This is a genomic window from Streptomyces sp. NPDC054866, from assembly GCF_053610745.1.
This window is the reverse complement of the sequence record NZ_JBSGZA010000009.1, coordinates 156,391-268,457: the sequence shown is the minus strand read 5'-3', so window position 1 is coordinate 268,457 and position 112,067 is coordinate 156,391. Positions and strand designations below refer to the sequence as shown.

The window sequence follows — 112,067 nt, the reverse complement described above, 5'->3', positions numbered from 1 at the left end:
GGTCCTCCGCGTCCAGCTTGAGCGCGGTGATCAGGAGGAGCTCGCCGCCCTCCATGTAGGGCACGGGGTCGGTGAGCTCACTGGCGTGCGCCCAGCGCACGGGCGCGTCCAGATGTTCCTCACCCGCGCGCACGGTGAGCTTGAGTGCGGAGTGGTGGACGAGGGAGGCGAGCGTGGGCGGCATGGGACCTTCAGGTCTGGTCAGCAGGTCAGGACGGCAGGTCTGGCAGCGGCGGTGAGGCACGCGTCCCGGTCGGCCATTGAATCCCGGACGAGATGTGGATCTTTTGGCCGGTACGTATGAACGACCTGTGTCGATTCTGCCTCACCGTACGGTACGGAGGGGACCGATTACCCCGTACGCACACCGCCGCCTCCGCCCCGGCGGCTACCCCCGAAGGTCCACCAGCAACGGCGGCGCGTGCTCGCCCCGTACGTCGGTCAGGGAGAGCACGGCGTGCCCGGCCGGCACCCCGTGCGCGAGCTCGGACGCGGACCACCGCTCGCGCTCTACCTGGCGGACGGTGACCGCGCGCGCGGTCGGGGCGTTGCCGGTGATCACGCGGCGGAGCATGTGCACCGTCTTGCCGAGCGGCGTCTCGGCGATGATCTGCCGGTCGGTGACATCCCGCGCCTCGATCCACTCCTTGCCCCAGACCTCGGCGAAGTCCTGCCCGTCCCACGGGGTGAGCCCGGACAGCGCCATGCGGCAGCCGATCGAGCCGAGCAGCGGGGTGCGCAGCGGGCGGGGTGCGTCGTCGAGCGTACGCAGGGTCAGCACGACCCCGGCGTTCGCGGACCGGAGCCTTTGCAGACGGCGTACGGACTCCGGGGTGACCGTCCCCGTCGCGTCGTCGAGGACGAGGCAGGCGAACAGTGAACGGTCCTCGCGGGCGGCGGCGCTCGCCATGAACTGGGCGAGCATCAGCCGGGCGAGGATCCGCGACGCGTCGGCGTGACCGCGCTCGGGGAGGTCGATGCGGACGCGTACGGGGTGGTCGAGGGCCCGCAGCGAGAAGGGCGTGCTCTGGCCCGACGTGTCGAAGAAGGAGGCGAAGGCCGGCCGGTCGAGCAGCGCGATGCGGTCGGCGATGACGGCTCCGGGGTCGCCGGGGTGCCCCAACTGCCGCTCGCGGGCGTCGAGTTCCCGCAGCATCGCCTCCTGTCCCGACTCCTGGAGCGCCTTGCGCAGCGCGCCGAGCGGGCCGGGGGCGCCGTCGAGCAGGGCGCGCAGCTCGGGCACGGAAGGGAAACGCCGGTGCACGGCGTGATACGGGCCCAGCAGCTGGGCGAGCACGGTCGTCGAGCGGCGGCTGTCGGCTCCGGGGTGCGGGTCGACGAGGTCGCCGACGAGGGCTTCGGCGAGGACGGCGGCCGCTTCGTCCGGGTCGTTCGTACCGCCGTAGAGGTCGAGGTCGTACACAGAGTCGGGGTGCCCGATCCGCACCACGACGTCGTAGTCGTCGGCGGGCCCGAGCCCGGCGCCCGCGGCTCCGACCACGACCACGGCGGCTCGCCCCGCCAGCGCCCCCAGGCACAACGACTCGGCGACCGGCCACACCACACCGCTCGTCTTGCCGGACCCGGCGGGCCCCACGGCGAGCAGCGAGGTCCCGAGCAGTTCGGGCCCGATCCCGAGCCCCGTCCCCCGGTAGGCATAGGGATTACGCGGATCATCGACCGTCGTCCCGAGCCGCACCTGCGCCGTGGCGAGGTCATGGCGGGCGGCGCGGGCGGGAAGATCCCGGTCGCCGGAGGGGTGGGCGCAAGCGGCGGCCCCCTCCCTCACGACGGACTCGCTGAACGCGGAGAGGCTGTTGCGCCCGGCCCGCACGGAACGCCAGGCCCGCGTGATCCGGGCATGGTCGACGTCCCGCATGAGCCCGGCCCGCGCGTCGGCGGCCAGCCGCTCAGCGGCGTCCTGCGCCCCGGCCTCCCTCAACTGGGGCCACTGGGCGGGGTCCTCGCCGGGGGCCGGGGGAGCCTGGGGCGGGGCGGGGCGGCGGAAGCGGGGGGCGATGTAGCGGCGCCAGATCTCGTCCCAGCGGCCGATACGGCCGACGCCGATCATGATGACGAGCACGATGAGGGTGTAGTAGCCGTACCAGACGACCGCGTTGCCGACCTGGTCGTCCGTGTAGATCCAGGCGTCGGGCAGGAAGAGCTCGAGCGGCAGGACCCACCAGCCGCCGAGATAGCCGTTCCAGAGCAGCGACCAGAGCAGCCACCCCACCAGGAACGCGATCAGCGCCCCCGTGAACAGCTGCCGGGCCGGAGTGATCTCGGGCTCCTGCTCGGGCCGAGGCCGGTGCCCGAACCGCCACACGCCGGGCTGCGCCCCGGGCCGCGGCGTCCGCAGCCAGGTCAGAAAGGCGGAGCCGTCGGGCAGTGGCGGCGCCCCCGAGCCCACCGTTCCCGGCGCCCGCACGGGCCGCGGCGGAGTGACGTGCGCGCTCTGCTGACCGGCGGAGCCGGACGGCACACCCCGCTGTCCGGCAGAGCCAGGAGGCCCCGCCGGACGCGGCACCGGTGTGGCGTGCGTACCGCGAGCGTCGTGTGTGCCTTCGGAGTCCATGGCCCTTGCCCCCTGACCTGCCGGTCTGTCGGTTCAGCCGTCAATCTAGTGCCCCCACAGGGGTAGTTCACCGGATACGCGCCCGGACCTGCGGCAACACTGCGGTGCGAGCCCAGCGAGACGGGCGGAACGCAGCTTCCCGGCCTTCCCGGCTACGGTCTTCCGATGCCCGATCCCAAGGACACCGACACAGCCATCGGCCGCGGGGAACGCGACCCCCTCGCCAAACCGCCGCCGTCACCGCTCCCGTCGCCGCCCCCGTCGCCCGGGGGACGCACCGCCTGGGACGACCCCGCGACCCGCCGGGCCTGGCGAGGGCACGCGGCCAGGACAGTGCTCGCCCTCGCCGCGTGGGTCGCGGTCTGGTTCGTGCTGTACGGCATCATGCGGCACGTCTTCACCCTGACCTCCGTGGTGCTCCTCGCGTACACCGTCTACGCCGCCTACCGCCTCCTATGGCTGCTGATCGCGGCGCTGCCCGACACGATCCGGATGCGCGGCACCCTTCGCCGCCACCCCTGGCAGCTGATCGAGGGCGCCGAGCACGGCTTCTCGGCCCATCCGGCGGCTGCGAAAAGCGAACCGTGGATCGCGGTCCCGGACCCCGAGGCCCCGGACGACCCGGACGCACGGCTCCCTCTCCTGCTCGTCATCCGCCCCGGAACCCACTGGTGGATCCGGCGCATGCGCCCCCGGGCCACCGCCGAACAGCGGGCGCAGATCGACGTGTTGTGGTGCTGCGGCGACCCGCGCGACGCCGTGGTCATCGCCGCGTCCGCGTCCCCCCGCCCGGCAGGTGCGAAGGCGCCCCGCCGTCTTGCCCATATCCACCAGCGCAACGCCCTCGTCGCCGACCGGCGCCACCGTGGCCCTCTGGCCGCGGATTCGGAGACCCCCGACCGCTCGCGTCCGGCTCTCTCCCATCCCGCCACGGCCCGCACGATGCGAGGCAGGATGCGCCGCCGCGTTCTCCTCTTCGTCCTGCTCTGGCCCGCGCTGCTCGCCGTACAGATCATGATCGTGGTCAACGACGACCACGGCAGGATCGGTGTCCTCATGACCCTCCTGCTGGCCGAGCTGGCAGGGCTGCCGCTGCACATCGCCGTGCTCCTCAGCACCCGCCGCATGACCCGACTGCTGGCCGCCCACCCCTGGCGCCCCGTCGACTGCACGGTCCGCAGCCGCGGCAGGCAGCAGCTGGTCACCGTCGGCGCCCGGGTCCTGACCCCGAGCCCCTGGCACGTGTACGTCCCCGCACACGCCACGCGCCTGTGGATCGCGGGCGACCCCGGCACCCGCTGCATGGTCTCCGTGCCCGGCGGCGCCCGCCCCCTGAGCCTCGCGCTCAACCGCTGACGCCACATCCCGGCCCCTATGTCCACCACGGACAAACCGCCACGCCCAACAACTCCCCCGTGGAGCATGCCCGCCCCCGCCCTCCGCCCCTAACCTGCGAAAGAAAGCAGGAACGAAAGCAAGCATCGAGCGTCCGCCTCGCCCCACCCCCAGGAGCACCCCATGACCGCACTTCCGCAGGAGCGCCGCGTCGTCACCGCCATTCCCGGGCCGAAGTCCCAGGAACTGCAGGCCCGCCGTACCGCCACGGTCGCCGGCGGCGTGGGTTCCGTGCTGCCTGTCTTCGCGGCGCGCGCGGGTGGCGGCATCATCGAGGACGTCGACGGCAACCGCTTCATCGACTTCGGCTCCGGCATCGCCGTGACGTCGGTCGGCGCCAGCGCCGAGGCCGTCGTACGCCGCGCGACCGCGCAGCTCGCCGACTTCACCCACACCTGTTTCATGGTCACGCCGTACGAGGGTTACGTCGCCGTCGCCGAGCAGCTCGCCGAGCTGACGCCGGGCGACCACGCGAAGAAGTCCGCGCTCTTCAACTCCGGCGCCGAGGCCGTCGAGAACGCTGTGAAGATCGCCCGTGCGCACACCAAGCGCCAGGCCGTCGTCGTCTTCGACCACGGCTACCACGGTCGTACCAACCTGACCATGGCGCTGACCTCGAAGAACATGCCGTACAAGAACGGCTTCGGGCCGTTCGCGCCCGAGGTCTACCGCGTCCCGGTCGCGTACGGCTACCGCTGGCCGACGGGCGAGGAGAACGCCGGGCCCGAGGCCGCCAAGCAGGCCATCGACCAGATCAGCAAGCAGGTCGGCGCGGAGAACGTCGCCGCGATCATCATCGAGCCGGTGCTCGGCGAGGGCGGCTTCATCGAGCCCGCGAAGGGCTTCCTGCCCGCGATCGTGAAGTTCGCCAACGACAACGGCATCGTCTTCGTCGCGGACGAGATCCAGTCCGGCTTCTGCCGTACGGGCCAGTGGTTCGCGTGTGAGGACGAGGGCATCGTCCCGGACCTCATCACGACCGCCAAGGGCATCGCAGGCGGTCTGCCGCTCGCCGCCGTCACCGGCCGCGCCGAGATCATGGACGCCGCGCACGCCGGCGGCCTCGGCGGCACCTACGGCGGCAACCCGGTGGCCTGCGCCGGTGCGCTCGGCTCCATCGAGACGATGAAGGAGCTCGACCTCAACGGCAAGGCCAAGGCCATCGAGGCGACGATGAAGGCCCGTCTGAACGCCATCGCGGAGAAGTACGACATCGTCGGCGACGTCCGCGGCCGTGGCGCGATGATCGCCATCGAGCTGGTCAAGGACCGCGCCACGAAGGAGCCGAACCCGGAGGCGACGGCCGCGCTCGCCAAGGCCTGCCACGCGGAGGGCCTGCTCGTCCTCACCTGTGGCACGTACGGCAACGTCCTGCGCTTCCTGCCGCCGCTGGTCATCGGCGACGACCTCCTGAACGAGGGCCTGGACATCATCGAGGCCGCCTTCTCGGGCGTCTGATCGTCCACGGCGTACAGCGTCTGACGGAGCCGGGATCACCCCAAAGGGGGAAGATCCCGGCTCCGTATGTATCGGCACATGCCCTGACGTGTGCCTACAGCGCGCGGTGGCAGACCCGTGACCTGGGGTGACCGTCAGGGCGTGTGAAGAACGTGTGCGGGGCCCATGTCGGGTTGCCGTTCCGCCTGTCGGCCCGACACCACCTGACGTACGGTTTCTGCAGATGAGAGAAACACCCCGCCCACAGGGGACTGTGGGCGACACCGGGACGGAGCCTCCCCAGCCCCGTCTTGGTCGTGCCCTCGCGCACACACCCGGAGTCACTGGCTCTGGAACTCCTCACCGATCGGATGGCCGCCCGCCCCAAACCCCCCGGGGCGTGCGGCACACCGGTCAGGACGGCCGCCTCGGAACTACCCCCCCTGTTCCGGGGCGGCCGACCATTTTTCTCTTCTCCCTCTGCGCGCTGTTCTTCGCGCTCATCACCTGGCAGGTGCTCGCCGAAGGCCCCCTCCGCGACGCGGACGAGCGGCTCGGACCCTGGATCACCGGAAGCCGCATCCCGGATGGCGCTGCCGAACTCCTCGCCGATCTGGGCGGGGTCGCGGTGGCCGTGCCGTTCCTGGCGGCTGTCATCGTCTACGCGGGGTGGCGCGGCCACCGGGCCGGTACGTTCCGCTGGTGGCTGGCCCCGGTCGCCGCCGCCGTGGCCATGGCCGCGGTGCCAGTGCTCGTGATCCCGCTCAAGGAACTCATCGGCCGCACCGGCCCGCCCGGCATGGACGGCACCGGCTACTACCCGTCGGGGCACACCGCGACCGCCATGGTCGCCTACGGCGGGGCGGCGCTGCTCCTGCTGCCGTACCTGCGCGGCACGTACGCGCGGCGTGAACTGGTCATCGCCTGCGCCCTGTTGAACTTCGGGGTCGGGCTCGGGCTCGTGCGGCGCGGGTATCACTGGCCGCTGGACGTCGTGGCCAGCTGGTGCTTGTTCGGGATGGTGCTGCTGGGGGTGGCGGTGGTCGTGGCGCGCGCTTCGGGTTCCCATGAGGTTGTCAAGGCCCCGTCAAGGATTGGATGAGTCTCCGTCCCGTGGCGCCAGCCGCGCCGCCGCCTCGTGCATCGCGAGTTCGAGCAGTGCCGGATCCGTCAGCGTTCCCGACCCATCAGGCGGGACCAGCCAGCGGACACCACCCGTGGAACGCCCCGGATAAGGGACCACGATCCACGTGCCGCGGCCCGCGCCCCGCACCCCCGTACCGATCCAGCGGGAGACCGTGCCCGGCGGGACGAAGAACCCCATGCGGGAGTCGCCGAAGTCCGCGAGCACCGGGCCCGGACGGTCGACGCAGCGGGTCAGGACGTCAAGTGTGGGATAGCCGAGTTCGCCGGTAAGGATGAGTACGTCCCAGAGCCTGCCCGCGGGAAGGAGCGCGACCCCCAGGGGATTGCGCTCCCACTCCCAGCGGCAGGCCTCCGGATCCGGCGCCACCGACACCAGCCATTCGACCGCAGACTTCGCTCCCGAGCCCGAGCCAGCCATGGCGGGACCTCCCTCTCTCCTGTGTTGCGGCTGTGCCTGTCACAGGAGAGAGGGGGTTGGAGCCGCAGCGTTACGCGGGTTCCGGGAACTTGTTGACGAATCGTCGACAGGCGGGTGTTTGAGCCCAGGAGCTGGTCAGCTTGTCAGCTGTCGAAGCCCAGGCCCAGCTTGTCCATGGTCTTCAGCCACAGATTGCGCCGGCCGCCGTTCTCGTCCGCACGGGCCAGGGACCACTTGGTCAGGGCCACGCCCGTCCACGCGAACGGCTCGGGCGGGAACGGCAGCGGCTTCGTGCGCACCATCTCCAGGGACGTGCGCTCGGTGCGCTCGCCGGAGAGCAGGTCCAGCATGACGTCGGCGCCGAAGCGGGTGGCACCGACGCCGAGGCCGGTGTAGCCCGCCGCGTACGCGACGCGTCCCGCATGGGCCGTGCCGAAGAACGCCGAGAAGCGCGAGCAGGTGTCGATCGCGCCGCCCCACGCGTGCGAGAACCGGACCCCCTCCAACTGCGGGAAGCAGGTGAAGAAGTGGCCCGCGAGCTTCGCGTAGGTCTCGGGGCGGTCGTCGTGCTCGGCGCGCAGCTTGCCGCCGAACGGGTAGATCGCGTCGTAACCGCCCCACAGGATGCGGTTGTCGGCGGAGAGCCGGAAGTAGTGGAACTGGTTGGCGCTGTCGCCGAGGCCCTGGCGGTTCTTCCAGCCGATGGACTCCAGCTGCTCCTCGGTCAGCGGCTCCGTCATCAGCGCGTAGTCGTAGACCGGGACCGTGTACGCGCGCACGCGCTTGACCAGCGACGGGAAGATGTTCGTGGCCAGCGCTACCTGCCGGGCGCGGATGCGGCCGTACGGGGTGCGTACGGCCATACCGACGCCGGACGAGGCGAGTTGGAGCGCGGGCGTGTGCTCGTAGACGCGTACGCCCTTCTCCAGGCAGGCGCGCTTGAGACCCCAGGCGAGCTTCGCCGGGTGGAGCATGGCGACGCCCTCGCGGTCCCAGAGGCCGCCGAGGAAGGTCGGCGAGTCGACGTGGGCCCGCACGGCGTCCGCGTCGAGCAGCTCGGAGCCGCCCGCAAGGCCGTGCTCGGCCATCTCCTCGTACATCTCGTGCAGTTCGGTGAGCTGGTGCGGCTGCGTCGCCACGTCGATCTCGCCCGTGCGCTCGAAGTCGCAGTCGATGGAGTAGCGCTTGACGGCCGCCTCGATCTCGTCGAGGTTGCGGGCGCCGAGCTCCTCCAGCTTGCCGATCTCGCCCGGCCAGCGGGACAGGCCGTTCGAGATGCCGTGCGTGAGGGACGCGGCGCAGAAGCCGCCGTTGCGGCCGGAGGCGGCCCAGCCCGCCTCTCGGCCCTCGACCAGGACCACATCGCGGTCCGGGTCGCGCTCCTTGGCGATCAGTGCGGTCCACAGGCCGCTGTAGCCGCCGCCGACGACGAGCAGATCGCACTGCTCGTCGGCGGTGAGGGCGGGCTCGGGGCGTGGCTTGCCCGGGTCGTCCAGCCAGTACGAGACCGGCTGGGCGTCGGAAAGAGACTTGGTCCAACGGGTCATGGCGCTTGGGGCCATGATTTCCACTCCTTCAGAACTCTTGAGTATTGCCGGGACTCTTGATGGTCACCGGGACTGCTTGCTGCGGCGCTTGGAGACGATCATTCCGCCGAGCACCAGGAGAACGGCGACGAGGAACATCGCCGTACCGATCACATTGATCTGAACGGGCGTACCGCGCTGTGCCGATCCCCAGACGAACATGGGGAAGGTCACGGTGGAGCCCGCGTTGAAGTTCGTGATGATGAAGTCGTCGAAGGAGAGCGCGAAGGCGAGCAGGGCGCCCGCCGCGATTCCGGGTGCGGCGATCGGCAGCGTGACCCGGAGGAAGGTCTGCACGGGGCCCGCGTAGAGGTCCTGAGCGGCCTGTTCCAGGCGCGGATCCATGGACATCACGCGCGCCTTGACGGCGGTCACCACGAAGCTGAGGCAGAACATGATGTGGGCGATGAGAATCGTCCAGAAGCCGAGCTGCGCGCCCATGTTGAGGAAGAGCGTGAGCAGCGAGGCAGCCATGACGACCTCGGGCATCGCCATCGGCAGGAAGATCAGCGAGCTGACCGCGCCGCGCGCCCGGAAGCGGTAGCGCACCAGCGCGAAGGCGATCATCGTGCCGAGCAGGGTCGCGCCGATCGTCGCCCAGGCCGCGATCTGCAGGCTCAGGCTGAGCGAGCCGCACATGTCGGCGACGCCGCAGGGGTCCTTCCAGGCGTCGAGCGAGAAGTCCTGCCAGGCGTAATTGAAGCGCCCTTTGGGCTTGTTGAAGGAGAACACCGTCACGACGATGTTCGGGAGCAGCAGATACGCGAGCGTCAGCAGACCCGCGATCACGACGAATTTGCCGCGGAGCCAGCGGAAGAAGGCAGCCATCAGACGAGATCCTCCGTCCCGGACTTACGGATGTAGACGGTGACCATGACGAGGATCGCCGCCATGAGGATGAAGGAAAGAGCCGCGGCCGTCGGGTAGTCCAGAATGCGCAGGAATTGCGTCTGGATGACGTTTCCGACCATGCGTGTGTCGGTGGAGCCGAGCAGATCCGCGTTCACGTAGTCGCCCGCCGCCGGAATGAACGTGAGCAGCGTGCCGGAGACGACTCCCGGCATGGAGAGCGGGAAGGTCACCTTGCGGAAGGTCGTGGACGGCTTCGCGTAGAGGTCGCCCGCGGCCTCGTGCAGCCGGCCGTCGATGCGTTCGAGGGAGGTGTAGAGCGGCAGGATCATGAACGGCAGGAAGTTGTACGTGAGTCCGCAGATCACCGCGAGGGGTGTGGCGAGGACCCGGTCGCCCTCCGTCCAGCCGAGCCAGCTGGTGACGTCCAGGACGTGCAGCGAGTTGAGGGCGCCCACCAGGGGCCCGCCGTCCGCGAGGATCGTCTTCCACGCCAGCGTACGGATGAGGAAGCTGGTGAAGAACGGCGCGATGACCAGGACCAGGATGAGGTTGCGCCAGCGGCCCGCGCGGAACGCGATCAGGTACGCGAGCGGATAGCCGAGCAGCAGACACAGGATCGTGGCGGCACCGGCGTACATCACCGAGCGCAGGAACTGCGGGTAGTAGTCGCTCAGGGCGTCCCAGTAGGTGGCGAAGTGCCAGGTGACCTTGAAGCCGTCTTCCAGGGAGCCCGTCTGGACGGACGTCGATGCCTGGTAGACCAGCGGCAGCGCGAAGAAGACGACGAGCCAGAGGATGCCGGGGAGCAGCAGCCAGTAGGGGACGAGTCGGCCGCGCTTGCGGACCTTGCGGGTCTTGCGCGGCGCCTCGTCCGGCTCCCCAGCCGGGGGCGCTTTGGTGAGGGTCGTCGTCATGCGGAGGCGTCCTCCTCGACCTTCTCGACGCCCGCCTCGATGTCCTGGGCGGGGTCCAGGCCGAAGGTGTGCGCGGGGTTCCAGTGCAGGACGACCTCGACGCCGGGGACCAGGCGGGTGTCGCGCTCGATGTTCTGGGCGTAGACCTCGAACTCGTGGCAGAGCGGGCTGTTGACGACGTACTGCGTCGATACGCCGATGAAGCTGCTGTCGGCGATGCGGCCCGTGATGCGGTTGCGGCCCTCCGGGATCTGCCCCGCGTCGTCGGCGTGCGTGAGGGAGATCTTCTCGGGGCGTACGCCGAGGATGACCTTGCCCCCGGTGGTGGTGGGGGCCGTACATCGCGCGGCGGGCAGCGTGAGTTTGCCGTCGCCCGCCTTGAGGGTGAGGTCGTCGCCGCTGCGGCCCGCGATCTCGGCCTCGATGAAGTTCGAGGTGCCGAGGAAGTTGGCGACGAAGGTGGTGCGGGGGTTCTCGTAGAGGTCGGCGGGGGCGCCGAGCTGTTCGACCTGGCCCGCGTTCATCACGGCGACCTGGTCGGCCATCGTCATGGCCTCCTCCTGGTCGTGCGTGACGTGGATGAAGGTGATGCCCACCTCGGTCTGGATGCGCTTGAGTTCGAGCTGCATCTGTCGGCGCAGCTTGAGGTCGAGGGCGCCGAGCGGCTCGTCGAGGAGCAGCACCTTGGGGTGGTTGATCAGGGCGCGGGCGACGGCGACGCGCTGCTGCTGACCGCCGGAGAGCTGGTGCGGCTTCTTGCGGGCCTGCTCGCCGAGCTGTACGAGGTCGAGCATGTCGCCGACCTTGCCCTTCACGGACTTGATGCCGCGGCGGCGCAGGCCGAAGGCGACGTTCTCGAAGATGTCGAGGTGCGGGAAGAGCGCGTACGACTGGAAGACCGTGTTGACGGGCCGCTTGTACGGCGGCAGCGCCGTGACGTCCTGCTCGCCCAGGTGGACGGTGCCCGTGGTGGGCTCCTCGAGGCCCGCGATCATGCGGAGCGTGGTGGTCTTGCCACAGCCGGACGCGCCGAGCAGCGCGAAGAAGGAGCCCTGCGGCACGGTGAGGTCGAGCGGCCGTACGGCCTTGAAGGAGCCGTACGTCTTGCTGATCCCGGTGAGGCGGACGTCGCCGCCGTGTTCTGTAGCAGTCGTCATGGTGCGTCCAGGGGGTCGAGGGGAGACATGGGGACTACGCAGGGGCGTGGGGGCGCCGCCTAGGAACCTGTCAGCTTCGCGAACTTCTCCTCGTACGCCGTCTCTTCCTTCGGCGTCAGCGAGCGGAACCCGCGGGACTTCGCGGCCATCTCCTTGTCCGGGAGGATCAGCGGGTTGTTCGCGGCGTCCTTGTCGAGCTTCGCGAGCTCGGGGCGCACACCGTCCACGGGGCAGACGTAGTTGATGTACGCGGCGAGGCGCGCGGCGGGCTCGGGCTCGTAGTAGTAGTCGATGAGCCGTTCGGCGTTGCGCTTGTGGCGCGCCTTGTTCGGGACGAGCAGGTTGTCCGTGGACGTGATGTAGCCCTGGTCCGGGATGTGGAAGGCGATGTCGGGGTTGTCGGCCTGGAGCTGCACGATGTCGCCCGCCCAGCCGAGGCAGGCGGCGAGGTCGCCCTTGTCGAGGTCCGAGGTGTAGTCGTTGCCCGTGAAGCGGCGGATCTGCTTCTTGTCGACGGCCTTCTGGAGGCGGGCGATGGCCGCGTCGAAGTCGTCGTCGGTGAACTTCGAGGGGTCCTTGCCCATGTCGATGAGCGTCATGCCGACGCTGTCGCGCATCTCGGAGAGGAAGCCGACGCGCCCCTTGAGCTTGGGGCTGTCCAGGAGCTGCGACACCGAGGTGATGTCCTCGCCGTCGGTCGCCTTCTTGTTGTACGCGATGACGGTGGAGATGCCGGTCCAGGGGTACGAGTAGGCCCGCCCCGGGTCCCAGTCCGGGTCGCGGAACTGGGAGGCCAGATTGGCGTACGCGTGCGGCAGGTTCGCCGGGTCCAGTTTCTGGACCCACCCGAACCGGATGAGCCGGGCAGCGAGCCAGTCGGTGACGCAGATGAGGTCGCGTCCGGTGTCCTGGCCCGCCGCGAGCTGCGGCTTGATCTTCCCGAAGAACTCGACGTTGTCGTTGATGTCCTCGGTGTACTTGACCGTGATCCCGGTGCGCTTCGTGAAGGCGTCCAGGGTGGGGCGACGCTCGTCGTCGTCGACGTCCATGTACTCGGTCCAGTTGGAGAAGGCGATCCGCTTCTCCTTGTCCGAGTGGTCGTCGGACGAGACATCGCCCTGGCCCTTGCTCGCTGCCGGAATGCCGCAGGCGCTGAGCGCGCCGAGACCGCCGATGGCGAACGCTCCACTCGTGCCGGCTCGCAGCAGGGAACGGCGGGTGAGGGCGCCCCTGCCGTTCCTGAGGCTGCGGTGCATGGCGGCCAGTTGGGCCGGGGACAGGGGTTCGGGCTCGTACTGCTCCATGCGCTTGGTTGCCCTTTCGGGAGGATGGGGCCGCTGGTCGGGCGGCCTATCGGCTATCGGTCCCCGAAGATCGTGCGGTGCCAGTCCTTGCGGACGACCGCGGTGTTGTCGAACATGACGTGCTTGATCTGCGTGTACTCCTCGAAGGAGTAGGCGGACATGTCCTTTCCGTAGCCGGATGCCTTGTATCCGCCGTGCGGCATCTCGCTGAGGATCGGGATGTGGTCGTTGACCCACACGCAGCCCGCCTTGATCTCGCGGGTTGCGCGGTTGGCGCGGAACACGTCGCGGCTCCAGGCGGAGGCGGCGAGCCCGTACGGGGTGTCGTTGGCGAGCCTGATGCCTTCCTCGTCGGAGTCGAAGGGCAGCACTACGAGGACGGGCCCGAAGATCTCGGACTGCACGATCTCGCTGTCCTGCGCGGCGTCGGCGATGAGGGTGGGCTTGTAGAACGCCCCGGGGTGGTCCAGTGCCTCGCCGCCGGTGACCACGCGCGCGTAGGAGCGTGCCCGGTCGACGAAACCGGCGACGCGGTCGCGGTGTACGTGCGAGATGAGCGGCCCGAGGTCGGTGTCGTCGGCGAAGGGATCACCGAGCCGCACACTCTCCATGAGCTCGGCGACGCCCTCCACGAAGGCGTCGTACAGCGGACGCTGCACGTACGCGCGCGTGGCGGCCGTGCAGTCCTGCCCTGTGTTGATGAGCGCGCCGGCGACCGCGCCGTGCACGGCGGCATCGAGGTCGGCGTCGTCGAAGACGACGAACGGCGCCTTGCCGCCGAGCTCCAGGTGCAGCCGCTTCACGGTGGAGGTGGCGATCTCGGCGACGCGCTTGCCGACGCCGGTGGACCCGGTGAAGGAGGTCATGGCGACGTCGGGATGCCCGACGAGCCGCTCTCCGGCATCGCGCCCGGCCCCGCTGATGATGTTGACGACGCCGTCCGGGATGCCCGCCTCGGTGGCCGCCTGCGCGAAGAGGAGCGAGGTGAAGGGGGTCAGCTCGGCGGGCTTGAGGACGATCGTGTTGCCCGCGGCGATGGCGGGGAGCACCTTCCAGGCGGCCATCTGGAGGGGGTAGTTCCAGGGGGCGATGGAGCCGACGACACCGATGGGCTCACGCCGTACGTACGAGGTGTGGTCGCCGGAGTACTCACCGGCCGACTGTCCCTGAAGGTGCCGGGCGGCGCCCGCGAAGAACGCGGCGTTGTCGACGGTCCCCGGTACGTCGAACTCCCGGCTGAGCTTGATGGGCTTGCCGCACTGGAGCGACTCGGCCTGCGCGAACTCCTCGGCGCGCTCGGCCAGTACGCCGGCGAAGCGGTGCATGGCGTCGGAGCGCTCGCCGGGGGTGGCGCCGGCCCACTCGGGGAAGGCCTGCGCGGCGGCGGCGACAGCGGCGTCGACGTCCTTCTCGCCCGCGAGTTGGTATCGGTGGACCTCGGCGCCGGTGGCCGGGTCGACGACGGCGTGGGAGCGCCCTGAGGTGCCCTCGGTCAGCCGTCCCGCGATGTACTGCGCGCCCTCCGCGAAGTGGTCCTGCGCCTGGAAGTTGTGCATGACGCTCTCCTCCGCCGTCGTCCCCGTCCCAGGGGGTCGGCGTAGCTCCAGATCGATTTGAGTGCCGATCCTGACAGAGCAGTGGTACTCCAACAAGTGATTCCGTTGTTGCCTTTTGGTTACGCGACGGAATCTGTCGACCAGGTGTCGAGTTGTCCTGGAAAACCCAGGACGGAATGTCAGTGGTGCGTGCCAAAATCGCATGCATGACGAAGATCGACTCGGTGGACGCGCTGGTCGCGGCCGTGCGGGCGGGCGAGCCTGTGAAGTATTTGCACTTCTGGGGCCACAGGCCGCGGCGGGACGGGACGCTCGGTTCGAGCTGCCTGAGCCAGTGGTGGCCGTCGCCGTTCACCGTGGACGGCGTGGAGTACGGGACGGCCGAGCACTGGATGATGGCCGCCAAGGCCCGCCTCTTCTCCGACGCGGAGGCGGAGCGAGCGGTCCTCGCCTCGCGTACGCCCGCCGAGGCGAAGAAGGCGGGGCGCCTGGTGCGGGGCTTCGACGAGGCGATATGGGAGCGCGAGCGGTTCGGCATCGTGGTCGAGGGCAGCGTGCGGAAGTTCGCGTCCACGCCCGCGCTCTCGTCCTTCTTGGCCGGCACGGGGTCGCGGGTACTGGTCGAGGCGAGCCCTATGGACCGTGTCTGGGGGATCGGCCTGGCGGCCGATGACGAGCGGGCCCATGACCCGGAGAGGTGGCGGGGGCCGAATCTGCTGGGCTTCGCGCTGATGGAGGCGCGGGACCGCTTGCGCTAGGGGTTCCTTGGCCGCGGGGTCTGGCCGGGGGCCTTGCGTCGGCCCCGTCCTGAGCCGCCGCTTCGCGGCGGGTGTCTCCCGCCCACCCACCCGATTGCCCTGCGGTGCGATGCGGGGTAATCGGGTGGGTGGGCGGGAAAGATCCGCCGCGAAGCGGCGGCTCAGGCCAGGCAGACAAGGCGCCCCGCCCGAGAAAAGCGGGGTCAGGAGCCGACAGCCACGGAGGCCGAATAGTTGCCGCCCACCGAAGCCGCGCCGTCCTCCTCGAACGCGTCGTCCGGGACCACGATCAGCACCACCAGCAGCGCCACCCCCAGCACGATGCCCGCGATCCCGCAGATGATCCCGGCCAGCGCCTGGCCAGGGTTCGTGGCCTCGCCCCGGCTCGCCCTGCCGCGTCCGATCGACCCGAAGATGATCGCGAGGATGCCGAGGACGATCGCCAGGGGCCACAGGCAGAAGCCGACGGCCGCGATGATCCCGAGGACGAGCGCGGTCACGCCCATGCCGTTGGCGGGCGCCATCGGCATCGCGGGCCACCCGTATCCGGGCGGGCCCTGCCCCTGGTAGCCCGGGTAACCGGGGTACCCCGGGTAGCCGGGGTGTCCCTGCGGTCCGGGGTATCCGTAAGGCACCTGCCCAGGCCCTTCGGGCCCGATCGGTGGCGGCGGCACCGGCTCTCCCGAAGCAGCCGCACCCGACGGGGGCGGCGACAGAGGCGCCGCCCACGGATCCCGCTTCTCCAACGGGACGGGCGCCCCCTGCGGGGCGTGCGGTCCCTGCGGGGCGTGCGGTCCCTGCGGTGCCTGCGACCCGTACGGTCCCTGCGCCCCCTGCGACCCCCGCGGAGCCGCGTCCTCAGGTGGCGCCCACGGGTCCCTTTCGGGCTCGGCGTCCGGTGCGGGCCCCTCGGACTGGGACATGGCGGGTCACCTCTTTCCTGCGGTTCCGTCATGCTACGACCCCCGCCCTCGACGGGCTGGACGCCGCCTACGATGATCCCCGACCCACCGATCAGCCGATCAAGCCCGTTCCTGGGGAGGAAACCGTGACCGACCGCCACACCGCAGGCCAGCAACGCGACCCGCACGCCTTCATCGCAGGACTGCCCAAGGCAGAACTGCACGTGCACCACGTCGGCTCGGCATCTCCCCGCATCGTCTCGGCCCTCTCCGCCCGCCACCCCGACTCCAAGGTGCCCACGGACGTAGAGGCCCTCGCCGACTTCTTCACGTTCACGGACTTCGCCCACTTCGTCCAGGTGTACCTCTCGGTCGTGGACCTGGTCCGCACCGCCGACGACGTACGCCTGCTCACGTACGAAGTCGCCCGCGACATGGCCCGGCAGAACATCCGCTACGCCGAGCTGACCGTCACCCCCTACAGCTCCGTGCGCCGCGGCATCGACGACCGCGCCTTCATGGACGCCATAGAGGACGCCCGCAAGGCGGCCGAGGACGAGCTCGGTGTCGTACTGCGCTGGTGCTTCGACATCCCGGGCGAGGCCGGGCTCGAATCCGCCGAGGAGACGGTCCGGCTCGCGACCACCGACAAGCTGCGCCCCGAGGGCCTGGTCTCCTTCGGGCTCGGCGGCCCCGAGATCGGCGTGCCGCGGCCGCAGTTCAAGCCGTACTTCGACCGCGCGATCGCGGCGGGCCTGCACTCCGTCCCGCACGCGGGCGAGACCACCGGGCCCGGCACCATCTGGGACGCCCTCACCGACCTGCGCGCCGAGCGCATCGGCCACGGCACCAGCGCCGCCCAGGACCCGAAGCTCCTCGCCCACCTCGCCGAGCACCGCATCCCGCTCGAGGTCTGCCCGACGTCGAACATCGCGACGCGCGCGGTCGCCACCCTCGACGAGCACCCGCTCAAGCAGTTCGTCGCCGCCGGGGTCCCGGTCACCATCAACTCCGACGACCCGCCGATGTTCAGTACGGACCTCAACAACGAGTACGCGATCGCCGCCCGCCTCCTCGACCTCGACGAGCGAGGCATCGCGGACCTGGCGAAGAACGCCGTCGAGGCGTCGTTCCTCGACCCCGCGGGCAAGGCGAAGCTCGTCGCGGAGATCGACACGTACACGCGGACCTGGCTCGCCCCCTAGCGCGGCACCACAATGGGCCCATGCGCACCGTGACAGCCGTGGCCCACCGAGGCGATCCCTACCGCGTCCGCGAGAACACCCTCCCGTCCCTGCGCTCCGCGCTCGACCGGGGCGCGGACGCGGTGGAGATCGATGTCCGTCTCAGCCGTGACGGTGTCCCCGTCCTGCTGCACGACGCGACCCTCAAGCGTCTGTGGGAGCTCGACCGCCCCTTGTCCGTGCTCTCCGCGGACGAGGTGCGCGGCCTCACCGAGGACGGCGTACCCACGCTCGAAGAGGCCGTCGCGGCGACCGAAGGACACCGGCTCATGGTGGATCTGCCGGGCGCCACACCGGAGTCCGTACGCGCGGTCGTCGGCGCCGTCGCCGACTGCGGGGCGTCGGAGCGGGTGTACTACTGCGCGGGCGCCCGGACGATGCTCGCGGTGCGCGCGGCGGATCCCGCCGCCGAGATCGCCCTGACCTGGACGACCCTGGCCCCGCCGCGCCACGCCGTGCTCGAAGCGATCAAACCCCGCTGGCTCAACTACCGCTTCTCGCTGCTCGGGCGTGAACTGGTCGGGCAGGTGCAGCGTCAGGGGCTGCTCGTCTCGGCCTGGACACCGGACACGAAGCGCGCGATGCGCCGCCTCATCGACCTCGGCGTCGACGCGATCACGACCAACCGCATCGTCACGCTGGACGCCCTGCGCGTTCAGGACGCGCGGCCCGGCGGCGCGCTCTCGTAGCCGGGCGATCCCTCAACTAGCTTGTGGGACATGGGGAACAGCGACGACGACAAGCGGGAAGAGCCGCTCTTCGTGTACGAGCGCGACGAACAGGGGTACCGCGGCCACCGCCTCAATCCGCGGCATCCCGTCGGCCGCATGCTGCTCATCGCGCTCCTGGTCGGCATCGTCCTCGTCATCCTGCTCATGGCGAGGTGACGGCCCCGGCCTGAGGGGGCAGGGGGCAAGAAGGCAGGCGGTCACGGCTGAGGGGCCCCTGCGGCGTACGCCAGCGGCGGCGCGATGGCCTGCGCGTCCACCTCCTCCCCCACCCAGAGCCCGATGAGCAGCGCCGCCGTCGCCTCCACCAGACCGGCCCGCTCCAGGCCGCCCGCGGCGAACGGCGCGCAACCGATGTCCTTCACCAGTTCCCGTACGACATCCAGCGCGCCCTCGTCGTCCCCGCACACCGGGACCGCGAGCGGTCGGCCGTCGAAGACCGGTGGCTTCATCCGCCACACGTCCTCGTGGCAGAGGTTGAACGCCTTGACGACACGCGCTCCGGGAGCCGCGTCGGCGAGCCGTCGTGCTGCCGACGGGCCGCCCTCGGTGAGCAGGGCGAAGCCGGGCCCCACCGGGTTCGAGCAGTCGATCAACGCCCTTCCGTCCAGGGCGACTTGGAGCCCGCCGGCCAAACCCGCCCCCGCCTCGTACGGCACGGCGAACAGCACCGCGTCCCCGAACTCGGCCGCCTCGCGCGGCGTCCCGTGCCCCGCGGCGCCCATCCTCGCGGCGAGTGCCGCCGCACGGCCCTCGTCCCGGCCTCCGATAAACACCTCGTGTCCCGCGCGCACCCACTGCGTGCCGAGCGCGTCCGCCATGCCGCCCGTGCCGATGATGCCTATGCGCATGCCTGTCTTCCTCTCGTCCCACGTCCCCGGCCACCGGGGTACGGAACGACAGTAGGAAAGTGCTCAGGCACCATTCGGTACGTGACGAACGACGATCTGCTCGCCGACTGCCGCGCCCGGCTCGCCTTCGATCTGCTCGCGAACACCTGGAACGCGGTGGCGCTCTGGGCCCTGCGCCACGGCCCGCGCCGGCCGGGTGAACTGCGCGGTCTGATCGGCGGCATCAGCCCCAAGATCCTCACCGAGACGCTGCGCCGCCTCGAATACAACGGCCTGGTCTCACGGCAGTCGTACGCCGAGTCGCCGCCCCGCGTCGAGTACGAACTCACCGCCCTCGGCCGTACGTTGCTCGACCCGATCGAGGCCTTCGGAGCGTGGGCCTTCGACCACGGGGACGAGGTCATGGCGGCGCAGGAGCGCGCCGATGGCCTGTCGGCCGGCGCCCCCTAGGGGAATCCCGCCCGACACCCCTGAGGCATATGGGTGTTGACCCCTCAGGGATCAGCGGGCCGCCACCCTCCCCCGTGAGGATCCGCCCTGCCCGGGAGATCACCAGGATGGACAGCACAGGTCCCACACCACAGCCCACCTGGAGTCGCATCGTGCAGTTCCCCGCCCGCACCGCTCTCGCCGCCGCCCTCGTCATCGGCCTCACCGGCGCCGCGACCGCCCCCGCCCTCGCGGACGCCCCGTCCGCCGCGGTTTCCCCTCAGGGTTCCGCGCCGGACGGCAAGGCCCTGCGCGCCGCGATCAAGGGGCTCCCGAACGCCGACGCGACCGCCGCCCTGGTCCGTGTCGGGGGCACCGACGGGACCTGGCGCGGCAGTTCCGGCGTACACGACGTGGTCACGGGCCGGAAGGCCGACCCGCACGGGCGCTTCCGCGCCGGATCGACGACCAAGATCGTGACCGCGGCCGTGGCGCTCCAACTGGCCGCCGAGGGCGACCTGGACCTCGACAAGCCGGTGCAGCACTACATGCCGGAGCTGTTCCCGGAGCGGAGCGAGGATCCGAAGAAGAAGTTCAAGCCCATCCCCGTCCGCAGCCTCCTCAACTACACCAGCGGGCTGCGGTCGGGCGACGGTTTCGACGACGAATACGCCCACCGCTACGACACGTTGGACTACCGGGAGGTCGTCGCGTCGGCCATCTCCAAGGGGCCCGAGCACGACCCCGGCGACCAGCAGCACTACCGCAACATCGGCTACACCGTGCTCGGCCTGCTGATCGAGCGGGTCACCGGGGATTCGTACGCCCATCAGGCGAGCGAGCGGATCTTCCGGCCGCTGCGCATGCGCGACACGTACTTCCCCGGCGCCGACCTCCGCATTCGCGGCCCGCACAACCGCGGCTACCAGAGCGTGAAGCAGCCGGACGGCACCACCCGGCTCGTCGACGTCACCGAGTGGAACCAGTTCGACCGCTTCGCGGCGGGCGACATGATCTCGTCCACCGCCGACCTGGAGGTCTTCACGCAGGCGCTGTTCGGCGGGGAGGTCGTGCCCCAGCCTCAGTTGAAGGAGATGTTCACCCTGCCGAAGCTGGCGCCCGGCGCCCCCGAACCCACCTTCGCCGCCGGGCTCCAGCGGCACGAGGTGAGCGATCAGGTGGTCTGGCTCAAGACCGGCTCCCGCTACGGCTACCTGAGCATGATCGCCTCCACCGAGAACGGCTCCCGGACCCTCGTCTACTCGGTCAACGCGACCGACGCCAAGGGGAAGGACATGAACCCGCTCGCCCAGCGGATCGCCCTGACCGCCTACGCGACGCCCGTCATGCTCGCGAAGACCGTGACGTTGTTGGGGTAGTAGTTCCGGTCCGCGTCGAACTCCCCGCCACATGTGATTAGGCGCAGCCCCGCGTGGTCGATGTTCTTGTAGACGTCCAGGGTGGGGAACTTCTTCTTCGGGTACTCCTCGACACGGTCCACCGCGAAGGTGGCGGTCTTCCCGTCCGCGCGCGTCACCTCGATCGTGTCCCCCGCCTTCATCGTCTTCAGCTTCTTGAAGACCGCGTCCGCGCCGTTCCAGGTCACATGTCCGGCGATCACCGCGGGGCCCCGGGAGCCGGGGGTGGGGCCGGGCTCGTACCAGCCCGCCAGATCGGGGTCCTTCGGCGTCGTCATCGCCCCGTCCCCGCTCTGCCCCAGCGTCTCCAACCCGCTCGAAACACCCAGGGAGGGGATGGCGACCCGCTGCGGAACCGACCGTTCCAGGGGCGCGGCGGCCTCGCCCGGCCCCTTCGACGGCGTGGGGCCGCCGCCCTCCGTGGCGTCCCCCGCCGCGCTCTGGCGGGGAGGCGCGGGTGAAGCAGCCGTACTGTCCTGCCCCGCACACGCGGTGAGCACCAGAGCCGCGGCGACGGCGGCGACCAGGGCGGCTGAGGCACGCCGGACCCCGGTCCACATCCGCCAGGCCGAGCGGCTCACGCGGCGTCCCCGGTCTTCGCGGCGACCACGGCGGCGGGCACCATGCGCCGCCGCGCGAGAACCAGCACCCCGGCGGCCGCCACCGCCGCCGCTCCGGCCGCGCCGGTAACGGCACCGGTGGACGTGCGACTCTCCGTGCCGCCGCCGGTCTCGACCCCGCCGATGGGGACGGACCCGACGGCCGCGCCCTTGACGACACCGCAGTTGGTCGGGGCGGTGGCCTCCTGGGGAAGCTTCGGGTCGAGTTCGCTCTTGCCCGCGCCCTCGAAGTCGTACTTGCCGTTGTCGTTGCGGTCGACGCCGTGCTGCACGATGTGCAGGTCCTTGATGTGCTCGACCACGTCCTGCCCCACGGTGATGGTCCGCTTGTAGGAGACCTTGCCCTGCGCGTCGGCCACCGGCATCCGGTCCACGGCGAGACCGCTGCCCGCGTCGGTGCCCCCGGACTCGGTCAGCGAGATGTTGATGTCGCCGTAGTGGACGGTGGCCTCGGTGTTGTCGAGGATGCCGTCGCCGTTGGTGTCGTCGCCGTCGTCCGGGCACTGGAAATCGTGCCCGTCGGTGGAGCCGTGCAGGTGCTGCGCCGACGGCTGTCCCGGCACGAGCCCCTCGGACTTGATCCACACGGTCAGCGCGTTGCCACGCAGGCTCAGGAGCGCCGTTCCCGTGGATCCGGAGTCGTTCAGCGCCGCCAGGTCGATCTGGTAGGCCGGGGGATCCGCCGCGAACACCGGGGTCGACACAGCCACGGTGAGGAGGGCGGCAGGCAGAGCGGCGAGCGCCGCGAGAAGGCCGATTCGCTTGGGCATCACGTTCGTTCCTTTCGGTTACCCATGAAACGCAACGAGACTCGCGGGTGTTCAAATTGAGCACGGGGAACAGGAAGGAAGCGTGATCGTGGGGGCCGAGTGGGACTGGAGCCGCGGCGAGACACTGCTGCGCGTCGACGACCCGGCCGACTGGGACGCGGCGTACGACCGCGGCGAGCGAAGCCTCGGTACGGCGGTGATCGGCCTGGCCTTCAACTGCACCCTGGAGGAGGCATCGCCGCGCATAGTCAGGGCGATGCGACTGGCGGACCGCGGGCAGCGCGGGTTCGCCTACACCGCGGCCGGCGTCGCCGCCCGCCTCAACGGTGAACTGACACCCGAGCTGTACGCCGCGCTCCGCGCCGAAGGCCATCGCGGCTTCGCCGAGACCGCCGTCGACGACACCCTGACCTTCGTGCCGTTCCGGAAGCTGCCGCTGTGGTTCAAGTGGCGGACGGTCGCGTCAAAGGTGCAGGACAAGCTGGCGACCTGGCGGCTGAACGTCACGTACGCGGCCGAGGACGCCCGTAAGGCCCTGCGCCGACGCCGGTCCTGAGCAACGCCCCCGCTACAACCCCGCGATCGCGTTCCACCGCTTCGCGAACTCCGTTCGCTCCTCCGACGTGATGTCCCGCGCGATCGCGAGCCGCTTCCGCATCGCGTCGTCCGGGAAGATCAGCGGGTCCTCGGCCAGCGAAGCCAGTTCCTTGTCCTTGGACGAGGCGAGGATGTCGCGCGCGGCCGGCACGGGGCAGACGTAGTTGACCCAGGCGGCCAGCTCCGCGGCCACCTCCGGCTCGTAGTAGTAGTCGATGAGCCGTTCCGCGTTCCGCTTGTGGCGGGCCAGGTTGGGGATCATCAGGGATTCCGCCCACAGCTCGGCGCCCTCATCGGGGACGACGAACTCGATGTCAGGGTCGTCCGCCTGGAGCTGGATCACGTCACCGCTGTAGGCCTGGCAGGCCAGGACGTCGCCGCTGGAGAGGTCCTTGATGTAGTCGTTGCCCGTGAAGCGGCGGATGTGCTTCGAGGCCACCAGCTTCTCCACCCGGTCGCACATCCGGTGGAAGTCGTCGGCCTTCCACTTGGTGATGTCGACCCCGTCGCCCTGCATCAGCAGCGCGAACGACTCGTCGAGGCCGGAGAGCAGCGTGACCCGGCCCTTGAGGTCGTCGTCCCACAGGTCGGAGACCTGCTTGATCTCCCGGCCGAGCCTGCGCTTGTTGTACGCGATGCCGGTGATGCCGGACTGCCAGGGAACGGTGTGCTTGCGCCCCGGGTCGAAGTGCGGCGAACGCAGCAGCGGGTCCAAGTACTTGGTCACGTTGGGCTGGCGCGCGCGGTCCATCTCCTGGACCCAGCCGAGCCGTACGAAGCGGGCGCACATCCAGTCGCTGATGACGATGAGGTCGCGGCCGGTCTCCTGGTGGTTCATCAGGGACGGGCTGATCTTGCCGAAGAACTCGTCGTTGTCGTTGATCTCCTCCGTGTAGCGGACGTCGATGCCGGTCCGCTTCTCGAAGGCGTCGAGCGAGGGCCGCTTCGTCGTGTCATCGTCGTCGGTGTCGATGTAGAGCGGCCAGTTCGCGAAGGACAGTGTCTTGTCCTGCCGGGAACGGTCCCCGGCGGCGCGCTCGCCGGGGCCTATGTACGCGGCGGGCACGCCGCAGCCCGCGAGCGCGCTGACGGCCGCCCCGCCGCCGAGGGCACGCAGCAGGGACCGGCGGGAGACTGAGGAGGCACTGGGGTTCGCTCGCACTCCGGCAGCATGCGCCTGCGTGTCACGTACAGGCAATGGACGCTGCGTCGAGCCGAGCGGTCGGGAAGCGACACCCTGTCCACCGACGTGATCACACCGGCGCCAGCCACCCCGCCAGATCCCCCGCGGTGATCCGCTCAAGCGGCGAGGCGTCGACCGGACCCGGGTAGAGCCTGTACACCGTGCCGGACGCGATGCCCTCCACGCCCCCCAACTCGCCGTGCAGCAGCGCCAGAAGAGCGCGGCGGCCCGCAAGCTCGGGCTCCGGCTCCGCGCGCAGCTCGTCCGGCTCCCAGCCGTCGCGGACGCGCAGCGCGAAGTCGGCGCGCGGCTCGTCGTCGGCACGGCGGTAGCCCCACAGGACGTGGCCACGGCCGCGCACGTACACGGGTCCTTCGGTGCGGGCCGCCGCCGCCCAGCAGGCGAGGTCCCACAGGGTGGCCCGGCCGCGCGGCTCGAACGTGCCGAGAAGGTCGTTGCCCATGCGGCCGAGCTGCTTGCGGTAACGCCACACGTCGTGGTTGCCGTCGCCCGTGGAGACGGTGACGTCGGCCCACCAGGCGCGCCGCGCCCGCAGGTCGACGATCATCGGCACGCGCAGCGCCGCGTCACCGGCGAGGTCGAAGCGCTGCCGGACCGTGCGCGGGTCGTACACGGCCCTCTTCGTACCCTCCACCGCCATGAACCCCGCGAAGGCGTCCGGCAGTTCGTCGAAGGGGACGTTGTTGTACGAGAGGACCGCGGGCACCACGAAGCGCACCCCCACGTGGGCGAGGCGCGGCAGGTCCAGGTCCAGGTACTCGGTGGCGCCGTGCGGGGCGGGCGCCGCCGTCAGGTCCCCGGAGTGCCGGGCGGCGCCGCCCGCGTACGCCAGGTGTGTGTAGTCGCACAGGCCGACGAAGCGCCACAGGTCGTCGTAGAGCGCGACGGACAGATCGAGGTCGACGCGCACGCCCTTGGGCTGGAGCCAGTGCAGGAAGAGCCTCACGTTCTCGCTGTCCGCGGGCATGGGCAGCGAGCTGCCGCGCGGCACCGCGACCAGCGATGCCGCGGACGCGCGCTCGGCGAACGGCACCGGAAGGTCGGCCAGCGAGGCGTCGAGGACAGCGACGTCGTACCGCTCGCCCTCCCCCGCGGCGAGCCGCCGCACGGCCTCCGCCTCGATCAGCTCACCGGCGCGCCCCGCGACGCGGGACGGCAGCGGCGGTCGGCCGTCGTCGATCGCGTAGGCCTGGGTGACGCGCCCGCGCGGGAAGAAGACTCGGCGGCGCCCGGGCGCGGAACGGACCTTCATGCGGCCGTACGCGCCGAGCAGCGGCCCGGGAGCGGTGTGCGGCAGGGCGTCGGCGAGCGCCGCGCCCACGGCCTCCGGCAGGGTCGTCGAACCCGACCGCGCCAGCAACAGGTCGAGGCGGCGCAGGAGTTCACCCGGGCGTTCGCGCAGGAGGCCGGCCGCGGCCTCGGTGTCCCAGCGGCCGAGCGCCTCCTCGACGCGCCCCTGCCAGGTGGAAATCCGCAGCCGGTCGCCTTCGATGCGGACGTCATCGTGGCGTGCGGCTTCGGCGAGCAGCGTCTCGCCGAGCGCGCCGTCCCCGATGCGGGTCCCGCGCAGGACCGCGAAGGCGAGCGCCACGCGCGCGTGCCGGTGGGCCTGCTCGAAGGGGTGCAGGATTTCGCCGACCCGCTTCCAGGCGCGCGGGTGGCGTGCCATGCCCTCGGCGAGATGCCGGAAGTCGAACCGGTCGAGCAGGGCGAGGAGTTCACGGCGTACAGGACGCGGAAGGCCGCGCAGGCGCGGCAGTTCGAGCAGGTCGGGGTCGCCCCCGGACCGTACGACGAGGATGCGCAGCACGTCCGTGGCGGTGTCCGCGTACCGGCCCACGAGCCCGCCCGCGTCCGGCAGTCCGAGCAGCGGCGCGAGGGCGAGCGCCTTGCTCTCGCGCAGGGGAATCGCGTCCGGGAGCCAGTCGGCGGCGTCGGCCGGGTCCAGGTGCCCCAGCAGCAGCACCAGGTCGTCGTGGTCCTGGGGACTCAGGGGCGTACGGCGGGCAAGCAGGGCGGCGAGTTCGGCGGCGGCGTCACCGGGCGCCGCCAGGCGCAGCGCGCGCAGGATCTCGCCGCCGTCACCGCCGAGGCCTGCCCCGGTGTCGAACCAGGGGTCGGTGGGCCCGTCCGTCTCGTAGCGGTTCTCGCAGACCGGGCAGGCGTACCAGACGCAGCACAGGTCGCAGCAGCCCGTGTCCAGCTCCTTGCGGTGGCAGTCGTCGCACAGCAGGTGCGCGCAGGGCGCGAGCGCACGGACGCGTGCCTTGGTGCCCGCGCAGTTCATGCAGGGCTGGTGCGGCTGGGCGGCGAGGTACTCGACGACGACGGAGGTGTAGCGGTCGTACGCGGGCTGGTACGCGGTCTCGGCGGGGAACCGCGCGAACAGCGGGGCATGGCGCCGGTCGGACCCCATCAGCGCGTCGACGTCGGCGATCAGTTTCATGCCGGTCGCGGCGAGGTCGGCGACGGAGAGCGCGGTGAGCGCGCGGCGCAGCGGGGCGGTCAACAGGTGCCCGCGGTCGGCGAGTTCGGCTTCGAGGACGACCACGGCGGCGTCGGTCTCGGCGGACCGCCCGGCGCCGGAGGGAACACGCACGCTCTGGCGGCGGCGCAGCAGCAGCCCCGCGAGATCATCGGCCGTCGTCATCAGGTCCCACCCCCGTAGGTACAGAAAAGGCGGGGGCGGAGAGTGCGTGCGCTACGGATCTTTTGCAGAGAAGAGAAAGAAGGAAGCACACAACGGAGCCGCCCCCGCGTTCCTGACGGTACGCGGGGGCGGCGGGGCCGGGCATCTGAATTAGCCCAGTGACGAGGAGGCTTAGCCCTCGATCGACGTCATGACGTGCTTGATGCGCGTGTAGTCGTCGAAGCCGTACGCCGAGAGGTCCTTGCCGTAGCCGGACTTCTTGAAGCCGCCGTGCGGCATCTCCGCGACCAGCGGGATGTGCGTGTTGATCCAGACGCAGCCGAAGTCGAGGACCTTGGACATGCGCATCGCACGCGCGTGGTTCTGCGTCCAGACCGAGGACGCAAGGGCGTAGTCCACGCCGTTCGCGTACGACACGGCCTGCGCCTCGTCCGTGAAGGACTGGACGGTGATGACCGGGCCGAAGACCTCGTTCTGGATGATCTCGTCATCCTGCTTGAGACCCGAGACGACGGTCGGGGCGTAGAAGAAGCCCTTCTCGCCGACCCGCTGGCCGCCCGCCTCGACCTTGGCGTGCGCCGGAAGGCGGTCGATGAAGCCGGAGACCTGCTTCAGCTGGTTGGCGTTGTTGAGCGGGCCGAAGAGCACGTCCTCGTCGTCCGGCTGGCCGGTCTTCGTGTCGGCCGCGGCCTTGGCGAGCGCGGTCACGAACTCGTCGTGGATGGACTCGTGGACGAGCACGCGCGTGGCGGCCGTACAGTCCTGGCCCGCGTTGAAGAAGCCCGCCACCGAGATGTCCTCGACGGCCTTGGCGATGTCGGCGTCCTCGAAGACGACGACCGGGGCCTTGCCGCCCAGCTCCAGGTGGACCCGCTTGAGGTCCTTGGACGCGGACTCGGCGACCTGCATGCCGGCGCGCACGGAGCCGGTGATGGAGGCCATCGCCGGGGTGTTGTGCTCGACCATGGCGCGGCCGGTGTCACGGTCGCCGCAGACGACGTTGAAGACGCCCTTGGGGACGATGGAGCCGATGATCTCGGCCATCAGGACGGTCGACGCGGGGGTCGTGTCCGAGGGCTTGAGGACGACGGTGTTGCCCGCGGCGAGCGCCGGGGCGAACTTCCATACACCCATCATCATCGGGTAGTTCCAGGGCGCGACCTGCGCGCAGACGCCGATCGGCTCGCGGCGGATGATGGAGGTCAGACCCTCCATGTACTCGCCGGCCGCGCGGCCTTCGAGCATCCGGGCCGCGCCCGCGAAGAAGCGGATCTGGTCGACCATGGGCGGGATTTCCTCGGACCGGGTGAGCCCGGTCGGCTTGCCCGTGTTCTCGACCTCGGCCGCGATGAGCTCCTCGGCGCGCTCCTCGAAGGCGTCGGCGATCTTCAGCAGGGCCTTCTGGCGCTCGGCGGGCGTCAGGTCACGCCAGGCGGGGAACGCGGCGGCGGCCGCCTCCATGGCGGCGTCGACGTCGGCCTGCCCCGACAGGGGCGCGGTGGCGTAGGCCTCGCCGGTGGCGGGATTGACCACCTCGGTGGTCCGCCCGTCGGCGGCGTCCCGGAATTCTCCGTCGATGTAGTTACGCAGACGGCGCAGCTCGGTGGTCACTTCCGGCCCTCCAGTCAGATGTCCAGTGGATGAGACACCCACCCTAGTCGGTGTACCGACGCTTTCAACATACCCGGAGGCCCAGAACTGCGAAATCCGTGACTATCGAAGCTCCAGACAACGAATTTCATCGATCTGGCCTTGCGGAACTGTCGAGTCCTGTGCACCATGGGGTCGTGGCCAGTCGCAGCGCAGATTCCAGCAGTTCCCGACACGGGAACGGTTCTTCGTCCATCGACGCCGTCTCCCTGGCGATCATCGAACAGCTTCAGGAGGACGGACGCCGTCCGTACGCCGCCATCGGCAAGGCCGTGGGCCTGTCCGAGGCGGCCGTGCGGCAGCGCGTCCAGAAGCTGCTCGACCAGGGCGTCATGCAGATCGTCGCCGTCACGGACCCGCTCACCGTGGGTTTCCGGCGCCAGGCAATGGTCGGCATCAATGTCGAGGGCGATCTGGATCCGGTCGCGGAGGCGCTGACGGCCATGGCCGAGTGTGAGTACGTGGTGATGACCGCGGGCTCCTTCGACCTGATGGTGGAGGTCGTCTGTGAGGACGACGACCACCTTCTCGACGTGATCAACAAGCGCATCCGCGCCCTCCCCGGCGTGCGCTCCACCGAGAGCTTCGTCTATCTGAAGCTCAAGAAGCAGACCTATATGTGGGGAACCCGATAGCCGTGAGCAAGGACCTCAGCCAGACCGCGTACGACCACTTGTGGATGCACTTCACCCGCATGTCGGACTACGAGAACGCACCCGTGCCCACCATCGTGCGTGGCGAAGGCACCTACATCTACGACGACAAGGGCAAGAAGTACCTGGACGGTCTGTCCGGTCTCTTCGTCGTCAACGCCGGCCACGGCCGTCACGAGCTCGCCGAGACCGCCTACAAGCAGGCGCAGGAGCTGGCCTTCTTCCCGGTGTGGAGCTACGCCCACCCGAAGGCCGTCGAGCTGGCGGAACGTCTCGCCAACTACGCGCCCGGCGACCTCAACAAGGTCTTCTTCACCACCGGTGGCGGCGAGGCCGTCGAGACCGCGTGGAAGCTGGCGAAGCAGTACCACAAGCTCACCGGCAACCACACGAAGTACAAGGTCATCTCGCGCGCGGTCGCCTACCACGGCACCCCGCAGGGCGCCCTGTCCATCACCGGTCTGCCCGCCCTCAAGGCCCCCTTCGAGCCGCTCGTACCGGGCGCGCACAAGGTGCCGAACACGAACATCTACCGCGCCCCGATCCACGGTGACGACCCGGTGGCCTTCGGCCGCTGGGCCGCCGACCAGATCGAGCAGGAGATCCTCTTCGAGGGTCCCGAGACGGTCGCCGCCGTGTTCCTGGAGCCGGTCCAGAACGCCGGTGGCTGCTTCCCGCCCCCGCCCGGATACTTCCAGCGGGTACGCGAGATCTGCGACAAGTACGACGTGCTGCTCGTCTCGGACGAGGTCATCTGCTCCTTCGGCCGCCTCGGCACGATGTTCGCCTGTGACAAGTTCGACTACGTCCCGGACATGATCACCTGCGCCAAGGGCATGACCTCGGGCTACTCCCCGATCGGCGCCTGCATCATCTCGGACAGGCTCGCCGAGCCGTTCTACAAGGGTGACAACACCTTCCTGCACGGCTACACCTTCGGCGGCCACCCGGTCTCGGCCGCGGTCGGCATCGCCAACCTCGACATCTTCGAGAAGGAGGGTCTCAACCAGCACGTCCTCGACAACGAGGACGCGTTCTACCAGACCCTGCGCAAGCTGCACGACCTGCCGATAGTCGGCGACGTCCGCGGCAACGGCTTCTTCTACGGCATCGAGCTCGTGAAGGACAAGGCCACCAAGGAGACGTTCAACGACGAGGAGACCGAGCGCGTCCTGTACGGCTTCCTCTCCAAGGCGCTGTACGAGAACGGCCTGTACTGCCGCGCCGACGACCGTGGCGACCCGGTCGTCCAGCTCGCCCCGCCGCTGATCTCCACGCAGGAGACCTTCGACGAGATCGAGGGCATCCTGCGCCAGGTCCTCACGGAGGCGTGGACGAAGCTCTGATCCCCCGGGTCCCGCCCCCAGGGACCCATAGTGTGATCGAGTGATCAACACCGGCCCCGGGGGCGCCCGTTCGAGTGAGAACGGGCGCCCCCGGGCCGCGTCGTTTCCAGGCAGCGCGGCCTGGATCCCTAGCGTGCCCAGTGACCGATCGGCCCCGCCTTCGTTCCCCCGTACGGGGGAGGCAAACTGATCTGAACCGAGGTGTACGTGATGGTGGCCCCGCCGGACAACGACGTGCTGTGGGCACGCGCCCTCCACGTCACACACAACGGCTCTCCCGCGCTCACCGGCGTATCGCTCGGTGTCCGCGAGGGCGAGATCCTCGCCGTCACCGGCCCGCGCGGCAGTGGCAAAACGACTCTCCTGCGCTGTCTCTCCGGCCAGCTCCTGCCCCAGGAGGGCGAGGTCTGGTTCAACAGCGCGCCGGTGCACACGATGGGCCCGGTGGTCCGCGAACGCCTGCGCCGCGACCGCTTCGGCTGGATCGACCCGCAGCCGCACCTCGTGCCCGAGCTCACGGCCTGGGAGAACGTCGCGATGCCGCTGATGCTGCGCGGCGCCTCGCACCGCGTCTCCAAGACCACGGCCCAGGAGTGGCTCGATCGCCTCGACATCGGTGACTGCGCCCGCAAGCGGCCGCACGCGCTGCTCCAGGCCCAGCGCCAGCGCATCGCCATCGCCCGCGCCCTGGTCACGATGCCGTCGGTGATCTTCGCCGACGAGCCGACCGCGCCGCTGCACCGCGCCGACCGCGCCCACGTCCTGCGCACGCTGACGACCGCGGCCCGCTCGCACGGCATTACGGTCGTCCTCGCCACGCACGACGCGGAGGTCGCCGCCCTCGCCGACCGGACGGTCACGCTGCTCGACGGGCGGCGCGTGAACACGGTGCACCTGCCGGGGTCGGGCGAGCTCGCGGCGGAGGTCGGCGCCGGGGACACCCCCGAGGCCGAGGGCACTGCCTCCGCCGAAGGCTCCGGGACCGCGGCCGCCGAGGGCGATTCCGACGACGCGGAAGGCCGGGCCGCGTGCTCGCTCTCCGTCTAGCCCGCGGGGCGCATCCCCTGGTCCAGCTGCGCAGGCTGCTCGTCGCCGCGGCCTCCGCCGGCACCGGCTTCCTGCTCCTGTGCACGCTGGGGTACGCGGTGGGCCACCCGGAGGCGTCCGGCGGGGCCCTGCTGCGGCTCGCCTGGTGCGTCGCGCCGATCGCCGCCACCGTGTACTTCGCCGTCACCGTCGCGCGCACCGACCCGGCGACCCGGCCGCGCTCCGGGCTCTCCGCGGTGGGGCTCGGTCCGGCCAGGCTCACGGTGCTCGCCACGATCTCCACGGCCGTGGCGTGCACGCTCGGCTCGATGGTCGCGCTCCTGTTCTTCCTACACCTGCGCGGCGATCTGACGGGCCTGCCGTTCGACGGCGCCGCGGCCGAACTGCTCGCCGCCGGGCAGCCGTTGCCCGTCGGCGCGGTGCTCACCCTGCTCGCCCTGGTCCCGCTGACCGCCTCCGCTGCCAGCGCGGCCGTACTGCGGCCCCGGACCGCGAAGCCCGGCGGCAAGCAGGAAGAACCGGCGGACCCGAACGCCCCGGCCGCCCCGCCGAGCGGCCTTCCCTGGGGGGTCGCGCTCCTCGCGGCGGGCCTCGCCGTCGAGACGTACGCGAGCCGATCCCCCGGCACCTCGGATCTGAGGATGCCGGGCGGCCTGACCGGAAGCCCCGCGGGTGTGCTCGCCGGGTGGGCGCTCACCGCGCTCGGTCTCGCTCTCGCGGGGCCCGGCCTCACGCATCTGTGCGGACGCATCCTCCAGGCTGCCAGGCCCGGCGCGATGCGGCTCCTGGCCGGGCGTGGGTTGCAGGAAGAGGCGCGGCGGATCGGGCGGCCGCTCGGGGTGCTCTGTGTGGTGGCCTCCGGGGCGTACGCGGCGCTCACGCTCTACTCCGGTGCCCGGCCCGACGTCGGCCCGCTGACCACGCTCGGCTCGCTGCTGGTCGCGGGCTGCGCGGTCCTCACGCTGGCCACGGCCGCGATCGAGGCCAAGCACGCGCGCTCGGAGACGACGTCGGCGCTGCTTCAGCTCGGGGCCCCGGCGTCGACGCTGCGCGGCACCGCCGCGCTGCGGGCAGGCGTGCTCGCGGCCGTGTTCGGGCCGCTGACCTGGGTGGTCGCGGAGCTGGCGGCACTGCCGCTCGCGGGCTGAGGAGTCCTCATCGAAGGCGCGGGAAAAAAATCCGCGCCGGGCGATGAGTTCTGCGTCGAACGTACGTCTAACCCTCCGTAAGACACGGAACGCACGCGCCGCGCAGCACTCACCGCAGAACTCACCGCAACGGGAGACACCTCATGTACCAGCAGATGATCTTCGTGAACCTCGCCGTGAACGACGTCGACAGCTCGAAGAAGTTCTTCACGGAGCTCGGCTACACGATCAACCCCCAGTTCACGACGGACGACTGCGCCTGCGTCGTGATCAGCGACACGATCGTCGCGATGCTCCTGAGCAAGTCGCGCTACCAGGACTTCACGACGAAGCGGATCGCGGACTCGACGACGACCAGCGAGACGCTGCTCTGTCTGAGCGCCGAGAGCCGCGAGAAGGTCGACGAGCTGGTGGACAAGGCCGTGGCGGCGGGTGGCACGGCGGGCAAGACGCAGGACTTCGGCATGATGTACGGCCGCGCGTTCGACGACCTGGACGGCCACACCTGGGAAATCATGTGGATGGACGAGTCGGAGGTCCAGGGCTGACTCCGAGGCGACGAGGCTACAAGTGGCCGGGGCTCATTCGACACTCGGCACTCAGCACTCGGCGCGGCCTGCTTAGCATGGGCGGATGCAGCCGACTCCCGAACCCGCATCCGCCCCCAGGCCCTCGTCCCGACTCCCGGGCGGCGACCGCGAGATCGAGTCGCTCGCCGAGTTCGACGAGATCGCCGCGGGCGGCTCCCTCGCCGGGTGCCGCGTCCAGGCCATAGACCTGACGGCGCGTACGACCGCGTTGACGGCGTGCGACGCCACGGGCGCGGTGTTCCTCGGCTGCCCGATGGAGCCGAGCGCGGCGGACGCGATGCGGGCCGCCGGGGCGCTGGTGTTCCCGCCGGTCCCCGGCCTGCCGTTCGACCCGTACCGCGGTCTTCTCCACACGCCGGAAGAACTCTTCGCGGGACTCTCCGAGGGTGGGTACGAGGCGACTCCTGACGCCCGTGCGTACGAGTGGTTCCAGGAGACCAAGGCCGACGGCGACGTCTTCTCCTCGATGCTCCGCGCGATCCACGACGACTCGATCTCGGACGCCCTCGACGAACTGCTCGTCAGCGCGCGGGTGGTGGGCGTGATGGGCGGCCACGCGATGGCCCGCGGCACGACGGCGTACGAGGGCGCCGCGCGGCTCGGCCGCTCGCTCGCCCGCGCCGGGTTCACGGTCGCCACCGGCGGCGGCCCCGGCGCGATGGAGGCCGCGAACCTGGGCGCGTACGCGTCCGTCTTCCGCGACGAGATGCTGGACGAGGCGCTCGAACTCCTCGCCAAGGCGCCGTCGTTCACGCCTTCGGTCACCGAGTGGGCGCGGGCGGCGTTCGACGTGCGCGAGCGCTGGCCGTCCGGCGGGGTGTCGGTGGGCATCCCCACGTGGTTCTACGGCCACGAGCCGCCGAACGCCTTCGCCACGCACCTGGCCAAGTACTTCGCCAACGCCACCCGCGAGGACGGCCTGCTCGCCCGCTCGAACGCGGGCGTGATCTTCCTCCCCGGCGCCGCGGGCACGCTCCAGGAGATCTTCGACGCGGCAACCCCGAACTACTACGAATCCCGCGGCGAACCGGCCCCCATGATCCTGGTGAACCACGACCACTGGACAAAACACCTCCCGGCCTGGCCACTGCTGCAGGCGCTGGCCCGGGGACGCTCGATGGAGTCACGGATCGCGCTGGTGGACGGGGTGGAGGAGGCTCCGGCGGCGCTCGCATCCATCCCGCCCGGCGGAACTTTCAGCCCGTCCGGCGCTTGAGGACGAACTCGGCGAAGCCAGTGACGACGGCAACCAAGGCCCCCGCACACCGGCACCCCACCCACCCCGGCGAAGGCTTCAGCCCGTCCGGCGTTTGAGGACGAACTCGGCGAAGCCGGTGACGACGGCAACCAAGGCCCCCGCGCCAGAGCGGGTTTTCGGGAAGGGGCGGGGTTGGGGAGAACGCATTACTCGAACGAGGCCCGCGCCAGCCAGAAGTCCAGCAACTCCCGCTCCCCCAACACCTCCACGACCCTGCCATCCAACGGCCGCCGTCGATAGAACGCGAGCAGCACCTCGGTGAGCGGCCCTCGCAGCGCGACGCTCGCCTTCTCGTGTCCCCGTCGCCAGCTGAAGCCTTCCTCACCGAACTCGATGACCCACTCGGCGTTCAGCCCGGGCGGCGCGTCCGTCGCGTGCAGATGGATACTGCGCCCCGCCCCACGCAACTCGGCAGCACTGTCCCCCGGCTCAGACCGCTGCACGAACTGCACAATCTCCAGCCACTCGTCGATCGCGTCGGCGGCGACCTCAGGCGCGACCTCGAACGTGACCCCCGTGGCGATGGCCGCATCCGCACGGTGAATGACGGTCTCGTGCGTCATGCGCCGGGCCCAGAACCCGGCGTTCTGCGGTTCGGCCCAGGTCCACACGGGGCTGTCGGCGCGCGCGGTGGGGAACGTCTTGCCTGCCAGCTCGGCGGTCTCGGCGAGCCAGGCGTCGAGGGAGGCGAGGTCGTCGCCCTCGGGCCCGCGGATCCCCGGGACCTCCTCCTCCGGTATGTCCCCCGTGGCCCGCGTGCCCACCAGCCGCTCGGCCCACCGCACGGCGCCCCCGGTGTGGCGGGCGAGGAAGCCCAGGGTCCACTCCGGACAGGTGGGCACAGTGGCCGAGAGGTCGGCTCCGGCCAGCGTGGATCGCAACTGGCCCAGCTGCTCCGCGATTTCAGCGCAGTAGCGGTCGTACTCCAAGGAGGTCATGAGACGCACCCTAGATCGGCCACGGCCTCGCAGGCACCCGAGTTTCCCCCGCTCCGATCTCTCGCCTCAGCCCAGAATCACAACATCCCCCGCATCAAACGCAACCCCCACCGTCTCCCCCACCCCAGGCGCATCCCGCAACGCACAGGCCGCCTCAAGGCGCGGCCCCACCCGAGGCTCCAGATGAACGGCGACATGCGTACCCCGGAAGGTCCGCGCCGTCACCGCGCACGGCAGCCCCTCGTCGGCGGGCACGAGCCGCACCCCGGCCGGCCGCACAAGCAGCCGGCACCGCCCGTCCGCCGTACCCCCAGCACCCCCAGCACCCTCCGGCAACGGAACCTTGCCCCAGACGGTATCGGCCACGTCACCCGCCACCGTCGCGTCGACGACGTTGTCGAAGCCGAGGAACCGCGCCACGAACTCGTCCGCCGGATGCCTCCAGACCTCAAGTGGCGTACCGGACTGGGCAATCCGCCCGTCCCGCATCACCACGACCCGGTCCGCGAGCGCGAACGCCTCGCCCTGGTCGTGCGTGACCGCAAGGACCGTCGTGCCCAACTCGTCGAAGAGTTCACGGAGTTCGACGACAAGGCGCTCCCGCAGCGAACGGTCGAGCTGCCCGAGCGGCTCGTCCAGCATGAGCAGGCGCGGCCTCGGCGCGAGCGCACGCGCGAGGGCGACCCGCTGCTGCTCCCCGCCCGAGAGCGAGGCGACGGCCCGCCGCTGCGCACCCGGCAGCCCCACCAGTTCGAGCAACTCGGCCACCCGGTTGGCCTGTTCACCCCGCGAAGCGCCATGCATCCGCAACCCGAAGGCGACGTTGCCGGCCACATCGCGCTGCGGGAACAGCTGATGGTCCTGGAACATCAAGCCGACCCCACGCTTGTGCGCGGGCACCCCACGTTGGTCCTTCCCGCCGAGCAGGACCTGCCCGCCGTCGAGCTCCTGGAGCCCGGCGACCGCGCGCAGCAGCGTCGACTTGCCGCTGCCGCTGGGCCCGAGTACGCAGACGATCTCGTGCTCGTCGACCGCGAGCCCGACCCGGTCGAGCACGGCACGCGCCCCGAACCGCACGGTCGCGTCCACCAGCGTCAGCAAACCCACCCCTGCACTCCCACCCACACCCATCAGAACTCCCCAGTCGTGCGGTCGGTACGGAGCCGTTCGAGCAGCAGCAGCGACACCGCGCACACCACCATCAAGATCGTCGAAAGTGCCATCGCCTGGCCGTAGTTGAGCTCCCCGGCCCGCCCAAGGAGCCTCGCCACGGCGACCGGAAGCGTCGGATTGTCCGGCCGCGCGATGAACACGGTCGCGCCGAACTCCCCCAGGGACACCGCGAAGGCGAACCCCGCGGCGATCAGCAGCGCCCGCCGCACCATCGGCAGGTCCACCTCACGCCACGCCCGCAGCGGCGACGCCCCGAGCACGGCGGCCGCCTCGCGCAGGCGTCCGTCCACCGCGCGCAGGACGGGAAGCATGGTGCGTACGACGAAGGGCACGCCCACCAGCGCCTGCGCGAGCGGCACCAGAATCCACGTCGAGCGCAGGTCGAGCGGCGGCTTGTCCAGCGTGATCAGGAACCCGAAGCCGACCGTCACCGCGGAAACGCCGAGCGGCAGCATCAACAGCGCGTCGAAGCCGCGCACCAGGCGACCGGCCTTCCGGGTGAGCGCGGCGGCGGCGAGTCCGCCGATCACCAGGGCGATGGCGGTGGCGGCGAGCGCGTACTGGAGCGAATTCCAGACCGCCTCGATGGGCGGGACGAGGAAGGCCCCGCCCTCCGCAGATGTCAGCTCCCTGTAGTAGGTGAAGCCGTAGCCGTCGGGGCCGCTCAGCGACCGCTCGATCAGCACACCGAGCGGCAGCAGTATCAACACGGCGATCGTGGCCATGACCCCGCCGAGCAGCGCCCACTGTCCCGCGCCGCGCGGGCGTCGCGCGACCGCGGCGGCGTCGACGAGCTTCAGCGCGGTCTCCCTGCGGCGCACGGTCCACGCGTGCACGGCGAGGATCACGCCGACCGCCGCGAACTGCACGATCGTCAGGACCGCGGCCGTCGGCAGGTCGAGGAGCTGGGCGGTCTGCCGGTAGATCTCGACTTCGAGCGTCGAGTACGCGGGTCCGCCGAGGATCTGCACGACACCGAAGGAGGTGAAGGTGAAGAGAAAGACCATCAGCGCAGCCGCCGCGACCGCCGGACCGAGCGCGGGCAGCGTCACCGTCCGCCAGGCGGTCCACCGCGAGGCGCCGAGCATCCGCGCGGCCTCTTCCTGACGCGGGTCGAGCTGCGACCAGAGCCCGCCGACGGTCCGTACGACGACGGCGTAGTTGAAGAAGACGTGGGCGAGCAGGATCGCCCACACGGTCGTGTCGAGCCGCACGCCCCACATCTCGTCGAGCAGCCCTCCGCGGCCGAGCAGCGCGAGGAACGCCGTCCCGACGACGACTGTCGGCAGCACGAACGGCACGGTCACGACCGCCCGCAAGACCTGCTTGCCCCTGAACTCGAAGCGCGCGAAGACGTACGCGCCGGGGAGCGCGATGAGCAGCGTGAGCGCGGTCGACGCGAGCGCCTGCCAGGTGGTGAACCACAGCACGTGCCGGACGTCGGACTGCCCGACGACGTCCGCGATCCGCCCGAACTGCCACTGCCCGCCCACCTTCAGGCCGCGCGCGACGATCGCGGCGACCGGGTAGGCGAAGAAGACCGCGAAGAACGCGACGGGCACGGCCATCAGACCGAGCCGCGCCGCACTCCCGCGCGAAAGCCCCGTACGAAACTTGCGTCCCGTAGGGGACTTTCGGGGCCCCTCTACTTCAGTACGAGCGAGGTCCACGACTTGACCCACTGCTCGCGGTTGTCGGCGATCTTCTTCGGAGCCATGGTCTCCGGATCGTCGACCTTCACACCGTGCTCGACGAACAGCTCGGGCAGCTCGACCTTCTCCCGCACAGGGTTCACGAACATCTTCAGCGGCATGTCGTTCTGGAACTTGTCACTGATCAGGAAGTCGAGGAGCGCCTTGCCGCCCTTCTCGTTCTTGGCGTTGCTGAGCAGCCCCGCGTACTCGACCTGCCGGAAGCAGGTGCCGGTCGCGACGCCGGTCGGCGCCTCCTTGGGCTGCGGCTTGGCGTAGAGCACCTCGACGGGCGGCGAGGAGGCGTACGAGACGACGAGCGGTCGGTCGCCCTTGGCCTTCTTGCCGCCCGCGGAGCCGGAGAACTCCTGGTAGTAGGCCTGCTCCCAGCCGTCGACGACCTTGACGCCGTTGGCCTTGAGCTTCTTCCAGTAGCCCTGCCAGCCGTCGTCCCCGTACTGGGCGGCGGTGCCGAGCAGGAACCCGAGGCCGGGAGACGAGGTCGAGGCGTTCTCGGTGACCAACAGATCCTTGTACGCGGGCTTGGTCAGATCCGCGAAGGACTTCGGCGGCGCCAGCTTCTTGTCGGCGAAGTACTTCTTGTCGTAGTTGACGCAGATGTCGCCGCTGTCGACAGGGGTGACGCGGTGCTTGCCTTGATCAACGCGGAACTGCGACGCGATCTGGTCCGAGCCCTTGGCTTCGTACGACTGGAAGAGGCCGTTGTCGAGCGCACGCGAAAGAAGCGTGTTGTCGACGCCGAAGAAGACGTCGCCCTGCGGGTTGTCCTTCGACAGGATCGCCTTGTTCACGGCGGCGCCGGCGTCCCCGTCCTTGAGGACATTGACCTTATAACCGGAGCTCTTCTCGAACGCCTTCAGTACGTCCTTGGAGACGTTGAAGGAGTCATGGCTGACGAGCGTGACGCTCTTGGAATCGGCCTTGTCGCCGCTGTCGGACGAGCTGCCGCACGCGGAGAGCGCGACGAGCCCGAGGGCGACCGCGGCCGAGGTGACGGTGATCTTCTTGGTGGTGCTCACTGAGTTCAACTGAGTTCATTCCTCCTGGAGTGACCAGGAAGAGACGCGGCCCTGCCCACGGACCGGGCGGTCCGCGGGCAGGGCGCAACAGCTTGAGTGATGACCGAACTTCCTACCCGGAATGACCCGGGCAAGGTTCAGAGGGTCTGCGGCCAACCTGTCCTTGGCTGCCGCACTCTCAGCGCTGTGGCGCTCCCCTGTCGGAATATGCAGATATGTTCCGTCTATGCAGTTGTGCACTGCCTATGAAGTTGTGTTTCGGCCAGCCTAACGCTCGGACGCGGCGAGCTGACCGCACGCCCCGTCGATCTCCTGGCCGCGGGTGTCACGAACCGTGACAGGCACCCCATGAGCGGCGATGGCGTCCACGAAGGCCTTCTCGTCCTCCGGCCGCGATGCCGTCCACTTCGAGCCCGGCGTCGGGTTCAGCGGGATCAGGTTCACGTGCACTGGCTTGTTCTTGAGCAGCCGCCCGAGGCGGTCACCGCGCCACGCGTGGTCGTTGATGTCCCGGATCAGCGCGTACTCGATGGAAAGCCGGCGCCCCGACTTGGCGGCGTACTCCCATCCCGCATCCAGCACCTCCCGCACGTTCCACCGCGTATTGACGGGTACGAGGGTGTCGCGGAGCTCGTCGTCGGGCGCGTGCAGGGAGATCGCGAGGCGGCACTTGAAGCCCTCGTCGGCGAACCGGTGGATGGCGGGCACCAGGCCCACGGTCGACACGGTGATGCCACGCTGCGAGAGCCCCACACCGTCCGGCTCGGGATCGGTCAGTCTGCGGATCGCCCCGGTGACCCGGTTGTAGTTGGCCAGCGGCTCGCCCATCCCCATGAAGACGATGTTGGAGAGCCGGGCAGGCCCACCCGGAATCTCCCCGTCCCGCAGGGCCCGCATCCCGTCCACGATCTGGTGCACGATCTCGGCGGTCGACAGATTCCGGTCGAGTCCGGCCTGCCCGGTGGCACAGAACGGGCAGTTCATCCCGCACCCGGCCTGCGACGAGATGCACATCGTCACGCGGTCCGGATAGCGCATGAGCACGGACTCGACGAGCGTCCCGTCGAAGAGCCGCCACAGCGTCTTGCGCGTGGTGTCGTCGTCACAGCTGATGTGCCGCACCACGGACATCAGCTCGGGAAGCAGCGCCTCCTGAAGCTTCCCGCGGGACCCGGCAGGAATGTCGGTCCACTGCTCCGGGTCGTGCGCGTACCGCGCGAAGTAGTGCTGCGAGAGCTGCTTGGCGCGAAACGGTTTCTCGCCAACGGCGGCGACGGCTTCCTTGCGCTCGGCGGGCGTGAGGTCGGCGAGATGCCGCGGCGGCTTCTTGGCTCCGCGGGGCGCGACGAAGGTGAGTTCTCCGGGTACAGGCATGGTTCTTCCAGTGTCGCAGACGACGGGAGCCGTCGGCTCAGCCGCCGACTGAAGCACCCAGGAACTCCCGGACCAGAGGGACCACCTCGGTCAGGTGCGTTTCGAGTAGCCAGTGGCCGCCGTTGAGCAGGTGCAATTCGGCCTTGGGGAGGTCGCGGTGGTAGGCGCGGGCGGCGGCTTCCGGCATGTAGCCGTCGTGCGGGCCCCAGACGATCAGGGTCGGCGGCTGGTGTTCGCGCAGGTATGCCTGTTGTCGGGAGAACCAGGCCAGCGTGGTGGGCTGGTCCTCCAGGAGCCGGACGAGGTTGGCCACCCGCGCGGGGTCGGACATCAGGGACCAGTGCAGGGTCCACAGGTCCGGAGGCACGCGGTCGGCCACCTCTGCCGGGAGCTCGCCGGCGAACTCGTCGCGGAATCCGTCGAGGCTCACGTGCTGGGCGATGCCTCGCCGCGACTCCGGTCCGGGATTGGCCCAGAACTTCCGCAGACCGTCGTACTTCGGCCCGAACTCGTCCTCGTAGATGTCGCCGTTCTGGATGATCAGGCCCGCCACCCGTGCCGGCTCGCGCATCGCGAGCCGGAGCCCGAACTGCGACCCGTAATCGTGCAGCCAGATGACGTACCGGTCCAGTCCCATCGCCTGGGTGAAATCGAACAGGAAGTCCGCGTAGGCGTCGAAGGTGTAGTCGAAATCGTCCGGTGAAGGCGTCCCGCTGAAGCCGAAGCCGGGTAGGTCGGGGGCGATCAGGCGCCACCGGTCCGCGAGGGCGGTCAGCAGGTGCCGGTAGACGAAGGACGACCCGGGATAGCCGTGGGGAAGCAGCAGCACCGGGGCGTCGGGGTCTCCCGCCTCGCGGTAGAAGATCTCGATGCCATTGACGTCCACAGTGCGATGCGAGACGGGTCCGAGTCCAAACGGCACGGGATTCTTCCTTTCGGAATCGTCCGGATGATGTGCTCGGGGAGCCTCACCCGCGTCGGCGGATCTCAAACCGGCAGGAAGGACGAAGAGGGGCCCGCCGTCCAGTGGACAGCGAGCCCCTCTTCGTACAAAGACGCAGGTCAGCCGGACCCCACGAAGATGACGAGCAGCAGCCACACCACCGGCGCGGTCGGCAGCAGCGAGTCGAGGCGGTCCATGATGCCGCCGTGACCCGGCAGCAGCGTGCCCATGTCCTTGATACCGAGGTCACGCTTGATCATCGACTCGCCCAGGTCCCCGAGCGTCGCGCTCGCGGCGACCGCGAGGCCGATCAGCAGCCCCTGCCACCACGTACCGCCGTCGATCAGGAACTCCATGCACAGCGCGCCCGCCGCCATCGCGAAGGTCACCGCGCCGACCAGGCCCTCGCGGGTCTTGCCGGGGCTGATGCGCGGGGCGAGCTTGTGCTTGCCGAAGCGCCATCCGATCGCATACGCCCCGGTGTCGCTGACCACGGTCAGGAGCAGGAACGTGAGCACCCGCATCGAGCCGTCGTCCGCGGTGAGCATCAGCGCGACGAACGTGGCGAGGAAAGGGACGTAGAACGCTGCGAAGACGCCCGCCGTGACGTCCTTCAGATAGCCCTCGGGCGGCTCGGTCATCCGCCAGACGAGCACCGCGAGCGCGGTGAGCGCCATGGCGACCCAGGCGCCCTCGGCCCCGCGGACGTACCCGGCGACGACCATCGCGGCGCCGCCCACCGCCAGCGGGACCAGCGGCGCCTTGATGCCCTTGCGCTCCTGGAGCCGCGAGGTGAGCTCCCAGAGGCCGACGACGACGGCGACCGCTATGACGCCGATGAAGACGGCCTTCACGATGAAGAGCGACGCGACGATCACCGCGCCGAGCCCCACGCCGACTCCTATGGCCGCCCCGAGATCACGGCCCGCGCTCTTCTTCTGCGGCGCTTGAGGCGCTTGCGGCGCTTGAGGCACTCGCGGCGCCTCGGGGGCGGGCTGTGATGCGCTGGGCATGGGCTCCTGGGGTACTTCAGGCATGTCAGGCACGATGGGCATGGGCTGCGTCTCTGCTGGATACAGGGCGTCATGCGCATCGTACGCGGGACCTGCCGGGGCAGCCCCTTGAGCAGGGCCCTGGTCGGGCGGCCCCCAGTACCCGGTTCTGGGAGGCGCCCCCCAGGAAGAGTCGTTCACGGATCGGATTCCTCAGTCCTCAGACTTCGAGCCCTCAGACCTCGAGCAGCTCGGCTTCCTTGTGCTTGAGCAGCTCGTCCACCTGCGTGACGTACTTCGCGGTGGTGTCGTCGAGCTCCTTCTCCGCGCGACGGCCCTCGTCCTCGCCGATGTCGCCGTCCTTGATCGCCTTGTCGATCGCTTCCTTGGCCTTGCGGCGGATGGAGCGGATCGAGATCTTGGAGTCCTCGGCCTTGGTCTTGGCGACCTTGATGTACTCCTTGCGGCGGTCCTGCGTCAGCTCGGGGAACGTCACCCGGATGATGTTTCCGTCATTGCTGGGGTTGACGCCGAGGTCGGAGTCGCGGATCGCCTGCTCGATGTTGCGCAGCGCGCTCTTGTCGAACGGGGTCACCACGGCCATCCGCGGCTCGGGCACCGAGAACGAGGCCAGCTGATTGATCGGCGTAAGGGCGCCGTAGTAGTCGGCCACGATCTTGTTGAACATCGCCGGGTGCGCACGGCCTGTGCGAATCGCGGCGAAGTCCTCCTTGGCGACCACGACGGCCTTCTCCATCTTCTCCTCGGCCTCGAGGAGGGTCTCTTCGATCACCACTTGCTCCTGCGTGTTGTGAGTGGGCTGGGGGCGCCCCCACACGGTGAAGTAGGGGGAGTCCATGGGGTGTCGGCTGCGTCGCGTCTCTTGTCCCTGCACCGTGTCCGACCGGCAGGGCTTTGTCCATCCCTCAGGGCCCTCGGGGGACGTCCCCGAGATCAGGCGCGGGTGCCCTCGTCGCCCACGAGTGTGCCGATCTTCTCACCCTTGACGGCACGGGCGATATTGCCGGCGGTCAGCAACTCGAAGACCAGGATGGGCAACTTGTTGTCCCGGCACAGGGTGATCGCGGTCATGTCGGCGACCTTCAGGTCGCGGGTGATGACCTCGCCGTAGCCGAGCGCGTCGTACTTCACCGCGTCCGGGTTGGTCTTGGGGTCGGAGTCGTAGACCCCGTCGACACCGTTCTTGCCCATGAGCAGGGCCTCGGCGTCGATCTCCAGGGCGCGCTGCGCCGCGGTCGTGTCGGTGGAGAAGTACGGCATGCCCATACCGGCGCCGAAGATGACCACACGGCCCTTCTCCAGGTGCCGGACGGCGCGCAGCGGGATGTACGGCTCCGCGACCTGGCCCATCGTGATGGCGGTCTGGACGCGGCACTCGATGCCTTCCTTCTCCAGGAAGTCCTGGAGAGCAAGGCAGTTCATGACGGTGCCGAGCATGCCCATGTAGTCGGAGCGGGCGCGGTCCATGCCGCGCTGCTGCAGCTCCGCGCCACGGAAGAAGTTGCCGCCGCCGATCACGGCCGCGATCTGGGCGCCGTCACGGACGACAGCGGCGATCTCCTTGGCGATCGCGTGCACCACATCGGGGTCGACGCCAAGGCCGCCCCCGCCGGCGAATGCCTCACCGGAGAGCTTCAGCAGGAAACGACCGGGGACTTTATCGTCGCCGCTGTTTGTGTCGGCCTTGGTGGTCATGGAGTTCTCGCTTCTTTTTGCTCGGCGCACATACGAAGAAGGCCATTGCCGCTGGGGTGTTGTTCGCATCCCATGCTCGGCAATGGCCTCCTCGTCAGATCCTGCGGTCGTACGTCGCGTACTGCGTGGGTACGCGGGCGACCGCTGTCGACCCTAGCGGGGTCTACCGTCGATCGCGGTACGGACTCAGATGCCGACCTTGATGCGCGAGAAGCGCTTCAGGGTGACACCGGCCTCGTCCAGAACCTTCTGGACCGACTTCTTGTTGTCGAGCGCGTACGGCTGACCGAGGAGGGTGGCCTCCTTGAAGAAGCCGTTGACGCGACCCTCGACGATCTTGGGCAGCGCGGCCTCGGGCTTGCCCTCGGCGCGGGTGGTCTCCTCGGCGACGCGGCGCTCGGACTCGACGACCTCGGCCGGGACGTCCTCGCGGGAGAGGTACTTCGGCGCGAAGGCGGCGATGTGCTGGGCGATGCCCTTGGCCAGGTCGGCGTCGGCCTTGTCCAGCTCGACCAGAACACCGATCTGCGGGGGCAGGTCGGGCATGGTGCGGTGCATGTACGCGGCGACGAAGGCGCCCGAGAACTGCGCGAAGCGGTCCAGGACGATCTTCTCGCCGAGGTTGGCGTTGGCCTCGTCGACGTACGCCTGGACGGTCTTGCCGGCCTCGATCTCGGACGCGAGGAGCGCCTCGATGTCGGCGGGGGACGTCTTGGCGATGTGCGCGGCCAGCGAGTTCGCGACGGCCTGGAACTTCTCGCCCTTGGCGACGAAGTCCGTCTCGCACTTCAGCTCGACGATCACGCCGGAGGTGTTGTCGTCAGCGATGAGGGAGACCACGGCGCCGTTCTCGGCGGAGCGGCCCTCGCGCTTGGCAACGCCCTTCTGGCCCTTGATGCGCAGGGCCTCGACGGCCTTGTCGACGCTGCCGTCGGCCTCGTCGAGCGCCTTCTTGCAGTCCATCATGCCGGCGCCCGTGAGCTCACGGAGCTTCTTGACGTCAGCGGCGGTGTAGTTCGCCATGATCCTGAAATTCTCTTTCGGAGGTCTGAAAGATCTACGGGTGAACGGCGGGGGCCAGCAGGCCCCCGCCGTCAACTACCGAACCTGTGAAGGTCAGGCCTGCTCGGCTTCCGCGGCGGCGGCGGGGGCGTCGGCCTGCTCGGCGTCGGCGGCCTTCTCCGTCTCGGCGGACTTCTGAACCTCGGCCTCAGCCTCGGCCTCGGCGGCCTTCGGCTCGTCGGCCTTGGGCTCGTCAGCCTTCTTCTCGCCCTCGAGCAGGTCGCGCTCCCACTCGGCGAGCGGCTCGCCGGCGGCCTTCTCGCCCGGCTTCTGGTCGCCCGTGGCGACGCCGGAACGGGCGATGAGGCCCTCGGCGACGGCGTCGGCGATCACGCGGGTGAGCAGGGTGACGGAGCGGATCGCGTCGTCGTTGCCCGGGATCTTGTAGTCGACCTCGTCGGGGTCACAGTTGGTGTCGAGGATGGCGACGACCGGGATGTTGAGCTTCCGGGCCTCGCCGACCGCGATGTGCTCCTTCTTGGTGTCCACGATCCAGACGGCGCTGGGCACCTTGGACATCTCGCGGATACCGCCGAGGGTCTTCTCCAGCTTGGCCTTCTCGCGGGAGAGGACGAGCAGCTCCTTCTTGGTGAGGCCGGACGCGGCCACATCCTCGAAGTCGATCTGCTCGAGCTCCTTCAGGCGCTGCAGGCGCTTGTAGACGGTCGAGAAGTTGGTGAGCATGCCGCCCAGCCAGCGCTGGTTCACGTAGGGCATGCCGACGCGGGTCGCCTGCTCGGCGATGGCCTCCTGCGCCTGCTTCTTCGTGCCGACGAACATGACCGTGCCGCCGTGGGCGACGGTCTCCTTGACGAACTCGTAGGCGCGGTCGATGTACGACAGCGACTGGAGCAGGTCGATGATGTAGATGCCGTTGCGCTCCGTGAAGATGAAGCGCTTCATCTTCGGGTTCCAACGACGGGTCTGGTGACCGAAGTGGACGCCGCTTTCCAGCAGCTCCCGCATCGTGACGACGGCCATGGCCGTACTCCTTGGTGTTCTCGGTTGTGCCGCGTCCGCCGGATGGCGGTCGCGCCTGACGCCCGCGATGCGCCGTGCCGCAAAGGACCGAGAGGCGCTGGCACCTGGCTTTTCATGGCCTGGTGTCGGGGCGTGCGAAGTCGACCCGGTGACCCGGATCGCCACAAGAAGTGTACGGGACCCGCGAGGCAGCGGGTGACGCCGCTGTCCACAAGCGGCTGGTCATCCACAGTTCCGCGCCATGATCCCTACGGACCGGCAGGGCGCGGGACGGTTCTGGCATGTCTCACATGCGACGAAGGCTGAGCCTCGCACTGCTGACCATGGTGTTGATCACGGTGGCGGCGCTGCCCGCCGGTGCTGCCGGGAAACCGGTGCCGGGGGCGGACGCCCGGGAGCCGGTGCCGGGGGTGGGTGCCCGGGAGCCGGTGCCGGGGGTGGGTGCCCGGGAGCCGGTGCCGGGGGTGGGCGCCCGGGAGCCGGTGCCGGGGGTAGACGCCCGGGAGCCGGTACCGGGGGTGGACGCCCGGGAGCCGGTGCCGAAGGTGGGGGGTGCGTGGCCCGTGGGGGTACGGCCCGCTGTCGTACGGGGCTGGGAGCCCCCGGCGACGGAGTACGGGCGGGGGCACCGCGGCGTGGACCTCGCGGCACCGCCGGGAGCGGTGGTCCGGGCGGCGGCTGCGGGCAGGGTCTCCTTCGCGGGCCGGGTGGCGGGCCGCGGAGTGGTCACGGTGGAGCTCACGGGCACGGGCGATCCACCCCTGCGCACGACGTACGAGCCGGTGCGGGCCACGGTCGAGAAGGGCGCCGAGGTAGGGGCGGGCGAGCCGCTGGGGGTGCTGGAACTCCCCCGCTCCCACTGCCCGAGCAGCTGTCTCCACTGGGGTCTGCTGAGGGGCGAGGCGTATCTGGACCCACTGTCACTGCTGCCACCGTGGCTACTGCGACGCGGGGCATCCCGCCTGCTGCCGGTGATCGACGTGCCGCGTCCGGGGTTGTTCGCGGGGTGGACGGGGGTGTTCGCGGGGCGTCCGGGGTTGGGCTTGGGGTGGACGGGGGTGTTCCCGGCGCGGGCGGGGTTGGGCTTGGCGCGGGCGGGCGTTGCGGTGCCGAACGCCGATGTTCGGGGCGGCCTCAGCCCCGCACGCCCCTCAACGCCATGGCAACCGCCGCCTCCGTGATGGCGGCCGGCTCCTCGGCGACGCCGAGCTCGATCCGCCGTACCGCGGCGTCCACGATGCCCTGCAGCAGCATCGCCGCCATCCGGGGCTGCTCGTGACCCAGCATCTCTAGCGCCTCGACGATGATGGCGATCAGGCCGCCGTGCGCAGCGCGGATCTTCTCCCTCGCCCCGGCGTCAAGCTCGCTGGCCGAGATGGCGACCACGGCTCGGTGCCGCCGGTCCCCGACCAGGGCCAGCTGCCGCCGGACGTACGCCTCGACCTTGCCCTCGGCGGAGTCGGCCCCCTCCATCGCGGCGGAGACCTCCGCGGCCCAGACGGGGAAGTCGACCTCGCACAGCTCCTCCACGACCGCGGCACGCGACCGGAAGTACTCGTACACGGACGACCGTGCGAGCCCCGTGCGTTCAGCGAGGGCGGGGAAGGTCAACGCTTCCGTACCGCCCTCGGACAGCAGGGACCGCGCAGCGTCCAGCAGGGCGCCGCGCTGCATCGACCGGTGCTCGGCCACAGAGGCCGCTCGAATCCTTGGCACGCCCTCCACTCTACGGACGTGACCGCCAGGACGGGAGTCGATCCGCCCCGGAGAAACCCACACCCGGACCGCACGGCGCACGCCGTGGGCAGGGACGATTCAGCGCGCTCAGCGGCCGAAACTCGCCAGCTTCGCCCGCAGCTGGAGCACGGATTTCGTGTGGATCTGACTCACCCGGCTCTCCGTCACCCCGAGCACATTTCCGATCTCGGCGAGCGTCAGGCCTTCGTAGTAGTAGAGCGTGACGACGGTCTTCTCCCGCTCCGGGAGCGTGTTGATCGCGCGCGCGAGCAGCCGCCGCAGCTCGCGGTCCTCGGCGACCTCCACGGGGTTGTCGGCCGCGGTGTCCTCGAGGGTGTCCATCAGGCTCAGCCGGTTGCCGCCCTCGCCGCCGACGTGCAGTAGCTCCTCGAGGGCCACCACGTTCGCCAGCGACAACTGGCTGAAAATGCCGTGCAGTTCCTCGATGGCGATCCCCATCTCGTGGGCGACCTCGCCCTCCGAAGGGGTGCGCCGCAACTGCGCCTCGAGCGTGGCGTACGCCCGCTCGACGTTGCGCGCCTTCTGCCGCACGGAGCGGGGAATCCAGTCGAGCGCCCGGAGTTCGTCGATCATCGCGCCACGGATGCGGGTGATCGCGTACGTCTCGAACTTGATGGACCGCTCGATGTCGAACTTCTCGATCGCGTCGATGAGACCGAACACCCCGGACGACACGAAGTCCGCCTGCTCCACATTGGGCGGAAGCCCCACGCTGACCCGGCCCGCGACATACTTCACCAGCGGCGAGTAGTGCAGGATCAACTGCTCGCGCAGCCGCCCGTCCCCCGTGTCCTTGTACGACCGCCACAGCTCGTCCAGCGACGAGGGTGCGGGGGGCCGCTCCCGCTCGCCGCTACGGGCGGCGGGGGGAGCCGCCGCCCGATCGGACCCTGAGGTGTGCTGGGGCATTTGTTGCCTTGAGCCGTTCTGCCGTGAACTGGTGAGGTCGTGCGAGCCGTGCGAGCCGATGGATTCGCCCGCGCCCGCGAGGTGATGAGTTTGCGTGAAGTGAATGAGGTTGTCCGTCTGCTTGCCCGTGATTGCCTGTCGCTGCCTGTCGCTGCCTGTCCGCGTCGGAATCCTTGTGAGCGTAGCGTGACTGCAGTGTCGCAGTGTGCGAACAATAGGGGATCTCGCGTACGCAGATACGTTCCGCTGGGCGCCCCACCGGGTTCCCCTCATCGCGGTGCGTGACGACCGCGCGGCGTCAACTGCGGGCATTCCCAAGGCCATCGGGGGTTCATCCAGACGGCCGAACACGGTCGGTCACGAACTGTCTCCCTTCGGCAAGACCGACACAATCGCCTGGCGTGTCAACTGCCAGCCGTCGCCGTGTCGTTCGACGAACCCCAGTGAGCGCAACTCGTACAACCGACCGACCGCTTCGTCCACCCCCGTGCCCGCGCCGAGTGCGATCTCCCGAGCGGACGCGCTGCCCCGGCCGGGCAGCGCGGCCAGGACACGCGCGGCATCCGGGGCGAGCAGATCGCGCGGCACGACGGGGCCACGCCGCTCCGGCGCCAGCTCGCCCATGTCGCCCACCAGCTCGACGATTTCCGCCGCGTCGGTCACCAGAACTCCGTCACGACGCAGGAGTTCGTGCACCCCCGCCGAGAGGCCGCTGGTCGCGGGGCCCGGCACCCCCATCGTGAACCGTCCGAGCTCCCGCGCACTGCGCGCCGTGGCGAGCGCACCGCTGCGGTACGCGGCCTCGACGACGACGCTCCCCCGAGTGAGGGCGGCGATCACGCGGTTCCGGAGGATGAATCTGCTCGGCGTGGGATGGTCCCCGGGCGGCAACTCCCCCACCAGCAGACCCTGTTCCGCGATCCTCCTGAGCAACTCGGCGTGACCTCGCGGATAGGCCCGGTCGACCCCGCACGCAAGGACCGCGACCGTGGCCCCACCGGCTCCCAGCGCTCCCCTGTGCGCGGCCCCGTCCACCCCATAGGCGCCGCCCGACACGACCACCCAGCCCCGCTCGGCCAGCCCCGCGCCCAGATCTGCCGCCATGTGCGCCCCGTACTCCGTGCAGGCCCGCGCGCCCACCACGGCCACCGACCGCAGGGCCCATATCCGCAGGCTGGGCCGCCCCCGCACCCACAGCCCCACCGGCCGCGCGTCCCCGAGGTCGTCCAACTGGACGGGCCACTCCGCCTCCCCCGGGCACACGAACCGCACCCCGGCGTCCCGCGCCACCGCCAGATCCCGCTCGGGCCGCGCCTTCCCGGCCCGCGCCCGCAGCCCTTCCCACCGGACCGGTGTCACCCCGTCGAGCCGCTCCTCCCCCTCGACCAGCCGCCGCACCACGTCGACGGCCCCGCTCTCACGCAACCACCGCCCGCCCACCTCGTCCCCCGGTTCGAGGATCCGGGTCAGAGCGACCCTGGCCAGCCGCTCTTCCTCCGGGGCCGAGCCCGGGGCCGGGGTCATGTCAGCGCCCCGATCGCCATCGGAACACCCCGCGCCACCCCCGTACGCAACTGCAGCGCCAGGGCGACGTCCTGCGCGGCAGGCCGGTCACGTCCCGCGAGGTCCGCGACGGTCCAGGCGACCCGCAGGACACGGTCGAGCCCCCGGGCGGTCAGGAAGCCGCGCTCCAGGTCGAGTTCGGCGGCGTCCAGGGAGCCCGGCTCGGCGGGCCACCGCGTGCGCAGCGCGTGTCCCGGCACTTCGCTGTTCGTCCGCCAGCCGGTGCCGGCCAGCCTGGCCGCCGCCCGCTCCCGGGCGGCCCGCACCCGGTCGGCGACCGTCTGCGTGGAGTCACCCGGAGTGCCGTACCCGGCCAACTCGGATCGCGTGACGGGCTCCACCTCGACCTTCAGGTCGACCCTGTCGAGCAGCGGGCCCGAGAGCCGTGCCTGGTAGCGGCGGATGACGGACGGCGGGCATTCGCAGCCGTCGCCCAGCAAGGTGTGCCGACCGCACGGACAGGGGTTGGCCGCGAGCACCATCAGGAACTTCGCGGGCAGCCGCACCACTCCCGCACTGCGAGCGATCACCACATGGCCCGCTTCCAGGGGCTGACGCAGGGAATCCAGGGTCTGGCTGCTGAACTCCGGCGCTTCGTCGAGGAAAAGCACCCCCCGGTGAGCCAACGACACCGCCCCCGGCCGCGCGATTCCCTTACCACCGCCCACCAGCGACTGCATCGTCGCGGAGTGGTGCGGCGCGCAGTACGGCGCGGTGTCCACCAAGGGCTTGCCCGGTGGCAGCATCCCCGCCACGGAGTGGACGGCCGTCACCTCCAGGGACTCCTCCCTGGTCAGCCGGGGCAGGATCGCCGGCAGCCGCTCAGCGAGCATCGTCTTTCCCGCGCCCGGCGGGCCCTGCAGAAACAGGTGATGCCCGCCCGTCGCCGCCACCTCGACGGCGGTCCGGGCCGAGGCCTGGCCGATGACGTCGGCGAGGTCCAGGGCAAGGGCGTCGTCCAGGCCGCCGCTGAGCCCCGTGCCCACGCCGGTCCCGGGCACACAGAGCCCCGCGAGCATCGGATCGGGCCGCCCCGGCTCGTCCGGCTCCTCCTCCGGCGCCGGCTCATCGGTCAGCACGGCGATCAGCTGCCGCAGGCTGCGCACCCCGAGCACCGAGACCCCGGGCACCAGCGCCGCCTCGGCCGCCGTGCACTCCGGGACGACGACCTGCTCATAGCCCGCGTCCGCCGCCGCGAGGACCGCGGGCAGCACTCCCCTGACCGGTCGCACCCGACCGTCGAGCCCCAGCTCTCCGATCATCACGATGTCGGTGAGAGTCCGCGGATCGATCCGCTCCGCCGCACCGAGCACCGCGCAGGCGATCGCGAGATCGAAGCCACTGCCGCCCTTGGGCACCGACGCCGGACTGAGGCCCACCGTGAGCTTCTTCTGGGGCCACTCCCCGCCGGAGTTGACCACCGCGGCCCTGACCCGGTCCTTGCTCTCCGTCAGGCTCTTGTCCGGGAGCCCGACCAGCGTGAACGCCGCGACGCCCGGCTCCAGGTCGGCCTGCACCTCGACGACCACGCCCTCGACGCCCACCAGCGCCACGGAGCACGTACGCGCGAATCCCATCAGGCCACCCCCCGCGCGTGCTCCACGACAGGGGCACCGCGGCGTGGGATCAGCACGCCGACGAGGTCGATCCGCACCCCGCCCGGCGGTGGGCCTCCGCGCTCCTCGATCCAGCGCTCGGCCAGGCGCCGCAGCCGCTCCGCCTTGGCCCGGCCCACGGCCGCCATCGGATGCTGATAGATCCCCGGGCCGACCAGGCCTGCTCTGCGCGTCTTGACCTCACAGACGACGAGCGCTTGGCCGTCCATGGCCACGATGTCGATCTCGCCGGTCCTGCCACCGCGCCAGTTGCGCTCCAGAACCGTCATTCCGGCTTCACCGAGCCGCCTCGCGGCCAGATCTTCGCCGTACCGCCCCAGTGCCCCACGTGCGTTCATGTCGGAACCACCTCCGACACCCACACTGGGGCTCAGCCCCGAGCGTTGTGGATCTTGGTGGACGACTCACGCGTTGTGGAAAACACGCTCACCCGTGCCGGTGAACCCGCGTCGGTAAACCCGTGCCGGTGAACCCGTGCCGGTGAACTCAGCCTCCCGGCAGCTCGAGATCGCTCTTGTTGAGCTCCTCGATATTCACGTCCTTGAACGTGAGGACGCGCACCTGCTTCACGAAACGTGCGGGCCTGTACATGTCCCACACCCAGGCGTCCGCCATCGACACCTCGAAGAAAACCTCACCCTGGACGGAGTGCACCTGCATCTCGTAGTCGTTGGTGAGATAGAAGCGCCGTTCGGTCTCGATCACATATTTGAACAGACCGACGACATCGCGGTACTCCCGGTAGAGCTTCAGCTCCATCTCGGTCTCGTACTTCTCGAGGTCCTCGGCGCTCATGGCATGTTCCCCTTCAGCCGTGCGTCCCCCTATTGTGCGTCAGCCTCTGGAGCCTCTACACGATTTCCGTGTCGAGGGTCTCGGGCCGGCTCGGAGGACCCTCGTCGAGCAGCTTGCGAAGCAGCTCGGCGAGCCTGGTCGGATACACCGTCTCATGTGCCTCGGTCAGTTCCTGGCACGTCCACCAACGCGCTCCCGCGACACTCCGTCGTTCCAGCTCCGTCAGCCCTGTGGCCTGCGTGTACGTCTGTGACGTACGCGCCAGGAAGTACCGCTCGTCCTGGTCCCAGCGCCGTCCGGCGAAGGGAAAGGAGCAGATCCGCTGCCACAGGGCGGGGCCGAGCTCGACCTCGGTGATGCCCGTCTCTTCCATCAGTTCACGCAGTGCGGCCTGTTCATGCGTCTCGTCGCCCTCCAGACCGCCGCCCGGTGTGAACCACCAGTCGTCCGCCGCGTCCTCCGGCTCATGGCCGTGCAGCAGCAGGATCCGGTCCTGCGGATCGAGCAGCACCACCCGCGCGACCCGGCGCAGCGCCTCCGGCTCCGGCCCCGGCTGGGCCTCAGCCGGCATGAGCCGTCGCCCCCGAGCGGTCGCGGCTCTGCGGACGCTCACGCCCGCGCCGCATCCGCTTGGCCACCGGACCGTACGCGGCACCGCCCAGGACGAGGACGGCACCGGCCACCACCGCCCACACCATGAGCCGCACCGGCCCGGGGTCGGAGATGCCGCCCGGCATGTCCGCGAAGCCCTCCGGGCGCTCCAGCGTGCCGAACTTGTCCATCGGCCAGGCCACCGCGTCGACCCGCCCCTCCACCGCGCCACGCGGCACGGACCCGTGGTTGGAGTCGCCCAGGTGCACGCTGGAGTCCAGGGAGCCGCTGCGCTCGTCACCGAGCAGGAAGAGGTTGCCCTCGGGGACCGTGGTGGCCGGGATCCCGGTGGCTGCGGCGCCCTTGCCCTCCTGGAGATACGGTTCTGCGACGGGCTTGCCGTTGACCATCAGCTTGCCGTCCGTGCAGCAGGAGATCCGGTCGCCGCCGACGCCGACCACGCGCTTGACCATCGGCAGGTCGCCCCAGCTCGCCTGCCTGAAGACGACGACGTCGCCCCGGCGCACGTCGCTGCCGTCCATCCGCTCCGCGAGGACCCGGTCGCCCGCGCCGATCGTCGGCGTCATCGACCCGGTGGGAACGGTGTACGGCTGGTACACGACGGCGCCCCATACGAAGCCACCCAGGAAGAGCACACAGCCAAGGGCCACGGCCAGCCCCGACAGCATGCTGCCGAGCCGTCCGTGGCCCTCGTCCGTACGTTGTGTCCTGCTCATCCCAGTGCTCCCCCATGTCGGAGACGACCCCGCGCCCCTACGAACAGGAGCACGGAAGATCAGCGATCTGGGACGGCACCCTACCCGGCGGTACCTCCACCAGAAACCCTCGCGGCCTGGGCGGCGGCCACCGTGAGCCGACGCCTGCGCCAGAGCACGACCGGCACCGCGCCCGCGAGCCCGAGGGCCGCCGGGGCCGCGCTCATCGCGGCGTTGATGCCCTGCTGGTCGAAGGTGTCCGGCTTGGGCAGCGTCGCCCAGCGGGTGGGCGGCCAGGCGATCACGATGGCGCGGCCCACGACGTTGTCCACGGGGACGGCGCCGCCGCCGGGCTGGTTCTGGTGGTAGCGGGAGTCCAGCGAGTTCTGCCGGTGGTCACCCATGACCCAGATTTTGCCCGCGGGGACGGTGATCTTGAACTGGCCACCCTGGTCGTCGACGCTGCACGGGGTGTTGCCCTCGAAGACGTACGGCTCGTTCAGCGCCTTGCCGTTGACCTTCACCGGTCCTGTGCCCTTGCACTCGACCGTGTCGCCGCCGACCGCGATGACCCGCTTGATCAGGTCCTTCTCGTCGGCGGACGGCATCAGGCCGACCCAGCCGAGGACCCGCTGAATCGCGTTCGGATCGGGCGTGGGCTCACCGTCCAGCCAGTGGCCGGGGTCCCTGAAGACGACGACCTCGCCGCGCTCGGGCTCCGAGCCGAACCACGGGGTGAGCTTGTCGACCAGGACGCGGTCGCCCTTCTGGAGCGTGTTCTGCATCGAGTCCGAGGGAATCGAGAACGCCTGCACCAGGAAAGTCTTGATCACCAGCGCCAGGATCAGCGCGATGCCGATGAGGAGCGGCAGCTCCTTCCAGAAGGAGCGGGGCTTCTTCGCCCCCTTGGCCGGCTTCCCGTCAAGGTCACTGGGTGCGGGCCTGGCGCCCTCGGTGTCACTCCCGGGGTTCACCCCGTCCACCGCGGCCTCCGGCTCGTCTGATCGCCCTGGCTGCTCCTCGGGCCCACCGTGTCCGGACCGTGCGCCGACCGCCACATCCCCCACATCCACTCCTCAGTCCGTGCCGCTGCCCGCTCCTGATGCGATGCAGGCCCACCACTCCCATAACGAGCGGGAGTTCCGCAGGGGTCGGGAGTCCGGTCAATCCGTATCGATCGCCGTGTGCCACCCTATGCGACGGCCCGAGGGCCGTGTCCGACCCCGCACGCGCGTCGGGCACCGACGCGTACGTCTCGGGCTCCTCCAGCTTGCGCCAGTGGTCGAAGGGCCAGGCGATGACAAGTGCACGCCCGACCACGCTCTCCTCGGAGACGGTGCCGCTGAACTTCTCGGTGCGGTGGAAGCGGGAGTCTGCCGAGTCGGAGCGGTGGTCACCCATGACGAAGAGGCGCCCTTCGGGGACCTTCACCTCGAACTCGAACGACGACGGCTCATCACCTGGGTTGATGTACGGCTCGGTGAGGGGGACTCCGTTGACCGTGAGCTTCTTGTTCTTGTCACAGCACTTCACGGTGTCGCCGCCGACGCCGACCACGCGCTTGATCAGGTCGCGTTCGTTGTCGGAGGGCAGCAGTCCGATGAAGGAGAGGCCTTCCTTGACCTGCTTGACGACTACGGGGTCGTCCTTTTTCTTGGTCTGTTCGTCCTCGAGCCAGTTGCCGGGGTCCTCGAAGACGACGACGTCGCCGCGCTCGGGCTTGGAGCCGAACCACGGGGTGAGTTTGTCGACGAGGACGCGGTCGCCGATCTTGATCGTCTGCTCCATCGAGCCCGACGGGATCACGAAGGCCTGCACCAGGAAGGTCTTCAGGACCAGGGCTATAAGGAGCGCGACGCCTATGAGGAGGGGTATCTCCTTGATCGCCGAGCGCCGCCTGCGCCGCTTGACCTTCCGCGCGAGCTTGCGCCGCTCGGCCCTTCCGGGGAGTACGGGCCCTGTGGTGGGCCGGGAGCCTGTGGGCAGCCGGGTGTCGGCTCGGTGACTGGCGGGGCGTGTCCGTCCGCGGTTACCCATGCGCGCCGCCTGGTGCCGGCACGCGCGCGTAGCTGTCGGGGCGCTCCAGGGAGGTCCAGTGCCCGATGGGCCAGGCGATCCAGTCGGCCCTGCCGATCACGGAGTCGACGGGGATCATGCCGCCGCCGGGCTGGCCCAGGTGGTCGCGGGAGTCACGGGAGTCGCTGCGGTGGTCGCCGAGGAGAAACAGGCTGCCTTCGGGGACGACGACATCGAAGCGCACCTTGGAGGGCGCGTCCCCCGGGTACAGGTACGGCTCGTCGACGGGCTCGCCGTTCACCTTGATCCTCCCCCGCTTGTCGCAGCAGACCACGCGGTCTCCCCCCACCCCTGCGACCCGCTTGATGTAGTCGGCATCTCCGAAGTAGCCGCTGCCGTCGAAGACGACCGCGTCACCTCGCTGCGGCTCGGAACCGAAACGGTACGCCAACTTGTTGACGAGTACGCGGTCTCCGACCCGGAACGCGGGCTCCATGGAGCCGCTGGGGATCTGGAACGGCTGCATCACGAAGGTGCTGACAAGCAGCAGGGACACCATGCAGATCAGCACTGTCAGGGTGGCTCTGCCGCCGGGCACCCAGGACACGAAGGACACAAAAGCGGAGCGCGACCGGTCCTCCGCCCCCTCGGACTCTCCGTCGCGCTCGGCGCTCGGGGAATCGGTGGGTGGGGAGGAGCGGTCGCGCTCCGTGTGCTGTGCTTCGGTGTCCATCGGGGCCAGATGCTATCCGGCTCTGATGTGGACCCGTGCGCGAGCTCAGTTGTCGCGCTTCTCCTTGATCTTCGCGGCCTTGCCGCGGAGCTCACGGAGGTAGTACAGCTTCGCGCGACGCACGGCGCCGCGGCTGACGAGCTCGATCTTCTCGACGATCGGGGTGTGCACCGGGAAGGTGCGCTCCACGCCGACGGAGAAGGAGACCTTGCGGACCGTGAAGGTCTCGCGCACGCCGGCACCCTGGCGGCGGATGACTACGCCCTTGAACTGCTGCACACGGGAGCGGTTGCCCTCGATGACGCGCACGTGGACGTTGACGGTGTCACCCGGGCGGAAGGCCGGGATGTCGGTGCGCAGCGAAGCGCTGTCGACGGAGTCGAGCAGGTTAGCCATGATCGTCTGCTTTCTTCACTGATGCCACAGGTCATCAGCGGTAAGTTCGTGATGAGGATTCGATAGCTGTTCACATCGGGCGGGCGTCTGTCCCCCTGTGGCAGGGGCGCACGCTGGACGTACAGCAGCGACCTATTGTTCCACGGCCTCGGGGTCTCGCCCAAATCGGCCGTCGGGGCCCGGACGCCACCCCAGGATCGAGAGCATCTCGCGGTCCTTCTTGTCGAAGGCGGCGGGGTCGCAACGCTCGATCAGATCGGGCCTGTTGCGGACCGTGCGCCGCAGCGCCTCGTCCCTGCGCCAGCGCGCGATCTTGCCGTGGTGGCCGCTGATCAGCACGTCCGGGATGCCGTGACCGCGCCACTCCGGGGGCTTCGTGTAAACGGGCCCCTCAAGGAGGTTCGCCATGGCGCCCGGCGCGAAGGAGTCGTCGCGGTGGGACTCGGCGTTGCCGAGGACTCCGGGCAGGAGCCGGGCCACGGCTTCGGTGACGACCAGGACGGCCGCCTCGCCGCCCGCGAGGACGTAGTCGCCGATCGACACTTCGTAGACCGGCATCCGGGTCGCGTACTCGTCCATGACGCGGCGGTCGATGCCTTCGTAGCGTGCGGGCGTGAAGACCAGCCAGGGCCGCTCGGAGAGCTCGACGGCGAGTTCCTGGGTGAAGGGCCGCCCGCTGGGCGTGGGGACGACCAGGACGGGCCCGTGGGCCCCGCCCTCGTACCCCTCGGCGAGCACGTCGTCGAGCGCCGCGCCCCAGGGCTCGGTCTTCATGACCATGCCGGGGCCGCCGCCGTAGGGGGTGTCGTCGACCGTGTTGTGCCGGTCGTACGTCCACTCCCTGAGGTCGTGCACGTTCACGTCGAGCTGTCCACGCGCGCGTGCCTTGCCGACGAGGGAGACGTTCAGGGGTTCCAGGTACTCGGGGAAGATCGTGACGACGTCGAGCCGCATCAGGCGTCGTCCTTCGCGGGACCCTCGTCGTCCCTGGCCGATGCGATCTCCGCGCGGTCGTCGATCAGGCCGGGCGGCGGGTCGATGATCGCCCGCTGCTCCTCCAGGTCGATCTCGGTGACGATCGCCTCCACGAAGGGGATCATCACCTCGCTGCCGTCGGGCCGCTCCACGATGAACAGGTCCTGCGAGGGCAGGTGCGAGATCTCGGTGATCCGGCCGACCTCGATCCCGTCCTTGGTGACGATGTCGAGGTCCATCAGCTGGTGGTCGTAGTACTCGTCCTCGTCCTCCGGAAGCTCTTCCGGATCGACCTCCGCGATCAGCAGCGTGTTGCGCAGCGCCTCGGCGCCCGTGCGGTCGCGTACGCCCTCGAAGCGCAGCAGGAGACGGCCACTGTGCACCCGGCCGGTCTCGATGGTCAGCGGCCCCGTGGAGGCGGGGTCGGTGGCGAGGACGGCGCCGGGCCCGAGCCGCAGCTCCGGCTCGTCGGTGCGCACCTCGACGGTGACCTCACCCTTGATGCCATGGGCGCGGCCGATCCGCGCGACTACCAGCTGCACTGCTCTCTCTCCTGTCGTGTGCCTACGGAAGGGGCCCGTAAGCGCCTACAGACGACTACGGGCCGAGGAAGGCCCAGAAGCCCTCCCCGGCCCGTGCCGGTGCTACGTGGTTCAGTGAACCTGGTCCACGTCGACGAGGTCGACGCGGACACCGCGGCCGCCGATGGCGCCCACGACGGTCCGCAGAGCGCGCGCGGTCCGGCCGTTGCGGCCGATCACCTTGCCGAGGTCATCCGGGTGAACCCGGACCTCGAGCACACGCCCCCTGCGCAGGTTGCGCGAGGCGACCTGCACGTCGTCGGGGTTGTCGACGATGCCCTTCACGAGGTGCTCGAGAGCCTCCTCGAGCATGCTCAGGCCTCGGTCGACTCGGTGGGCGCGGCCTCGGCCGCGTCCGCCTTCTTGTCAGCCTTCTTGGCCTTCTGGGTGATGGCCTCACCCTTCGCCTCGTCGCCCTCGAGGCCCTTGGTGAAGGCCTCGAACGCGGCGCGCTTGTCCTTGGGCTCGGCGACGAGCAGCGGCGCCGGGGCCGGAAGGCCCTTGTGCGCCTGCCAGTCACCGGTGAGCTTCAGGATCGCCATGACCGGCTCGGTCGGCTGAGCGCCGACGGAGAGCCAGTAACGCGCGCGCTCCGAGTCGACCTCGATGCGCGAGGGGTTCTGCACCGGGTGGTACAGACCGATCTCCTCGATGGCCCGACCATCACGGCGGGTACGGGAGTCGGCGACGACGATGCGGTAGTGAGGCGAACGGATCTTGCCCAGACGCTTCAGCTTGATCTTGACTGCCACTGGAGTGGTGTCTCCTGGTCTTGACGTGGTTGGGCACAACGAGATGCCACGTGGGGTTGCGGTACTCGGGGTGCCCGATGGACGCGTCAGCCGGAGGCGAGAGGGTTCCTATGCGGCTGTCGAGTACAGCTAGCCATTGTGCCATACGTCGCCGGGGCGTCCGTAACCAGTCCGGGCGCCCCGCCCCACGCAGCTCCAGCTCAGGCCGTCAGCCCGCCACGGCACCGACCACTTCCGGGATACGGAAGGGCTTGCCGCAGCCACCGCAGACGATGGGCGCCTGGGCGAGCACCGAAGGCACCACGCGGACGTTGCGCCCGCAGTCGCAGACCGCCTTGACGCGGACGCCGCCCCCGGAGGAGCCGTGCCGGGCGGCCGGGCCCCGGAAGCTGCGTGCCGTGTCGGCGGCGGTCGCCGCGGTGTGTGCCTTGAGGGCACGCTGGAGCCGCTCGATCGTCGGGCGATAGCGCTTGCGCGCCTCGGGGTTGAGCGTGACCAGCGAGAAGCCGCTGCTGGGGTGCGGCTCCTCGGGGTGGTCGAGGCCCAGCTCCTCGGCGATCGCGAGGAATCTGCGGTTGTGATAGCGGCCCGCGCGTGAGGTGTCGCGTACGCCGCGTGACGCGGCGATGCCATGGACTGCCTCATGGAGCAGTCGCTCGAAGGAGAGTTCGGCGCCGCAGGCGGACGACGACTCTCCGATCAGGGATTCGGGCGCGGCAAGATCGGGCAGCTCGGGGTGGTGCCGCTGAATATCGGCCCACGCCTGTGCCAGCTCTGCGGCGAGAACAGGTGGTGTCGTGCTCACGTCGTGAACAACGAGCCGGGATGCCCAGGGGTTCCATTCCGGGGCATCCCAAATAATTTGCACGTACCCGTCAGTTGCCATTGATGTGTCCGGACGAGGGCGGGTGCGCTGATCTGCCCAGAAGCCTCGCAGCTCATGGCAAGCCGGTACGTAGTGGCGCGTACGCCCCGGCGCGTAGGACAACCACTCACACCGGGGCTTGTGTTGCCTGGGCAGGCGTACGAGCCGGGAACGAGCGCTCCGGTACCGGAGGCGCCCTCGTCAGTAGGCGCGGGCCACCACAGCGACGTTACCCGGGGTCTCATCGGCGTCAGGCACCGCCCCGCCCTCCGTGACCAGACACCGTACGGACACGGAGTGCTCCGCGAGCTTCGCCTCGCCCTCCGGGCCGAGCGTGGCCCAGGGGATGCGCGCCCAGCCGCCGGCGGACGTTGCCTCCACGGCCTGGTCGACGGTGGTGACGTCCGAGGTGCGGGACTCCCGGCGCTCGCGGGCCTGGTCGAGGAGCAGCTTCTGGTCCTCTTCGAGGACGGTGGGCAGCAGCGCGGCCAGGGAGTCGATCGCGACCGGCTCCTTGCCTCCTCTGATGCGGCGGGCCAGCATCGCGGTGCCGTTCTCCAGGTCGCGAGGCCCGACCTCGACGCGGACCGGCACTCCCTTGAGCTCCCAGTCGACGGCGCGGCGCCCGAAGGGGGTGTCCGTGCGGTCGTCGACCTGGACGCGCACGCCCGCGGCCTTGAGGCGGTCGCCGATCTCGCGGACCTTGGCGAGCACCGCTTCGTCGCCCTTGATGGCGAGGACGACGGCCTGGATCGGTGCGAGGCGCGGCGGGACCCGCAGGCCGTTGTCGTCGCCGTGCATCATCACCAGGGCGCCGATCATCCGCGTCGTACTGCCCCAGGACGTCTGCCAGACGAGCTCCTGCTTGCCTTCCTTGGAGAGGTACTGGGTGTGGAAGGCCCTGGCGAAGTTCTGGCCTAGTTCGTGGCTCGTGCCGAGCTGAAGGGCCTTTCCGTCGCCCATCATGCCTTCGAGCGTGAGGGTGTTGATGGCGCCCGCGAAGCGCTCCTGCGCGGTCTTGCGGCCCAGGACGAAGTCCATCGCGAGGACGTCCCGCATGAAGGCTCCGTAGACGTCCCTGTGGATGCGGGACGCGAAATCGCGTGCTTCCTCGTACGTCGCGTGGGCCGTGTGGCCCTCCTGCCAGAGGAACTCCGACGTCCGCAGGAAGAGGCGGGGCCGCAGCTCCCAACGGACCACGTTCGCCCACTGGTTGATCAGGAGCGGCAGGTCGCGGTAGCTCTGCACCCACTTGGAGAAGTACTCGTTGATGATCGTCTCGGAGGTGGGGCGGATGACGGCCGGCTCCTCGAGATCCTTGCCCCCGCCGTGCGTGACGACGGCCAGTTCGGGGGCGAAGCCTTCGACGTGCTCGGCCTCCCTGGTCAGGTACGACTGGGGGATGAGGAGCGGGAAGTACGCGTTCTGGGTGCCCGTCTCCTTGATGCGGGCGTCCATGTCCTGCTGCATGCGTTCCCACAGGCCGTATCCGTACGGTCGGATCACCATGGTGCCGCGCACCGGGCCGTTGTCGGCCAGTTCTGCCTTGTTGATCAGGTCCTGGTACCAGCGCGGAAAGTCTTCCGCCCGGGGCGTGAGAACGGGTGCCTTAGCCATGGCGCGCATGGTACGGCGGGCCTCCGGAGAGCGGGAATTGAATTCCTCCGGGGCTCCGCCAGGGGGGCGCACAACGGTGGCACGCAAGCATTGCCCCACAACCTCTGGACGCCGCGACGGATGCGGAGTTCTCTGGCATACGGGGGGAGTGCGAGCGCACTGCACGGGGGCGGACGAACCGTTTGAATACGACACTCCAGCAACTCTCGGCGGATTGGGGCGCTTTCGATGACACCTACACTCGCGCAGCCGCACCTCCCCCGCGCGGGCACGACCCCCCGCGGCGTGGACCGGTGCGCACGCGCGCGTGACTGGGCGGAGATCCAGGAACGGATGCTGGTTCCGCTCTATGAAGCGGTGTACGAACGACTCGACGTGGGCGGCGGAACACGGCTTCTCGGGCTCGGCTGCGGTTCCGGACTCGCCCTCCTGATGGCGGCGTCCCGGGGCGCGTCGGTCACCGGCGTCGACCCCTCGGCACCCGAAAGGCTCGCCCTGGCGCGCGAGCGCCTGCTGCCCGACACGGCTTCGGACGCACGGCCGCACGGCGGCACCCGGCTCGTCGAGGGAGGCCCCGCCGACGTCTCGGGGCCGGACGCGCCCGCCTTCAACATGGTGACCGCGTTCCAGCCGATCGGCTGTGTGGCGGGCGACTCCGAAGGCCTCTCCGGCCTCCTTGAGGCCACCGTCCCGCTGACCGGGCGCGGCACCCCCGTGGTCCTCGCCGGATGGGGTCCGCCGGAGCGCTGCACGACCTCTTCTGTACTGAAGGTGGCGACCAAGCTCGCCGACCCGCTCCGCAGTACGGGAAGTTGGCGCCCCGCGCTCCGTGACGACCTGGAGGAGGTCGCCCAGCGGGCGGGCCTCAAGCCGGACGGCTCGGGTCGCGTCGCGTGCCCCTTCGGGTACGCGGACACGGACAGCGCGGTCCGCGGTCTGCTCTCGACGGGGCTGTTCGACGCGGCGGTGGGCGCGACCGATCAGGTACAGGTCGACAAGGAGCTGACGGAGGCCCTGCACCCGCACAAGCGGCGGGACGGGACCGTGTGGATGCCGAACGTGTTCCGGTACTTGATCGCGCGTACGCGGTAGCCCTGGCTAGCTTCGGCCAAGGGCCGTCCGCAGCCGGTCGAGGAGCACCCTGGCCGCCGGGCTCGCGGGCCCGTCCGTGCGCCAGGCCAGGGCGATCCTGCCCCGGGGCCGCGGATCGGTGATCTCCAGCGTCCGCAGCCCGTACGCGGCCGCCGTACGCGGTTCGAGCGCCGGCAGCACGGCCACGCCCAGACCGCGGACGACAAGTTGCACGAGGACCTGCGGAGCGGCCGCCTCGAAAGCGACGCGGGGCCGGATGCCCGCCTGCGCGAAGGCACCGTCGAGCACCCCGCGTACGCCGGTACCGCGCGGCAGGGTGATCAGCGGCCGGTCGCGGAGCCCGGCCAGCGGAATCGTCGTACGCCCCTGGGGCGCGAGCAGGGGGTCGTCCGGGAGCAAGACGGCCACCAGGGGTTCGTCGATCACCGTCCGCAAGGAGATGCCCGGCGGGGGCTCCTCGTCCGTCAGGCCGAGGAGGGCGATGTCTAGTGCGCCGCCGCGCACCGCGGCCAGCATCCGGTCCGAGCTGTCCTCGGTGAGGGCGATCTCGACTCCGGGGTGGTCGTCATGGAAGTCGGCGAGTACGGAGACCACGTCGACCTCGTGGGTGGTCGCGCCGGACACCAGGCCGAGCGCGATCTGGCCGCGGAGCAGTCCGGTGAACTCGTCCGCGGTGTGCCGCACGCCCTCGACGGCGGCGAGCGCGGCCCGCGCGAACGGCAGGACGGCCTCGCCCACCTCCGTGAGCGTCACCGAACGCCCCGAGCGGTCGAGCAGTCGCTGTCCGAGCTCCTTCTCCAACTGCCGGACCTGGGCGCTCACGCCCGGCTGGGCCAGGTGCAGGCGGGCGGCGGCGCGGGTGAAGTTGGCCTCCTCCGCGACGGCGACGAAGTACTGGAGCTGGCGGAGTTCCATAAGCGAGCATGCTAGCCGCGAGAAGATCCAGCTCTTGGACTTATGGCGGGGCGCTCGACACCCTGGAGGAGTGGACATCAGAACCGCTGTCGCCGCCGAACGCCATGACCTCGCCGCCCTGCTCGACGATCTGTCGCCCGCGCAGTGGGAGGCGCCAACTCTGTGTGCGGGGTGGCGAGTCAGGGACGTGGCGGCCCATATGTCGCTGGGCTTCCGGTACTCGCTCCCGAGGACGCTGGCCGAACTCCTCAAGGCGCGCGGAAGCCTTCACCGGATGACCGACCGGTGTGCCCGCAAGGACGCCGCCGCCTACTCCACGGGGCAGTTGGCCGCGTTCCTCAGGGACAACGCCGACCACCCCTGGCAGCCGCCCCTGGCCGGCATCGAGGGTGCCCTGGGCCACGACGTGGTGCACGGCCTGGACATCTCGGTGGCCCTGGGGCTCGGACGCAGGGTCCCTCTGGACCGTATCGGCATCCTTCTTAAGAAGGTCACGCCCAAGAGCACCAAGTTCTTCGGGGCGGACGTCGCGGGCGTCGAACTGCGCGCCGACGACCTCGACTGGAGTTACGGCAGGGGCACCCCGCTGACCGGCGCCGCACAGGACCTTCTCCTCGTCCTGTACGGCAGGAAGCTCCCCCCGGGCCGCCTGCGAGGGGAGCTGCGGGGCCGCTTCGTCACCGAACCGGCCTAGTCGACGTCCTTGGTGAGCCGTGTGATGCCGACGACCCGGTACGCCGCCTCCTCCTCCAGGGTCTCGTTCTCCAGGAGTGCGGCGGCCAGGGCGTCCAACTGGCCCCGGTGGTCCCTCAGTTGCCGGCACGCGCTCTCGTAGCACTCGTCGACGATCCGGCGCATCTCGTGGTCGATCACGTCGAGGGTGCCGGGGGCGGCCGAGAGCCCGTAGGCCTGCTGGGCGTCGTTCGGCAGCGCGGAGAGCCGGCCCACGCGCTCGCTCATGCCCCAGCGGCCGACCATGCCGCGGGCGATGTTGGTGACCTGTTCCAGGTCGCTCTCCGCGCCCGTGGTGATGACTTCGAAGACGACGTGTTCGGCCGCCATGCCACCGAGGGCGCCGACGATCCGGCCGCGCAGATACTCCTCCGTGTACGCGTACTTGTCGACGTCCGGCGTCGAGAGCGTGACGCCGAGCGCGCGCCCCCGGGGGACGATGGTGATCTTCCGGACCGGGTCGGCGCCGGGCTGGAGCATGCCGAGCAGGGCGTGTCCGCTCTCGTGGTACGCCGTGCGCCGCCGCTCCTCGTCGGGCATGACCAGCGGCCGTTCGGCGCCGAGCTGGACCTTCTCCAGGGCCTCGGAGAGGTCGGCCTGCGTCACTTCCTTCTGCTTGCGCTTGACGGCGAGCAGGGCGGCTTCGTTGGCGAGGTTGGCCAGTTCGGCGCCGGTCATCCCCGGTGTCGTACGGGCGACCTGGGCGAGGTCGATGTCGCTCGACATCGGGATCTCACGGGTGTGGATCTTGAGGATGGCCTCGCGTCCGCCGCGGTCGGGCGGGCTGACGGTGACGACCCGGTCGAAGCGGCCGGGGCGGGTCAGAGCGGGGTCGAGGATGTCGGCGCGGTTGGTGGCCGCGAGGACGATGACGCCTTCGGAGCCCGAGAAACCATCCATCTCGGTGAGGATCTGGTTCAGCGTCTGCTCACGTTCGTCGTGCCCGCCCATCCCGCTGCCGCCGCCACGCGCCCGTCCGATGGTGTCGATCTCGTCGATGAAGATGATGGACGGCGCGACTTTCCTTGCCTCGGCGAAGAGTTCACGTACGCGCGAGGCGCCGACGCCCACGATCATCTCGATGAACTCCGAGGCGGACGCCGAGAAGAAGGGCACCCCCGCCTCACCGGCGACGGCCCGCGCGAGCAGCGTCTTGCCGGTGCCGGGCAGGCCCGCGAGCAGCACGCCCCGCGGCATCTTGGCGCCCATGTCGCGGTAGGCGGCGGGATTCTTCAGGAAGTCGACGACGTCACTGAGCTCGCCCTCGACCTCGTCGATGCCCGCCACGTCCTCGAAGGTGGTGCGCTTGTCGCCGGGTTCGAGCTCCACCGGCTTCGGCGGCGCCTTGCGGCCCAGCATGCCGCCCGCGCCGCCGCCCATGCCCGAGCTCATCCGCCGGGCGATGAAGATCCACAGGAAGACGAGGAGCAGCATCGGGGCGAGCGAGATGAGCAGGTTGGAGAGGAAGCTGCGCTCCTGGACGACGGGTTCGGCGGTGACGGTGACGTCGTGCTTGGTGAGGTCGTCCCAGAGCTTGTCGTCGGCGAAGGCGGGCCGCTGGGTGGTGAACTTGGTGTACTTCCCCTTCTCGTCGCCCGGCTTCTCCTGCTCCTTCTTGAGCTGCCCCTGGATCGCGTCGCCCTTGGAGTAGATCTTCGTGACGTTCCCGGAGTCGACCTGCTTGCTGAACTCCGTGTACGAGATCGTCGGCTCGTCGCCCTCGTTGAGGAAGGAGAGGACGAGGTTGGCGATGAGGTAGACGATGAGCGCGGTGAGGATGAGGCGGCCCCATCCGCCCGGCATCTTCTTCTTCGGCGGCGGCTTGGGCTCGGGCGGTGGCGCGCCCTCGGAGCGCCATGGCTGGTCGGGCGCCCGGCGCGGCGGCACAGGGTTGCTCATACCGGGACGTTACGACACAAACAGGGGCTGGGCACCTGCGCCGAAAACGCCTGAGGCGCCCCTCTCAGCAGAGGGGCGCCCCAGGCGGCGTACGAACTACAGGGCCTCAGCCCATGAACTTCTTGAACTCGTCCGGCAGCTCGAAGTTCTGCCCCTGCTGCCCCGCGGGGAGACCGAAGGCGCCGCCTTCCTGGGCCGCCTGCTCGCGGCGGGCGGCGGCCTCCTGCTCCTCCTGCTTGCGCTTCATCGGGTTGCCCGACTTCCGCTTGCCCTTGGCCTGCTTCTGCTTCTTCTTCTGCTTGCCGGCGCCGCCGCCCATGCCCGGCATCCCGGGCATGCCCGGCATTCCGCCGCCCTGGGCCATCCGCGACATCATCTTGCGGGCCTCGAAGAAGCGCTCGACCAGGTTCTTGACGGCGCTGACCTCGACGCCGGAGCCCTTGGCGATACGGGCGCGGCGCGAGCCGTTGATGATGGTCGGCTCGTGGCGCTCGCCCGGCGTCATCGACTTGATGATCGCGGCGGTGCGGTCGACGTCCCGCTCGTCCAGGTTGTTGATCTGGTCCTTGATCTGCCCCATGCCGGGCATCATCCCGAGCAGCTTGCTGATGCTGCCCATCTTCCGGACCTGCTCCATCTGGGCCAGGAAGTCGTCGAGCGTGAAGTCCTTGCCCTTGCTGCTCGCCAGCTTGGAGGCCATCTTCTCGGCCTCTTGCTGGGAGAAGGTCTGCTCGGCCTTCTCGATCAGCGTGAGCATGTCGCCCATGCCGAGGATGCGGGACGCCATGCGGTCCGGGTGGAACGCGTCGAAGTCGTCCAGCTTCTCGCCGTTCGAGGCGAACATGATCTGACGGCCTGTGACCTGCGCGATCGACAGGGCGGCACCACCGCGGGCGTCACCGTCGAGCTTCGACAGGACCACGCCGTCGAAGCCGACGCCGTCACGGAAGGACTCCGCCGTGTTCACGGCGTCCTGACCGATCATGGCGTCGACGACGAAGAGGACCTCGTCCGGGCTGACGGCGTCGCGGATGTCCGCGGCCTGCTGCATCAGCTCCTGGTCGATGCCGAGGCGGCCCGCGGTGTCGACGATGACGACGTCGTACTGCTTGGTCTTGGCGAACTCGATCGAGTCCTTGGCGACCTGGACGGGGTCGCCCACGCCGTTGCCCGGCTGGGGGGCGTAGACGCCGACGCCCGCGCGCTCGGCGACGACGGACAGCTGGTTCACGGCGTTCGGGCGCTGGAGGTCGCACGCCACCAGGAGCGGGGAGTGGCCCTGCCCCTTCAGCCAGAGGCCGAGCTTTCCGGCGAGGGTGGTCTTACCTGCACCCTGCAGACCGGCGAGCATGATGACGGTCGGCGGGTTCTTGGCGAACCGCAGGCGTCGCGTCTCGCCGCCGAGGATGCCGATGAGCTCCTCGTTGACGATCTTGATGACCTGCTGGGCGGGGTTCAGGGCCTGGGAGACCTCGGCCCCGGTGGCGCGCTCCTTGATCTGCTTGATGAAGGCCCGGACGACGGGGAGGGCGACGTCCGCCTCGAGCAGGGCGATGCGGATCTCGCGCGCCGTGGCGTCGATGTCCGCCTCGGACAGGCGGCCCTTGCCCCGGAGGTTCTTGAATGTCGCTGCGAGGCGGTCGGAGAGAGTGTCGAACACGGCGGTCGCGAATCCTCGGGTCGAAGGGGGCGCCCCCCGCTTGCGCGGAGCTGAGCGTGGGGGAGGGCGGATGGGTCGCCCTCCAGGGTATCCGCACCACCGCGGCGCTGTGCCCCGCCGGGGTGGGCGGGGGCTCGCGGGCAGGCGTCTGTCTCATCACCGCGCGGCAGCTCCGGGCCGCGCCCACCCGCGCCGAAGCGCACGCCCAGTGCATCGCCATCCGGCAGCTTCGGGCTGTGCCCACCCGTTCCGCCCTGCGGAACGCCTGCCCACAGAAGAGAGGCCTCGGCCGGATCCGCCAGTCCCGCCTCCCTACCCCCGCAAAGCCTCCTCCACAGCCCGAGCCACCCCCGCAGCCTGCTCCCCCGGCAGCGGCGCCCCCGCCCCCGTCACGTAGAACGCGTCCACCGCGTTGGCACCCAGCGTCGACACATGCGCGCTCCGCACCTCCACCCCCGCCGACTCCAGCGCCCGGCCGATCCGGTGCAGCAGGCCAGGCGCGTCCTGGGCCCGTACTTCGATCACCGTCGCGAGGCGTGAGCCCGCCGAGGCCACGGTCACCCGGGGCGGCGGCGCGACCGTCCCCCGCCGCCTCGGGTACGCCGCGTCCCGTTCCGCGAGCCGTGCCGCGATGTCCAGTGAGCCGTCGAGCGCCCGCACCAGATCCGCCCGCAGCCGCGCCGCCTGCGGCAGCGACCCGTACTCCGCCGCGACCCGCCAGTTCAACAGCAGCACCGAGTCCTCGATGCCGGAGGGCAGCCCCACCCCCCGCAGCTCAGCCGTCCGCACCGCGAGCCGATGCATCGCAAGGACCCCCGCGACGGCGGACAGCACGCCCGGCTGCTCCGGCACCGCGATGATCAGCTCCACGCCCAGCGGCTCGGGGTCCCCGGCCGGCTCCTCCGCCGAAGTGCCCTCCGTCTGCGCCCGCAGCGCAAGCACAGGCCCACCCGTACGGAACGCCTCCACCGCGAGCCGCTCCTGCTCGGCGGTGGGAGCGACGTCCTCCACTCCCTCCGGCTCGTCCCCCGAAAGCACCGCCCCCACCCGCTTCACCAGGTCGGCGACGAGCGAACCCCGCCACGCGGACCACGCCGCCGGGCCGGTGGCCAGCGCGTCCGCCTCCGTCAGTGCGTGCAAAAGCTCCAGTGTCCCCTGCGAACCCACCGCGTCCGCGACCGCCCGTACCGTCGCCGGGTCGTCGAGGTCCCGCCGCGTGGCCGTCTCGATGAGGAGCAGGTGATGCCGCACCAGGGTCGCGAGGACCGCCACATCGCCCCGGTCGAAGCCGATCCGGGCCGCGACGTCCCGCGCGATGATCTCCCCGGCCACGGAGTGGTCCCCCGGCCAGCCCTTCCCGATGTCGTGCAGCAGCCCGGCCACAAGCAGCAGGTCGGGCCGCCCCACGCGCCGGGTCAGCTCCGAGGCCCGCACCGCCGTCTCCACCAGATGCCGGTCGACGGTCCACGTGTGCACGGCATTGCGCTGGGGCCGGCACCGCACCCGCTCCCAGTCCGGCAGCAGCCGGGTGATCAGCCCCTCTGCTTCAAGGGCCTCCCACACCTCGACCGTCGGACGTCCCGCGCCAAGGAGCGTCACCAGCTGCTCCCTCGCCTCCGCGGGCCACGGCGTGGACAGGGGCCGCACGGCCGCGGCCATCCTCCGCACCGCGTGCAGCGACAGCGGCAACCCGGCCTGCGCAGCCGCGGCAGCCGCACGGAGCGGCAGCACGGGATCCCGCTCGGGCCGGGCCGCCCGGGCGAGGACGACCTCCCCGTCCTGCTCCACGACCCCCTCGGCCAGCGGCGACCGCTCGGCCGCCACCCCCTTGCCGCCGCCCAGCATGGCCCGCAGCCGGGGCCGCACGGACCGGGACCGCAGCACCCTGCCCACCTCGCGCCACGTCACGTCACTCGCGTACGAAACGGTGCGCGCGGCCTCGTACACCTGACGGAGCAGCGTGTCGGCGTCCAACAGGCCCAATTCGGCGGCGACTTGATCCTGTTCCTGTAGCGCGAGCCGGTCCGTGGCCCGCCCCGTGGTCAGATGCAGCGCGTCCCGCACGTCCAGCAACCGCCGCCGGGCATCGGAGAGCCCCTCACGAGGCGCGTCGGCCAGCCACGAAGCGGCGACGGCCCGCAGCGCGGTCGCGTCCCTCAGGCCGCCCCGCGCCTCCTTCAGGTCCGGCTCCAGGAGATAGCTCAACTCCCCCTGCCGCTCGGCCCGTTCCTCGCACAGCTCCCGCAGCTCGGGCAGCCGCTTCGGCGCGAGGTTCCGCCAGTCGGCGAGCACCGCCGTACGCAGCCCCGCGGTCAGTCCGAGATCCCCCACGACGTGCCGCGCGTCGAGCAGCCCCAGCTGCACCTTGAGGTCCTCGCCTGCGGTCTTGCGTGCCTCGGCGGGCGTCCGTACGGAGTGGTCGAGCGCGAGGCCGAGATCCCAGATGGGGTACCAGATGCGGTCCGCGAGGGCCGCCACCTCACCGGCGTCCGCGCTGCCGTCGTGCAGCAACAGCAGGTCGAGGTCGCTGCGCGGCGAGAGCTCCCCCCTGCCGTAGCCGCCCACGGCCACCAGTGCGGCCCCCCGTGGCGCGCCCGCGGCCGTGAACAGGCCGGTCAGCCAGTCGTCCGTGAGATCGGCGAGTGCCGAACGGCGCGGCGGCCCGGACTGCGCCTCCCCTTGAAGGAGCCGCAGCCGGGCCGCCGCATAGCCGCTGGGTCCGGAGTCTTCCGAGTCCGATTCAGTACGTACTTCCACACTCGTCACCCAGCAGCTCCTGTCAGTCCCGCTCAGTTCCGCTCAGTTCTGTCAGCTCAGCCCTGCCGACAGAGCTCACAGCGCATCCGGCCCGCGTTCGCCGGTCCGTACCCGGACCGCCGTCTCGACCGGGACGCTCCAGACCTTGCCGTCACCGATCTTGCCGGTTCGGGCGGCCTTCACCACGACATCCACGAGCTGTTCGGCGTCGTCGTCCTCGACCAGGACCTCGATCCGGATCTTCGGCACGAGGTCGACGGTGTACTCCGCGCCACGGTAGACCTCGGTGTGACCGCGCTGGCGGCCGTAGCCGCTGGCCTCGGTGACGGTCAGGCCCTGGACGCCGAAGGCCTGGAGGGCTTCCTTGATCTCGTCGAGCCGGTGCGGCTTGACGACCGCGGTGATGAGCTTCATGCGTCAACCCTCTTGTTCTTCTCGTTCGCAGCCTTACCGGCGTCCTGGGCCGGCGAGCCGGGCACGGCGGCGGTACGGGGCGCCGTGCCACCGCCCGCGCCACTGAAGTCGTACGCGGTCTCGGCGTGCTGCACCTGGTCGATGCCCGAGACCTCCTCGTCCTCGCTGACCCGCATTCCGATGGTCTTGTCCACCAGGAGGGCGAGGATCGCGGAGGCGATCATGGAGTACGCGAGGACGGCGCCGACACCGGCGGCCTGCTTGCCCAGCTGTTCGAGACCGCCGCCGTAGAAGAGGCCCTTGGCGTCGGACTGGACGCCACCCGTGGCGAAGAAGCCGACGAGCAGCGAGCCCACGACACCGCCGACGAGGTGGACACCGACGACGTCGAGGGAGTCGTCGTAGCCGAACTTGAACTTCAGGCCCACGGCCATGGCGCAGAGCAGACCGGCGATGGCGCCGATGGCGATCGCGCCGAGCGGCGAGCAGGAGCCGCCGGACGGGGTGATCGCGACGAGACCCGCGACGGCGCCCGAAGCGGCGCCGAGGGTGGTGAACGCGCCGTGCCGGATCTTCTCGTAGGCGAGCCAGGCCAGCATGGCCGCGGCGGTGGCGACCTGCGTGTTCAGGAACATCATCGCGCCGACGCCGTCGTCGTTGCCCAGCCACGATCCGGCGTTGAAGCCGAACCAGCCGAACCAGAGCAGTGCGGCGCCGAGCATGACCAGCGGCAGGCTGTGCGGCCGCATCGGGTCCTTCTTGAAGCCGACGCGCTTGCCGATGACCAGGATCACGCCGAGCGCGGCGGCACCGGCGTTGATGTGCACGGCCGTGCCACCGGCGAAGTCGATGACGCCGAGCTCGAAGGCCCAGCCGCCCGCGCCCCACACCCAGTGCGCGACCGGGAAGTAGACGACCGTGGCCCAGAGCGCCACGAACAGCGCCCAGGCGGTGAACTTCACGCGGTCGGCGAGCGCACCGCTGATCAGCGCGGGCGTGATGATCGCGAACATCAGCTGGAAGACCGCGAAGACGTACACCGGGATGGTGTAGCCGTCCCACAGCTCGTTGAGCCCTATGCCGCTCAGGCCGACGTAGTCGGAGGACCAGCCGAAGAGGCTGCCGTGGTCGGTGCCGAACGCGATGGAGAAGCCGTACAGCACCCAGAGGATGGTGACGATCCCCAGACTGATGAAGCTCATCATCAGCATGTTCAGCGTGCTCTTGACGCGGACCATGCCTCCGTAGAAGAAGGCGAGTCCCGGCGTCATGAGCATCACCAGGGCGGAACAGATGAGCATGAACCCTGTGTTGGCGGCAGACAGCTGCGGGGCTTCTGCGGCGATCGTGATGCCTGGGGGCATCGGCGTCTCCTCGTCGTCGTATGCGGCCTGTGCGGGCGGGGCCAGGGCCTGCCGTCACACTCCCGTCGTCCGCCCGAAGGGCGGGCCGCGCGGCGTCAGGTGCGTGCTCTCGGCGCGCCGGGCGTAGACCCTCGTACTGGACGTACTCGGGTCTGCGCCCGGTGCGGCGAGAGTGCGTGCATGGCGTCGCGCGGCAGACGGGAGTGTGACGGCAGGCCCTAGAGGGGGTGGGCCGTTATGCGCCATGAGATTGGCCCAGCGCCGTTTCAGGGGGCGCCCCTCGATGTTTCGCCGCAGTGACGAAGAGGTCGTGCGTGTTACGCGTCCATGAACTGCCGGGTCAGGCGGGGCACGATTTCATACCCTGCGCACACCGCACGAACCGGCCGCGGCGGCCATCCGATTGACCTGGCGTGGGGGAGCCGAGTCGGGCAGTTCGGGATGGGCCGGCCGCGGCCGGAGTTCTGGTGGGGCGCCGTCAGACGGCCTCCGCGGATTCCGGCATGTCGACGGCGAGCCGGTCGGTGAGCTGCACGACTTCGGCGACGTCGCCGAAGTCCCGCACGGCGGTGTCCACGGTCTTGCGAAGGCGGGTGTTGACCCGCTCGGAGCGGACCTTCTTGGCGATGGTGAGGGCCTCGCCCGCGAGCACCGTGCTCTGCTCGGGCTCACGCTGGAGCAGGTGGACCGTGGCCATGCCGATGAGGTTCAGTGCGTACGAACGCTGGTGCTCGGAGTCCTTGCCGAAGAGGTCGACGGCGCGCTCCATGACGGGCTCGGCGAGCGAGGCGTACGTGGGGCTGCGGCCCGCCACATAGGCCAGGTCGCGGAACGAGTGGGCGTTCTCGCCGTTCAGCTCGGCCTCGGAGAAGAAGCGGATCCAGTCGGGCTCGGGCTCGTCGAAGTCGGCGGCGTCGGCGAAGGTGTCCTCGGCCATGCGCACGGCCCGCTTGCACTTGCCGGGCTGGCCCATGCTGGCGTAGGCGCGGGCCTCCATCGCATACAGCATGGCCTGGGTGCGCGGACTCGCGCAGTCACGGCTTCCGTACTGCGCGAGGTGGATCAGTTCGAGCGCGTCGTCGGGCCGCCCGAGGTGGATCATCTGGCGGCTCATGCTGGAGAGGATGTACGAACCGAGCGGCTTCTCGCCGGCTTCCTTCGCGGCGTGCAGGGCGAGGACGAAGTACTTCTGGGCGGTGGGCTGGAGGCCGACGTCGTAGCTCATCCAGCCGGCCAGCTCGGCCAGCTCGCCCGCGACCTTGAAGAGCCGCTTGGACGTGGCCTCCGGCTGGGGCTCCTGCAACAGGTCCGTCACCTCGTGCAGTTGGCCGACGACCGCCTTGCGCCGCAGGCCTCCCCCGCACTGCGCGTCCCACTGCCGGAACATCACGGTCGTGGACTCCAGGAGGTCGAGCTCCGGTTTGGAGAGCCGGCCGGGCCTGCGGGACGGCGTGGGCGGCTCCGGGTCGCCGACGGGGGACATCGGGCCGGGGACCAGCCAGCGCTGCATGGGCTCGATGAGGGCGGGGCCCGCGGAGAGCGCGAGCGAGGTGCCGAGGAAGCCGCGCCGGGCCAGCATCAGGTCGCTGCGCGAGAACTCACTGATGAGCGCGACGGTCTGGGGCCCGGTCCAGGGCAGGTCGACGCCCGAGACGGAGGGTGACTGGTGCGCGGCGCGAAGACCGAGGTCCTCGACCGCGACGACACAGCCGAACCGCTCGGAGAACAGCTCGGAGAGAATGCGCGGGATGGGCTCGCGGGGGTTCTCGCCGTCCAGCCAGCGCCGCACGCGCGAGGTGTCGGTGGAGATGTGATGCGCACCCAACTGCCGCGCCCTGCGGTTCACTTGGCGCGCGAGCTCGCCCTTCGACCAGCCGCTGCGCACGAACCAGGAATTGAGCAGTTCGTTGGGGCGCTTCTCAGCGTTCGCACCACTTCCGCCATTGCCGCCCACTGGAACGCCCCCATCCCTCACGACACTTACACGCGGTCCACGCCAAGCCCTACCAGAATGCCGCCCATTGCGGCTCTCCGTCCGGAGAACGTCACCCATCGAACAGGAAACCGACTTGCCTCCGGCATACCCACGAGTGCACGACATTCAGGGCCCGTGCACTGAAAGTAATCCTACGATCACCCCTCCGGCGAGGGCGATCGCGGAAACGCCACCATTCGCCACCCCTTCGAATGAACTCCCGGCCCGCTACAAGCGATTGACTTGACAGTGGACGACCGAAGGTGGGCGGAAGGGAGCACTCGGGGGCGCGAATGACAGCGCGCACACCCCTGAAGTCATCTGGAGCCATCGGGCGCCGCACAAAAACACAGGGTCACGATCCGATTCCGTCACGTAACCACACCGCGCTCGACCCGTTGGAGGGGGCATGGGCTTCACGATCGGCGGCATCCGGGGGACCGACAAGCCTCGCACCGGTTCACGGCGGCGCGGCCGCGCGTCGGACTGCACCGCGGTGGCGGAGTACACCGGACTGTGGGGATGGGCCGCGGTCCCCGGCGCACGCGCCCTGGACGGCCGCTGCTCCTGCGGCGCGGCCGACTGCGCGGCCCCCGGCGCCCACCCCCTGGAGTTCGCTCCCGAGGTCCCCGCCGGGGCGACGCTCGACGAAGTGACCGAGGCCTGGGCGCAGTTCCCGGGCGCCGCCGTACTGCTGCCCGTGGGGCGCGCCTTCGACGTCATCGAGGTGGCCGAGGCGGCCGGACGCAGGGCGCTGGTCCGCCTGGAGCGCATGGGCCTGCCGCTCGGCCCGGTGGCCGCCACCCCGCAGGGCCGGGCGCACTTCTTCGTCGCCCCCGGCGCCGCCGCCGAACTCCCCCAGCTGCTCTACCGCATGGGCTGGGACGACGCCGGCATCGACCTGCACGGCCTCGGCCCCGGCACGCACATCACGGCCCCGCCGTCCGACCGCGGGGGCCTTGGCCCGGTCCGCTGGCTCCGCGCGCCGGACCTGGACTCGGCGACGCATCCGCCGCAGGCGCGGCTGGTGCTCGGAACGCTGGCGTACGTCGCCCATCGCTCACCGGCGTAGCCAGGCGCCCGCGTAGCCACGCGCCCGCACACGAAATGCCCCACCCCGGCTGCACCCCGGGGTGGGGCATTTCTTCGTGCGTGGCGCCGGGCGCCGGGGTGGCTACTCGCCGATCAACGCGTCCACGAACGCCTCGGGCTCGAACGGAGCCAGATCGTCCGCGCCCTCTCCGAGCCCGACCAGCTTCACCGGCACGCCCAGCTCGCGCTGGACCGCGACGACGATGCCGCCCTTGGCCGTGCCGTCCAGCTTCGTGAGGACGATGCCGGTGATGTCGACGACCTCGGCGAAGACCCGCGCCTGCACCAGGCCGTTCTGCCCGGTCGTGGCGTCCAGGACGAGCAGCACCTCGTCCAGCGGCGCGTGCTTCTCGACGACGCGCTTGACCTTGCCGAGCTCGTCCATCAGGCCGGTCTTGGTGTGCAGGCGCCCCGCGGTGTCGATGAGGACGACATCGGCGCCCTCCGCGATGCCTTCTTTGACGGCGTCGAAGGCGATCGACGCAGGGTCGCCGCCCTCGGGGCCGCGGACCGTGCGCGCGCCGACGCGCTCGCCCCAGGTCTGCAGCTGGTCGGCGGCGGCCGCTCGGAACGTGTCGGCGGCGCCGAGGACCACGGAGCGGCCGTCGGCGACCAGGACGCGGGCGAGCTTGCCGGTGGTGGTGGTCTTGCCGGTGCCGTTCACGCCGACGACCATCACGATGCCGGGGGTCTCCAGGCCGGACTCGGTCTTGACCGTGCGGTCGAACTCCGGGCCGACCAGGGTGATGAGTTCCTCGCGCAGCAGGTTGCGCAGGTCGTCCGGGGTACGGGTGCCGAGCACGCGGACGCGCTCGCGCAGCCGCTCGACCAGTTCCTGGGTGGGGGCGACGCCGACGTCGGCGGTGAGGAGCGTGTCCTCGATCTCCTCCCACGTGTCCTCGTCCAGGTGCTCGCGGGAGAGGAGCGTGAGCAGCCCCTTGCCGAGCGCGTTCTGCGAGCGGGAGAGCCGCGAGCGCAGACGGACCAGGCGACCTGCCGTGGGCTCCGGGGTCTCGATCTCCGGAGCGGCCTCGGGGGCCTCTTCGGTGACGACCGGCGCCTCGGCACCGGCGCCCGGGAGTTCCACCTCCTCGATCGTGCGGCGCGGTTCGTCGCGCGGCGTCTCGGCCTCGTCGCCGACATGCGGCTCGGCCGGAGGGGCGGTGATGGTGGGCGTGGACGACGGGGCCTGCGGCGGCAGCTGCTTCTTCTTGCGGCTGCCGATCACGAGCCCGCCGAGCGCGCCGATCACGACCACGGCGATGACTACAGCAAGGATGACGATTTCCATAACCCACCCAGTATCAGCCATGGGGGCAACAAGGGCCCAGGCTGTAGCTTCCCCCAAAGAACATAAGCTCATAGAGGGCACTACTCGGACTAAAGTACGATGGAGCTCTCCGCATCAACGCGCGTAGAGTCCAACGCGATCACCCCCACGGACGGATCGCGGCGTTGCGATCCGAGCGAGAGGCACGGACCCACCCCATGAGCACCACCGCCGAAACCGAAGGCGCCCTGGAGACACGCGGCCTCGAGCCCGTCCCCGACTCCGAGCGCACCGGCCGCACCCGCGAGCTGTTCCCCACCTGGGTCGCGGCCAACATCAGCGTCCTGCTGCTCACCATGGGCGCCGGTCTCATCGTGACCAACGGCCTCAACTTCTGGCAGGCCCTGGTCGTCGCCCTCGTCTCACCGGTCCTGAGCTACGGCATGGTCGGTCTGATCTCCATCTCGGGCAAGCGCGGCGGCTCCCCCGGCATGACGCTCTCGCGCGCCGTCTTCGGCCAGCGCGGCAACCTCTTCCCGGGCTCGCTGATCTGGGTCGCCCGCTGGGGCTGGGAGACGATCAACGCGGTGACGGGCGCGTACGCGATCATCACCGTCCTGGACATCTGCTTCGGCGTGAAGTCCAGCACGTGGCTCACCGTGGTGACGCTGATCATCTTCGTCGCCTGTACGTTCGTGATCAGCGGCCTGGGCCGCAAGGTCCTGCACGTCTGCAACACCTGGGCGACGTACCTCTTCGGCGCGTTCAGCGTCCTCGTCCTGGTCTACCTGGTGGCCAACACCCCCTGGTCGGACGTCTTCTCACAGTCCGCGGGCTCCACCGCGGCGATGATCGCGGGTATCGGCGTGATCGCCGCCGGCGGCATCAGCTGGGTCCCCACCGGCCCGGACTTCACGCGCTACCTCCCGCGCAAGGCCTCGAACAAGGCCCTGGTGGGCAACGCCATCGGCGGCGCCGGCATCGTCGTCGTACCGATGGTCCTGATGGGCGCGGTCATGGCGGTCAGCACGCCGAGCCTGTCGGAGGCCTCGGACCCGGTCTCCTTCCTCGGCAAGCTGCTTCCCACGTGGATCGCGGTGCCGTACCTCCTGATGGCCCTGATCGGCATGCTCCTGATCAACTCGATGTCGATGTACTCCGCGGGCTTCACCGCGATGACGCTCGGCATCAAGGTCCCGCGCACATGGGCCGTGTCCATCAACGCCCTCATCAGCCTGATCTTCGGCTACCTCCTGATGAACGTGGCCACCAGCTTCATCGGTTCGTTCATCTCCTTCCTGACCCTGCTCGCGGTCGCCTTCTCCGCCTGGATCGGCGTCTTCGGCATCGACATGCTGCGCAGGAAGACGTACGACGGCGAAGCCCTGATGGACACCAAGCGCACCAGCGCCTACTGGTACAAGGCGGGATTCGCCTGGCAGGCCATGACGGCGTGGGCGATCGCCCTGGTGGTCGGGCTGCTCTTCACGAAGGTCGACTGGTTCGCCGGCCCGCTCGCCACCTCCTGGATCGGCCGCAACGGCCTGGGCTGGCTGGCCACGATCCTCATCGCGGCCGCGCTGTACGCGGTGCTTCCGAGGACCCCGGCCGTCGAGGCGCCCGAGGGCAAGGGCGAGACCGAGCTGATCTCGGCCTGATCCGGAACAACTGCCCCCGTACCCTGGCCATCTGACACCGCGTCATCTAACGTCCCTCTTCGCCCGCCCACGGTGAAGGGGGACGTTTTCCATGCCCGTCACAGTCGTACGCTTCAACCTCGTCGATCCGGACGCGACACCCGCCTCGCTGAGCGAGCGCTACAAGGCCGCCCTGGAGATGGCCACGTACGCCGACGACCGGGGCATCTCCACCGTGCAGACCGAGGAACACCACGGCGTCGGCAACAACTGGCTGCCCTCGCCCTTCACCTTCGCCGGCGCGGTCTTCGGCGCGACCCGCCGCATCGCGGTCACCGTCTCCGCGATCATCGGCCCGCTGCACGATCCGCTGCGCCTCGCCGAGGACATCGCCGTACTCGATCTGCTCAGCGGCGGGCGCCTGGTGACGGTGGCGGGGATCGGCTACCGGCCCGAGGAGTACGAGGCGTTCGGCGTCGACTGGAAGCGGCGCGGCAAGCTCCAGGACGAGCTCCTGGAGACCCTGTTGCAGGCGTGGACGGGCGAGCCCTTCGAGTTCCGCGGCCGCACCGCGCGCGTCACGCCGCGCCCGTTCACCCAGCCGCATCCGATGCTCCTGGTCGGCGGCTCCTCGCAGGCGGCAGCCCGCCGCGCGGCCCGGCTCGGCCTGCCGTTCTTCCCCAGCGCCCATCTGCCGGACCTGGAGGCGTACTACAACGAACGCCTCGCGGAGTACGGCACCGAGGGCTGGACGATGATGCCCGCCGCCGAGACCCCGCTCCTGCACATCGCGGACGACCCGGACCGCGCCTGGGCGGAGCACGGCGAGCACTTCCTGCACGAGGCGCGCACCTACGCCTCCTGGCAGTCCAAGGACATCCGCTCGGCGGTGAAGTCCGCCGCCACCACGGTCGAGGAGCTGCGCGCCGAGGGTGTCTACCGCGTCCTCACGCCCGACGAGTGCGTGGCGTACGTGCGGGGCGGCGCCGCCAATCTCGTACTGCATCCGCTCTCCGGAGGGATGCCGGTCGACGAGGGATGGCGCAGCCTGCACCACTTCTGCGAAAACGTACTGCCCCGGCTCAAGGAATAGGTCCTTGAACCGGGGCAGCTTCCTCAGAGGAGGGGCAGCGGGGATTAGCCCATCTCCTCCAGGGTCTTGCCCTTCGTCTCTCTGACGAACTTCATGACGAAGGGGATCGAGATCACGGCGAAGGCGCCGTAGATGATGTACGAGCCGGTCAGGCTCCACTCGGACATGCTCGGGAACGTCTTGGTGATCGCGAAGTTGGCGAGCCACTGGGCCGACGCGGCCACACCGAGGGCGGCGGCGCGGATCCGGTTGGGGAAGATCTCGCCGAGAAGGACCCAGACCACGACGCCCCAGGAGAGGGCGAAGAAGAGCACGAAGAAGTTGGCGGCGACGATCGCGGTGACGCCCTGCGCGTTCGGCAGCGTGACGTTGTCGCCGGTGCCCGAGCGGTACGAGAACGCCCAGGCGCAGGTGAAGAGCGCGAGCGCCATGCCGGCGGAGCCGATGATGGCCAGCGGCTTGCGGCCGATGCGGTCGACGAAGATCATCGCGATGACCGTGCCGACGATGTTCACGATCGACGTCTCGAACGAGTACAGAAACGAGCTGCTCGGGTCCTGGCCGACCGACTGCCACAGCTGGTTCGAGTAGTAGAAGATCACGTTGATGCCGACGAGCTGCTGGAACACCGAGAGCCCGATGCCGATCCAGACGATCGGCAGGAAGCCGACCTTGCCGAGCAGGTCCTTGAACGAGGACTTGTGCTCGCGGCGCATGCCCTCCTCGATCTCGGCGACGCGCGCGTCCAGGTCGATCTTGGTGCCCTCGACCTCGCCGAGCACCTTCTTCGCCTCGACGTCACGGCCGACCGAGATCAGGAAGCGCGGCGACTCGGGGATGACGAAGGAGAGCACGCCGTACAGGACGGCCGGGATGACCATGACGCCGAGCATCAGCTGCCAGGCTTCGAGGCCCATCAGCTTGCCGCGCTGGTCGTCGTCCGCCAGCTTCAGGATGCCGTAGTTGACCAGCTGCGACACGGCGATACCGATGACGATCGCGGCCTGCTGGAAGGAGGCGAGCCGGCCTCGGTACGCGGGCGGGGCGACCTCGGCGATGTAGGCCGGGCCGATGACGGAGGCCATGCCGATGCCGATGCCGCCGATGAAGCGCCACATCGTCAGGTCCCACGCCGCGAACGGCAGGGCGGATCCGACGGCGCTCGCCGCGAAGAGGACGGCAGCGATCTGCATGCAGCGGATGCGGCCGATGCGGTCGGCGATGCGCCCGGCGACCGCGGCACCGACGGCACAGCCGAGCAGCGCGGTGGCGATGATCCAGCCGAGCATGTTCGCGTCGACGTCGAACCGGTGCTGGATGGCGACGGTCGCGCCGTTGATCACGGAGCTGTCATAGCCGAAGAGGAAGCCGCCCATGGCGGCGGCCGCCGTGATGAAGATGACATGGCCGAGATGGTCCGGCCTGGCCTCTCTGCCTTCGGGCTGCGGCGCCTTCGTTGTGCTGGTCACATGGACTCCTCGGGCCACCGGCAACATCGCCGGGGGTGGGGGTGAGCACTTCAAGTGGCGCACAACTTCACGCCGCCCACCACCTGAAGGTAAAAGCAACGTTGCAGAGACTATGCCTTCAAGTTTCGAAGTCAATACCTGGGTTCCTGTGAATTTCAGGTACCCGTGTAGTGAGCTTCGTTCAAGTCTTGAAGGTATGGAGGTGGGCTGGTGAAGGGCTACCGAAGCCGCTGACTGATCACCTTCGAGACGCCGTCGCCCTGCATGGACACGCCGTACAGCGCGTCGGCGACCTCCATCGTCCGCTTCTGGTGCGTGATCACGATGAGCTGCGAGGCCTCCTGCAGCTCCTCCATGATGCGGATGAGCCGCTGCAGGTTGGTGTCGTCGAGCGCGGCCTCGACCTCGTCCATCACATAGAAGGGACTCGGCCGCGCCTTGAAGATCGAGACGAGCAGCGCGACGGCGGTCAGCGAGCGCTCGCCGCCGGAGAGCAGCGAGAGCCGCTTGACCTTCTTGCCCGGCGGGCGCGCCTCGACGTCGACTCCCGTAGCGAGCATGTTGTCGGGATCGGTCAGGATGAGCCGTCCCTCGCCGCCCGGGAAGAGCCGCGAGAAGACGCCCTCGAACTCACGGGCGGTGTCCCGGTAGGCCTCGGTGAAGACCTGCTCGACACGCTCGTCGACCTCCTTCACCACTTGCAGGAGATCGGCCCGCGTCTTCTTCAGGTCCTCCAGCTGCTCGCTCAGGAACTTGTGGCGCTCCTCAAGCGCGGCGAACTCCTCAAGCGCTAGCGGGTTCACCTTCCCGAGCTGCTGGTACGCCCGTTCGGCTGACCTCAGCCGCTTCTCCTGCTCACCGCGGACGTACGGCACGGGCCTGTTGCGCGGGTGCTCCGGGTCGTCGGGAAGCTCCTCGCCCTCGGCCGCGGGGGAGGGCGGCACGAGCTGGTCGGGGCCGTAGTCGGAGACGAGCCCTGCCGGTTCCACACCGAGTTCCTCCAGCGCCTTGGACTCCAGCTGCTCGATCCGCAGCCGCTTCTCGGCACCGAGTACCTCGCCGCGGTGGACTGAATCCGTCAACTTGTCGAGCTCCGCCTTGAGGTCGCGCCCCTGGCCACGCTCGGCGGCGAGATCCCGCTCCCGCGCCTCCTTGGCGCGCTCGGCGGCGCCGCGCTCCTCCTGCGCCCGTACGAGGGAGACCTCCACGTGCGCAAGCAATTGCCGCGCGCCACGGGCGACGGCCTCGGCGACCGCGGCCTCGTGCCGCATCCGGGCCTTGCGCTGCTCGGCACGCGCGCGTGCCTCGCGTTCGGCGCGCGCGGCCCGGTCGAGCGAATCGGCGCGCCCCGCGAGCCCCTTGACCCGCTCCTCGTGCGTACGCACCTGGAGCCTGGCCTCCATCTCGGTCTGCCGGGCATTGGCCCCATCGGCGGCGAGCCGGTCGCGTACGGAAGTGTCGGGCTCCTCCTCGACCGGAGCCTCCTGGGCCACCGCGAGCCGCTCGGCCAGTTCCTCGGCGTCCTCGACCGCCTTGTCCAGCGCCTCCTGAGCCTTGGCCGCGGCGGCCGCACTGCGCTCGGCCTCGCCCGCGGCGCCACGCGCCTGCCCGGCGAGCGCGCCCAACTCCTGTGCCACGGCGGACTTCTCCCGGTCGGCGGCGCGCCTGCGCTCCCCCAACTCCTCGACGAGCGCGGCCACCTCCTTGCGCCGCTCTCCCGCATCCTGCTGGGCGCGCGCCAACTCGTCGCACTGCTCGGCGAGTTGTTCCAGCTCGGCCGCCGCTTCGTCGACGGATGCCTGTACTTCGAGAAGGCTCGGCGCCCCGGCGGAACCGCCCTGCGCGAAGTGCGCCCCGAGCAGGTCGCCTTCGGTGGTGACGGCGGTGAGCTCCGGGTGTGCGTAGACGAAGTCCTCGGCATCCTCCAGCGTGCCGACGGCGACCATCCCCCGCAGCAACCGCCGCACCGACGGCATCAACTCAGCAGGCCCGCGCACCAGTTCGGCGACCAGGGGCGGCCCGTCGGAGCCCGCTGGCCGTACGTCACCCGGGGCACCGTCCTCAGGAGCCCCCGCAAGGAGCAGTGCTGCCCGCCCCGCGTCCTGCTTGCGCAGCAGCCGGATGGCCTCCGCCGCCGACGCCGGTGTGGTCACCGCGATCGCGTCAGCGGCGGCACCGAACGCCGCCGCGACGGCGACCTCGTACCCCGGAGCGATCGAGAGCAGCTCGGCCGCCGGACCGAGCAGCCCCGTGAGGCGGTCCTTGGCGGCGAGCAGCGCCCCGGTCCCGTCCTTGCGGCGCAGGCCGAGCGCGAGCGCCTCGTGCCGGGCGGCGACCGCGGCCCGCTTGCGTTCGGCGGCGGTCGCCGCCTCCCGAGCCGCGGTCAGCGCACCCTCGGCCTCCGCGAGGGAACGCTTCGCCTCGTCGTGCCGCTCGCCGAGCTCCGCGTCGCCCGCGTCGAGCCCGTCGACCTCCGCCTTCAGCTGCTCGTACTCCTCCTGGGCGGTGACCGCGCGCTCCCCCGCCTCGTCACGCGCCACGGCGAGCCGGTCGATCTCGGCCTGCGCGGAGCCCGCCCGCGAGCGCGCGGCGTTGACCTGGCCGTTCAGCCGCGCGAGCCCTTCACGCCGGTCGGCGATGGCCCGCGCGACGTCCTTGAGGCGGCGCTCCTCGACCGCGAGCTCCCGCTCCAGATCGGCACGGTGGCCGACCGTGTCCTCCAGGGCGTGCTCCGCGGCCTCCAGGGCGGCTTCCAGCTCCGCCTCCTGCTCGCGGATCCGCGCGGCCTCGCGCTCCATGTCCTCGGGGTCACGGCCACGCCGCTCCTCGGGGGGCGCGGCCGTCGCGCTCTTCACCCGGGCGTCGGCCAGCGACACCGTGCCGCGCACCCGCTCGGCCAGCTGCGACAGCTCGTACCACGTCTGCTGCGCCCGCTGGAGCCGCGGCGTGAGGCGGCGCACCTCGTCCTCCAGCTCGGCCTCCCGCTGGAGCGCCTTCTTCAGCTCGGCCTCGGCGGTGTCCTTGCGCCGCTTGAGCTCCGCCTCGTCGGCGATCTCGGTGCGCAGCGCGTCCCGCAGGCGTACGAGGTCGTCGGCGAGCAGCCGCAGCCGGGCGTCGCGCAGATCGGCCTGGATGACGGCGGCCCTGCGCGCCACGGCGGCCTGCCGGCCGAGCGGCTTGAGCTGGCGCCGCAGCTCGTCGGTGAGGTCCTGGACGCGGGCGAGGTTGGCCTGCATCGCGTCGAGCTTGCGCAGGGCCTTCTCTTTGCGCTTGCGGTGTTTGAGGACGCCCGCGGCCTCCTCGATGAAGGCGCGGCGGCCCATGGGGTCGGCGTGCAGTACGCCGTCGAGCTGGCCCTGGCCGACGATGACGTGCATCTCGCGCCCGATGCCGGAGTCGGAGAGCAGTTCCTGGATGTCGAGCAGCCGGCAGGTGTCCCCGTTGATCTGGTACTCGCTGCCGCCGTTGCGGAACATGATGCGCGTGATGGTGACTTCGGCGTACTCGATGGGCAGGGCGCCGTCGGAGTTGTCGATGGTGAGGGAAACCTCCGCGCGGCCGAGCGGCGGGCGCCCGGTGGTGCCGGCGAAGATGACGTCCTCCATCTTGCCGCCGCGCAGCGACTTGGCACCCTGCTCGCCCATGACCCAGGACAGCGCGTCCACGACATTGGACTTGCCGGAGCCGTTCGGTCCGACGACGCAGGTGATGCCCGGCTCGAACTTCAGCGTCGTCGCCGACGCGAAGGATTTGAAACCGCGCAGTGTCAAGGCCTTGAGGTGCACGCCGCCGGACTCTACCTTTCACTGACCGTTTCACCCAGGAAGATGCAGGGCACATCAGACGGTAAAGGAAGCGACACACGCGGCGACAAGCGGCAACAAGCGGCGACAAGAAAGAAGGGACGCCGAAGCGTCCCTTGCAGATCTGGACAAGCGGCTGACAGGGCAGCCTGACCACGTGCGTTAACAGGCATCCCACGGACCGGGAGAATGCGTGACGTGATCAAGCGTTACGCGAGGTCGTGTGAGGTGAGCGCCTTACTGAAGGTGGTGGTCAGGTGAGCGCAGGCTCCGCCTGGGGTACGTCGATGCTCTCCAGGAGCGATTCGTGAGAAGCGGCAGCCGCGAGCGCGTCGTTCTCGGCCTGGATCTTCACGAGCTCAGATTCCAGGTCCTGGACGCGCTGCTGGAGCCGTCGCATCTCGGCGAGAAGTCGCGGGTCGGAACCGCCGACGTAACCGAGAAGCGCCTTTGCCATGATGGATGGTCCTCCACAATGAGTGACCGACCGAAGCGGTGTGGGTCGTGAGGGAATCGCACCCGCGGTGCTTGGCACTCGTTGTTTCTTGCTGGGTCTTGCGGGCCGTTCTCACATGCCAAACAGCTAAGGTGCGCGGGGCTTCCAGAGTCTCACCAAAAAGTTTGACGGTCAACACGATCACGCCCCGTATTGGCGGGCAACCCGGGGGTCTGCGGCCGTGGAAACGGCGGCGCTGCCTCTGCTGCGGGGCCCTGAGGGCGTGTCGATCTTCCTTCACCTGGGAGCCTGCCACGGCGGGACGTTCTTGGCAACCACCAGGCGTTTTCTGCCCCGGGCAGTTGCCACGGCCACATCGGAGCGGCCCCGCCCGGCAGCCCTCCGTCAGCGAATCGCGAACGTCTCGTAGATGCCGCGCGGAGTGTCCCAGATCTCAGTGACGCCGTCGACGCGGCCGGGTGTGTCGCCCTCGCGAAGCCAGTCGAGCAGTCCCTGGGCACCCGCGCGGGGACCCTCGGCGACGACCTGCACACGGCCGTCCTCCAGATTGAGAGCAAAACCACTCAGGCCCCCGATCTCCAGAGCCTTGGCCCGCGTGAACCAGCGGAAACCCACGCCTTGCACCTGGCCACGCACCCACGCCGTGACTCTGACTTCTTCGTTCATGGGTGCACGCTAACCGGCCAATTGCTCTCGGAGCACTTCGTCCCCATGCGCCATCGCGTACAGTCCCGACTCGATGAGCCTCACTCGTATGGGTGAGCCACGTTGACCGCTGAGGACGAGGAAGGCCAGGAGATGGGACGCCACCGACGCTCCGGCGCAGGGGCAGCCGCCACCGGCCGCGCCACTGGGGTCTCCGACACATACGCGGGCGAGTACGCCGGCGCCCCGGAGCCCCGCCCCGCCACCGTGTCACACCGCCACAGGGGCCGCCGCGCCACCCCGGTGCGCACCGGCCTGCTCGGTGTGTCCGCGGCTGTGGCGATGGGCGCCGTGGTCGTCGCCTCCGGTCTGGTCCCCGGCGCTGAGAACTACTCCCTCGGCGGAGGCGGCGACTCGAACAAGGTCCGTGCCGCCACCACTCCCAGCGAGGTCGCGCCCCAGGGCGGCGACACCGGCACCGCCGAGCGCGAGTCGGCCCCGCCGAGCCGCGGCTCCGACCGCCCCGACGCTCCGGCCCCCTCCCCCTCGCAGTCCACCGAGAAGCCTTCGGCGGAGCCGTCGAAGAAGCCGTCGTCCAAGGCGCCCACAGCGCCTAAGACCGACGAGAAGAAGAAGACGAAGCCCCCGAGCCCCTCGCGCACCCCCTCCGAGAAGCCCAAGGCCCCGCCGGCCGCCGGATCGAAGTCGCCGTCTGCCGAGAGCGTGGCCGAGGCGGATGTGCTCACCCTGGTCAATCAGGAGCGGGCCAAGGTGGGCTGCTCCCCCGTGAGCGGCGACGCCGCGCTGGCCTCGCTCGCCGGGGACTTCAGCGCGGACATGGCCGAGCGCGACTTCTTCGACCACACCGACCCGGACGGCGCGACTCCGTGGGACCGCGCCGAGAAGGCCGGGATATCGGACCTGGGCGGCGAGAACATCGCCCGGGGCCAGGCCAATGCCCAGTCCGTGATGGACGCCTGGATGAACAGCGCCGGCCACCGGGCGAACATCCTCAACTGCGACTACAAAACCCTGGGCGTCGGCGCGCATTTCGCGCCGGGCGGCCCCTGGTGGACGCAGGACTTCGGCTTCTAGCAGGACTTCGACTCGCAGCGCGCACTAACTCCTGGTTAGCGCTACCCGTGAGCTAGCACTGTGCAGGAGTACGCTGTCCGTATGGATTCCACCGCTCAGGCCGAGAACGGCGCGGACATGGCGTACGACGTGTTCTCCAAGCTGTGCCCCTCGCGCGGCACCCTGGAGCACGTCACCGGACGCTGGGGCGCGCTGACCCTGGGCGCGCTGCACGACGGCACGTTCCGTTTCAACGAACTGCGCCGCCGGGTCGACGGCGTGAGCGAGAAGATGCTGTCCCAGACGCTGCACGCGCTGGAGCGCGACGGCCTGGTCCACCGCGACGCGCAGCCCACCAATCCGCCGCGCGTGGACTATCAACTCACCCCGCTGGGACGGGAGATCACCGACCGTCTGATGGGCCTCATCCACTTCGTGGAGGGCAGGATGGACGGCGTGATCGAAGCCCGCGAGCGCTACGACGAGCGGACGGCCGGCGGCCGCTGACAGCGCGGGCAGAAGTAGCTGGAGCGGTTCATCCAAGGGCGCCGGCGCATCGGCGTACCGCAGCGGCGGCACGGCTCGTCCTCACGTCCATAGGCGTCGAGCGACCGCTCGAAGTACCCGGACTCGCCGTTCACGTTCACGTACAGGCTGTCGAAGCTGGTGCCGCCGACGGCGAGGGCGGCGTTCATCACGTCCCGTACGTGGCCCAGGAGTTGGGCCGTGCGCGGGCGCGTGAACGTGGCGGTGGGGCGCTCGTAGTGCAGCTTCGCCCGCCAAAGGGCCTCGTCCGCGTAGATGTTGCCGACGCCGCTGATCAACGACTGGTCGAGCAGGGCACGTTTGATCGTCGTACGGCGACGGCGCAGCGCGGTGTGGAAGGCCGCGTCGTCGAACTGCTCGTCGAGCGGGTCGCGTGCGATGTGCGCGATGACGTCAGGGAGCCCGTCCGGGGTGGTCGCGTGCAGCGAAAGCCCGCCGAAGGTCCGCTGGTCGACGAAGCGCAGCTCGGTGCCGAGCGCGTCGGCGAACCGCATCCGAATCCTCAAGTGCTTCTCGTCGGGCGCCTCTTGGGGCTGGACGAGCAGCTGCCCGCTCATGCCGAGATGGGCGAGGATCGAGGTGCCGCTGTCCTCGACGGGCAGCCAGAGGTACTTCCCGCGCCGCATCGCCGTACCGACCCGGTGGCCCTTGAGGCGGAGCCCGAAGTCGTCACCGCCGGCGAGGTGCCGCCGCACGGCGCGCGGATGCAGCACCTCGACATCGGCGACGGTCCGATGAGCCACCCACCGCTCAAGACCGCGCCGGACAACTTCGACCTCGGGCAGCTCGGGCACGGGGATTCACTCCGGGGTAAACGGGTGGGTGGGCGGGAAAAATGCCGCGAAGCGGCGAAATGGCTGGTGCCGGCCACCCAGAGGGCGACCGGCACCAAACACTAGAACAACGGTCAGGCAGACGAGGCTTCAGCGGCCCCATCAACCTCCGCGGCAGCGGGAGCAGCCGGCGCGGCGGCGGTAACCTCCGCCGCCTTGATCCGCTCATCCGCGGCAGCGCGAATCTCGCGCCACGCGGACTCCGCGGCCTGCTGCTCCGCTTCCTTCTTGCTGCGGCCGGTGCCGGTGCCGTACGAGACGCCTCCGACGCGGGCGGCAGCAGTAAAGGTCTTCTCGTGGTCCGGGCCGCTCTCCGTGACGAGGTACTCGGGAACGCCGAGGCTCTCGGTGGCGGTGAGCTCCTGGAGGCTGGTCTTCCAGTCCAGGCCCGCTCCCAGGTTCGAGGACTTCTCGATCAGCGGGTCGAAGAGCCGGTGCACCAGCTCGCCCGCCGCGTCCAGACCCTGGTCCAGATAGACCGCGCCGATCACCGCTTCAAGGGTGTCGGCGAGGATGGAGGCCTTGTCCCGGCCACCCGTACCCTCTTCGCCCCGGCCGAGCCGGATGAAGGAGCCGAGTTCGAGGCCACGACTGACCTCCGCCAGCGCACGCGAATTGACCACCGCGGCCCGCAACTTGGCCAGCTGGCCTTCGGGCAGGTCGGGGTGGGTGCGATAGAGCGTGTCCGTGACGACGAGACCGAGCACCGAGTCCCCGAGGAACTCGAGCCGTTCATTCGTCGGCAGACCGCCGTTCTCGTACGCGTACGAACGGTGGGTCAGTGCACGCACCAGAAGGGCGGACTCGAGTTTGTACCCGAGCCGCCCTTCCAAAAGCGTGTGGGACGAGGCCGTGTTTTCCGCCTGCTTCTTGGCGTTTGCAGCCTTTTCAGCGTTGGCGTCTTCCGCCATCTTGTGGCTAGACACGGTGCCTCTCACCAGCCGCTCAGACCTCGAGGACCTGGCGCTTGTTGTACGTGCCGCAGCTCGGGCACGCGATGTGCTGCAGCTTCGGCTCCTGGCAACGCTCACACGAAACCAGAGTGGGGACCGCAGCCTTCCACTGCGACCGGCGGTGGCGCGTGTTGCTGCGCGACATCTTCCGCTTCGGAACAGCCACGGCTACTTCTCCTGCTTCTCGTCGACGCCGGCTTCGGCGCCGCTCACGTCGTCCTTCTCGCCGTCCTGGATGGTCCCGGCGAGTCCCTGCAATGCCGCCCAACGAATGTCGACGGCGTCATGGTGGTGCTCCGGGTCGTCCGCGAGCCGCGCTCCGCACTGGGAACACAGGCCCGGACAGTCGTCCTGGCACACCGGCTGCATCGGCAGTGCGAGCACTACCGCGTCACGCAGCACGGGCTCGAGGTCGAACAAGCCGTCCTCGAGATAGAGCGTGTCCTCGTCGTCCTCGGCGTCGTCGGCCGGTTCCGCTGCGCGGCCCCGGTCGTCGGCGTCAGGGTACGAGAACATCTCCTGGAAGTCCGCTTCCACCTCAAGCTTCAGCGGCTCCAGACACCTTACGCACTCCCCCTCGGCCGACGCACGGGCGGTGCCTGTGACAAGCACCCCTTCCATGACCGACTCAAGACGGATCTCCAGCTCGACCGGAGCACCTGCCGGCACTCCGATGACCCCTTCGATGCCGAAGACACCCGGAGAACCGGGGGCCTCGACGGAACGGGTCAGCCGCTGCTGCGCACCGGGACGCCGACCCAGCTCGTGTGTGTCGAACACGAGTGGGTTTCGGTGGTCAAGGCGAGCACTCAGGGCTTTTCCTGCTTTCGAATCCTGGAAGTTCAAGGAGACCGCCCCCGTCATGAGCTTCGCTCATTAGCCGGGCAGCCTGGATCGCGGACGTACGCGCGACCGAAGAGCCAGGATACTGGACCTTTCGCTCTCGGCCCAATCCGGTCCCGGGAGGACCGCGGACCGGGCGCTAGCGGCCCTGTTCGTACTGGCGCAGCTGCTCCGCCGTGATCATGCCGGTGTCGAAGAGGCTGGTCTCGTCGAGCACGCCGGGGGCCTGCTGCTGGTGCTGCTGCTGCGGGTCCCCGTACCCCTGCTGCTGGGTCTGGTCGTATCCCTGCTGCGGGTAGCCGTACGGATCCTGCTGCTGGTAGCCGTACGGGTCCTGCTGGGCGTACTGCTGCTGGTACGCGTACTGGTCCTGCTGCTGGTACGCGTACGGGTCCGGCTCCTGCTGGGGCGGGGCGTACGGCTGCTGCGCGGGGATCTGCGGGGGCGCCTGGGGAGGCTGCGGGGCGGCGGCGGCCGCCGGGGCGGGGGCCGCGGGCGCCGTGGGGTCGGTGAGGCCCGCGAGGTACTCGGCGTCCGTGGTGTGCGCCTGGGAAGCGAGGCCCTCGGCGAGGCCCGCGAGGTCGTCGGCGGGCGCACGGCCGTGCAGGGTCTGGCGGCCCCGGCCGACCGCCTCCAGGGTCTTGGCGAGGACCGCCTCGAAGGCGCCGAGCTTGGCGTCGACGTACGCGTCCGCGTCCCGGCGCAGCGTCTCGGGGTCGTGGCTGCGCTGCGGGGCGTCCTCGTCCTCGTAACCCTGCTCGTCGAGGCCGGGGCCCGTGCCGAGGAGCTTCTCGCGGCCGCGGCCGACGGAGCCGAGGGTCTTGGTGAGGACGACCTCGAAGTTGGCCAGCTTGCTGTCCACGTAGTCGTCGGCCTCGACGCGGACCTCGTCGGCTGCCTGCCTGGCCTCGGCGAGGATGCGTTCGGCCTCGCCCTGGGAGCGGCGGGCGACCTCCGTGTCGGAGATCAGCGAACCGCGCTCGGCGTGCGCGGTCTCGATGATCCGGTCCGCCTCCTGGCGCGCCTGCTCGACGAGCTGCTCGCGGCCGCCGATGAGCTCCTGGGCCTGGGCGAGGGAGCCGGGCAGCGCCTGGCGCACCTCTTCGAGCATCGACAGCAGATCGGCGCGGTTGACCACGCACGAGGCCGACATGGGCATGGACCGGGCGCTGCCGACCGCCTCGACGATCTCGTCGATCTTCTTCTGCACGTCCACCGTGTGCTCGCCACTCTCTACAGCTGATTGGAGACGGACGGCACGACTGTAAGGCCAGTCGGCGGCCGTCCGACACCGGGTGACGGGCTGTCAGTGCGTCACTTCTTGCCGAGGCGCTCGGTGAGCGCCTCGTGGACCACCGGTGGCAGCAGGTGGGCGACGTCGCCGCCCCAGGCGGCCACTTCCTTGACCAGCGAGGAGGAGAGGAAGCTGTAGGTGGGGTTGGTGGGCACGAAGAGGGTCTCGACACCCGAGAGGCCGTTGTTCATCTGGGCCATCTGCAGCTCGTAGTCGAAGTCGCTGACCGCGCGCAGACCCTTGACGATGGCCGGGATGTCGCGCTGTTTGCAGAAGTCGACGAGGAGGCCGTGGAAGGACTCGACCTCGACGTTCCCGAAGTCGGCGGTCACCTCGCGGATCAGCTCGATCCGCTCGTCGACGGTGAACAGACCCTGCTTCGACTGATTGATCATCACCGCGACGTGCACCACGTCGTAGAGCCTGGAGGCGCGGGCGATGATGTCGAGGTGTCCATTGGTGATGGGGTCGAACGACCCCGGACAGACGGCGCGGCGCAACGTGAGTCCCTCGCTCTCCGGTCCGGTCATGGCGCGATCACTGAGTCGTCGCACGTAGAGGCGGCGCGACCGTACCAAAACGTGCCTTCGCCGTAGCGACGGGACCTCAGTGCTTCAAAGCCGTCGGGCCAGCCGAATTCTCCGCCTCTGGTACTGCGTTCAACGGTGACGAGCGCGTCGTCCGTGAGCCAGCCCCCCGCGCGGAGTGTGAGCAGGATCTCGCGAAGATCGTCATCGGTGACGACGTACGGAGGGTCGAGAAAGACCAGGTCGTACGGGGTCGTGGGGGCGCCGCCCTGGACGATCTGGGCCGCTTTGCCCGCCCTGACCTCGGCGCCGGGCAGGCCGATCGACTTCACGTTCTCCCTGACGGTGCGCACCGCTCGGGCGTCGGCCTCGACGAGCAGGGCGTGGCCCGCGCCGCGCGAGAGCGCTTCGAGGCCGATGGCTCCGGACCCGGCGTACAGGTCGAGGACGCGTGCCCCCTCCAGCGTGCCTTGCAGGGCCTGCCAGGTGGAGAACAGGCCCTCGCGTGCGCGGTCGGTCGTGGGCCGTGTGCCGTTTCCTGGCGGGACGGCGAGGCGACGTCCGCCGGCCACTCCGGCGATCACGCGGGTCATCTGAGTCCTTGTCGGTGAACGAACGTGCGGAAGATCCGGCCTCAGTCTCTCAGCCCCGGTGCCGCTCCTGCCTGTCAGCCCTTATCGCCTCCTGGTCATCCCTTGTCGAGGTACTGCTCGCGTTCGTCGTCGAGGAGGGCGTCCAGGGCGGTGCGCAGCTCGGGCAGGTGCTCAAGCTCCGGGTCGTTCGACACCACCGTCACGGCCTCCTCGCGGGCCTCGGCGATGATCTCCTCGTCCTCGATGACCGCGAGCATGCGCAGGCTGGAGCGGACACCGGACTGCGCCTGGCCCAGTACGTCACCCTCGCGGCGCTGCTCCAGGTCGATCCGGGAGAGCTCGAAGCCGTCGAGCGTGGCGGCCACGGCTGCCAGGCGGGCGCGGGCCGGGCTCGCCTCGGGCATGTCGGTGACCAGGAGGCAGAGGCCGGGGGCCGAGCCACGGCCGACGCGGCCGCGCAGCTGGTGCAGCTGCGATACGCCGAAGCGGTCCGCGTCCATGATCACCATCGCGGTGGCGTTCGGGACGTTCACGCCGACCTCGATGACCGTCGTCGCGACCAGGACCTGGGTCTCGCCCGCGGCGAAGCGGCGCATCACCGCGTCCTTGTCGTCGGGCTGCATGCGGCCGTGCAGGATCTCGACCTTCAGGCCGCTCAGCGGGCCGCGGGCGAGCTGCTCGGCGACCTCGATGACGGCGAGCGGGGGCCGCTTCTCGGCGGTGGCCTCCTCCTCGGCCTTCTTCTTGGCCTTCTTCGGGTCGGCGGCTTCGTCGACATCGTCGCCGATCCGGGGGCAGACCACGTACGCCTGGTGGCCGTTCTCGACCTCCTCGCGCACGCGCTCCCACGCGCGTGCCAGGAAGTGGGGCTTGTCCTCGGCCGGGACGACGTGGCTGGCGATCGGTGAACGGCCCGCGGGGAGCTGGTCGAGGACCGAGGTCTCCAGGTCGCCGAAGACCGTCATCGCGACCGTGCGCGGAATGGGCGTGGCCGTCATGACCAGGAGGTGCGGGGGCTGCTTGCCCTTGCCGCGCAGGGCGTCGCGCTGCTCGACCCCGAAGCGGTGCTGTTCGTCCACGACGACCAGGCCCAGGTCGTGGAACTGGACCTTGTCCTCGATCAGCGCGTGCGTGCCGATGACGATCCCTGCCTCGCCGGTGACCAGGTCGAGCAGGGCCTGGCGCCGGCCCGCCACCCCCATGGAGCCGGTGAGCAGCGTGACCTTCGTGCCCTGGTCCGAGCCGCCGAGCATGCCGCCCTCGGCAAGGTCGCCCATCATCTCGGTGATCGAGCGGTGGTGCTGCTGGGCGAGGACCTCGGTGGGCGCGAGCATCGCGGCCTGCCCGCCCGCGTCCACGACGGCGAGCATGGCGCGCAGGGCCACCATCGTCTTACCGCTGCCCACCTCGCCCTGGAGGAGACGGTGCATGGGGTGCTCGGTCGCCAGGTCGTCGAAGATCTCCTTGGAGACCTTCTCCTGGCCCTCGGTGAGGGTGAAGGGCAGCTTGGCGTCGAAGGCGTCGAGCAGGCCGCCCGCGCGGGGGCGGCGGGCGATGGCGGGGAGCTGCGCGTCCGCGTACCTCCGGCGGGCCAGGGCCACCTGGAGGACGAAGGCCTCGTCCCACTTCAGGCGGGCGCGGGCGGATTCGATGTCCGCCTTGGTCTGCGGGCGGTGGATCTTCAGGAGCGCTTCGGGGAGCGGGATCAGCTCCCGGCCGTCGCGCAGGCTCGGCGGCAGCGGGTCGACGGCTTCCTGGGCGCTCGGCAGGACCGCGTCGACGGACTTGGCGATCTTCCAGGACTCCAGCTTGGCGGTGGCCGGGTAGATCGGGATGAGGGCGCCTGCCCAGGAGTCGACCGCCTCGTCGGCGTTGTCGGAGTCGCCCTTGAGGAGTTCGTACGCCGGGTGGGCGAGCTGCATCTTGCGGTTGAAGACGGATGCCTTGCCCGCGAACATCGCGCGTGTGCCCGGCAGCAGGTCCTTGTGCGGCTTGTGGATGCCCCGACCGAAGAAGACCAGCTGGAGCTGGCCGCTGCCGTCGGTGATCGTCACTTCGAGGCGCTGGCCCCTGCCGCCGTTGAACGTCAGGATGCGCGCCGTCGCAACCTGGGCGACCACCGTGACGTGCTCGTCCAGCGGCAGGTCGGCGAGGCGTGTGAGCTCGCCCCGCTCCGCGTACCGCCGCGGGTAGTGGTGCAGCAGGTCGCCGACGGTGTGCAGGTCCAGGTGCTCGGCCATCACCTTCGCGGTGGCGGGACCGACCACTTTCTTCAGGGGTTCTTCGAGCGCGGGCACGAGATCCATTGCACACCACGCCACTGACAATTCGGCGTACGTCCCCGAAATCCGCTGGTCAGGGCTGCTGGTCAGGAGGCCGAAGGCGGCGGCTACTCGACGCCGATCAGGAGCAGCGCCGACTGGCGTCCGCCGCGGTAGACCACCGTGTCGACCGCCAGATGCGCCTCGCGCACATGTTTCTCCAGGTCGTCGCCGAGGCTGTCCGGCACGTCGTCGCCGAGCACCAGCGTGACCATCTCGCCGCCCGCCGCCAGCATCCGGTCGAGGACGGAGCGTGCGGTGCGCGTGGTGTCGTCGCCGATCAGCGCGACGTCGCCGTCGATCAGGCCGAGGACGTCCCCTGCCTGGCAGATGCCCGCCATGGTCCACGACTGCCGCTCGGCGACGGCCAGTTCGGCGTACCGCGTCGCGCCTGCCGCCGAGGTCATCGCGACGACGTCCTCGTCGAAGCGGCGGTCCGGCTCGTGCACGGCGAGCGCCGCGATGCCCTGGACCGCGGACCGGGTCGGGATCAGCGCGACCCGCACCCCTTCGGTGCGGGCCTGCTCCGCCGCGGCGGCCGCGGTGTGGCGCAGCTCGGCATCGTTCGGCAGGAGCACCACTTCGCGCGCGTGGGCCCGCCGGATGGCGTCGACGAGCTCTCCGCTGGCGGGCGGCTCCCCGGGGCGCGTGGGCACGGTGGTCGCACCGGCATCGGCGTAGAGACCGGCGAGCCCCTCCCCCGGTACGACGGCGACGATCCCGCGCTGCACCCGCTCCCTGGGCGGCTGTACGGCGCCCGCGGTGTGCGCGTCGCCCACTCCGAAGTGGGTGATGCGGATGCGGTGGGGCCGCCCGGCCTCGACGCCCGCCTCGACGGCGGCGCCGGCGTCGTCCACATGGACGTGGACGTTCCACAGCCCGTCACCGCCGACGACGACGAGTGAGTCCCCGAGCCCGTCAAGCCGTGTCCGCAGCCGCGCGACGGCCGTATCGTCGGCCTCCAGGAGGTAGATGACCTCGAAGGCCGGGGCCGCGGCGTCGGCAGGGGTGTCCTGGCACTCGATGGGCTCCACGCGCGCGTGGCCGCCCGAAGCCGAGGCCGTCCTCCGGAGCACCGTCTCGCCCGACAGGACCTCCACGAGCGCCCCGAGCACCGCCACGAGCCCGCGCCCCCCGGCGTCCACCACTCCCGCGCGGCCGAGCACCGCGAGCTGCTCCGGCGTCGCGTCCAGCGCCCGGCACGCACCGTCGTACGCGGCCCGCGCCACCGCCCCGCAGTCGCCGTCGCCGTCGACGCCAGAGGCCCCAGAAGCCGCAGCGGACGCCGCGTCGGCAGCGGCGGCGGCCACCGTCAGGACCGTGCCCTCGACGGGGTGCGCCACCGCTTGGTAGGCGGACTCGGCGGCCCTCCGCAGCGCGAGCGCCAGCGCCCGGCTGTCGGCGTGATCAGTGTCACGGTCGGCGCCGAGGACCTGCGCCATGCCCCGCAGCAGCTGCGACAGGATCGTGCCCGAGTTCCCGCGGGCCCCGATCAGCGCGCCGTGCGCCATCGCCCGCGCGGCCTCGGCCAGCGAGGGGCGGGCGGGCTCCAGGCCAGTGAAGACCGCGTCGACCGCCTGGGACGCGGATTCCACGGTCAGGTAGAGGTTGGTTCCGGTGTCCCCGTCCGCGACCGGATAGACGTTGATCGCGTCGATCTCCTCGCGGGCCCGTCCCAGGGCGTCCAGAGCGAGGCCGCACCAGGCGCGCACCGCGACGGCGTCGAGGTTCTGCGGCACCTGCTCGCCTCCTAAGGGCATCCGGAATGGACGCAGCGTAGACCGGGAAGGGCGAAGGGCCCGGGGCGGGGCCGGGGCGAGACATGGTAGTTTCGTTCTATCGAAGCAGTCGTTGTATGCTGCTCCGGTTGCCCGATACCCATCGGGCCATTCCTCCTGGCAACGCCACCCACGATCATTGCACTGATCCCGGCATGCCGGGATTAACCGTAAGTGCATCTGAAGTCTTGGAGTGACCCGTGGCTGCCAACTGCGACGTCTGCGGCAAGGGGCCGAGCTTCGGCAACAACATCTCGCACTCTCACCGCCGTACGTCCCGTCGCTGGAACCCGAACATCCAGCGCGTTCGTGCCGTGGTCAGCGGGACGCCGAAGCGGCTCAACGCCTGCACCTCGTGCATCAAGGCCGGCAAGGTCTCGCGCTGACGCAAGTAAGCGCGGCCACCTAGCTGGTTGCTGAAAGAGCCGGTCCCCCTCGGGGGACCGGCTCTTTCGTGTGCCCTGTGTGCCTCGTGGGCCCGCAAAAGCCCGCCAGTACTTACTGGCCCTGGCCCCGGAATCGCCAGCCATGATCCACAGGCCCGATCCCGCCGCCGAGCGCGAACCCGGCCGCGATCGCCCCGGTCACGTACTCCTTCGCCGCCGCGACGGCCTCCGGCACCGGCAGACCCTTGGCCAGGTGCGAGGCGATGGCGCTCGCGAGGGTGCAGCCCGTGCCGTGCGTGTGGCGGTTGTCGTGGCGGGGCGCGCGCAGCCAGTGCTCGTCGGAGCCGTCGGTGAGCAGGTCCACCGCGTCACCCCGGAGGTGGCCGCCCTTGATGAGCGCCCATCGCGGGCCGTACGCCAGGAGGGCCGCCGCCGCCCGCCGCATCCCGTCCTCGGACTCGACCTGGACGCCCGTGAGCTGTGCGACCTCGTCGAGGTTCGGGGTCGCGACCGTGGCGACGGGCAGCAGCTTCGTCCGTACGGAGTCGAGCGCCGATGCGGCCAGGAGCGAGTCGCCGTGCTTGGAGACGCCCACCGGGTCGACGACCGAGGGGGCGTCGGTCCCCGCGATCAACTCGGCCACCGCCTCGACCAGTTCGGCAGAGGCGAGCATGCCGGTCTTGACGGCCTGTACGCCGATGTCGTCGACGACGCTGCGGTACTGCGCCCGCACCGCGTCCACCGGCAGCTCCCAAAAGCCTTGTACGCCGAGGGAGTTCTGCGCGGTGACGGCCGTGACGACGCTCATGCCGTGCGTGCCGAGTGCCAGCATCGTCTTCAAGTCGGCCTGGATGCCCGCGCCGCCGCCCGAGTCGGATCCCGCGACGGTCAGGACACGTGGGGGCACAGTCATGCTCAGTCCTCCAGGTTGTCGCCGAAGTGGTCCCAGCCCTTGCTGGTCCAGGGCGCCCCGTCCACCGTCACCTGCGGCAAGGCCGAGGGGTTGAGTACCTCACCGATGACCTTCCAGCGGGCGGGCAGCTTCACGTCCGGCGGGAACGTCGCCACGATCGCGTGGTCCTCGCCGCCGTTGAGCACCCACTGCAGCGGGTCGACGCCGACGGCCTGGCCGATGTCGTTCATCTGGGAGGGCACGTCGACGTCTCCGGAGCGGATGTCGATGCGCACCTTGCTCGACTCGGCGATGTGGCCGAGGTCGGCGATCAGGCCGTCGCTCACGTCCGTCATCGAGGTGGCGCCGAGTCCCGCGGCCGCGGGGCCCGCGTGGTACGGCGGTTCGGGCCTGCGGTGGGCCTCCACGAAGGCGCGGGGCGAGCGGAAGCCGCGCGAGAGCACCGCGTGCCCGGCTGCGGACCAGCCCAACCAGCCGGTGACGGCGACGACATCGCCGGGCTGAGCGCCCGCGCGGGTGACCGGCTCGTGGTTGCGCAGATCGCCGAGCGCGGTGATCGCGACGGTGATCGTGTCACCCCGTACGACATCGCCGCCCACGACGGCCGCTCCCGCGACCTGGCATTCGTCCCGCAGGCCGTCCATGAGCTCCGTGGGCCAGCTGGCGGGGAGTTCGGCGGGCACGACAAGGCCGAGCAGGAGCGCGGTCGGTACGGCGCCCATGGCGGCGATGTCCGCGAGGTTCTGCGCGGCGGCCTTGCGGCCCACGTCATACGCGGTCGACCAGTCGCGGCGGAAGTGCCGCCCCTCCAGGAGGATGTCGGTGCTCGCCACGACCCTGCGGTCGGGAGCCGACACGACGGCGGCGTCGTCGCCAGGACCGAGCCGGACGGCCGGGGTGGAGGTGAGCCGGGATGTGAGTTCCCTGATGAGCCCGAACTCCCCCAACTCGCCGACGGTTCCCTTCACCGGGACTCACCATGCCCTTTCACGCTGCTCGGCTTGCGGTCGCGAGCCGTCACTGTCATAGGTACGGTCGATATGACCGTCAACTTCTGTTGCCCGTCCACCGCGATGTGCGCGCCACAGGTCCCCCGGGTCTCCCCGCGAGAAGCGGCGACGCGGTACCGTGGCGTCCCTTCTCCCCACATGATCCTCGTGGCCGCCCTGGAGGTTCCGTGGTACAGGCGTACATCCTGATCCAAACAGAGGTCGGCAAAGCGTCGACCGTCGCCGAGCTGATCGGCAAGATCCCAGGAGTGATCCAGGCCGAGGACGTGACCGGACCCTACGATGTCATCGTGCGCGCCCAGGCGGACACGGTCGACGAACTCGGCCGCATGGTGGTCGCCAAGGTCCAGCAAGTGGACGGCATCACCCGGACCCTGACCTGCCCCGTCGTGCACTTGTAGCCCCCGTCTACCCTTGGCCGGTGAAGATTTCCCGTCGCCGGCGCCGCTGCCTCGTCTCAGCTCCCGCCCTCGCACTGCTGATCGCGTCCGCGGGCTGCTCCTCAGCAGACGAAGCGATGAAGGCTGCGGTTCCCACCCCGGACAGCAAGGTCACCGAACTGTGCCGGAACCTGGACAAGCGGCTGCCGAAGAAGGTGGACGGTCTTGGGCGCGTTGATCCCGAGCCGAAGTCCGAGCTGACCGCCGGGTGGGGAGACCCGGCGATCATACTGCGCTGCGGTGTCGCCAAACCGCCGAAGATGAACGACCCCGAGGCGGACGGCGTGACGGCTGACGGCGTCAACTGGCTGATCGAGGAGCAGGACGACGGTTCGTTCCGCTTCACCACCACGCTGCGCAAGGCGTACGTGGAGATCACGCTGCCCAAGGAGCGCGCGGGGGACGGCGTGAGCCCGCTGACGGACTTCGCCGCCCCCGTCAAGAAGACCATCCCCAAGGGGATCGCGTAGGGCCCCTGGGGGCTAGCGCAGGCCGGTCGACCGGTTGAGGGCAGCCTGGATGAGGCGGTCCACGAGCTCGGAGTAGCCGACGCCGCTCGCTTCCCACATCTTCGGGTACATCGAGATGGGCGTGAAGCCCGGCATCGTGTTGATCTCGTTGATCACGAACCCGTCCTCGGTGAGGAAGAAGTCCGCGCGCACCAGGCCCTCGCAGGACGTGGCCTCGAAGGCGTCGACCGCGAGCCGCTGGATCTCGGCGGTCTGCTCGGGCGTCAGCGGGGCGGGCACGATCCCGGGCGTCGAGTCGATGTACTTCGCCTCGAAGTCGTAGTAGTCGTGCGACTGCACCGGCGGGATCTCGGCGGGCACGCTCGCGCGCGGTCCGTCCTCGAACTCCAGGACCCCGCACTCGATCTCGCGACCGCGCAGGAGCGACTCGACGAGGATCTTGGGGTCGTGGCTGCGGGCTTCGTCGATCGCCTCGTCGAGGCCTTCGAAGGAGTCGACCTTCGTGATGCCCATCGAGGAGCCCCCGCGCGCGGGCTTGATGAACAGCGGCCAACCGTGGTCGCCGGCGAACTCCGCGATCTTCTTGCGGGCGCCCTCCTGGTCGCGGTCCCACTCGCGCGGGCGGATCACCAGGTACGGGCCGACTGGAAGGCCGAAGGAGGTGAAGACCCGCTTCATGTACTCCTTGTCCTGGCCGACGGCCGACGCGAGCACTCCGGCGCCCACGTAGGGCACTCCGGAGAGCTCCAGGAGTCCCTGGAGGGTGCCGTCCTCGCCGTACGGACCGTGCAGCATCGGGAAGACGACGTCGACCTCGCCGAGCGCCTTGGGCACGGAGCCGGGCTCGCTGTAGACGACCTCGCGGTTGCCCGGGTCCAGCGGCATCACGACGCCGCCGTCGGCCGACTCGGCGAGCGCGTCGACGTTGGGCACCTGCCGGTCGGTGATCGCCATGCGGTCGGGATCGTCGGCGGTCAGGGCCCAGCGGCCGTCCGTCGTGATGCCGATGGGCAGGACGTCGTACTTGGTGCGGTCGATGGCACGCAGTACGGCGCCCGCCGTGACGACCGAGATGCCGTGCTCCGAGCTGCGGCCGCCGAACACGACGGCCACACGCGGCTTGCGGAGCGGCAGCTCAGAGCTCTGCTCGGGGCGCGGCTCGGGGCTCTGGGGGAGGTTCTCGCTGCTCATATCGGCTTGAGGGTACCCGTTGGCCCGGAGAGAGTCAGCGGCGCTCGGGCTTGGCACTGCGCGACATCAGCTCCTTGAGAGCGACCACCGGCGGCGTGCCCTCGTGCACGATGCCCACGACCGTCTCGGTGATGGGCATGTCGACGCCGTGCCTGCGGGCCAGATCGAGCACCGACTCACAGGACTTGACGCCCTCGGCGGTCTGCTTGGTGACCGCGATGGTCTCCTCCAGCGTCATGCCCTTGCCGAGGTTCGTACCGAAGGTGTGGTTGCGCGACAGCGGCGACGAGCAGGTGGCCACCAGGTCGCCCAGGCCCGCGAGTCCGGAGAACGTCAGCGGGTCGGCGCCCATCGCCAGGCCCAGGCGGGTGGTCTCGGCCAGGCCGCGGGTGATGAGCGAGCCCTTGGCGTTGTCGCCGAGGCCCATGCCGTCCGCGATGCCGACGGCGAGACCGATGACGTTCTTGACGGCGCCGCCCAGTTCGCAGCCGACGACGTCCGTGTTCGTGTATGGGCGGAAGTACGGGGTGTGGCAGGCGGTCTGGAGGCGCTGCGCGATCGATTCGTCGCGGCAGGCGACCACGGCGGCCGCGGGCTGCCTGGCGGCGATCTCGCGGGCGAGGTTGGGTCCTGTGACGACGGCGATCCGGTCGGCGGCGACCTTCGTGACGTCCTCGATGACCTCGCTCATCCGCATCGCGGAGCCCAGTTCGACGCCCTTCATGAGGGAGACGAGCACGGTGTCGGTGGCGAGCAGCGGCGCCCACTCGGCGAGGTTGCCGCGCAGCGTCTGCGAGGGCACCGCGAGCACGGTGAAGTCGGCGCCTGCCGCGGCCTCGGCCGGGTCGGTGGTCGCCCTGAGGTTCTCCGGGAGTTCGACACCGGGGAGGTAGTCCGGGTTGCTGTGCGAGGAGTTGACGGCGTCGGCGAGCTCGGCGCGACGGCCCCACAGGGTGACGTCGCACCCGGCGTCGGCGAGCACCATGCCGAAGGCGGTACCCCAAGAGCCCGTTCCGAAGACGGCGGCCTTCACCGGGTTCGTCACTTGCTGTCCTCCGTGGTGTTCTCGGGGCTGATCTCGGGGGTGGCCTCGGGGACGCTCCGGCCGCTCCGGTCCGCGGCCTTGCGGCGTTGCGCGAGCCGCGCCTTGCGCGGGTCGTAGGGGGTGTCGGGGGCCTTCTCCTGCCGGATCTCCTCCAGGAGTTCGGTGATCGCGGCCATGATGGCCTCGGTCATCTCCCGCAGGACCTCGGGGGTGGGTTCCTTGTCGTAGAAACGCGAGAGGTCGACCGGCTCGCCCGCGAGCACCTGGAGCTTCTTGCGCGGGAAGAGGCTGAGCTTCTTGCTGTACGGGGGAAGCGCGAGGTTGGCGCCCCACTGCGCGACGGGTACCACCGGGCACTTGGTCCGCAGGGCGACCCGCGCGGCACCGGACTTGGCCGTCATCGGCCACATCTCGGGGTCCCTGGTGAGGGTGCCCTCGGGGTAGAACGCCACGCACTCGCCGCGCTCGATCGCGTCGACCGCTGCACGGAAGGCGTCGAGCGCGTTCGTGGTCTCGCGGTAGACCGGGATCTGGCCGGTGCCCTTCATGACCTTGCCGACGAACCCGTCCTTGAAAAGGCCGTCCTTTGCCAGGAAACGAGGCACTCGTCCGGTGTTGTACTGAAAATGCGCGTACGAGAGCGGGTCGATATACGAGTTGTGATTCACCGCGGTGATGAATCCACCGTCGGCCGGAATGTGTTCCATTCCTCGCCAGTCCCGCTTGAAGAAAACCACCAGAGGCGGTTTGGCGATGACTGCCGCCAGGCGGTACCAGAAGCCGATTCTGCGGCGGGACACTCGGACACCTTCCTCCATGAACCTGGTCGGCCGCACAAGTGTCGCCCCAGGCTGCCTGTCTGTCGAGAACACCGTACGCCCGCCCCAGGAACCCGGCCCCGGTAGTGCCCCGCCCAGCAGGTCACAATGGGCGCGACGCGAAGGACGGAGCCGCCACCCGTGCAGTGGACTTTGGTGATACCCCTGAAACCGCTGGAGCGCGCCAAGAGCAGGCTCACCGCCACCACCGGCGACACCCTGCGCCCCGGCCTCGCCCTCGCCTTCGCACAGGACACCGTGGCCGCCGCGGCGGCCTGTCCTTCCGTACGGGATGTGGTGGTCGTCACGGACGACGGCCTCGCCGGGCGTGAGCTGGCGGTACTGGGTGCCCGGATCGTGCGTGACGAGCCCGCCGGCGGCCTCAACGCGGCCCTGGCGCACGGAGCGGCGGCCGTGCGCGCGGGGAGGCCCGAAACGGCCGTCGCGGCGCTGAATGCCGATCTCCCCGCGCTGCGCCCCCTGGAATTGTCCCGGGTACTCGACAGCGCGGCCCGATTTCCCCGTTCTTTCCTCTCGGATGCCGCAGGAATCGGTACGACACTGCTCTGCGCGGCTCCCGGCATGGAATTGCGCCCGGCATTCGGCGCGGCGTCCCGTTCCCGGCACGCGGCCTCCGGGGCGGTGGAACTTCCGCTCACCGACGTCGATTCCGTACGCCAGGACGTGGACACCGGCGACGACCTGCGGGCCGCGCTCGCGCTGGGCGTCGGGCCGCGTACGGCGACGGCTGCCGCGAGGCTCCTGATCGCCGACTGAGATTGCCGACCGAGATCGCCGACTGAGATCGCCGACTGAGTACGCTTCCCCCATGCAGGCGACCGCGTACACGTACGACTCCGAGACCCGCAGCGGCAGCGTGCTGCTCGACGACGGCACTCCGGTGCCCTTCGACACCCCCGCGTTCGACGCGGGCGGCCTGCGGCTTCTCAGGCCCGGCCAGCGGGTGCGGATCGAGGTCGAGGGAGAGGGCGAGGGGCGCCGCGTCACGCTGGTGACGCTGCAGACGTTCTGAGCCCGGCGCTCCTTTGGGCCCCGTACACGCCGCGGGCCGGGCTCCCAGTTGGGAGCCCGGCCCGGCGCGTGAGTGCCCTCGTGCCCTTACTTCTTGCGGGCGGTCGCCTTCTTGGCGGTGGTCTTGCGCGCCGTCGACTTCTTGGCAGGCGCCTTCTTGGCGGTGGCCTTCTTGGCCGGCGCGGTCTTCTTGGCGGTGGCCTTCTTCGCCGGCGTGGCCTTCTTCGCCGTCGTCTTCTTGGCCGTGGCCTTCTTGGCCGTCGCCGCCTTCTTGGCGGTGGTCTTCTTGGCGGTCGCCTTCTTCGCCGTCGCCGTCGTCTTCTTGGCGGTGGCCTTCTTGGCGGTGGCGGCCTTCTTCGCGGTCGCCTTCTTGGCGGTGGCCTTCTTGGCCGCTGCCTTCTTCACGGTCGCCGAAGCACCGCCGCCCGAAAGGCTGCCCTTGGGCGCCTTCTTGACCGCGACGTCGTTCTTCGGGAGCTTCTTCGAGCCGCTCACCAGGTCCTTGAAGCCCTGTCCGGCGCGGAAGCGCGGAACCGAGGTCTTCTTGACCCGAACGCGCTCCCCGGTCTGCGGGTTGCGGGCGTAACGGGCCGGACGGTCAACCTTCTCGAACGAGCCGAACCCGGTGACCGAAACACGGTCTCCGCTGACCACGGCACGGACGACTGCGTCCAGAACCGCGTCCACGGCGTCGGCGGCCTGCTGACGGCCACCCACCTTGTCGGCAATCGCTTCTACGAGCTGCGCCTTGTTCACGTCTTCCCCTTCGGAGACCTCGCCCGAGCGTATTCGCCAGGCTTTTTCGCACGTTAGGCAGATATATACCGCAAATCAAACACGAAACGGGCTAATCACCCTTGTGCCGCAACGAACTCGACTGTCCATGAGTTCCTCGAAGGTTCCTCGAAGGGCCGTTTGAGCCTTGTAGCTCAGGTGTCTTCGGGGAATCGGCCCTCGTCAGCTTCCTCGATGGCCGCCATCAATCGCTCCAGACGCCTTGCCGCATCGGCGAGATCGTGTTTGGCCGCGGCCGTAATGACCAGCAGCTTCCGGGTCAGCGCCATCCGTACGCCCTCCGGGACTTGCAGTGCACGCACCCTTGAGTGCGCTTCCTTCAGTTGGTCCGCAACAAGCCCGTAGAGCTCGAGTTGGCTGTCACGTTCCATGCACCGATTGTGCCATCTGGGGCGAGTTGTCGCCTCCGCAGGGGGTAACTACCCACATCCGGCGCCCTTCTGAGGGTACCCGGTCGGACCGAGTACAAGGGGATTTCAAGCCTCTTCTGCCGTCCGAATCAAGGGAGTTGAGACCACCCGATCAGGTCACCACGCAGCTCAAAGGGGGCAAACACAGATGTACCCCCAACCGTCCACGATTGGGGGTACACCAGGGTGTTGCGGGGGTGTCAGACCTGCACCGTCCGCGGCTTGTACGAGGGTCGCCCCGACTCGTACGCGGCGATGTCCGGCTCGTTCTGGAGCGTGATGCTGATGTCGTCCAGGCCGTTCAGGAGACGCCAGCGGGCGTTCTCGTCGAGCTCGAAGTCGGCGGTGACGCCCTCGGCGCGGACTTGGCGATCCTGCAGGTCAACGGTGATTTCGGCCTGCGGGTCGTTCTCGGTCAGCTCCCAGAGCGTGTCCACGACCTTCTGGTCGAGTACGACGGTGAGCAGGCCGTTCTTCAGCGAGTTGCCGCGGAAGATGTCGGCGAAGCGCGAGGAGATGACGGCCTTGAAGCCGAAGTTCTGCAGCGCCCACACGGCGTGCTCGCGCGAGGAGCCCGTACCGAAGTCGGGTCCCGCGACCAGCACCGTGGCGCCCTGGCGTTCGGGCCTGTTCAGGACGAACTCGCCGTCCTTGCGCCAGGCCTCGAAGAGCCCGTCCTCAAATCCGTCCCTGGTGACCTTCTTCAGCCAGTGGGCGGGGATGATCTGGTCGGTATCGACGTTGCTGCGGCGCAGCGGAACGGCCCGGCCGGTGTGCGTGGTGAATGCTTCCATGGCTCTCAGACTCCGGCTGTCACAGGGGCGTCAGGGGCGTCGGTCAGGTCGGCGGGCGAGGCCAGGTGGCCCGTCACCGCGGTGGCGGCGGCGACCTGGGGCGACACCAGATGGGTGCGACCGCCCTTGCCCTGCCTGCCCTCGAAGTTGCGGTTGGAGGTCGACGCGGAGCGCTCGCCGGGCGCCAGTTGGTCGGGGTTCATGCCCAGGCACATCGAGCAGCCCGCGTGCCGCCATTCGGCGCCGGCGGCGACGAAGACCTTGTCCAGGCCCTCCGCGACGGCTTCCAGAGCGACCCGGACCGAGCCGGGGACGACCAGCATCCGTACGCCGTCGGCGACTTTGCGCCCCTCGACGATGGAGGCGGCCGCACGCAGGTCCTCGATACGGCCGTTGGTGCACGAACCTACGAAGACGGTGTCGACCTTGATGTCGCGCAGCGCCTGCCCCGCGGTCAACCCCATGTATTCCAGGGCCTTTTCGGCGGCGTACCGCTCCGACGCGTCTTCGTACGAAGCAGGATCGGGGACCTGTGCCGAGAGCGGCGCGCCCTGGCCCGGGTTGGTGCCCCAGGTGACGAACGGCGCGAGTTCGGTGGCGTCGATGTAGACCTCGGCGTCGAAGACCGCGTCCTCGTCCGTCTTCAGGGTCTTCCAGTAAGCGACCGCCGCGTCCCACTCCTCGCCCTTCGGGGCGTGGTCGCGGCCCTCGATGTAGTCGAAGGTGGTCTTGTCGGGGGCGATCATGCCCGCGCGGGCACCGGCCTCGATCGACATGTTGCAGATGGTCATGCGGGCTTCCATCGAGAGTTTCTCGATGGCGGAGCCGCGGTACTCCAGGACGTAGCCCTGGCCGCCGCCGGTGCCGATCTTGGCGATGATGGCGAGGATCAGGTCCTTGGCCGTGACGTCGTCGGGCAGTTCGCCGTCGACGGTGATGGCCATGGTCTTCGGCGGGGCCATCGGCAGCGTCTGGGTCGCCAGGACGTGCTCGACCTGGGAGGTGCCGATACCGAACGCCAGCGCGCCGAAGGCGCCGTGCGTGGAGGTGTGGGAGTCGCCGCAGACCACGGTGGTGCCGGGCTGGGTCAGGCCGAGCTGCGGGCCGACCACGTGGACGACGCCCTGCTCGACGTCGCCCAGCGAGTGCAGACGTACGCCGAACTCGGCGCAGTTCTTGCGCAGCGTCTCCAACTGCGCCCGCGAGACCGGGTCCGCGATGGGCTTGTCGATGTCGAGGGTCGGGGTGTTGTGATCCTCGGTCGCGATGGTGAGGTCGAGCCGCCGCACCGGCCGGCCGGCCTGACGGAGGCCGTCGAAGGCCTGCGGGCTCGTCACCTCGTGCAGCAGGTGCAGATCGATGAAGAGGAGGTCGGGCTCGCCTTCGGCGCGCCGGACGACGTGGTCGTCCCAGACCTTCTCCGCGAGTGTCCTACCCATCGCTTTCCCTCCGACCGGCTGTGTTGTGCCGGCCCAACTAGAGAATTGTTCGTCCACGCCCGTACCCCTCGTGCCGTGCGTGGACCGCTTTCCGTTGGTCCGCGGATCGCACGTCCCAGGGTGACGTGTTCCATCGAAAATTGAACTTGCGTTTCACAGAGTGAGACGCGAGTATCGACGCATGGACAACTCTAGCGGCGTCGGCGTTCTCGACAAGGCGGCTCTCGTCTTGAGCGCCCTGGAGTCCGGTCCGGCCACCCTCGCGGGGCTGGTCGCGGCCACCGGACTCGCACGACCCACGGCACATCGCCTCGCCGTGGCACTGGAACACCACCGGATGGTGGCGCGCGACATGCAGGGCCGTTTCATTCTCGGCCCGCGGCTCGCGGAACTCGCGGCGGCGGCGGGCGAGGACCGCCTGCTCGCCACGGCTGGCCCGGTCCTCACGCACCTGCGTGACGTGACGGGCGAGAGCGCTCAGCTCTATCGCCGTCAGGGCGACATGCGCATCTGCGTGGCCGCGGCCGAGCGCCTCTCGGGCCTGCGGGACACGGTCCCGGTGGGCTCGACGCTCACGATGAAGGCGGGCTCGTCCGCGCAGATCCTGATGGCCTGGGAGGAGCCGGAGCGCCTGCACCGCGGTCTCCAGGGCGCCCGCTTCACGGCCACCGCCCTTTCGGGCGTACGCCGCCGTGGCTGGGCCCAGTCGATCGGCGAGCGGGAGCCGGGCGTCGCGTCCGTCTCCGCCCCCGTGCGCGGGCCCTCGAACCGCGTGGTCGCCGCCGTCTCGGTCTCCGGGCCGATCGAGCGCCTGACCCGCCACCCGGGCCGGATGCACGCGCAGGCCATCATCGACGCCGCGGGGCGCCTGTCCGAGGCCTTGCGCCGCACGGGCTGACCACTTCCCCGCTCAGAGACAGCACACAGAACGCCCGAGGGGCCGCCTCAACGCCGCGGCGGCCCCCGGGCGTTTTTCCTGTCCGTACTCAGGCGGCCTTGAGGCGATCGCCGGCCCTGTCTCCGCGGCGGCCGACCGGGACGACACCGATGGCCTGACCCAGGCCGAACTCCGGCATGTTCACGTACACGGCCTCATGGGCGCCGGCCGGCACGACGTACGTCTCGTGCCAGAAGCCGACCTTCCCCTTGCCTTCCCGCATCCGCCGGTTGAAGGCGGCCCAGGCGGGCCGGTGCTCCTTGCCCTGGGCGGACGCGTAGGCGAGGAGCTTCTCCGAGGAATCCCAGTACTGCACGACGTAGATCACCCGCAGCCCGCCGAACAGCAGCCGGTAGCCCAGCATGCCGCTCTCCCGGTCCTTGGACAGCTCCTTGAGCATCCGCGGCATCGCCAGGAAGACGGGCCACCAGCTGCGCACGGCACGGAAGTTGTTGATGCGCATCCCGATATGGAAGACGGTGACACCGCCCTGCGCGTCGGCGGTCATGCGCCCTTCGATCGGCTTGGTGCTCACGATGGTTCCCCCTTCAGAGAGCGTTGGATAGCTTCACTATCCATGATTGGATAGTGCCACTCCCCAAGCGATTACGCAAGAGGGATCCGCAAGAGGCAATGAGCAAGATGCAAGAGGAGAAGTGAGCCGATGAGACTGGCGGAGCTCAGCACGCGCAGCGGGGTCTCGACGGCCACGATCAAGTACTACCTGCGCGAGGGCCTGCTCCCGCCGGGCCGCCGCGTGAGCGCGACGCAGGCCGAGTACGACGAGAAGCACCTGCAGCGGCTGCGCCTCGTGAGGGCGCTCATCCAGGTGGGCCGGGTGCCGATCGCGTCCGCCAGGGAGGTGCTCACCGCCCTGGAGGACGAATCCCTGGATCACAACTCCCGCCTGGGCGTGGCGGTCTGGGCCCTCCCCCACGGTCCCGAGCCCACCGCCGAAGATCCGGCGACGGAGACGGCACGCCACACGGTGGACGCACTGCTGGAGCGGCTCGACTGGCGGTACGGCCAGGGCTACGGGCCCGATTCACCGGCGTACGGAATGCTCGTGACCGCGGTCGCGACGCTCGCCCGGCTCGGATACCCGTGCACCGTCGACGACTTGGCGCCCTACGCGCGCTCGGCCGGTCAACTGGCCGTCACCGACCTGGACTTGGTGGAGCGCTACGAGGCACCCGACGAGCAGCTGGAGGCGGCGGTCGCCCTCACCGTGCTGTACGAGCCGGTCCTGCTGAGCCTGCGCAGGCTCGCCCAGGCCGAGGAGTCCAACCGGCGCTACGGGCAAGGGGATTGACCCGTGGCGGGAACGACGAAGGGGCCCTCCCTGACGGGAAGGCCCCTTGTCCATTCGCGTACCCCCGACCGGATTCGAACCGGCGCTACCGCCTTGAGAGGGCGGCGTGCTAGGCCGCTACACAACGGGGGCTAGCTTGTCCTGCTGCACTGCTTTGTCCTGCTGTACTGCGCTGGGCTACCAGGACTCGAACCTAGAACAACGGAACCAGAAACCGTCGTGTTGCCAATTACACCATAGCCCACTGTGGTCTAGACCAGCTAGACCTGCGTACCCCCGACCGGATTCGAACCGGCGCTACCGCCTTGAGAGGGCGGCGTGCTAGGCCGCTACACAACGGGGGCCCTAGCGATCCTGCATCGGTAGCAGTGGGTGCGACCCTGACTGCTTCCATGGGAAGGATCTGTACCCCCGACCGGATTCGAACCGGCGCTACTGCCTTGAGAGGGCAGCGTGCTAGGCCGCTACACAACGGGGGCGTTGCAGATAAGCTCTGCGAGCTGGCCTACCAGGACTCGAACCTAGACTAACGGAACCAGAAACCGTCGTGCTGCCAATTACACCATAGGCCATCGATACGCAACCCCCTGTGGGAGTTTTGCTCGACTTGCGCTTCCTGTTCGGACCTTTCGGCCTTCTCGGGCGGCGCAGGAAGAACATTACCCGAAGGTGGACGGCGCTCCAAAACGGGTATCGGCGCGGAGCAGCGGCGGCAGCTCGGTGAGGCGCGTGATGCGGTGCACGCCCGACGGGCCTTCCTGGGCCGCGCTGTTGCGGTCGAGCCAGATCCCGAGAAGACCCGCGTCACGGGCGCCTCGCGCGTCGATCTCCGGCTGGTCCCCCACGTAGGCCACCTCGCCGGGCGCGAGGCCCATCGCCCCGCACACCGCGAGGAAGGCCTCGGCCGCCGGCTTGGAGACGCCGAGTTCGGCGGCGCACAGGACGGACTCGAAGCGGTCACGCACACCGAGGACGCGCAGCTTGCGGTCCTGGACGGTCAGGGCGGAGTTGGAGAGGACCGCGTGGCGGTAGTCGTCGGCGAGGGCGTCGAGGACGGGGACGGTGTCGGGGAAGAGGGTCCAGGCGGATTCGTAATGTGTGAGGTAACGCTCGAACCAGGCGTCCGCCTCCTGGTCGGTCAGGACGGCGTCCAGGAAGTCGCGCACGCGGTCGCGGCGCTGGGCCTGGAACTCGATCCCCCCGGCACTGAAGCGAGCCCAGTGGCGCTCGGTGACCTCTTTCCACAGGGCCAGGGCACGCTCGGCGGTCTCGTACCGCTCAAGGAGACCCTCGGCGGTGAGGTGGGCGTGGATGCCGGCGGTGTCGGCGTGCGCGTAATCGAAGATCGTGTCATCGATGTCCCAGACCACGGCTTTGATCGGCATGGGCTCAGCCTAGGCGCCCACGGATTTCGCAGGAGGCCGGACGTGGAGCCGCTCTGCTGATACTTTCCCCCGAGTAAACGTTCGAATCGCGTGAACTACTTGTGTGGGGAGCACTGTTGTCTGTTCTGCGTAAGCGTTTCATGTCTGTTGCCGGTGTCGCTGCGGCCGCTTCCGCCGCGGTGGTCTTCGCGGCCGGGCCTGCGGCGGCCGAAGTCTTCGACGTCAACACCCGTGCATCCGGTTCCTACCTTGCTTTCGCCGGATCGATGAATTTCCAGAGCGTCGGCGAGCACATCAGCACCTGCGACAACTCCTCGGACGGCGCCGGCGTGATCGGGTACTGGAAGGTTGGCAGCGGAGGCACCGTCCACCCGCTCTATGCCGGTGGGGGCCGGGGTACCTGCGAAAGGGTCAACGCCAGCGCAAGCGAGTCGTCCTACGTGTACTTGAAGGTCTGCATCCGTAACAACGGGAATGTGATCGAGGGCACGTGCAGCGCCTGGGACTACTTCTACGCCGGCGCCTAAGGGCAGGAGACACAGAGCAGAGCGACGGGGGGGGGGGGCCGGTAGGGGGGCCGGCCCCCCGCGAGTGCGGGGGGGGGTAGGGCCCCGGAGCCCCGGGCGGGTGGAGTGGGGGGGATTGGGTGTCACAGTCC

The 112,067-nt window shown here is 70.0% G+C and carries 108 protein-coding genes, 5 tRNA genes and 1 pseudogene (1 of these 114 running past the window's edge); 32 read left to right on the top strand and 82 right to left on the bottom strand.

Translation table 11 applies throughout. The features are described 5' to 3' along the window. Positions 1-184: the 5' end (the start) of a PucR family transcriptional regulator gene (locus tag ACWGI2_RS36005; RefSeq protein ID WP_453700046.1), read on the bottom strand. Its footprint begins 1,406 nt before the window's first position; only the first 184 of its 1,590 coding nucleotides appear in the window; its start codon is at positions 182-184; the stop codon falls past the left edge of the window. A gap of 204 nt (positions 185-388) precedes the next feature. Then, complete coding sequence (locus tag ACWGI2_RS36000; protein ID WP_453700044.1) at positions 389-2,575, bottom strand: ATP-binding protein; 2,187 nt, start codon at positions 2,573-2,575, stop codon at positions 389-391. A 165-nt stretch (positions 2,576-2,740) separates the two neighbouring features. Here ACWGI2_RS36000 and ACWGI2_RS35995 point away from each other — a divergent pair, with 165 nt between their 5' ends. The 3 genes from ACWGI2_RS35995 to ACWGI2_RS35985 all read left to right on the top strand — a co-directional run bounded on the left by ACWGI2_RS35995 (position 2,741) and on the right by ACWGI2_RS35985 (position 6,509). Next, positions 2,741-3,931 carry a hypothetical protein gene (locus ACWGI2_RS35995; protein ID WP_453700042.1) on the top strand — a complete coding sequence of 397 codons (1,191 nt, stop codon included), beginning with the start codon at positions 2,741-2,743 and terminating at the stop codon, positions 3,929-3,931. 162 nt (positions 3,932-4,093) lie between these two features. Then, entirely contained in the window at positions 4,094-5,428 is a 1,335-nt protein-coding gene (gene gabT / locus ACWGI2_RS35990; RefSeq protein ID WP_453400906.1) for a 4-aminobutyrate--2-oxoglutarate transaminase, read from the top strand. A gap of 379 nt (positions 5,429-5,807) precedes the next feature. Then, positions 5,808-6,509 (top strand): phosphatase PAP2 family protein, encoded by a 702-nt coding sequence (locus ACWGI2_RS35985; RefSeq protein ID WP_453700040.1) that lies wholly within the window; start codon positions 5,808-5,810, stop codon positions 6,507-6,509. Here the strand turns inward: ACWGI2_RS35985 and ACWGI2_RS35980 are convergent. The 7 genes from ACWGI2_RS35980 to ACWGI2_RS35950 all read right to left on the bottom strand — a co-directional run bounded on the left by ACWGI2_RS35980 (position 6,495) and on the right by ACWGI2_RS35950 (position 14,340). Continuing rightward, entirely contained in the window at positions 6,495-6,971 is a 477-nt protein-coding gene (locus ACWGI2_RS35980; RefSeq protein ID WP_453700038.1) for a hypothetical protein, read from the bottom strand. The two genes, ACWGI2_RS35985 and ACWGI2_RS35980, sit on opposite strands and share 15 nt — an antisense overlap. 143 nt (positions 6,972-7,114) lie before the next feature. Beyond that, positions 7,115-8,533, bottom strand: a complete 1,419-nt coding sequence (locus tag ACWGI2_RS35975) for an NAD(P)/FAD-dependent oxidoreductase (RefSeq protein WP_453700036.1) — start codon at positions 8,531-8,533, stop codon at positions 7,115-7,117. A gap of 48 nt (positions 8,534-8,581) precedes the next feature. Further along, on the bottom strand, positions 8,582-9,385 hold the full coding sequence (locus ACWGI2_RS35970; RefSeq protein ID WP_453400910.1) for an ABC transporter permease: 804 nt from the start codon (positions 9,383-9,385) through the stop codon (positions 8,582-8,584). Continuing rightward, complete coding sequence (locus tag ACWGI2_RS35965) at positions 9,385-10,323, bottom strand: ABC transporter permease (protein ID WP_453400911.1); 939 nt, start codon at positions 10,321-10,323, stop codon at positions 9,385-9,387. The genes ACWGI2_RS35970 and ACWGI2_RS35965 overlap by 1 nt, the downstream gene beginning before the upstream one ends. Continuing rightward, positions 10,320-11,480: an ABC transporter ATP-binding protein gene (locus ACWGI2_RS35960; RefSeq protein WP_453700034.1), complete on the bottom strand. Its 1,161-nt coding sequence runs from the start codon at positions 11,478-11,480 to the stop codon at positions 10,320-10,322. Before ACWGI2_RS35960 ends, ACWGI2_RS35965 begins: the two co-directional genes overlap by 4 nt. Positions 11,481-11,539: 59 nt before the next feature. Then, positions 11,540-12,784 carry an ABC transporter substrate-binding protein gene (locus ACWGI2_RS35955; RefSeq protein WP_453700032.1) on the bottom strand — a complete coding sequence of 415 codons (1,245 nt, stop codon included), beginning with the start codon at positions 12,782-12,784 and terminating at the stop codon, positions 11,540-11,542. A gap of 53 nt (positions 12,785-12,837) precedes the next feature. After that, entirely contained in the window at positions 12,838-14,340 is a 1,503-nt protein-coding gene (locus tag ACWGI2_RS35950; RefSeq protein ID WP_453700030.1) for a gamma-aminobutyraldehyde dehydrogenase, read from the bottom strand. Between the two features lie 176 nt (positions 14,341-14,516). On the opposite strand from ACWGI2_RS35950, the gene ACWGI2_RS35945 reads away from it, so the two are divergent. Next, entirely contained in the window at positions 14,517-15,098 is a 582-nt protein-coding gene (locus ACWGI2_RS35945; protein ID WP_453700029.1) for an NADAR family protein, read from the top strand. 203 nt (positions 15,099-15,301) lie between these two features. On the opposite strand, the gene ACWGI2_RS35940 is transcribed toward ACWGI2_RS35945, so the two are convergent. Beyond that, positions 15,302-16,021 (bottom strand): DUF4190 domain-containing protein, encoded by a 720-nt coding sequence (locus ACWGI2_RS35940; protein WP_453700027.1) that lies wholly within the window; start codon positions 16,019-16,021, stop codon positions 15,302-15,304. 56 nt (positions 16,022-16,077) lie between these two features. Here ACWGI2_RS35940 and ACWGI2_RS35935 point away from each other — a divergent pair, with 56 nt between their 5' ends. Genes ACWGI2_RS35935 through ACWGI2_RS35925 form a run of 3 tightly spaced genes read left to right on the top strand, consistent with a single transcriptional unit; the run spans position 16,078 to position 18,131 of the window. Beyond that, positions 16,078-17,205, top strand: coding sequence for an adenosine deaminase (locus ACWGI2_RS35935; RefSeq protein WP_453700128.1), 1,128 nt, complete (start codon positions 16,078-16,080; stop codon positions 17,203-17,205). Between the two features lie 20 nt (positions 17,206-17,225). Beyond that, the gene (locus ACWGI2_RS35930) at positions 17,226-17,933 is read left to right on the top strand and encodes a glycerophosphodiester phosphodiesterase (protein WP_453700025.1); all 708 of its coding nucleotides are present in this window, start codon (positions 17,226-17,228) and stop codon (positions 17,931-17,933) included. Positions 17,934-17,963: 30 nt separating this feature from the next. After that, positions 17,964-18,131 (top strand): hypothetical protein, encoded by a 168-nt coding sequence (locus tag ACWGI2_RS35925; RefSeq protein WP_453700023.1) that lies wholly within the window; start codon positions 17,964-17,966, stop codon positions 18,129-18,131. A gap of 41 nt (positions 18,132-18,172) precedes the next feature. Here ACWGI2_RS35925 and ACWGI2_RS35920 read toward each other — a convergent pair whose 3' ends face one another. After that, a complete protein-coding gene (locus ACWGI2_RS35920) occupies positions 18,173-18,823 on the bottom strand; it encodes an NADPH-dependent F420 reductase (protein WP_453700021.1) in 651 nt (216 codons plus the stop codon). An 81-nt stretch (positions 18,824-18,904) separates the two neighbouring features. On the opposite strand from ACWGI2_RS35920, the gene ACWGI2_RS35915 reads away from it, so the two are divergent. Further along, a complete protein-coding gene (locus ACWGI2_RS35915) occupies positions 18,905-19,273 on the top strand; it encodes a winged helix-turn-helix transcriptional regulator (RefSeq protein ID WP_453700019.1) in 369 nt (122 codons plus the stop codon). Positions 19,274-19,380: 107 nt separating this feature from the next. Then, positions 19,381-20,631 carry a serine hydrolase domain-containing protein gene (locus ACWGI2_RS35910; protein ID WP_453700017.1) on the top strand — a complete coding sequence of 417 codons (1,251 nt, stop codon included), beginning with the start codon at positions 19,381-19,383 and terminating at the stop codon, positions 20,629-20,631. Here ACWGI2_RS35910 and ACWGI2_RS35905 read toward each other — a convergent pair. Continuing rightward, positions 20,583-21,251, bottom strand: coding sequence for a class F sortase (locus ACWGI2_RS35905; protein WP_453700015.1), 669 nt, complete (start codon positions 21,249-21,251; stop codon positions 20,583-20,585). The genes ACWGI2_RS35910 and ACWGI2_RS35905 overlap by 49 nt on opposite strands. Further along, positions 21,248-22,063 carry a hypothetical protein gene (locus ACWGI2_RS35900; protein WP_453700014.1) on the bottom strand — a complete coding sequence of 272 codons (816 nt, stop codon included), beginning with the start codon at positions 22,061-22,063 and terminating at the stop codon, positions 21,248-21,250. The genes ACWGI2_RS35905 and ACWGI2_RS35900 overlap by 4 nt, the downstream gene beginning before the upstream one ends. Positions 22,064-22,148: 85 nt before the next feature. Between ACWGI2_RS35900 and ACWGI2_RS35895 the strand changes: the two genes are divergently transcribed. Further along, positions 22,149-22,616, top strand: coding sequence for a hypothetical protein (locus ACWGI2_RS35895; protein WP_453700013.1), 468 nt, complete (start codon positions 22,149-22,151; stop codon positions 22,614-22,616). 12 nt (positions 22,617-22,628) lie between these two features. Here ACWGI2_RS35895 and ACWGI2_RS35890 read toward each other — a convergent pair whose 3' ends face one another. From ACWGI2_RS35890 to ACWGI2_RS35880, 3 genes are all read right to left on the bottom strand, one after another. Further along, positions 22,629-23,819 (bottom strand): ABC transporter substrate-binding protein, encoded by a 1,191-nt coding sequence (locus tag ACWGI2_RS35890; RefSeq protein WP_453700012.1) that lies wholly within the window; start codon positions 23,817-23,819, stop codon positions 22,629-22,631. Between the two features lie 91 nt (positions 23,820-23,910). Continuing rightward, entirely contained in the window at positions 23,911-26,511 is a 2,601-nt protein-coding gene (locus ACWGI2_RS35885) for an MXAN_6230/SCO0854 family RING domain-containing protein (protein ID WP_453700010.1), read from the bottom strand. Between the two features lie 171 nt (positions 26,512-26,682). After that, entirely contained in the window at positions 26,683-28,122 is a 1,440-nt protein-coding gene (locus ACWGI2_RS35880) for a gamma-aminobutyraldehyde dehydrogenase (RefSeq protein ID WP_453700009.1), read from the bottom strand. A 161-nt stretch (positions 28,123-28,283) separates the two neighbouring features. Between ACWGI2_RS35880 and ACWGI2_RS35875 the strand changes: the two genes are divergently transcribed. From ACWGI2_RS35875 to ACWGI2_RS35850, 6 genes are all read left to right on the top strand, one after another. Next, positions 28,284-28,796 carry an Lrp/AsnC family transcriptional regulator gene (locus ACWGI2_RS35875; RefSeq protein ID WP_367049304.1) on the top strand — a complete coding sequence of 171 codons (513 nt, stop codon included), beginning with the start codon at positions 28,284-28,286 and terminating at the stop codon, positions 28,794-28,796. Continuing rightward, positions 28,781-30,160: an aspartate aminotransferase family protein gene (locus ACWGI2_RS35870; protein WP_453700008.1), complete on the top strand. Its 1,380-nt coding sequence runs from the start codon at positions 28,781-28,783 to the stop codon at positions 30,158-30,160. Before ACWGI2_RS35875 ends, ACWGI2_RS35870 begins: the two co-directional genes overlap by 16 nt. A gap of 210 nt (positions 30,161-30,370) precedes the next feature. Next, a complete protein-coding gene (locus ACWGI2_RS35865) occupies positions 30,371-31,207 on the top strand; it encodes an ABC transporter ATP-binding protein (protein WP_453700007.1) in 837 nt (278 codons plus the stop codon). Then, complete coding sequence (locus tag ACWGI2_RS35860) at positions 31,189-32,355, top strand: hypothetical protein (protein WP_453700005.1); 1,167 nt, start codon at positions 31,189-31,191, stop codon at positions 32,353-32,355. Before ACWGI2_RS35865 ends, ACWGI2_RS35860 begins: the two co-directional genes overlap by 19 nt. 143 nt (positions 32,356-32,498) lie before the next feature. Beyond that, positions 32,499-32,903, top strand: a complete 405-nt coding sequence (locus ACWGI2_RS35855; protein ID WP_453400931.1) for a VOC family protein — start codon at positions 32,499-32,501, stop codon at positions 32,901-32,903. Positions 32,904-32,988: 85 nt separating this feature from the next. After that, a complete protein-coding gene (locus tag ACWGI2_RS35850; RefSeq protein ID WP_453700003.1) occupies positions 32,989-34,161 on the top strand; it encodes an LOG family protein in 1,173 nt (390 codons plus the stop codon). A gap of 188 nt (positions 34,162-34,349) precedes the next feature. Here ACWGI2_RS35850 and ACWGI2_RS35845 read toward each other — a convergent pair whose 3' ends face one another. The 11 genes from ACWGI2_RS35845 to rpsB form a co-directional block, all read right to left on the bottom strand. After that, positions 34,350-35,141: a maleylpyruvate isomerase family mycothiol-dependent enzyme gene (locus tag ACWGI2_RS35845; protein ID WP_453700002.1), complete on the bottom strand. Its 792-nt coding sequence runs from the start codon at positions 35,139-35,141 to the stop codon at positions 34,350-34,352. A gap of 66 nt (positions 35,142-35,207) precedes the next feature. Beyond that, on the bottom strand, positions 35,208-36,272 hold the full coding sequence (locus tag ACWGI2_RS35840) for an ABC transporter ATP-binding protein (RefSeq protein WP_453700000.1): 1,065 nt from the start codon (positions 36,270-36,272) through the stop codon (positions 35,208-35,210). Further along, positions 36,272-37,984, bottom strand: coding sequence for an ABC transporter permease (locus tag ACWGI2_RS35835; RefSeq protein ID WP_453699999.1), 1,713 nt, complete (start codon positions 37,982-37,984; stop codon positions 36,272-36,274). Before ACWGI2_RS35835 ends, ACWGI2_RS35840 begins: the two co-directional genes overlap by 1 nt. Further along, positions 37,960-39,045 (bottom strand): thiamine ABC transporter substrate-binding protein, encoded by a 1,086-nt coding sequence (locus ACWGI2_RS35830; protein ID WP_453699998.1) that lies wholly within the window; start codon positions 39,043-39,045, stop codon positions 37,960-37,962. The genes ACWGI2_RS35835 and ACWGI2_RS35830 overlap by 25 nt, the downstream gene beginning before the upstream one ends. A gap of 267 nt (positions 39,046-39,312) precedes the next feature. Continuing rightward, positions 39,313-40,419, bottom strand: coding sequence for a 23S rRNA (adenine(2503)-C(2))-methyltransferase RlmN (rlmN, locus tag ACWGI2_RS35825; protein ID WP_249587471.1), 1,107 nt, complete (start codon positions 40,417-40,419; stop codon positions 39,313-39,315). A 37-nt stretch (positions 40,420-40,456) separates the two neighbouring features. Further along, positions 40,457-41,341 (bottom strand): alpha/beta fold hydrolase, encoded by an 885-nt coding sequence (locus ACWGI2_RS35820; RefSeq protein ID WP_453699997.1) that lies wholly within the window; start codon positions 41,339-41,341, stop codon positions 40,457-40,459. A 140-nt stretch (positions 41,342-41,481) separates the two neighbouring features. Further along, positions 41,482-42,555: a phosphatidate cytidylyltransferase gene (locus ACWGI2_RS35815; RefSeq protein WP_453400938.1), complete on the bottom strand. Its 1,074-nt coding sequence runs from the start codon at positions 42,553-42,555 to the stop codon at positions 41,482-41,484. Between the two features lie 34 nt (positions 42,556-42,589). Beyond that, positions 42,590-43,147, bottom strand: coding sequence for a ribosome recycling factor (gene frr / locus ACWGI2_RS35810; RefSeq protein WP_160507471.1), 558 nt, complete (start codon positions 43,145-43,147; stop codon positions 42,590-42,592). A 161-nt stretch (positions 43,148-43,308) separates the two neighbouring features. Further along, complete coding sequence (gene pyrH, locus ACWGI2_RS35805; RefSeq protein WP_453400939.1) at positions 43,309-44,070, bottom strand: UMP kinase; 762 nt, start codon at positions 44,068-44,070, stop codon at positions 43,309-43,311. 186 nt (positions 44,071-44,256) lie between these two features. Beyond that, positions 44,257-45,093 (bottom strand): translation elongation factor Ts, encoded by an 837-nt coding sequence (gene tsf, locus ACWGI2_RS35800; protein WP_453699996.1) that lies wholly within the window; start codon positions 45,091-45,093, stop codon positions 44,257-44,259. 93 nt (positions 45,094-45,186) lie between these two features. After that, on the bottom strand, positions 45,187-46,113 hold the full coding sequence (gene rpsB, locus ACWGI2_RS35795; protein ID WP_160507468.1) for a 30S ribosomal protein S2: 927 nt from the start codon (positions 46,111-46,113) through the stop codon (positions 45,187-45,189). A gap of 290 nt (positions 46,114-46,403) precedes the next feature. Here rpsB and ACWGI2_RS35790 point away from each other — a divergent pair. After that, positions 46,404-47,105, top strand: a pseudogene (locus ACWGI2_RS35790) (peptidoglycan DD-metalloendopeptidase family protein); the annotation flags it as partial. A 142-nt stretch (positions 47,106-47,247) separates the two neighbouring features. Here the strand turns inward: ACWGI2_RS35790 and ACWGI2_RS35785 are convergent. The 18 genes from ACWGI2_RS35785 to proS form a co-directional block, all read right to left on the bottom strand. Beyond that, positions 47,248-47,805 (bottom strand): TetR/AcrR family transcriptional regulator, encoded by a 558-nt coding sequence (locus ACWGI2_RS35785; RefSeq protein WP_453700126.1) that lies wholly within the window; start codon positions 47,803-47,805, stop codon positions 47,248-47,250. Between the two features lie 132 nt (positions 47,806-47,937). Continuing rightward, positions 47,938-48,780: an RNA polymerase sigma factor WhiG gene (gene whiG, locus ACWGI2_RS35780; protein ID WP_160507467.1), complete on the bottom strand. Its 843-nt coding sequence runs from the start codon at positions 48,778-48,780 to the stop codon at positions 47,938-47,940. 357 nt (positions 48,781-49,137) lie between these two features. After that, a complete protein-coding gene (gene dprA / locus ACWGI2_RS35775) occupies positions 49,138-50,304 on the bottom strand; it encodes a DNA-processing protein DprA (RefSeq protein WP_453699994.1) in 1,167 nt (388 codons plus the stop codon). Further along, positions 50,301-51,920 (bottom strand): YifB family Mg chelatase-like AAA ATPase, encoded by a 1,620-nt coding sequence (locus ACWGI2_RS35770; protein ID WP_453699992.1) that lies wholly within the window; start codon positions 51,918-51,920, stop codon positions 50,301-50,303. The genes dprA and ACWGI2_RS35770 overlap by 4 nt, the downstream gene beginning before the upstream one ends. Beyond that, positions 51,920-52,297: a YraN family protein gene (locus ACWGI2_RS35765; RefSeq protein ID WP_453699990.1), complete on the bottom strand. Its 378-nt coding sequence runs from the start codon at positions 52,295-52,297 to the stop codon at positions 51,920-51,922. The genes ACWGI2_RS35770 and ACWGI2_RS35765 overlap by 1 nt, the downstream gene beginning before the upstream one ends. A 148-nt stretch (positions 52,298-52,445) precedes the next feature. Beyond that, a complete protein-coding gene (locus ACWGI2_RS35760) occupies positions 52,446-52,754 on the bottom strand; it encodes a DUF2469 domain-containing protein (protein WP_003965949.1) in 309 nt (102 codons plus the stop codon). A 55-nt stretch (positions 52,755-52,809) separates the two neighbouring features. After that, entirely contained in the window at positions 52,810-53,325 is a 516-nt protein-coding gene (locus ACWGI2_RS35755) for an NUDIX hydrolase (protein ID WP_453699988.1), read from the bottom strand. Continuing rightward, positions 53,315-54,082 (bottom strand): signal peptidase I, encoded by a 768-nt coding sequence (lepB, locus tag ACWGI2_RS35750; RefSeq protein WP_453400944.1) that lies wholly within the window; start codon positions 54,080-54,082, stop codon positions 53,315-53,317. The genes ACWGI2_RS35755 and lepB (ACWGI2_RS35750) overlap by 11 nt, the downstream gene beginning before the upstream one ends. A gap of 80 nt (positions 54,083-54,162) precedes the next feature. After that, the gene (gene lepB / locus ACWGI2_RS35745; RefSeq protein WP_453699987.1) at positions 54,163-55,128 is read right to left on the bottom strand and encodes a signal peptidase I; all 966 of its coding nucleotides are present in this window, start codon (positions 55,126-55,128) and stop codon (positions 54,163-54,165) included. Beyond that, complete coding sequence (gene lepB / locus ACWGI2_RS35740) at positions 55,019-56,098, bottom strand: signal peptidase I (protein WP_453699986.1); 1,080 nt, start codon at positions 56,096-56,098, stop codon at positions 55,019-55,021. The genes lepB (ACWGI2_RS35745) and lepB (ACWGI2_RS35740) overlap by 110 nt, the downstream gene beginning before the upstream one ends. Further along, positions 56,091-56,810, bottom strand: coding sequence for a signal peptidase I (gene lepB, locus ACWGI2_RS35735; protein WP_453699984.1), 720 nt, complete (start codon positions 56,808-56,810; stop codon positions 56,091-56,093). The genes lepB (ACWGI2_RS35740) and lepB (ACWGI2_RS35735) overlap by 8 nt, the downstream gene beginning before the upstream one ends. A 45-nt stretch (positions 56,811-56,855) precedes the next feature. Beyond that, a complete protein-coding gene (rplS, locus tag ACWGI2_RS35730) occupies positions 56,856-57,206 on the bottom strand; it encodes a 50S ribosomal protein L19 (RefSeq protein WP_160507458.1) in 351 nt (116 codons plus the stop codon). A gap of 132 nt (positions 57,207-57,338) precedes the next feature. After that, entirely contained in the window at positions 57,339-58,160 is an 822-nt protein-coding gene (gene trmD / locus ACWGI2_RS35725; RefSeq protein ID WP_453699983.1) for a tRNA (guanosine(37)-N1)-methyltransferase TrmD, read from the bottom strand. Continuing rightward, a complete protein-coding gene (rimM, locus tag ACWGI2_RS35720) occupies positions 58,160-58,723 on the bottom strand; it encodes a ribosome maturation factor RimM (RefSeq protein ID WP_160507456.1) in 564 nt (187 codons plus the stop codon). Before rimM ends, trmD begins: the two co-directional genes overlap by 1 nt. Before the next feature lie 111 nt (positions 58,724-58,834). After that, positions 58,835-59,074: an RNA-binding protein gene (locus tag ACWGI2_RS35715; protein ID WP_030361979.1), complete on the bottom strand. Its 240-nt coding sequence runs from the start codon at positions 59,072-59,074 to the stop codon at positions 58,835-58,837. Positions 59,075-59,076: 2 nt separating this feature from the next. Further along, on the bottom strand, positions 59,077-59,514 hold the full coding sequence (rpsP, locus tag ACWGI2_RS35710) for a 30S ribosomal protein S16 (RefSeq protein ID WP_160507455.1): 438 nt from the start codon (positions 59,512-59,514) through the stop codon (positions 59,077-59,079). A 208-nt stretch (positions 59,515-59,722) separates the two neighbouring features. Beyond that, positions 59,723-60,319 carry a hypothetical protein gene (locus tag ACWGI2_RS35705; RefSeq protein ID WP_344525344.1) on the bottom strand — a complete coding sequence of 199 codons (597 nt, stop codon included), beginning with the start codon at positions 60,317-60,319 and terminating at the stop codon, positions 59,723-59,725. Between the two features lie 261 nt (positions 60,320-60,580). After that, complete coding sequence (gene proS, locus ACWGI2_RS35700) at positions 60,581-61,996, bottom strand: proline--tRNA ligase (RefSeq protein ID WP_453699981.1); 1,416 nt, start codon at positions 61,994-61,996, stop codon at positions 60,581-60,583. A 228-nt stretch (positions 61,997-62,224) separates the two neighbouring features. On the opposite strand from proS, the gene ACWGI2_RS35695 reads away from it, so the two are divergent. Beyond that, a complete protein-coding gene (locus ACWGI2_RS35695) occupies positions 62,225-63,088 on the top strand; it encodes an SAM-dependent methyltransferase (protein ID WP_453699980.1) in 864 nt (287 codons plus the stop codon). A 6-nt stretch (positions 63,089-63,094) separates the two neighbouring features. Here the strand turns inward: ACWGI2_RS35695 and ACWGI2_RS35690 are convergent, their stop codons facing one another. Next, entirely contained in the window at positions 63,095-64,003 is a 909-nt protein-coding gene (locus tag ACWGI2_RS35690; RefSeq protein ID WP_453699979.1) for a LysR family transcriptional regulator, read from the bottom strand. Between the two features lie 70 nt (positions 64,004-64,073). Between ACWGI2_RS35690 and ACWGI2_RS35685 the strand changes: the two genes are divergently transcribed. Further along, complete coding sequence (locus ACWGI2_RS35685) at positions 64,074-64,697, top strand: maleylpyruvate isomerase family mycothiol-dependent enzyme (protein ID WP_453699977.1); 624 nt, start codon at positions 64,074-64,076, stop codon at positions 64,695-64,697. On the opposite strand, the gene ftsH is transcribed toward ACWGI2_RS35685, so the two are convergent. The 6 genes from ftsH to nsdA all read right to left on the bottom strand — a co-directional run bounded on the left by ftsH (position 64,694) and on the right by nsdA (position 74,783). Beyond that, positions 64,694-66,634: an ATP-dependent zinc metalloprotease FtsH gene (gene ftsH / locus ACWGI2_RS35680; protein ID WP_453699976.1), complete on the bottom strand. Its 1,941-nt coding sequence runs from the start codon at positions 66,632-66,634 to the stop codon at positions 64,694-64,696. The two genes, ACWGI2_RS35685 and ftsH, sit on opposite strands and share 4 nt — an antisense overlap. 106 nt (positions 66,635-66,740) lie before the next feature. Continuing rightward, entirely contained in the window at positions 66,741-68,294 is a 1,554-nt protein-coding gene (ffh, locus tag ACWGI2_RS35675) for a signal recognition particle protein (RefSeq protein ID WP_453400953.1), read from the bottom strand. A gap of 312 nt (positions 68,295-68,606) precedes the next feature. Beyond that, positions 68,607-71,060 (bottom strand): [protein-PII] uridylyltransferase, encoded by a 2,454-nt coding sequence (locus ACWGI2_RS35670; RefSeq protein WP_453699974.1) that lies wholly within the window; start codon positions 71,058-71,060, stop codon positions 68,607-68,609. A gap of 66 nt (positions 71,061-71,126) precedes the next feature. Further along, positions 71,127-71,465 carry a P-II family nitrogen regulator gene (locus ACWGI2_RS35665; protein ID WP_249587501.1) on the bottom strand — a complete coding sequence of 113 codons (339 nt, stop codon included), beginning with the start codon at positions 71,463-71,465 and terminating at the stop codon, positions 71,127-71,129. Next, entirely contained in the window at positions 71,462-72,829 is a 1,368-nt protein-coding gene (locus tag ACWGI2_RS35660; RefSeq protein ID WP_453699973.1) for an ammonium transporter, read from the bottom strand. The genes ACWGI2_RS35665 and ACWGI2_RS35660 overlap by 4 nt, the downstream gene beginning before the upstream one ends. 478 nt (positions 72,830-73,307) lie before the next feature. Further along, positions 73,308-74,783 (bottom strand): transcriptional repressor NsdA, encoded by a 1,476-nt coding sequence (gene nsdA / locus ACWGI2_RS35655; RefSeq protein ID WP_453400956.1) that lies wholly within the window; start codon positions 74,781-74,783, stop codon positions 73,308-73,310. 430 nt (positions 74,784-75,213) lie between these two features. On the opposite strand from nsdA, the gene ACWGI2_RS35650 reads away from it, so the two are divergent. Continuing rightward, positions 75,214-75,876 carry a bifunctional DNA primase/polymerase gene (locus ACWGI2_RS35650; RefSeq protein WP_453400957.1) on the top strand — a complete coding sequence of 221 codons (663 nt, stop codon included), beginning with the start codon at positions 75,214-75,216 and terminating at the stop codon, positions 75,874-75,876. Positions 75,877-75,978: 102 nt separating this feature from the next. Here the strand turns inward: ACWGI2_RS35650 and ftsY are convergent, their stop codons facing one another. Further along, positions 75,979-77,187, bottom strand: a complete 1,209-nt coding sequence (gene ftsY, locus ACWGI2_RS35645) for a signal recognition particle-docking protein FtsY (RefSeq protein ID WP_453400958.1) — start codon at positions 77,185-77,187, stop codon at positions 75,979-75,981. 197 nt (positions 77,188-77,384) lie between these two features. On the opposite strand from ftsY, the gene ACWGI2_RS35640 reads away from it, so the two are divergent. Together ACWGI2_RS35640 and ACWGI2_RS35635 are read left to right on the top strand one after the other, a co-directional pair. Then, positions 77,385-78,824, top strand: a complete 1,440-nt coding sequence (locus ACWGI2_RS35640; RefSeq protein ID WP_453699971.1) for a purine-cytosine permease family protein — start codon at positions 77,385-77,387, stop codon at positions 78,822-78,824. A gap of 91 nt (positions 78,825-78,915) precedes the next feature. Beyond that, positions 78,916-79,896 carry an LLM class flavin-dependent oxidoreductase gene (locus tag ACWGI2_RS35635; RefSeq protein WP_453400960.1) on the top strand — a complete coding sequence of 327 codons (981 nt, stop codon included), beginning with the start codon at positions 78,916-78,918 and terminating at the stop codon, positions 79,894-79,896. Positions 79,897-79,940: 44 nt separating this feature from the next. Here ACWGI2_RS35635 and ACWGI2_RS35630 read toward each other — a convergent pair whose 3' ends face one another. The 4 genes from ACWGI2_RS35630 to ACWGI2_RS35615 all read right to left on the bottom strand — a co-directional run bounded on the left by ACWGI2_RS35630 (position 79,941) and on the right by ACWGI2_RS35615 (position 86,291). Next, a complete protein-coding gene (locus tag ACWGI2_RS35630; protein ID WP_453700125.1) occupies positions 79,941-81,392 on the bottom strand; it encodes a sugar porter family MFS transporter in 1,452 nt (483 codons plus the stop codon). A 191-nt stretch (positions 81,393-81,583) separates the two neighbouring features. Then, complete coding sequence (gene smc / locus ACWGI2_RS35625) at positions 81,584-85,150, bottom strand: chromosome segregation protein SMC (protein ID WP_453699970.1); 3,567 nt, start codon at positions 85,148-85,150, stop codon at positions 81,584-81,586. 271 nt (positions 85,151-85,421) lie between these two features. After that, positions 85,422-85,625: a hypothetical protein gene (locus ACWGI2_RS35620; protein WP_135333243.1), complete on the bottom strand. Its 204-nt coding sequence runs from the start codon at positions 85,623-85,625 to the stop codon at positions 85,422-85,424. 384 nt (positions 85,626-86,009) lie between these two features. Next, a complete protein-coding gene (locus tag ACWGI2_RS35615; RefSeq protein ID WP_453400963.1) occupies positions 86,010-86,291 on the bottom strand; it encodes an acylphosphatase in 282 nt (93 codons plus the stop codon). A gap of 132 nt (positions 86,292-86,423) precedes the next feature. Between ACWGI2_RS35615 and ACWGI2_RS35610 the strand changes: the two genes are divergently transcribed. Further along, positions 86,424-87,365, top strand: a complete 942-nt coding sequence (locus ACWGI2_RS35610; protein WP_453700123.1) for a CAP domain-containing protein — start codon at positions 86,424-86,426, stop codon at positions 87,363-87,365. 81 nt (positions 87,366-87,446) lie between these two features. Continuing rightward, positions 87,447-87,851: a winged helix-turn-helix transcriptional regulator gene (locus ACWGI2_RS35605; protein ID WP_453699969.1), complete on the top strand. Its 405-nt coding sequence runs from the start codon at positions 87,447-87,449 to the stop codon at positions 87,849-87,851. On the opposite strand, the gene mutM is transcribed toward ACWGI2_RS35605, so the two are convergent. From mutM to ACWGI2_RS35560, 9 genes are all read right to left on the bottom strand, one after another. Beyond that, on the bottom strand, positions 87,821-88,684 hold the full coding sequence (gene mutM, locus ACWGI2_RS35600; RefSeq protein ID WP_453400965.1) for a bifunctional DNA-formamidopyrimidine glycosylase/DNA-(apurinic or apyrimidinic site) lyase: 864 nt from the start codon (positions 88,682-88,684) through the stop codon (positions 87,821-87,823). The two genes, ACWGI2_RS35605 and mutM, sit on opposite strands and share 31 nt — an antisense overlap. A gap of 113 nt (positions 88,685-88,797) precedes the next feature. Continuing rightward, positions 88,798-89,661 carry a ribonuclease III gene (gene rnc / locus ACWGI2_RS35595; RefSeq protein ID WP_453400966.1) on the bottom strand — a complete coding sequence of 288 codons (864 nt, stop codon included), beginning with the start codon at positions 89,659-89,661 and terminating at the stop codon, positions 88,798-88,800. A gap of 7 nt (positions 89,662-89,668) precedes the next feature. Then, positions 89,669-89,842 carry a 50S ribosomal protein L32 gene (gene rpmF / locus ACWGI2_RS35590; RefSeq protein ID WP_003965982.1) on the bottom strand — a complete coding sequence of 58 codons (174 nt, stop codon included), beginning with the start codon at positions 89,840-89,842 and terminating at the stop codon, positions 89,669-89,671. 2 nt (positions 89,843-89,844) lie between these two features. Further along, positions 89,845-90,540 carry a YceD family protein gene (locus ACWGI2_RS35585; RefSeq protein ID WP_453699967.1) on the bottom strand — a complete coding sequence of 232 codons (696 nt, stop codon included), beginning with the start codon at positions 90,538-90,540 and terminating at the stop codon, positions 89,845-89,847. A gap of 118 nt (positions 90,541-90,658) precedes the next feature. After that, the gene (locus ACWGI2_RS35580; protein ID WP_453400968.1) at positions 90,659-91,735 is read right to left on the bottom strand and encodes a cell division initiation protein; all 1,077 of its coding nucleotides are present in this window, start codon (positions 91,733-91,735) and stop codon (positions 90,659-90,661) included. A gap of 98 nt (positions 91,736-91,833) precedes the next feature. Then, positions 91,834-92,313: a pantetheine-phosphate adenylyltransferase gene (coaD, locus tag ACWGI2_RS35575; protein WP_453700122.1), complete on the bottom strand. Its 480-nt coding sequence runs from the start codon at positions 92,311-92,313 to the stop codon at positions 91,834-91,836. A gap of 26 nt (positions 92,314-92,339) precedes the next feature. Next, positions 92,340-92,933 carry a 16S rRNA (guanine(966)-N(2))-methyltransferase RsmD gene (gene rsmD / locus ACWGI2_RS35570; RefSeq protein WP_160507432.1) on the bottom strand — a complete coding sequence of 198 codons (594 nt, stop codon included), beginning with the start codon at positions 92,931-92,933 and terminating at the stop codon, positions 92,340-92,342. A gap of 95 nt (positions 92,934-93,028) precedes the next feature. Beyond that, entirely contained in the window at positions 93,029-95,239 is a 2,211-nt protein-coding gene (gene recG / locus ACWGI2_RS35565; RefSeq protein WP_453699966.1) for an ATP-dependent DNA helicase RecG, read from the bottom strand. Between the two features lie 83 nt (positions 95,240-95,322). After that, positions 95,323-97,014, bottom strand: a complete 1,692-nt coding sequence (locus ACWGI2_RS35560) for a DAK2 domain-containing protein (RefSeq protein ID WP_453699964.1) — start codon at positions 97,012-97,014, stop codon at positions 95,323-95,325. 218 nt (positions 97,015-97,232) lie between these two features. Here ACWGI2_RS35560 and rpmB point away from each other — a divergent pair, with 218 nt between their 5' ends. Then, the gene (gene rpmB, locus ACWGI2_RS35555; RefSeq protein WP_160507429.1) at positions 97,233-97,418 is read left to right on the top strand and encodes a 50S ribosomal protein L28; all 186 of its coding nucleotides are present in this window, start codon (positions 97,233-97,235) and stop codon (positions 97,416-97,418) included. 112 nt (positions 97,419-97,530) lie between these two features. Here rpmB and thiD read toward each other — a convergent pair whose 3' ends face one another. Then, entirely contained in the window at positions 97,531-98,331 is an 801-nt protein-coding gene (gene thiD, locus ACWGI2_RS35550; RefSeq protein WP_453699963.1) for a bifunctional hydroxymethylpyrimidine kinase/phosphomethylpyrimidine kinase, read from the bottom strand. A gap of 2 nt (positions 98,332-98,333) precedes the next feature. Further along, positions 98,334-99,299, bottom strand: a complete 966-nt coding sequence (locus ACWGI2_RS35545) for a thiamine-phosphate kinase (RefSeq protein ID WP_453400973.1) — start codon at positions 99,297-99,299, stop codon at positions 98,334-98,336. Positions 99,300-99,508: 209 nt separating this feature from the next. On the opposite strand from ACWGI2_RS35545, the gene ACWGI2_RS35540 reads away from it, so the two are divergent. Both ACWGI2_RS35540 and ACWGI2_RS35535 read left to right on the top strand, forming a co-directional pair. Then, positions 99,509-99,742 (top strand): Lrp/AsnC family transcriptional regulator, encoded by a 234-nt coding sequence (locus ACWGI2_RS35540; protein WP_016642988.1) that lies wholly within the window; start codon positions 99,509-99,511, stop codon positions 99,740-99,742. A gap of 26 nt (positions 99,743-99,768) precedes the next feature. Then, the gene (locus tag ACWGI2_RS35535; protein ID WP_453700121.1) at positions 99,769-100,251 is read left to right on the top strand and encodes a DUF3515 domain-containing protein; all 483 of its coding nucleotides are present in this window, start codon (positions 99,769-99,771) and stop codon (positions 100,249-100,251) included. A 12-nt stretch (positions 100,252-100,263) separates the two neighbouring features. Here ACWGI2_RS35535 and ACWGI2_RS35530 read toward each other — a convergent pair whose 3' ends face one another. Genes ACWGI2_RS35530 through ACWGI2_RS35520 form a run of 3 tightly spaced genes read right to left on the bottom strand, consistent with a single transcriptional unit; the run spans position 100,264 to position 103,287 of the window. After that, on the bottom strand, positions 100,264-101,442 hold the full coding sequence (locus ACWGI2_RS35530) for a D-alanine--D-alanine ligase family protein (RefSeq protein WP_453400974.1): 1,179 nt from the start codon (positions 101,440-101,442) through the stop codon (positions 100,264-100,266). A gap of 34 nt (positions 101,443-101,476) precedes the next feature. Next, positions 101,477-102,487, bottom strand: coding sequence for an NAD(P)H-dependent glycerol-3-phosphate dehydrogenase (locus ACWGI2_RS35525; protein ID WP_453699962.1), 1,011 nt, complete (start codon positions 102,485-102,487; stop codon positions 101,477-101,479). Continuing rightward, positions 102,484-103,287: a lysophospholipid acyltransferase family protein gene (locus tag ACWGI2_RS35520; protein ID WP_453699961.1), complete on the bottom strand. Its 804-nt coding sequence runs from the start codon at positions 103,285-103,287 to the stop codon at positions 102,484-102,486. The genes ACWGI2_RS35525 and ACWGI2_RS35520 overlap by 4 nt, the downstream gene beginning before the upstream one ends. Before the next feature lie 159 nt (positions 103,288-103,446). Between ACWGI2_RS35520 and cofC the strand changes: the two genes are divergently transcribed. After that, on the top strand, positions 103,447-104,082 hold the full coding sequence (gene cofC / locus ACWGI2_RS35515; RefSeq protein WP_453699960.1) for a 2-phospho-L-lactate guanylyltransferase: 636 nt from the start codon (positions 103,447-103,449) through the stop codon (positions 104,080-104,082). A gap of 52 nt (positions 104,083-104,134) precedes the next feature. After that, positions 104,135-104,338, top strand: a complete 204-nt coding sequence (locus tag ACWGI2_RS35510; protein ID WP_453400977.1) for a hypothetical protein — start codon at positions 104,135-104,137, stop codon at positions 104,336-104,338. Positions 104,339-104,424: 86 nt separating this feature from the next. Here the strand turns inward: ACWGI2_RS35510 and ACWGI2_RS35505 are convergent, their stop codons facing one another. From ACWGI2_RS35505 to leuC, 4 genes are all read right to left on the bottom strand, one after another. Then, the gene (locus tag ACWGI2_RS35505) at positions 104,425-105,093 is read right to left on the bottom strand and encodes an HU family DNA-binding protein (protein ID WP_160507420.1); all 669 of its coding nucleotides are present in this window, start codon (positions 105,091-105,093) and stop codon (positions 104,425-104,427) included. A 173-nt stretch (positions 105,094-105,266) separates the two neighbouring features. Beyond that, positions 105,267-105,503, bottom strand: coding sequence for an SCO5555 family protein (locus ACWGI2_RS35500; RefSeq protein ID WP_160507419.1), 237 nt, complete (start codon positions 105,501-105,503; stop codon positions 105,267-105,269). A gap of 239 nt (positions 105,504-105,742) precedes the next feature. Then, positions 105,743-106,336 carry a 3-isopropylmalate dehydratase small subunit gene (gene leuD / locus ACWGI2_RS35495; RefSeq protein WP_453699958.1) on the bottom strand — a complete coding sequence of 198 codons (594 nt, stop codon included), beginning with the start codon at positions 106,334-106,336 and terminating at the stop codon, positions 105,743-105,745. A gap of 5 nt (positions 106,337-106,341) precedes the next feature. Next, positions 106,342-107,775, bottom strand: coding sequence for a 3-isopropylmalate dehydratase large subunit (gene leuC, locus ACWGI2_RS35490; protein WP_453400979.1), 1,434 nt, complete (start codon positions 107,773-107,775; stop codon positions 106,342-106,344). 181 nt (positions 107,776-107,956) lie between these two features. On the opposite strand from leuC, the gene ndgR reads away from it, so the two are divergent. Next, positions 107,957-108,673 (top strand): IclR family transcriptional regulator NdgR, encoded by a 717-nt coding sequence (gene ndgR, locus ACWGI2_RS35485; RefSeq protein WP_053137572.1) that lies wholly within the window; start codon positions 107,957-107,959, stop codon positions 108,671-108,673. An 88-nt stretch (positions 108,674-108,761) separates the two neighbouring features. Here ndgR and ACWGI2_RS35480 read toward each other — a convergent pair whose 3' ends face one another. Further along, a complete protein-coding gene (locus ACWGI2_RS35480) occupies positions 108,762-109,220 on the bottom strand; it encodes a DUF4188 domain-containing protein (RefSeq protein WP_453401006.1) in 459 nt (152 codons plus the stop codon). Between the two features lie 156 nt (positions 109,221-109,376). Between ACWGI2_RS35480 and ACWGI2_RS35475 the strand changes: the two genes are divergently transcribed. Beyond that, a complete protein-coding gene (locus ACWGI2_RS35475) occupies positions 109,377-110,024 on the top strand; it encodes a MerR family transcriptional regulator (protein WP_453699957.1) in 648 nt (215 codons plus the stop codon). 59 nt (positions 110,025-110,083) lie between these two features. Here the strand turns inward: ACWGI2_RS35475 and ACWGI2_RS35470 are convergent. From ACWGI2_RS35470 to ACWGI2_RS35445, 6 genes are all read right to left on the bottom strand, one after another. After that, a tRNA-Glu gene (locus ACWGI2_RS35470) sits at positions 110,084-110,156 on the bottom strand. 40 nt (positions 110,157-110,196) lie between these two features. Continuing rightward, a tRNA-Gln gene (locus ACWGI2_RS35465) sits at positions 110,197-110,268 on the bottom strand. 27 nt (positions 110,269-110,295) lie between these two features. After that, positions 110,296-110,368: transfer RNA gene (locus tag ACWGI2_RS35460), tRNA-Glu, on the bottom strand. A 62-nt stretch (positions 110,369-110,430) separates the two neighbouring features. Further along, positions 110,431-110,503, bottom strand: a tRNA-Glu gene (locus ACWGI2_RS35455). A gap of 21 nt (positions 110,504-110,524) precedes the next feature. Beyond that, positions 110,525-110,596 (bottom strand) — tRNA-Gln (locus tag ACWGI2_RS35450). An 87-nt stretch (positions 110,597-110,683) separates the two neighbouring features. Then, on the bottom strand, positions 110,684-111,409 hold the full coding sequence (locus ACWGI2_RS35445; RefSeq protein ID WP_453699956.1) for an HAD family hydrolase: 726 nt from the start codon (positions 111,407-111,409) through the stop codon (positions 110,684-110,686). Between the two features lie 116 nt (positions 111,410-111,525). Between ACWGI2_RS35445 and ACWGI2_RS35440 the strand changes: the two genes are divergently transcribed. Then, complete coding sequence (locus ACWGI2_RS35440) at positions 111,526-111,936, top strand: hypothetical protein (RefSeq protein WP_453400982.1); 411 nt, start codon at positions 111,526-111,528, stop codon at positions 111,934-111,936. Positions 111,937-112,067: the final 131 nt, after the last annotated feature.

Excerpts from the sequence above, each read along its gene's own strand:
- ACWGI2_RS35770 (WP_453699992.1), bottom strand. The coding sequence starts at position 51,920 with ATGGGATTCGCGCGTACGTGCTCCGTGGCGCTGGTGGGCGTCGAGGGC.
- proS (WP_453699981.1), bottom strand. The coding sequence starts at position 61,996 with ATGGCTAAGGCACCCGTTCTCACGCCCCGGGCGGAAGACTTTCCGCGC.
- ACWGI2_RS35975 (WP_453700036.1), bottom strand. The coding sequence starts at position 8,533 with ATGGCCCCAAGCGCCATGACCCGTTGGACCAAGTCTCTTTCCGACGCC.
- ndgR (WP_053137572.1), top strand. The coding sequence starts at position 107,957 with ATGGACAACTCTAGCGGCGTCGGCGTTCTCGACAAGGCGGCTCTCGTC.
- ftsY (WP_453400958.1), bottom strand. The coding sequence starts at position 77,187 with ATGGAAATCGTCATCCTTGCTGTAGTCATCGCCGTGGTCGTGATCGGC.
- ACWGI2_RS35605 (WP_453699969.1), top strand. The coding sequence starts at position 87,447 with ATGGATTCCACCGCTCAGGCCGAGAACGGCGCGGACATGGCGTACGAC.
- ftsH (WP_453699976.1), bottom strand. The coding sequence starts at position 66,634 with ATGAGCAACCCTGTGCCGCCGCGCCGGGCGCCCGACCAGCCATGGCGC.
- lepB (WP_453699984.1), bottom strand. The coding sequence starts at position 56,810 with ATGGACACCGAAGCACAGCACACGGAGCGCGACCGCTCCTCCCCACCC.
- dprA (WP_453699994.1), bottom strand. The coding sequence starts at position 50,304 with ATGACCCCGGCCCCGGGCTCGGCCCCGGAGGAAGAGCGGCTGGCCAGG.
- pyrH (WP_453400939.1), bottom strand. The coding sequence starts at position 44,070 with ATGACCACCAAGGCCGACACAAACAGCGGCGACGATAAAGTCCCCGGT.
- ACWGI2_RS35845 (WP_453700002.1), bottom strand. The coding sequence starts at position 35,141 with ATGACCTCCTTGGAGTACGACCGCTACTGCGCTGAAATCGCGGAGCAG.
- ACWGI2_RS35640 (WP_453699971.1), top strand. The coding sequence starts at position 77,385 with ATGAGCACCACCGCCGAAACCGAAGGCGCCCTGGAGACACGCGGCCTC.
- ACWGI2_RS35955 (WP_453700032.1), bottom strand. The coding sequence starts at position 12,784 with ATGGAGCAGTACGAGCCCGAACCCCTGTCCCCGGCCCAACTGGCCGCC.
- ACWGI2_RS35925 (WP_453700023.1), top strand. The coding sequence starts at position 17,964 with ATGGGGAACAGCGACGACGACAAGCGGGAAGAGCCGCTCTTCGTGTAC.
- ACWGI2_RS35475 (WP_453699957.1), top strand. The coding sequence starts at position 109,377 with ATGAGACTGGCGGAGCTCAGCACGCGCAGCGGGGTCTCGACGGCCACG.
- ACWGI2_RS35865 (WP_453700007.1), top strand. The coding sequence starts at position 30,371 with ATGGTGGCCCCGCCGGACAACGACGTGCTGTGGGCACGCGCCCTCCAC.
- ACWGI2_RS35970 (WP_453400910.1), bottom strand. The coding sequence starts at position 9,385 with ATGGCTGCCTTCTTCCGCTGGCTCCGCGGCAAATTCGTCGTGATCGCG.
- ACWGI2_RS35885 (WP_453700010.1), bottom strand. The coding sequence starts at position 26,511 with ATGACGACGGCCGATGATCTCGCGGGGCTGCTGCTGCGCCGCCGCCAG.
- ACWGI2_RS35635 (WP_453400960.1), top strand. The coding sequence starts at position 78,916 with ATGCCCGTCACAGTCGTACGCTTCAACCTCGTCGATCCGGACGCGACA.
- ACWGI2_RS35585 (WP_453699967.1), bottom strand. The coding sequence starts at position 90,540 with ATGACGGGGGCGGTCTCCTTGAACTTCCAGGATTCGAAAGCAGGAAAA.
- lepB (WP_453699986.1), bottom strand. The coding sequence starts at position 56,098 with ATGGGTAACCGCGGACGGACACGCCCCGCCAGTCACCGAGCCGACACC.
- leuD (WP_453699958.1), bottom strand. The coding sequence starts at position 106,336 with ATGGAAGCATTCACCACGCACACCGGCCGGGCCGTTCCGCTGCGCCGC.
- ACWGI2_RS35945 (WP_453700029.1), top strand. The coding sequence starts at position 14,517 with ATGTCAGTGGTGCGTGCCAAAATCGCATGCATGACGAAGATCGACTCG.
- ACWGI2_RS35610 (WP_453700123.1), top strand. The coding sequence starts at position 86,424 with ATGGGACGCCACCGACGCTCCGGCGCAGGGGCAGCCGCCACCGGCCGC.
- ACWGI2_RS35530 (WP_453400974.1), bottom strand. The coding sequence starts at position 101,442 with ATGAGCAGCGAGAACCTCCCCCAGAGCCCCGAGCCGCGCCCCGAGCAG.
- lepB (WP_453400944.1), bottom strand. The coding sequence starts at position 54,082 with ATGAGCAGGACACAACGTACGGACGAGGGCCACGGACGGCTCGGCAGC.
- ACWGI2_RS35660 (WP_453699973.1), bottom strand. The coding sequence starts at position 72,829 with ATGCCCCCAGGCATCACGATCGCCGCAGAAGCCCCGCAGCTGTCTGCC.
- ACWGI2_RS35930 (WP_453700025.1), top strand. The coding sequence starts at position 17,226 with ATGCGCACCGTGACAGCCGTGGCCCACCGAGGCGATCCCTACCGCGTC.
- ACWGI2_RS35755 (WP_453699988.1), bottom strand. The coding sequence starts at position 53,325 with ATGCCGGCTGAGGCCCAGCCGGGGCCGGAGCCGGAGGCGCTGCGCCGG.
- ACWGI2_RS36000 (WP_453700044.1), bottom strand. The coding sequence starts at position 2,575 with ATGGACTCCGAAGGCACACACGACGCTCGCGGTACGCACGCCACACCG.
- rsmD (WP_160507432.1), bottom strand. The coding sequence starts at position 92,933 with ATGACCCGCGTGATCGCCGGAGTGGCCGGCGGACGTCGCCTCGCCGTC.
- ACWGI2_RS35940 (WP_453700027.1), bottom strand. The coding sequence starts at position 16,021 with ATGTCCCAGTCCGAGGGGCCCGCACCGGACGCCGAGCCCGAAAGGGAC.
- gabT (WP_453400906.1), top strand. The coding sequence starts at position 4,094 with ATGACCGCACTTCCGCAGGAGCGCCGCGTCGTCACCGCCATTCCCGGG.
- rpsB (WP_160507468.1), bottom strand. The coding sequence starts at position 46,113 with ATGGCCGTCGTCACGATGCGGGAGCTGCTGGAAAGCGGCGTCCACTTC.
- ACWGI2_RS35630 (WP_453700125.1), bottom strand. The coding sequence starts at position 81,392 with ATGTTGCCGGTGGCCCGAGGAGTCCATGTGACCAGCACAACGAAGGCG.
- whiG (WP_160507467.1), bottom strand. The coding sequence starts at position 48,780 with ATGCCCCAGCACACCTCAGGGTCCGATCGGGCGGCGGCTCCCCCCGCC.
- ACWGI2_RS35910 (WP_453700017.1), top strand. The coding sequence starts at position 19,381 with ATGGACAGCACAGGTCCCACACCACAGCCCACCTGGAGTCGCATCGTG.
- ACWGI2_RS35690 (WP_453699979.1), bottom strand. The coding sequence starts at position 64,003 with ATGGAACTCCGCCAGCTCCAGTACTTCGTCGCCGTCGCGGAGGAGGCC.
- ACWGI2_RS35715 (WP_030361979.1), bottom strand. The coding sequence starts at position 59,074 with ATGCTCGAGGAGGCTCTCGAGCACCTCGTGAAGGGCATCGTCGACAAC.
- ACWGI2_RS35510 (WP_453400977.1), top strand. The coding sequence starts at position 104,135 with ATGCAGGCGACCGCGTACACGTACGACTCCGAGACCCGCAGCGGCAGC.
- rplS (WP_160507458.1), bottom strand. The coding sequence starts at position 57,206 with ATGGCTAACCTGCTCGACTCCGTCGACAGCGCTTCGCTGCGCACCGAC.
- ACWGI2_RS35850 (WP_453700003.1), top strand. The coding sequence starts at position 32,989 with ATGCAGCCGACTCCCGAACCCGCATCCGCCCCCAGGCCCTCGTCCCGA.
- ACWGI2_RS35995 (WP_453700042.1), top strand. The coding sequence starts at position 2,741 with ATGCCCGATCCCAAGGACACCGACACAGCCATCGGCCGCGGGGAACGC.
- ACWGI2_RS35665 (WP_249587501.1), bottom strand. The coding sequence starts at position 71,465 with ATGAAGCTCATCACCGCGGTCGTCAAGCCGCACCGGCTCGACGAGATC.
- ACWGI2_RS35950 (WP_453700030.1), bottom strand. The coding sequence starts at position 14,340 with ATGCACAACTTCCAGGCGCAGGACCACTTCGCGGAGGGCGCGCAGTAC.
- ACWGI2_RS35840 (WP_453700000.1), bottom strand. The coding sequence starts at position 36,272 with ATGGGTGTGGGTGGGAGTGCAGGGGTGGGTTTGCTGACGCTGGTGGAC.
- leuC (WP_453400979.1), bottom strand. The coding sequence starts at position 107,775 with ATGGGTAGGACACTCGCGGAGAAGGTCTGGGACGACCACGTCGTCCGG.
- thiD (WP_453699963.1), bottom strand. The coding sequence starts at position 98,331 with ATGACTGTGCCCCCACGTGTCCTGACCGTCGCGGGATCCGACTCGGGC.
- ACWGI2_RS35480 (WP_453401006.1), bottom strand. The coding sequence starts at position 109,220 with ATGACCGCCGACGCGCAGGGCGGTGTCACCGTCTTCCATATCGGGATG.
- ACWGI2_RS35620 (WP_135333243.1), bottom strand. The coding sequence starts at position 85,625 with ATGGCAAAGGCGCTTCTCGGTTACGTCGGCGGTTCCGACCCGCGACTT.
- ACWGI2_RS35650 (WP_453400957.1), top strand. The coding sequence starts at position 75,214 with ATGGGCTTCACGATCGGCGGCATCCGGGGGACCGACAAGCCTCGCACC.
- ACWGI2_RS35760 (WP_003965949.1), bottom strand. The coding sequence starts at position 52,754 with ATGAGCGCCGAGGACCTCGAGAAGTACGAGACCGAGATGGAGCTGAAG.
- ACWGI2_RS35765 (WP_453699990.1), bottom strand. The coding sequence starts at position 52,297 with ATGAACGCACGTGGGGCACTGGGGCGGTACGGCGAAGATCTGGCCGCG.
- trmD (WP_453699983.1), bottom strand. The coding sequence starts at position 58,160 with ATGCGGCTCGACGTCGTCACGATCTTCCCCGAGTACCTGGAACCCCTG.
- ACWGI2_RS35500 (WP_160507419.1), bottom strand. The coding sequence starts at position 105,503 with ATGGAACGTGACAGCCAACTCGAGCTCTACGGGCTTGTTGCGGACCAA.
- ACWGI2_RS35965 (WP_453400911.1), bottom strand. The coding sequence starts at position 10,323 with ATGACGACGACCCTCACCAAAGCGCCCCCGGCTGGGGAGCCGGACGAG.
- ACWGI2_RS35855 (WP_453400931.1), top strand. The coding sequence starts at position 32,499 with ATGTACCAGCAGATGATCTTCGTGAACCTCGCCGTGAACGACGTCGAC.
- ACWGI2_RS35445 (WP_453699956.1), bottom strand. The coding sequence starts at position 111,409 with ATGCCGATCAAAGCCGTGGTCTGGGACATCGATGACACGATCTTCGAT.
- rlmN (WP_249587471.1), bottom strand. The coding sequence starts at position 40,419 with ATGCCTGTACCCGGAGAACTCACCTTCGTCGCGCCCCGCGGAGCCAAG.
- recG (WP_453699966.1), bottom strand. The coding sequence starts at position 95,239 with ATGGATCTCGTGCCCGCGCTCGAAGAACCCCTGAAGAAAGTGGTCGGT.
- tsf (WP_453699996.1), bottom strand. The coding sequence starts at position 45,093 with ATGGCGAACTACACCGCCGCTGACGTCAAGAAGCTCCGTGAGCTCACG.
- ACWGI2_RS35920 (WP_453700021.1), bottom strand. The coding sequence starts at position 18,823 with ATGCGCATAGGCATCATCGGCACGGGCGGCATGGCGGACGCGCTCGGC.
- ACWGI2_RS35560 (WP_453699964.1), bottom strand. The coding sequence starts at position 97,014 with ATGCCCTTAGGAGGCGAGCAGGTGCCGCAGAACCTCGACGCCGTCGCG.
- ACWGI2_RS35615 (WP_453400963.1), bottom strand. The coding sequence starts at position 86,291 with ATGAACGAAGAAGTCAGAGTCACGGCGTGGGTGCGTGGCCAGGTGCAA.
- ACWGI2_RS35960 (WP_453700034.1), bottom strand. The coding sequence starts at position 11,480 with ATGACGACTGCTACAGAACACGGCGGCGACGTCCGCCTCACCGGGATC.
- ACWGI2_RS35980 (WP_453700038.1), bottom strand. The coding sequence starts at position 6,971 with ATGGCTGGCTCGGGCTCGGGAGCGAAGTCTGCGGTCGAATGGCTGGTG.
- ACWGI2_RS35695 (WP_453699980.1), top strand. The coding sequence starts at position 62,225 with ATGACACCTACACTCGCGCAGCCGCACCTCCCCCGCGCGGGCACGACC.